At 61.1% G+C, this 114,193-nt stretch carries 100 protein-coding genes, 5 pseudogenes and 1 riboswitch (2 of these 106 cut by a window edge); of the genes and pseudogenes, 26 read left to right on the forward strand and 79 right to left on the reverse strand.

The window, feature by feature from the left end; translation table 11 throughout:
* On the forward strand, nt 1-856 hold the 3' portion of the coding sequence (locus DKB71_RS14995; protein ID WP_408600889.1) for a DUF1254 domain-containing protein. Its footprint begins 650 nt before the window's first position; only the last 856 of its 1,506 coding nucleotides appear in the window; its start codon lies off the left edge, out of view; the stop codon is at nt 854-856.
* A 99-nt stretch (nt 857-955) separates the two neighbouring features.
* On the opposite strand, the gene DKB71_RS15000 is transcribed toward DKB71_RS14995, so the two are convergent.
* Together DKB71_RS15000 and DKB71_RS15005 are read right to left on the reverse strand one after the other, a co-directional pair.
* Nucleotides 956-1,510 carry a YdeI/OmpD-associated family protein gene (locus DKB71_RS15000; protein ID WP_408600890.1) on the reverse strand — a complete coding sequence of 185 codons (555 nt, stop codon included), beginning with the start codon at nt 1,508-1,510 and terminating at the stop codon, nt 956-958.
* Between the two features lie 95 nt (nt 1,511-1,605).
* Nucleotides 1,606-1,968 carry a type 1 fimbrial protein gene (locus DKB71_RS15005; protein ID WP_408600891.1) on the reverse strand — a complete coding sequence of 121 codons (363 nt, stop codon included), beginning with the start codon at nt 1,966-1,968 and terminating at the stop codon, nt 1,606-1,608.
* Nucleotides 1,969-2,071: 103 nt separating this feature from the next.
* Between DKB71_RS15005 and DKB71_RS15010 the strand changes: the two genes are divergently transcribed.
* Nucleotides 2,072-2,599: a GNAT family N-acetyltransferase gene (locus DKB71_RS15010; protein ID WP_408601101.1), complete on the forward strand. Its 528-nt coding sequence runs from the start codon at nt 2,072-2,074 to the stop codon at nt 2,597-2,599.
* Nucleotides 2,600-2,938: 339 nt separating this feature from the next.
* Nucleotides 2,939-3,784 carry an AraC family transcriptional regulator gene (locus DKB71_RS15015; RefSeq protein WP_408600892.1) on the forward strand — a complete coding sequence of 282 codons (846 nt, stop codon included), beginning with the start codon at nt 2,939-2,941 and terminating at the stop codon, nt 3,782-3,784.
* Nucleotides 3,785-3,830: 46 nt separating this feature from the next.
* Here DKB71_RS15015 and DKB71_RS15020 read toward each other — a convergent pair whose 3' ends face one another.
* The 12 genes and pseudogenes from DKB71_RS15020 to DKB71_RS15075 all read right to left on the reverse strand — a co-directional run bounded on the left by DKB71_RS15020 (nt 3,831) and on the right by DKB71_RS15075 (nt 17,361).
* Complete coding sequence (locus DKB71_RS15020; protein ID WP_323609337.1) at nt 3,831-4,340, reverse strand: DUF417 family protein; 510 nt, start codon at nt 4,338-4,340, stop codon at nt 3,831-3,833.
* A 289-nt stretch (nt 4,341-4,629) separates the two neighbouring features.
* Entirely contained in the window at nt 4,630-5,280 is a 651-nt protein-coding gene (locus tag DKB71_RS15025) for a TetR/AcrR family transcriptional regulator (protein WP_408600893.1), read from the reverse strand.
* Between the two features lie 32 nt (nt 5,281-5,312).
* Nucleotides 5,313-6,140, reverse strand: coding sequence for a methyl-accepting chemotaxis protein (locus DKB71_RS15030; protein ID WP_408601102.1), 828 nt, complete (start codon nt 6,138-6,140; stop codon nt 5,313-5,315).
* A 30-nt stretch (nt 6,141-6,170) separates the two neighbouring features.
* A pseudogene (locus tag DKB71_RS15035) lies at nt 6,171-6,941 on the reverse strand (cache domain-containing protein); the annotation flags it as partial.
* 64 nt (nt 6,942-7,005) lie between these two features.
* The gene (locus tag DKB71_RS15040) at nt 7,006-8,157 is read right to left on the reverse strand and encodes an acyl-CoA dehydrogenase family protein (RefSeq protein ID WP_408600894.1); all 1,152 of its coding nucleotides are present in this window, start codon (nt 8,155-8,157) and stop codon (nt 7,006-7,008) included.
* A 17-nt stretch (nt 8,158-8,174) separates the two neighbouring features.
* Nucleotides 8,175-9,263: an enoyl-CoA hydratase/isomerase family protein gene (locus DKB71_RS15045; RefSeq protein WP_408600895.1), complete on the reverse strand. Its 1,089-nt coding sequence runs from the start codon at nt 9,261-9,263 to the stop codon at nt 8,175-8,177.
* Nucleotides 9,260-10,156, reverse strand: a complete 897-nt coding sequence (mmsB, locus tag DKB71_RS15050) for a 3-hydroxyisobutyrate dehydrogenase (protein ID WP_408600896.1) — start codon at nt 10,154-10,156, stop codon at nt 9,260-9,262. The genes DKB71_RS15045 and mmsB overlap by 4 nt, the downstream gene beginning before the upstream one ends.
* Before the next feature lie 110 nt (nt 10,157-10,266).
* Nucleotides 10,267-11,775 carry a CoA-acylating methylmalonate-semialdehyde dehydrogenase gene (locus tag DKB71_RS15055; RefSeq protein ID WP_323609342.1) on the reverse strand — a complete coding sequence of 503 codons (1,509 nt, stop codon included), beginning with the start codon at nt 11,773-11,775 and terminating at the stop codon, nt 10,267-10,269.
* A gap of 101 nt (nt 11,776-11,876) precedes the next feature.
* Nucleotides 11,877-13,580 (reverse strand): AMP-binding protein, encoded by a 1,704-nt coding sequence (locus DKB71_RS15060; protein ID WP_323628943.1) that lies wholly within the window; start codon nt 13,578-13,580, stop codon nt 11,877-11,879.
* 350 nt (nt 13,581-13,930) lie between these two features.
* The gene (locus tag DKB71_RS15065; protein ID WP_408600897.1) at nt 13,931-15,181 is read right to left on the reverse strand and encodes an OprD family porin; all 1,251 of its coding nucleotides are present in this window, start codon (nt 15,179-15,181) and stop codon (nt 13,931-13,933) included.
* A gap of 204 nt (nt 15,182-15,385) precedes the next feature.
* Nucleotides 15,386-17,035, reverse strand: a complete 1,650-nt coding sequence (locus DKB71_RS15070) for a cation acetate symporter (protein WP_408600898.1) — start codon at nt 17,033-17,035, stop codon at nt 15,386-15,388.
* Entirely contained in the window at nt 17,032-17,361 is a 330-nt protein-coding gene (locus DKB71_RS15075) for a DUF485 domain-containing protein (RefSeq protein ID WP_274078139.1), read from the reverse strand. The genes DKB71_RS15070 and DKB71_RS15075 overlap by 4 nt, the downstream gene beginning before the upstream one ends.
* 391 nt (nt 17,362-17,752) lie before the next feature.
* On the opposite strand from DKB71_RS15075, the gene DKB71_RS15080 reads away from it, so the two are divergent.
* Complete coding sequence (locus DKB71_RS15080; RefSeq protein WP_274078138.1) at nt 17,753-18,709, forward strand: LysR family transcriptional regulator; 957 nt, start codon at nt 17,753-17,755, stop codon at nt 18,707-18,709.
* A gap of 36 nt (nt 18,710-18,745) precedes the next feature.
* Here DKB71_RS15080 and pqqE read toward each other — a convergent pair whose 3' ends face one another.
* From pqqE to DKB71_RS15110, 6 genes and pseudogenes are all read right to left on the reverse strand, one after another.
* Nucleotides 18,746-19,879: a pyrroloquinoline quinone biosynthesis protein PqqE gene (gene pqqE / locus DKB71_RS15085; protein WP_406591626.1), complete on the reverse strand. Its 1,134-nt coding sequence runs from the start codon at nt 19,877-19,879 to the stop codon at nt 18,746-18,748.
* A gap of 13 nt (nt 19,880-19,892) precedes the next feature.
* Entirely contained in the window at nt 19,893-20,030 is a 138-nt protein-coding gene (gene pqqD / locus DKB71_RS15090; protein WP_274076357.1) for a pyrroloquinoline quinone biosynthesis peptide chaperone PqqD, read from the reverse strand.
* Nucleotides 20,030-20,306 (reverse strand): annotated as a pseudogene (locus DKB71_RS15095) (pyrroloquinoline quinone biosynthesis protein C); the annotation flags it as partial. The gene pqqD and the pseudogene DKB71_RS15095, both read right to left, overlap by 1 nt.
* A gap of 199 nt (nt 20,307-20,505) precedes the next feature.
* Entirely contained in the window at nt 20,506-20,577 is a 72-nt protein-coding gene (pqqA, locus tag DKB71_RS15100; RefSeq protein WP_003243383.1) for a pyrroloquinoline quinone precursor peptide PqqA, read from the reverse strand.
* Nucleotides 20,578-20,657: 80 nt separating this feature from the next.
* Nucleotides 20,658-22,754 carry a PQQ-dependent dehydrogenase, methanol/ethanol family gene (locus DKB71_RS15105; RefSeq protein WP_408600899.1) on the reverse strand — a complete coding sequence of 699 codons (2,097 nt, stop codon included), beginning with the start codon at nt 22,752-22,754 and terminating at the stop codon, nt 20,658-20,660.
* A gap of 55 nt (nt 22,755-22,809) precedes the next feature.
* The gene (locus DKB71_RS15110) at nt 22,810-23,742 is read right to left on the reverse strand and encodes a transporter (RefSeq protein WP_323606096.1); all 933 of its coding nucleotides are present in this window, start codon (nt 23,740-23,742) and stop codon (nt 22,810-22,812) included.
* Between the two features lie 258 nt (nt 23,743-24,000).
* On the opposite strand from DKB71_RS15110, the gene DKB71_RS15115 reads away from it, so the two are divergent.
* A complete protein-coding gene (locus DKB71_RS15115; protein WP_408600900.1) occupies nt 24,001-25,923 on the forward strand; it encodes a sigma-54-dependent Fis family transcriptional regulator in 1,923 nt (640 codons plus the stop codon).
* Here the strand turns inward: DKB71_RS15115 and DKB71_RS15120 are convergent.
* On the reverse strand, nt 25,902-27,125 hold the full coding sequence (locus DKB71_RS15120; RefSeq protein ID WP_408600902.1) for an MFS transporter: 1,224 nt from the start codon (nt 27,123-27,125) through the stop codon (nt 25,902-25,904). The two genes, DKB71_RS15115 and DKB71_RS15120, sit on opposite strands and share 22 nt — an antisense overlap.
* Before the next feature lie 100 nt (nt 27,126-27,225).
* On the opposite strand from DKB71_RS15120, the gene DKB71_RS15125 reads away from it, so the two are divergent.
* From DKB71_RS15125 to DKB71_RS15135, 3 genes and pseudogenes are all read left to right on the forward strand, one after another.
* Nucleotides 27,226-27,684, forward strand: a complete 459-nt coding sequence (locus DKB71_RS15125; RefSeq protein WP_408601104.1) for a winged helix-turn-helix transcriptional regulator — start codon at nt 27,226-27,228, stop codon at nt 27,682-27,684.
* Nucleotides 27,685-27,876: 192 nt separating this feature from the next.
* Nucleotides 27,877-29,778, forward strand: coding sequence for a potassium transporter Kup (locus DKB71_RS15130; RefSeq protein ID WP_408600903.1), 1,902 nt, complete (start codon nt 27,877-27,879; stop codon nt 29,776-29,778).
* Nucleotides 29,779-29,929: 151 nt separating this feature from the next.
* Nucleotides 29,930-30,130: pseudogene (locus tag DKB71_RS15135) on the forward strand (GNAT family N-acetyltransferase); the annotation flags it as partial.
* 52 nt (nt 30,131-30,182) lie between these two features.
* On the opposite strand, the pseudogene DKB71_RS15140 reads toward DKB71_RS15135, so the two are convergent.
* From DKB71_RS15140 to DKB71_RS15210, 15 genes and pseudogenes are all read right to left on the reverse strand, one after another.
* Nucleotides 30,183-30,608: pseudogene (locus tag DKB71_RS15140) on the reverse strand (LysE family translocator); the annotation flags it as partial.
* A 12-nt stretch (nt 30,609-30,620) separates the two neighbouring features.
* Nucleotides 30,621-31,016, reverse strand: a complete 396-nt coding sequence (locus tag DKB71_RS15145) for a GFA family protein (RefSeq protein WP_408600904.1) — start codon at nt 31,014-31,016, stop codon at nt 30,621-30,623.
* Nucleotides 31,017-31,072: 56 nt separating this feature from the next.
* Nucleotides 31,073-31,438 (reverse strand): hypothetical protein, encoded by a 366-nt coding sequence (locus DKB71_RS15150; protein ID WP_408600905.1) that lies wholly within the window; start codon nt 31,436-31,438, stop codon nt 31,073-31,075.
* Nucleotides 31,439-31,511: 73 nt separating this feature from the next.
* On the reverse strand, nt 31,512-32,120 hold the full coding sequence (locus DKB71_RS15155) for a trimeric intracellular cation channel family protein (RefSeq protein ID WP_323606086.1): 609 nt from the start codon (nt 32,118-32,120) through the stop codon (nt 31,512-31,514).
* A gap of 108 nt (nt 32,121-32,228) precedes the next feature.
* Nucleotides 32,229-33,563: an OprD family porin gene (locus DKB71_RS15160; protein ID WP_408600906.1), complete on the reverse strand. Its 1,335-nt coding sequence runs from the start codon at nt 33,561-33,563 to the stop codon at nt 32,229-32,231.
* A 23-nt stretch (nt 33,564-33,586) separates the two neighbouring features.
* Nucleotides 33,587-34,378: an ABC transporter ATP-binding protein gene (locus DKB71_RS15165; RefSeq protein ID WP_408600907.1), complete on the reverse strand. Its 792-nt coding sequence runs from the start codon at nt 34,376-34,378 to the stop codon at nt 33,587-33,589.
* On the reverse strand, nt 34,375-35,391 hold the full coding sequence (locus tag DKB71_RS15170; RefSeq protein ID WP_408600908.1) for a FecCD family ABC transporter permease: 1,017 nt from the start codon (nt 35,389-35,391) through the stop codon (nt 34,375-34,377). Before DKB71_RS15170 ends, DKB71_RS15165 begins: the two co-directional genes overlap by 4 nt.
* The gene (locus tag DKB71_RS15175; protein ID WP_408600909.1) at nt 35,388-36,401 is read right to left on the reverse strand and encodes an ABC transporter substrate-binding protein; all 1,014 of its coding nucleotides are present in this window, start codon (nt 36,399-36,401) and stop codon (nt 35,388-35,390) included. The genes DKB71_RS15170 and DKB71_RS15175 overlap by 4 nt, the downstream gene beginning before the upstream one ends.
* 137 nt (nt 36,402-36,538) lie before the next feature.
* Nucleotides 36,539-36,734: riboswitch (cobalamin riboswitch) on the reverse strand.
* A 33-nt stretch (nt 36,735-36,767) separates the two neighbouring features.
* Complete coding sequence (locus tag DKB71_RS15180; protein ID WP_408600910.1) at nt 36,768-37,940, reverse strand: DUF1624 domain-containing protein; 1,173 nt, start codon at nt 37,938-37,940, stop codon at nt 36,768-36,770.
* A 137-nt stretch (nt 37,941-38,077) separates the two neighbouring features.
* Nucleotides 38,078-38,578, reverse strand: a complete 501-nt coding sequence (locus DKB71_RS15185) for an outer membrane beta-barrel protein (RefSeq protein ID WP_323627100.1) — start codon at nt 38,576-38,578, stop codon at nt 38,078-38,080.
* 271 nt (nt 38,579-38,849) lie between these two features.
* The gene (locus tag DKB71_RS15190) at nt 38,850-39,836 is read right to left on the reverse strand and encodes a helix-turn-helix domain-containing protein (RefSeq protein ID WP_323627101.1); all 987 of its coding nucleotides are present in this window, start codon (nt 39,834-39,836) and stop codon (nt 38,850-38,852) included.
* Complete coding sequence (locus DKB71_RS15195; protein WP_323606066.1) at nt 39,833-40,204, reverse strand: hypothetical protein; 372 nt, start codon at nt 40,202-40,204, stop codon at nt 39,833-39,835. The genes DKB71_RS15190 and DKB71_RS15195 overlap by 4 nt, the downstream gene beginning before the upstream one ends.
* Nucleotides 40,205-40,287: 83 nt before the next feature.
* Nucleotides 40,288-40,560, reverse strand: coding sequence for a hypothetical protein (locus DKB71_RS15200; protein WP_408600911.1), 273 nt, complete (start codon nt 40,558-40,560; stop codon nt 40,288-40,290).
* Between the two features lie 153 nt (nt 40,561-40,713).
* Nucleotides 40,714-41,196, reverse strand: coding sequence for a hypothetical protein (locus DKB71_RS15205; protein ID WP_274076273.1), 483 nt, complete (start codon nt 41,194-41,196; stop codon nt 40,714-40,716).
* Entirely contained in the window at nt 41,193-42,008 is an 816-nt protein-coding gene (locus DKB71_RS15210; RefSeq protein ID WP_408600912.1) for a transcriptional regulator, read from the reverse strand. The genes DKB71_RS15205 and DKB71_RS15210 overlap by 4 nt, the downstream gene beginning before the upstream one ends.
* Before the next feature lie 435 nt (nt 42,009-42,443).
* Between DKB71_RS15210 and DKB71_RS15215 the strand changes: the two genes are divergently transcribed.
* Genes DKB71_RS15215 through DKB71_RS15230 form a run of 4 tightly spaced genes read left to right on the forward strand, consistent with a single transcriptional unit; the run spans nt 42,444 to nt 46,538 of the window.
* A complete protein-coding gene (locus DKB71_RS15215) occupies nt 42,444-43,871 on the forward strand; it encodes an APC family permease (RefSeq protein WP_408600913.1) in 1,428 nt (475 codons plus the stop codon).
* A 25-nt stretch (nt 43,872-43,896) separates the two neighbouring features.
* On the forward strand, nt 43,897-44,631 hold the full coding sequence (locus tag DKB71_RS15220) for an SDR family NAD(P)-dependent oxidoreductase (protein ID WP_274076276.1): 735 nt from the start codon (nt 43,897-43,899) through the stop codon (nt 44,629-44,631).
* Nucleotides 44,632-44,681: 50 nt separating this feature from the next.
* Entirely contained in the window at nt 44,682-45,590 is a 909-nt protein-coding gene (locus DKB71_RS15225; RefSeq protein WP_408600914.1) for an NAD-dependent epimerase/dehydratase family protein, read from the forward strand.
* Nucleotides 45,591-45,644: 54 nt separating this feature from the next.
* The gene (locus tag DKB71_RS15230) at nt 45,645-46,538 is read left to right on the forward strand and encodes a polysaccharide deacetylase family protein (protein ID WP_408600915.1); all 894 of its coding nucleotides are present in this window, start codon (nt 45,645-45,647) and stop codon (nt 46,536-46,538) included.
* A 50-nt stretch (nt 46,539-46,588) separates the two neighbouring features.
* Here the strand turns inward: DKB71_RS15230 and DKB71_RS15235 are convergent, their stop codons facing one another.
* Nucleotides 46,589-47,479, reverse strand: coding sequence for a LysR family transcriptional regulator (locus DKB71_RS15235; protein ID WP_274076279.1), 891 nt, complete (start codon nt 47,477-47,479; stop codon nt 46,589-46,591).
* A 160-nt stretch (nt 47,480-47,639) separates the two neighbouring features.
* On the opposite strand from DKB71_RS15235, the gene DKB71_RS15240 reads away from it, so the two are divergent.
* The 4 genes from DKB71_RS15240 to DKB71_RS15255 all read left to right on the forward strand — a co-directional run bounded on the left by DKB71_RS15240 (nt 47,640) and on the right by DKB71_RS15255 (nt 52,862).
* Nucleotides 47,640-48,722, forward strand: coding sequence for a 4-oxalomesaconate tautomerase (locus tag DKB71_RS15240; protein WP_274076280.1), 1,083 nt, complete (start codon nt 47,640-47,642; stop codon nt 48,720-48,722).
* A 43-nt stretch (nt 48,723-48,765) separates the two neighbouring features.
* Complete coding sequence (locus tag DKB71_RS15245; RefSeq protein WP_408600917.1) at nt 48,766-50,085, forward strand: dicarboxylate/amino acid:cation symporter; 1,320 nt, start codon at nt 48,766-48,768, stop codon at nt 50,083-50,085.
* Between the two features lie 126 nt (nt 50,086-50,211).
* Nucleotides 50,212-51,516: a CitMHS family transporter gene (locus tag DKB71_RS15250; protein WP_408600918.1), complete on the forward strand. Its 1,305-nt coding sequence runs from the start codon at nt 50,212-50,214 to the stop codon at nt 51,514-51,516.
* 92 nt (nt 51,517-51,608) lie between these two features.
* Nucleotides 51,609-52,862: an OprD family porin gene (locus tag DKB71_RS15255; protein ID WP_408600919.1), complete on the forward strand. Its 1,254-nt coding sequence runs from the start codon at nt 51,609-51,611 to the stop codon at nt 52,860-52,862.
* A gap of 74 nt (nt 52,863-52,936) precedes the next feature.
* Here DKB71_RS15255 and DKB71_RS15260 read toward each other — a convergent pair whose 3' ends face one another.
* From DKB71_RS15260 to DKB71_RS15295, 8 genes are all read right to left on the reverse strand, one after another.
* Nucleotides 52,937-53,497 carry a lipid-binding SYLF domain-containing protein gene (locus DKB71_RS15260; RefSeq protein WP_274076284.1) on the reverse strand — a complete coding sequence of 187 codons (561 nt, stop codon included), beginning with the start codon at nt 53,495-53,497 and terminating at the stop codon, nt 52,937-52,939.
* Between the two features lie 270 nt (nt 53,498-53,767).
* Nucleotides 53,768-54,745 (reverse strand): alpha/beta fold hydrolase, encoded by a 978-nt coding sequence (locus DKB71_RS15265; protein WP_408600920.1) that lies wholly within the window; start codon nt 54,743-54,745, stop codon nt 53,768-53,770.
* A gap of 1,261 nt (nt 54,746-56,006) precedes the next feature.
* Nucleotides 56,007-57,746, reverse strand: a complete 1,740-nt coding sequence (locus DKB71_RS15270) for a dipeptidase (RefSeq protein WP_408600921.1) — start codon at nt 57,744-57,746, stop codon at nt 56,007-56,009.
* Between the two features lie 275 nt (nt 57,747-58,021).
* The gene (locus DKB71_RS15275; RefSeq protein ID WP_408600922.1) at nt 58,022-60,064 is read right to left on the reverse strand and encodes a dipeptide ABC transporter ATP-binding protein; all 2,043 of its coding nucleotides are present in this window, start codon (nt 60,062-60,064) and stop codon (nt 58,022-58,024) included.
* Nucleotides 60,065-60,087: 23 nt separating this feature from the next.
* Nucleotides 60,088-60,981, reverse strand: coding sequence for an ABC transporter permease (locus DKB71_RS15280; RefSeq protein WP_274076288.1), 894 nt, complete (start codon nt 60,979-60,981; stop codon nt 60,088-60,090).
* Nucleotides 60,978-61,931 carry an ABC transporter permease gene (locus DKB71_RS15285; protein ID WP_274076289.1) on the reverse strand — a complete coding sequence of 318 codons (954 nt, stop codon included), beginning with the start codon at nt 61,929-61,931 and terminating at the stop codon, nt 60,978-60,980. Before DKB71_RS15285 ends, DKB71_RS15280 begins: the two co-directional genes overlap by 4 nt.
* Nucleotides 61,928-62,599: a dimethylsulfonioproprionate lyase family protein gene (locus DKB71_RS15290; RefSeq protein WP_408600923.1), complete on the reverse strand. Its 672-nt coding sequence runs from the start codon at nt 62,597-62,599 to the stop codon at nt 61,928-61,930. The genes DKB71_RS15285 and DKB71_RS15290 overlap by 4 nt, the downstream gene beginning before the upstream one ends.
* A 75-nt stretch (nt 62,600-62,674) precedes the next feature.
* The gene (locus tag DKB71_RS15295) at nt 62,675-64,201 is read right to left on the reverse strand and encodes an ABC transporter substrate-binding protein (protein ID WP_408600924.1); all 1,527 of its coding nucleotides are present in this window, start codon (nt 64,199-64,201) and stop codon (nt 62,675-62,677) included.
* A gap of 109 nt (nt 64,202-64,310) precedes the next feature.
* On the opposite strand from DKB71_RS15295, the gene DKB71_RS15300 reads away from it, so the two are divergent.
* Nucleotides 64,311-65,186, forward strand: a complete 876-nt coding sequence (locus tag DKB71_RS15300) for a LysR substrate-binding domain-containing protein (RefSeq protein ID WP_323606043.1) — start codon at nt 64,311-64,313, stop codon at nt 65,184-65,186.
* 94 nt (nt 65,187-65,280) lie between these two features.
* Here the strand turns inward: DKB71_RS15300 and DKB71_RS15305 are convergent, their stop codons facing one another.
* Complete coding sequence (locus tag DKB71_RS15305; RefSeq protein WP_408600925.1) at nt 65,281-67,224, reverse strand: DNA topoisomerase III; 1,944 nt, start codon at nt 67,222-67,224, stop codon at nt 65,281-65,283.
* Between the two features lie 243 nt (nt 67,225-67,467).
* On the opposite strand from DKB71_RS15305, the gene DKB71_RS15310 reads away from it, so the two are divergent.
* A complete protein-coding gene (locus DKB71_RS15310; RefSeq protein WP_272606185.1) occupies nt 67,468-67,836 on the forward strand; it encodes a DUF427 domain-containing protein in 369 nt (122 codons plus the stop codon).
* A gap of 237 nt (nt 67,837-68,073) precedes the next feature.
* Here DKB71_RS15310 and DKB71_RS15315 read toward each other — a convergent pair whose 3' ends face one another.
* Nucleotides 68,074-69,696, reverse strand: coding sequence for an MFS transporter (locus DKB71_RS15315; protein WP_408600926.1), 1,623 nt, complete (start codon nt 69,694-69,696; stop codon nt 68,074-68,076).
* Nucleotides 69,697-69,900: 204 nt separating this feature from the next.
* Nucleotides 69,901-71,547: a GMC family oxidoreductase gene (locus DKB71_RS15320; RefSeq protein ID WP_408600927.1), complete on the reverse strand. Its 1,647-nt coding sequence runs from the start codon at nt 71,545-71,547 to the stop codon at nt 69,901-69,903.
* Nucleotides 71,548-71,667: 120 nt separating this feature from the next.
* Between DKB71_RS15320 and DKB71_RS15325 the strand changes: the two genes are divergently transcribed.
* Both DKB71_RS15325 and DKB71_RS15330 read left to right on the forward strand, forming a co-directional pair.
* Nucleotides 71,668-72,573: a LysR family transcriptional regulator gene (locus DKB71_RS15325; protein WP_408600928.1), complete on the forward strand. Its 906-nt coding sequence runs from the start codon at nt 71,668-71,670 to the stop codon at nt 72,571-72,573.
* An 81-nt stretch (nt 72,574-72,654) separates the two neighbouring features.
* A pseudogene (locus DKB71_RS15330) lies at nt 72,655-72,735 on the forward strand (outer membrane lipoprotein carrier protein LolA); the annotation flags it as partial.
* Between the two features lie 63 nt (nt 72,736-72,798).
* On the opposite strand, the gene DKB71_RS15335 reads toward DKB71_RS15330, so the two are convergent.
* From DKB71_RS15335 to DKB71_RS15350, 4 genes are all read right to left on the reverse strand, one after another.
* Complete coding sequence (locus DKB71_RS15335; protein ID WP_408600929.1) at nt 72,799-73,899, reverse strand: DNA alkylation repair protein; 1,101 nt, start codon at nt 73,897-73,899, stop codon at nt 72,799-72,801.
* 48 nt (nt 73,900-73,947) lie between these two features.
* Nucleotides 73,948-75,756, reverse strand: a complete 1,809-nt coding sequence (locus DKB71_RS15340; protein ID WP_323606035.1) for a monovalent cation:proton antiporter-2 (CPA2) family protein — start codon at nt 75,754-75,756, stop codon at nt 73,948-73,950.
* A gap of 104 nt (nt 75,757-75,860) precedes the next feature.
* Entirely contained in the window at nt 75,861-76,184 is a 324-nt protein-coding gene (locus tag DKB71_RS15345) for a protealysin inhibitor emfourin (protein ID WP_408600930.1), read from the reverse strand.
* Nucleotides 76,181-77,236 (reverse strand): M4 family metallopeptidase, encoded by a 1,056-nt coding sequence (locus DKB71_RS15350; RefSeq protein WP_408600931.1) that lies wholly within the window; start codon nt 77,234-77,236, stop codon nt 76,181-76,183. The genes DKB71_RS15345 and DKB71_RS15350 overlap by 4 nt, the downstream gene beginning before the upstream one ends.
* Before the next feature lie 145 nt (nt 77,237-77,381).
* Between DKB71_RS15350 and DKB71_RS15355 the strand changes: the two genes are divergently transcribed.
* The gene (locus tag DKB71_RS15355; protein ID WP_408600932.1) at nt 77,382-77,723 is read left to right on the forward strand and encodes an FKBP-type peptidyl-prolyl cis-trans isomerase; all 342 of its coding nucleotides are present in this window, start codon (nt 77,382-77,384) and stop codon (nt 77,721-77,723) included.
* Nucleotides 77,724-77,787: 64 nt separating this feature from the next.
* On the opposite strand, the gene DKB71_RS15360 is transcribed toward DKB71_RS15355, so the two are convergent.
* The 5 genes from DKB71_RS15360 to DKB71_RS15380 all read right to left on the reverse strand — a co-directional run bounded on the left by DKB71_RS15360 (nt 77,788) and on the right by DKB71_RS15380 (nt 84,042).
* Complete coding sequence (locus DKB71_RS15360; RefSeq protein ID WP_323627121.1) at nt 77,788-78,807, reverse strand: branched-chain amino acid aminotransferase; 1,020 nt, start codon at nt 78,805-78,807, stop codon at nt 77,788-77,790.
* A 267-nt stretch (nt 78,808-79,074) separates the two neighbouring features.
* Nucleotides 79,075-80,457: a dihydrolipoyl dehydrogenase gene (gene lpdA / locus DKB71_RS15365; RefSeq protein ID WP_408600933.1), complete on the reverse strand. Its 1,383-nt coding sequence runs from the start codon at nt 80,455-80,457 to the stop codon at nt 79,075-79,077.
* 17 nt (nt 80,458-80,474) lie between these two features.
* A complete protein-coding gene (locus tag DKB71_RS15370) occupies nt 80,475-81,746 on the reverse strand; it encodes a dihydrolipoamide acetyltransferase family protein (protein WP_323606027.1) in 1,272 nt (423 codons plus the stop codon).
* Nucleotides 81,747-82,805, reverse strand: a complete 1,059-nt coding sequence (locus DKB71_RS15375; protein ID WP_274076305.1) for an alpha-ketoacid dehydrogenase subunit beta — start codon at nt 82,803-82,805, stop codon at nt 81,747-81,749.
* A 1-nt stretch (nt 82,806) separates the two neighbouring features.
* Nucleotides 82,807-84,042 carry a 3-methyl-2-oxobutanoate dehydrogenase (2-methylpropanoyl-transferring) subunit alpha gene (locus DKB71_RS15380; protein ID WP_323606025.1) on the reverse strand — a complete coding sequence of 412 codons (1,236 nt, stop codon included), beginning with the start codon at nt 84,040-84,042 and terminating at the stop codon, nt 82,807-82,809.
* A 185-nt stretch (nt 84,043-84,227) separates the two neighbouring features.
* Between DKB71_RS15380 and bkdR the strand changes: the two genes are divergently transcribed.
* Nucleotides 84,228-84,716: a Bkd operon transcriptional regulator BkdR gene (bkdR, locus tag DKB71_RS15385; protein WP_008005367.1), complete on the forward strand. Its 489-nt coding sequence runs from the start codon at nt 84,228-84,230 to the stop codon at nt 84,714-84,716.
* 121 nt (nt 84,717-84,837) lie between these two features.
* On the opposite strand, the gene DKB71_RS15390 is transcribed toward bkdR, so the two are convergent.
* Complete coding sequence (locus DKB71_RS15390) at nt 84,838-85,701, reverse strand: MBL fold metallo-hydrolase (protein ID WP_408600934.1); 864 nt, start codon at nt 85,699-85,701, stop codon at nt 84,838-84,840.
* Between the two features lie 161 nt (nt 85,702-85,862).
* Here DKB71_RS15390 and DKB71_RS15395 point away from each other — a divergent pair, with 161 nt between their 5' ends.
* The gene (locus DKB71_RS15395; protein ID WP_408601105.1) at nt 85,863-86,669 is read left to right on the forward strand and encodes a sulfite exporter TauE/SafE family protein; all 807 of its coding nucleotides are present in this window, start codon (nt 85,863-85,865) and stop codon (nt 86,667-86,669) included.
* 67 nt (nt 86,670-86,736) lie between these two features.
* Here the strand turns inward: DKB71_RS15395 and DKB71_RS15400 are convergent, their stop codons facing one another.
* From DKB71_RS15400 to copC, 9 genes are all read right to left on the reverse strand, one after another.
* Complete coding sequence (locus DKB71_RS15400) at nt 86,737-87,603, reverse strand: aldose 1-epimerase (protein WP_408601106.1); 867 nt, start codon at nt 87,601-87,603, stop codon at nt 86,737-86,739.
* Nucleotides 87,604-87,705: 102 nt separating this feature from the next.
* Nucleotides 87,706-88,986, reverse strand: a complete 1,281-nt coding sequence (locus tag DKB71_RS15405; RefSeq protein WP_077183830.1) for a TRAP transporter large permease — start codon at nt 88,984-88,986, stop codon at nt 87,706-87,708.
* Nucleotides 88,987-89,514, reverse strand: a complete 528-nt coding sequence (locus tag DKB71_RS15410) for a TRAP transporter small permease (RefSeq protein ID WP_408600935.1) — start codon at nt 89,512-89,514, stop codon at nt 88,987-88,989.
* 78 nt (nt 89,515-89,592) lie between these two features.
* The gene (locus DKB71_RS15415) at nt 89,593-90,564 is read right to left on the reverse strand and encodes a TRAP transporter substrate-binding protein (RefSeq protein ID WP_408600936.1); all 972 of its coding nucleotides are present in this window, start codon (nt 90,562-90,564) and stop codon (nt 89,593-89,595) included.
* Between the two features lie 60 nt (nt 90,565-90,624).
* Nucleotides 90,625-91,512: an SMP-30/gluconolactonase/LRE family protein gene (locus DKB71_RS15420; RefSeq protein WP_408600937.1), complete on the reverse strand. Its 888-nt coding sequence runs from the start codon at nt 91,510-91,512 to the stop codon at nt 90,625-90,627.
* 43 nt (nt 91,513-91,555) lie between these two features.
* Complete coding sequence (locus tag DKB71_RS15425) at nt 91,556-92,380, reverse strand: NAD(P)-dependent oxidoreductase (RefSeq protein ID WP_323606017.1); 825 nt, start codon at nt 92,378-92,380, stop codon at nt 91,556-91,558.
* A 277-nt stretch (nt 92,381-92,657) separates the two neighbouring features.
* Nucleotides 92,658-93,956 (reverse strand): OprD family porin, encoded by a 1,299-nt coding sequence (locus DKB71_RS15430; protein ID WP_408600938.1) that lies wholly within the window; start codon nt 93,954-93,956, stop codon nt 92,658-92,660.
* A 238-nt stretch (nt 93,957-94,194) separates the two neighbouring features.
* Nucleotides 94,195-95,052: a copper homeostasis membrane protein CopD gene (gene copD / locus DKB71_RS15435; protein WP_408600939.1), complete on the reverse strand. Its 858-nt coding sequence runs from the start codon at nt 95,050-95,052 to the stop codon at nt 94,195-94,197.
* Between the two features lie 3 nt (nt 95,053-95,055).
* The gene (copC, locus tag DKB71_RS15440; protein WP_408600940.1) at nt 95,056-95,421 is read right to left on the reverse strand and encodes a copper homeostasis periplasmic binding protein CopC; all 366 of its coding nucleotides are present in this window, start codon (nt 95,419-95,421) and stop codon (nt 95,056-95,058) included.
* Between the two features lie 138 nt (nt 95,422-95,559).
* On the opposite strand from copC, the gene DKB71_RS15445 reads away from it, so the two are divergent.
* Nucleotides 95,560-96,180, forward strand: coding sequence for a TetR/AcrR family transcriptional regulator (locus DKB71_RS15445; protein WP_046817413.1), 621 nt, complete (start codon nt 95,560-95,562; stop codon nt 96,178-96,180).
* 15 nt (nt 96,181-96,195) lie between these two features.
* Here the strand turns inward: DKB71_RS15445 and DKB71_RS15450 are convergent, their stop codons facing one another.
* The 4 genes from DKB71_RS15450 to hydA form a co-directional block, all read right to left on the reverse strand.
* Nucleotides 96,196-97,224: an RHS repeat-associated core domain-containing protein gene (locus tag DKB71_RS15450; RefSeq protein WP_408600941.1), complete on the reverse strand. Its 1,029-nt coding sequence runs from the start codon at nt 97,222-97,224 to the stop codon at nt 96,196-96,198.
* A 296-nt stretch (nt 97,225-97,520) separates the two neighbouring features.
* The gene (gene preA, locus DKB71_RS15455; protein ID WP_408600942.1) at nt 97,521-98,795 is read right to left on the reverse strand and encodes an NAD-dependent dihydropyrimidine dehydrogenase subunit PreA; all 1,275 of its coding nucleotides are present in this window, start codon (nt 98,793-98,795) and stop codon (nt 97,521-97,523) included.
* Entirely contained in the window at nt 98,796-100,163 is a 1,368-nt protein-coding gene (locus DKB71_RS15460) for an NAD(P)-dependent oxidoreductase (protein ID WP_408600943.1), read from the reverse strand.
* Nucleotides 100,164-100,316: 153 nt separating this feature from the next.
* Nucleotides 100,317-101,756 carry a dihydropyrimidinase gene (gene hydA / locus DKB71_RS15465; RefSeq protein WP_408600944.1) on the reverse strand — a complete coding sequence of 480 codons (1,440 nt, stop codon included), beginning with the start codon at nt 101,754-101,756 and terminating at the stop codon, nt 100,317-100,319.
* A gap of 541 nt (nt 101,757-102,297) precedes the next feature.
* Here hydA and DKB71_RS15470 point away from each other — a divergent pair.
* Together DKB71_RS15470 and DKB71_RS15475 are read left to right on the forward strand one after the other, a co-directional pair.
* A complete protein-coding gene (locus DKB71_RS15470) occupies nt 102,298-103,782 on the forward strand; it encodes an NCS1 family nucleobase:cation symporter-1 (RefSeq protein ID WP_408600945.1) in 1,485 nt (494 codons plus the stop codon).
* 140 nt (nt 103,783-103,922) lie between these two features.
* Nucleotides 103,923-105,206 carry a Zn-dependent hydrolase gene (locus tag DKB71_RS15475; RefSeq protein ID WP_408600946.1) on the forward strand — a complete coding sequence of 428 codons (1,284 nt, stop codon included), beginning with the start codon at nt 103,923-103,925 and terminating at the stop codon, nt 105,204-105,206.
* Nucleotides 105,207-105,259: 53 nt separating this feature from the next.
* Here DKB71_RS15475 and DKB71_RS15480 read toward each other — a convergent pair whose 3' ends face one another.
* The 8 genes from DKB71_RS15480 to DKB71_RS15515 form a co-directional block, all read right to left on the reverse strand.
* Nucleotides 105,260-106,405, reverse strand: coding sequence for an XdhC family protein (locus DKB71_RS15480; RefSeq protein WP_408600947.1), 1,146 nt, complete (start codon nt 106,403-106,405; stop codon nt 105,260-105,262).
* A 142-nt stretch (nt 106,406-106,547) separates the two neighbouring features.
* Nucleotides 106,548-107,936: an amidohydrolase family protein gene (locus tag DKB71_RS15485; protein WP_408600948.1), complete on the reverse strand. Its 1,389-nt coding sequence runs from the start codon at nt 107,934-107,936 to the stop codon at nt 106,548-106,550.
* A gap of 12 nt (nt 107,937-107,948) precedes the next feature.
* The gene (locus DKB71_RS15490; RefSeq protein WP_408600949.1) at nt 107,949-109,310 is read right to left on the reverse strand and encodes a nucleobase:cation symporter-2 family protein; all 1,362 of its coding nucleotides are present in this window, start codon (nt 109,308-109,310) and stop codon (nt 107,949-107,951) included.
* Between the two features lie 245 nt (nt 109,311-109,555).
* A complete protein-coding gene (locus tag DKB71_RS15495; protein ID WP_408600950.1) occupies nt 109,556-110,602 on the reverse strand; it encodes a CobW family GTP-binding protein in 1,047 nt (348 codons plus the stop codon).
* Between the two features lie 74 nt (nt 110,603-110,676).
* Nucleotides 110,677-111,324 carry a UbiX family flavin prenyltransferase gene (locus DKB71_RS15500; protein WP_408600951.1) on the reverse strand — a complete coding sequence of 216 codons (648 nt, stop codon included), beginning with the start codon at nt 111,322-111,324 and terminating at the stop codon, nt 110,677-110,679.
* The gene (locus DKB71_RS15505; RefSeq protein ID WP_408600952.1) at nt 111,321-112,706 is read right to left on the reverse strand and encodes a UbiD family decarboxylase; all 1,386 of its coding nucleotides are present in this window, start codon (nt 112,704-112,706) and stop codon (nt 111,321-111,323) included. Before DKB71_RS15505 ends, DKB71_RS15500 begins: the two co-directional genes overlap by 4 nt.
* 126 nt (nt 112,707-112,832) lie before the next feature.
* Entirely contained in the window at nt 112,833-113,738 is a 906-nt protein-coding gene (locus DKB71_RS15510) for an amidohydrolase family protein (RefSeq protein ID WP_008059304.1), read from the reverse strand.
* A 4-nt stretch (nt 113,739-113,742) separates the two neighbouring features.
* Nucleotides 113,743-114,193 carry the 3' end of an amidohydrolase family protein gene (locus DKB71_RS15515; protein ID WP_323606005.1) on the reverse strand. It continues 479 nt past the right edge of the window, so only the last 451 of its 930 coding nucleotides appear in the window; its start codon lies beyond the right edge, outside the window; it ends in the stop codon at nt 113,743-113,745.

The raw sequence follows: 114,193 nt of genomic DNA on the forward strand, positions 1-114,193 counted from the left end.
GGCGGATCAGGCCAAGGCCATCGATCTGGTAAAGCAGTTGCGTCTCTATCCGCTTGCGCAGGCATCCAATCCGCCCAGGCAAAACCATGTCGATATGTCGGGAAAACTCCTGGACGGCGTGGTGAAGTTCGATGATTCCTTCTATCAGCGCCTTGCGCGCATGGTGAATGAGGAGCCCGTCCTGACGCGTGATCTGGTCATGATGGGGCAGCTACGTTCCCTGGGGATCGAGAAGGGCAAGGCGTTCACACCGAACGAAGAAACCAGGGCGATTCTCAAAGATGCCGCCGAGGAAGCCCATCAAGGGTTCAAGCTTGCCGTGCTCGGCGGAGAACCCTGGTGGCCCGGCACACAATGGAAGCTTCCAGAAGGCATAGGGCCTAAAACCGGTTTCAGATTTCAAACTGACGATGCGCTGTTTGTCGATGAGCGTGGAACGATTTTTTTCCTGGCGTTCGCAGCCCCGAAAAAGCTGGGGGCGGCGACCTTCTATGTTATCGGTGGGCATGATGCTGATGGCCAATTGCTGAAAGGGGAGAAGACCTACCGATTGCATGTGGCAGCCAATGTCCCCGCCAAACAATATTGGGCCGTCACCGCCTATGACCTGGATACTGCCACGCTTATTCGCGATATGCCGACCCCTGGCCTCGATTCCTACAATCAGAAAATGCACCGCAACACGGACGGCTCAGTCGATATTTACTTCGGGCCCAAAGCGCCGGTTGGCCATGAGGACAACTGGGTGCCCACGAAATCTGGCGCAGCCTGGTTTGCAATGTTCCGGTTCTATGGGCCCGACAAGGCGCTTTTTGACAAGAGCTGGAAACTGGACGACATCGAAATCAGCCAATAAAGGTTTTTTCACCGCATGGCGAGAGGTCGCTATTGGCTGTGGATTCAACCGGTCGATGCAATACAACTAAACTCTGTGTAAGCAGAAGGAATGTTCCATTCAAGAATTTTCTGCCTCGGGCGCACGGAAGGCCTTGCTGTAGTAGCCGGACTGGTCGAAACAGCAAACATGCTTCTTGCCGGATGCAAGCATCTCGCAGGCATCACCCATTCGTTTTGCGCGCGTCTTGGGTTGCTTGGCTGAAGTAATCCAGTGTATCCAGTCGACTCGTGCGATGGTCGTCGTATTCTTCCAGACTTTACTAGCCTCGGGATTGGCTGCCAGTGCCTCCTGAAAATCTGCCGGGATGTCAGGCTCGGGTTCCTTCTTCACAGGGGTCAGCTCCAGTGTAACGACATCCCCAACGGCCGCGCCTGTGGCTTCGAGTAATTCTCTACTGACCTGCAGCCAATGGCTCAGCTGACCATCCGGCTCAAGGGTTGCCTGGAAAGGGTGACCATTGATTGTGCCTTCAACGGTCGTCCTTCCTCGCCTCGGAAGCTGTTCACTTGCGTCTCTGGGCAGTACTACGAACGCCCAGGACGTATCATTACCAGGCTTTGTCGGACGAAGAAGCTTTGCTTCGAATCGGGATTTCACATCGATTGTTGTCATTGCAACTCCTCCAACTAATTCGCCTGGAAAAGGGGATAGATCAATCTAGTCGTATTTTTTCCCTGGCGAACGATTCCTTATCGGTAGATAAATCGTCAGGGCAGGCTCACCGTAATCAGGTAATGCCCGGACCTTACCGGCGCACCTGCGCCGTCCACTAATTGGTATTGCTGATCGTAATAGCGACCCTCATCCCTGTCCGCGAGCAGTTTAACCGTGATGTCGGCGGGAGCACTGGTCGGGTCGATGTTACGGACATTGACGACTGGGGTGGGACCTGTAGCGGGGCAGGTTTTCAGATGGAAAGTGGAATCTTTACCCACGCCCGGACTGCAGCCCCGTTCAACGATGCCGCCCTCGAAGCGGATCGAGCCCGGGGCAGCAGGCGTGGCCGCCCAACATGTACCGTTCAATGCCAGGAAAATACTGACAGCAACAGGCAGGGACTTGAAGTTCATGGCTCACACTCCTTCGGGTTGTAAGGTCGTCATTGCCGGACAGAACTTGAGGCTTCAGGATAGTGCACATCTTTTTTCCACCGAGCCACTGTTAAGAATTCTCATGCCTGCACACATTCGTCTGGCTGCACCCGCTGATGCGCCGTTGTTGCCCCGCATTGAACGTTCCGCTGCCCAGGCATTCCGCTCGATCGATGGACTGGGTTGGCTTGCGGATGCCGCCACCCTGACTGTCGAACGCCATCGGCAATTGATCGCGTTATCGACATGTTGGGTGGCCGTGGATGCGCAAGGGCAGCCTCAAGGTTTCCTCAGCGCAGAACGCCATGGCAGCGATCTTCATATCGAGGAGTTGTCGGTCTGTCAGTCCATGCAGGGCCAGGGTTGGGGGCGAAAACTGGTTGAAACGGTGATGGACCATGCGCGATCGAACCAGCTGCGTTGCGTGACGCTGACGACCTTTACCCACGTGCCGTGGAATGCCCCCTTTTACCAGCGTCTTGGGTTCCTGGATAACGCCGGGGCTACTTTGGATGAGCGTTTGGCAGACATCCTGGCACAAGAGTATGCCCACGGATTTGAACCCGGTATGCGATGCGCCATGTCGTGGCGGGTGCCCCAAACCCGATAGTGTTCACTGGGCGACAGAGTCATTGCTCATTTTGGTCCTTTTTGGGTAAGCGACCGCGGAACACACTTTTTGCATCGTCCCTTTTTGCATCCACCCTGAAAAACGTCTGATTACGGACCTGTAGGAGCGAGCTTGCTCGCGAAGGACGTCCAGGCAACGCGATCATCCAGACAGCCCGCGTTATCGTTGACGTCCATCGCAAGCAAGCTTGCTCCTACAGGGGAGCACGGCTTGCCCGCGGTGGCGGCCTTGTTCGTCAGCGGTGCCATTTGCGCCACGTTGGCGCGCAAACCGTCGGTGCTATGATCTGGGCATCCATATCTCGCCAAGTGATCGCCCATGGACCGCTTGTCTACCTTGTTGTCCCAGTTCGGCGTGCGTGCAAACCTGTTTTTCAACGGCAAGCTGTGCGGCCTGTCGTCCTACGACGGCGCTGAGGGGCGGGGTTATATCCACCTGCTGCAGGCGGGTAGCGTCACCTTGCTGGGGCCCGATCGCGAGGACGTGCCGCTGACCCGGCCCAGCCTGATTTTCCTGCCGCGCCCCAGCCGGCATCAACTGTTTGCCGGTGAGTCCGAGGGCGCTCAACTGTTGTGTGCGTCCATGGCGTTCGAGGGCGGGGTCGATAACCCGTTGTCGGCATCTTTACCCGATTGCCTGGTGCTGTCCCTGGACGAGCTGCCCATGCTGGCCGACATATTGAAATGGATGTTCGGCGAGGCGGCGGATGTGCATTGTGGCAGGGAGGCCGCGTTGGAGCGTTTGTTCGAATTGCTGATCATCCTGCTGTTTCGGCATCTGCTGGATCACCACCAGTTACGTACCGGAATGATGGCGGGCCTGGCCGATTCGCGGCTGGCGCGCTCTCTGGTGCAGATTCACAACGCGCCTGAGCGTGCCTGGTCGATTGCGCAATTGGCGAGCGAGTCGAACATGTCCCGCGCGGCCTACGCCGTGCATTTCCGGGAGGTGATCGGGCAGACGCCTGCCGAGTATCTGTTGAGTTGGCGCATCAGCCTGGCGCAGAAGCGTCTGCGGGAAGGGCGGTCGATAACGCTGATCGCCGCCGAAGTCGGCTATGAAAGCCCTTCGGCACTGGCCCGCGCGTTTCGACGCAAGACGGGTTACAGCCCGCGGGACTGGATGAAAGATCTGACGGGAGAAGATGATGGGGCAATGGCCTGAAAGCGTCGAACTGCTTCAGGCCATTGCCGGAGGTCGATCATCGGGTTTAACGGCTTTGCAATTTGGTCAGGGAATGGCCAGCGACGAATATCGAAGCGGCCAGCAAGCCGATGTCCTTGAGAAGAAACTGGCCCGGCGCAACCGTGATGGCGGGAAAACCGAGGCCGGGTTCGATCACGCCGGGGGTCGAGAACATGAAGCTCAAGGTGGTGAAGAACAGCCCGGCGGACAGCGCGCCACCGATCAACGACAGCTTGGGTGACAGCAAGCGACCTGCAATCAGGACACCGATCGAGACCTCCAGAACGCCGAGCAGGCTTGCGAAGGTATCGACGCTGAAGATGTCATAGACCCAACCCAGGAAAGGGCTGTTGCTCACCAGCGGAACCAGCCCGACGGCTTCGTAGTGGGTGAACTTCATCCCGCCGAACCAGAAGTAAATGACGGCGAGGGCAAAGTAGGCACCGTAGGTACCCACCGCCATGGTTTTGATCCCGAGCGTTGAAGGGATTTGGGCGTTGTGGGTTCTGTTGTTGTCGATGCTTAAGGTTTTCATGATCAAGGCTTCCAGGAGTGTGGTGAGGAACGCTAATCAGCAACCCGGCGCGGTGTGCGTTGGGAGTGGAGCCAGTGTTGCCTTTGCGTGCACCCTCGTGGCGTCTGAACGTATTGCGTTCAGTGCAGATCGTCTTGACTCATTGCAGGTCTTGAAAGAGCAGGCGCTGTGAAAGAACGTCGATGAACACCCGGATTCGGGCCGGAACATGATCGCCAGCCGCCCTGAGCGCGTAAATGCCAGAGGTGCTCGAAGCGGAAAACTCCTGCAGCTCCGGTAAATGGCTTCATCAATCGCCAGCCTGCAACGCACCCTGGAGGGCACCCATGACCATGTCATGCAGCAGCTTGCGGCGTGCTGCCTTGCTTGGCTGAGACTCTCCAACCCAGCCCGGCAGTTGGTTGAGCAGGGAAACGATGCCGCTCAAGCTGGCGCGCCGGCTGACGCTCACCGGTATACCGGTGAGCTGCTCTATCGTACCCACCAGGTGTTCCTCGTAGCGCCGACGCAAGGCCAGGATCGAGGCACGCTGTTCGTTGCTCAGACAATGGAGGTCATACTCCGCCAAGCGGAAATGCGCCGCCATACGATCATGCAACAGCAGGTGCGACTCAAGCAGAGCGTGCAGTCGTACAGCAGGTGCGGATTTGCGACGGTTCACCAGGCCTGCGCCATGCAGCAACTGTTCGTAGAGTTCCTCGATCAATTCGAACAGCAGGGCCTCCTTGCTATCGATGTGGTTGTAAACGGAGCCGACCTTTATTCCCAGGCAAGCGGCCAGGTCGCGCATGCTGACCCGACTGAAGCCACATCTGGCAAATAGCTCGAGGGCTTTTTGCCGGGTTTGCAGGTAGCGCGAGGGGTGAGTTTGTTCGATGGGCCCTGCCAAAAGAGTCGACGGGCCGGCACGGCGGGCCGTAAACAGCCGGGACGCAGTCATGGAATCGATACCTCCATCGTGGCTCATCGATTTCATATGCGAAACTGACCCAATAACCGATTGAGCTGGTCCGCCATTTGGCCCAATTTCTGGCTGGCCTCGTTGGACTGGTCTGCTGCCTGGGCATTCTCGAGGGCCAGGGAGGTGGCGTGGGTGACATTCTGGTTGATGTCCTCGACCACGTGGGACTGCTCCAGGGTGGCACTGGCAATTGAGGCATTCAGTTCAGTGAGATTGCGCAGTGCGCTAATGACCTGGTGCAGGCTTTCGCCGGTCTCGCGGGCCTGTTCCACGGTTTGCTGAGCGGCCTGGCTGCTGGCATTGATGACCTTCACCGCCGCTTCCGAGTTGTCCTGCAGGCGTTCGATCATGACCTGAATCTGCGCGGTGGACTGCTGGGTGCGCTGGGCCAGCAGGCGCACTTCGTCTGCCACCACGGCGAAGCCACGACCCTGTTCGCCGGCGCGCGCCGCCTCAATGGCGGCATTCAGCGCCAGCAGGTTGGTCTGCTCGGCGATGGCGCGGATCACTTCCAGCACGCTGCCGATCTGGGTGCTTTCCTGGGCCAGGCTCTGAATCACATCCACAGCCTGGCCGATGGTCTCGGACAACTGGTCGATCTGGCGCAGGCTGCTGTCGATATTGTGCTGGCCCTTGCAGGCCTGCTCATCGGCCCGGCGTACTTCGTTGGCGGCGTGCTCGGCGTTCCTCGCCACTTCCTGCACAGCATGGGAAACCTCGTGAATGGCGGTGGCCACCAGTTCCATTTGCTGTGATTGCTGTTGGCATTGGCGCTGGTTATTGCCGGCAATCTCTGCGAGCGATTGCGAGGCCTGGTCCAGGCCGCCAGCGGTCTGCATGGACTGACCGATCACAGTGCGCAGCTTGCTGGTGAATGCGTTGAAGTGGCCGCTCAGCGCGGTCACTTCATCGCGCCAGCGACTGTCCAGGTTGTGGGTCAGGTCGGCTTCGCTGCTGGCGATGTTCTCCATTGCGTTGACCACCTGTGCCAATGGCGAGGCAATGCTGCGGGCAATCAGCAGGATCAGCGCGCTGAGCACCAGGGTGATCGTCAGCAGAATGACGAAGGCCTGTATCAACTGGCGGCGGAACTCGACTTGCACGTCGTCGATGTAGATGCCCGAGCCCACGATCCAGCCCCAAGGCTTGAACAGCTCGACGTAGGAAACCTTCTCCACCGGGGCGTCGGAGCCCGGTTTTGGCCAACGGTAGCGCACCAGGCCGGAGCCGTCGCGTACGGCCACGGCAACCATCTCGTCAAACAGTGCCTTGCCGTCAGGGTCACGAGTGCCGGCCATGCGCTTGCCCTCAAGCTTGCCATTGGGATGCATGACCAGGCGTGTGTCGAGGTCTTCGATCCAGAAGTAGTCCTCGCGGTCGTAGCGCAGGTCGCGTATGACCGCGCTGGCCTGTTGTTGCGCCTGCTCACGAGTGAGGCCGTGGCCTTCCAGGCTCTGGAAATGGCGCAGGATGCCGCTGGCGGTCTCGACCACATGACGGGTTTTCAGCGCCTTGGCCGCATAGAGGTCCTCATGGTTCTGCTTGAGCATCAGGCCAGCGAGAATCAGCAGCATCAGGATGGATGTCAGCAGGATCAACCACAGGCGGCGGCTGATGGGAATATTACGCAGGCCGAGCATGGGCAACTCCGGAAGGCGGGCAGAAAAGGGGGCGGCCGCACGCGGGGAGCGTCCGGCCAAGGGCTCAGAGCGCGTACTGGGCCAGTTCACGAGCGATCAGCAGGCGCTGGACCTCGCTGGTGCCTTCGTAGATCTGGGTAATGCGTGCATCGCGGTAGTAGCGCTCCACCGGGTAATCCTCCAGGTAGCCATAACCGCCATGGATCTGCAGGGCGCTGGAGCACACGCGCTCCGCCATTTCCGAGGCGAACAGCTTGGCCTGCGAAGCTTCTGACAAGCACGGTTGCCCGGCACTTTTCAGGCGCGCGGCATGCAGCACCAGCAGGCGGGTAGCATTGAGCCGGGTGTGCATATCGGCGAGCAGGTTGGACACGCTCTGGTGTTCGATGATCGGCTTGCCGAACTGGATGCGTTCGCGGGCGTATCCCAGCGCGGCCTCGAAGGCGGCGCGGGCAATGCCCAAGGCCTGGGCGGCGATACCGATGCGACCGCCTTCCAGGTTCGACAGGGCGATGGCCAGGCCCTTGCCGCGTTCGCCCAGCAGATTGGCCTCGGGGATAGAGCAGTTGTTCAGGGTCACCGCGCAGGTATCGGAGGCCTTGATACCCATCTTGTGTTCGCTGCGGTCAACCACGAATCCGGGATTGTCAGTCGGCACCAGGAAGGCCGACAGGCCCTTCTTGCCCAGTTGCGCATCGGTGACGGCAAAGACAATGGCCAGCCTGGCGCGCTTGCCGTTGCTGACGAACTGCTTGGCGCCGTTGATAACCCAGTGGCCGTCGCGCAGTTCGGCGCGAGTGCGCAGGTTGTGGGCTTCGGTGCCGGCCTGTGGCTCGGTCAGGCAGAAGCAGCCAATGGCCTGGCCGCTGGCCAAAAGCGGCAGCCAGTCGGCTTGCTGGGATGGGCTGCCATATTTCAGCAGAGGACCACAGCCGACCGAATTGTGGATGCTCATCAATGCCCCGAGGGCACCGTCGCCGGCCGAGATTTCCTCTACGGCCAGGGCGTAGGCCACATAGTCGGTGTAGCTGCCACCCCAGGTGTCCGGCACCACCATGCCCAGCAGGCCCAGCTCACCCATCTGCGCTACCACGGCGTCATCGATCCAGCCGGCCTTTTCCCAGCCTTGGGCAAACGGGCCGACTTCGCTGCGGGCGAAGTCGCGTGCCATGTCGCGGATCATGCGTTGTTCTTCGGTCAATTCGATATCGTGCATTGCGAGTCTCCTGCCGATCAGGCGGTACGAAGGGGTTTGCCAGCGGCCGGGCGAAAGCCGCTGAAGAAGGCCTGCACCCGCGCAGGTACCAGCTCTGCCAGGGTTGGCGGGTTCCAGCGTGGGGTCTTGTCCTTGTCGATGATCAGGGCGCGCACCCCCTCCATCAGGTCGCCCTTGTCGAACCACTGATAGTCCAGGTGCAGTTCCAGGGAAAAACAGTCGGCCAGGCTCAGGTACCGACCGCGACGCAACAGCTCCAGCGTCGTCGCCATTGCCAGCGGCGAGCGGCTGTCGAGCAGCTCGACCGTCTGTTCGGCCCAATCGCGTAGCTCGGGGCGCTCCTCGCGCTGCAGGGCGTTGCGAATCGCCGGCACATCAGGCAGGGAGAAATATTCATCGATCACCTGGCGATAGGCCTTGAGTTCCGATCCCGCAGTGCGCTCGGTGGCCAGGCTGGCGAGCAGGTCTTGCAGGTCTTCGTCGGGCGCACGGGTCCAGTTCAGATGATCCAGGGCGGCATCCAGTTCGACCAGCCGCTCGCTGGGCAGACAGTAGTCGGCCAGGTTGGCATAGAGCGCATCGGCGGCACGTACCTGGCAGCCCGTAACCCCCAGATAGATACCCAGCTCACCCGGAAGGCGCGGCAGGAAATAGCTGCCGCCGACATCGGGGAAAAAGCCGATGCCGACTTCCGGCATGCCCATCCGCGTGCGCTCCGTGATCACCCTCAGCGAGGCAGCCTGCGCCAGGCCCATGCCGCCGCCGAGGACAAAACCGTCCAGCAGCGCCAGCACCGGTTTGGAGTAGCCATGCAGGTACTCGTCGAGGGCGTACTCTTCCTCGAGGAACAGCTCGTGCAGGTTGTCCCCGGCCTTGTGACTGTCATACAGCATGCGGATGTCGCCGCCGGCGCAGAAGGCTTTTTCCCCGGCGCCACGGATGGTCACGGCGACAATCTCCGGGTCCTGTTCCCAGACCCACAGGTGCCGGCATAGCAGTGTCACCAGGGGCAGGTCCAGGGTGTTCAACGCGCCTGGTCGATTCAGCGTCAGGTGACCGATTCGATTGCGCACACTGGCCAGCACTGGTGCTTGCTGCTCGTTCATGCCTGGGCTTCCCCACGGAACATTTTGATGATGGCGGAGAAGTCCAGACCGCCGTTTCCTTGCAGGCTGAAGGTCTGGTACAGCTGCTGGGCTGCAGCACCGAGCACCACCGGCTGGCGCGCCTGTTTGGCGGCTTCGGTGGCGAGGCCCAGGTCCTTGAGCATCAGGTCGGTACCAAAGCCGCCACTGTAACCACGCGAGGCCGGAGCATTTTCCAGCACGCCCGGGAACGGATTGTTGATCTCAGAACTCCAGCACCGACCGGTGGAAGTGCCGATGACACCGGCCAGCACCTTGGCGTCCATGCCCAGGGCCACACCCAGGGCCATGGCCTCGGCGACGCCGACCATGGAAATGCCGAGCAGCATGTTGTTGGCAATCTTGGCCACCTGGCCGTTACCTGCTGCGCCGCAATGCACGATGTTCCTGCCCATGGCCGAGAGGATCGGCAGGGCCTGGTCGTACACGCTGACCGGGCCGCCGACCATGAACGTCAGGGTGCCTGCCGTCGCGCCGCCGGTGCCGCCGGAGACCGGCGCGTCGAGCATCGGGTTGCCTTGGGCAAGGGCGAATCTTGCCACCTCGCGGGCACTTAGCGGGTCGATGGTGGAACTGTCGATCAACAGCACGCCTTGGCCAATATTGGCCAACAGGCCGTCCTTGCCGCGATAGACCTGCTTCACATGGTCTGCGGTTGGCAGCATGGTGATGATCACTTCAACCCCGGCCTTGGCCACGCCGGCGGGTGAGTCCGCGGCGCTGGCGCCAGCCTCGACCAGGGCGGCGACTGCCTGCGCAAAGGGATCGAAGACGGTCAGGCTGTGGCCAGCCTTGAGCAGGTTGCGGGCCATTGGGCCGCCCATGTTGCCGAGGCCGAGAAATCCGATATGCATGATGACTACCTTTTGCGTGTGGCGACGCGCTGTTGCGCATCGACCAGTAATGTCTGGCATTGCACCGTTCAGCTCCTGGCCGGCCGACGTTGTGCGCCGGCCGGCTGGGATCATTTCAGGGTGATGGTGGTGTTCACCGTACCGCCGGTGTCATCTTCGTCGAACCAGCGCTGGGTGACCGTCTTGGTCTGGGTGTAGAAGGTCACCACTTGCTTGCCGTAAGGGCCCAGGTCGCCGAGCTTGGACGCGCGCGAACCGGAGAAGGAAAACAGCGGGACCGGTACTGGAATCGGCACGTTGATGCCGACCTGGCCGACGTCGATTTCTTCCTGGAAGTGACGGGCAGCGGCGCCGGAGCGGGTGAACAGGGCGGTACCGTTGCCATTCGGGTTGGCGTTGATGATCTCGATCGCCTCGCTCAGGCTGGCGGCCTGCATGACGCACAGCACCGGGCCGAAGATTTCCTCGCGGTACACGGACATTTGCGCAGTGACGCTGGAGAAGATGGTCGGGCCGACAAAATTACCGTCCTGGTAGCCGGGCACGCTCGGGTTGCGTCCATCGAGTTCGAGCCTGGCGCCTTCTTCGATGCCGCTGGCGATCAGGCTGTTGACGCGATCCAGTGCCGCGCAGGAGATCACCGGGCCGATGTCGGTGCCAGGTTCGGTGCCGGCATTGATCTTGAGGGTTTTGGTCCGCTCGATCAGGTCCGGCAACCAGCTCTGCGCTTCACCCACCAGGATCACCACTGGCAGGGCCATGCAGCGCTGGCCGGCAGCGCCGAAGGAGGCGCCCAGCAGGTTGTTCAACGTCTGCTGCTTGTTGGCATCGGGCAGGACGATGGCATGGTTCTTCGCGCCCATCATGCACTGTGCTCGCTTGCCGTTCTGGGTGGCGCGGTTGTAGACATGGGTGCCGACCTTGGTCGAACCCACGAAGGACACGGCCTTGATGTCCGGGTGGTCGCAAATCAGGTTCACCGCATCGACGCCACCATGGATGACGTTGAGCACTCCCTTGGGTACACCGGCCTCCAGCGCCAGTTCAACCAGGCGCATGGTCACCAGTGGGTCTTGCTCGGACGGCTTGAGGATAAAGGTGTTGCCGGTAGCGATGGCCATCGGGAACATCCACAACGGGATCATCGCCGGGAAGTTGAACGGGGTGATGCCGGCGCACACGCCCAGCGGCTGCATCAAGGTATAGGTGTCGACACCATTGGCGACGTTATTGGCCAACTCACCCATCTGCAGGTTACCGATGGCGGTGGCGTGCTCGACCACCTCCAGACCGCGGAACACATCACCTTCGGCATCCGGCAGGGTCTTGCCCTGCTCGGCGGTGAGCAGGGCGGCCAGTTCCTTGATGTTCTCGCGGATCAGCTGCTGGTACTTGAAGAAGATCCGGGAGCGGGCGCCGATCGGCGTCTTGCGCCAGGTCTTGAACGCTTCCTTGGCGCTGGCCACGGCAGCGTCCATTTCCTCGGCGGTGGCGAAGGGCACGCGAGCCAGGACTTCCTGGGTCGCCGGGTTGACCACGTCGCGCCACTGAGTGCTGCGTGATTCGACGAACTCGCCGTTGATGAGAAGCTTGACGCTTGGAATGCTGGAAGAGGTCATTTTCAGTTCTGCCTACTTTCTTTGGGTCGAGTTAAGCCACTCGGCCTGGATGGCCGAGCGGTCGGAATTGAATTCAGGAGGGCCGGCGTACCGGCCCGGGTTCAGCCCTTGAGCTGTGGGAAGTCTTCTTCGAAGTACTCTTGAGCGCCGCGTGCATCATTCTGGCGGCGCTGCACTTCCATCTGGCGCAGTTCTACCCGGCGGATTTTCCCGGAGATGGTCTTGGGCAGTTCGCTGACGAATTCGATGCGCCGCACCCGCTTGTACGGCGCCAGATGCTCGCGGGCGAAGGCGAGGATACTGCCGGCGAGCTCGGCGCTGCCGGGTTCGTCATGGGCCAGGATGAGGAAAGCCTTGGGCACGGCCAGGCGCAGCGGATCGGGACTTGGGACCACGGCCACTTCCATCACCGCCGGGTGCTCGATCAGCGCGCTTTCCAGCTCAAAGGGGCTGATGCGGTAGTCGGAGGCCTTGAACACGTCGTCGGCGCGACCGACAAAGGTGATGTAGCCCTCGGCGTCGATCTGCGCGGTGTCGCCGGTGCGGTAGTAGCCGTCGCGCATCACTTCGGCGGTTTTTTCCGGACTGTCCTCATAGCACAGCATCAGGCCAAGTGGACGCACGTCCAACGGCAGGGCGACTTCGCCCTCATTGCCGGGTACCCCGTCGGGGTCGAGCATGGTCACCCGGTAGCCCGGCAGCGGACGGCCCATGGAGCCGGGTTTGAGCACCTGGCCGGGGGTGTTGCCGACCAGGGCGGTGGTTTCCGACTGGCCGAAGCCGTCTCGCAGCGGCAAGTCCCAGGCATGCAGGATCTGCTCGATGATCTCCGGGTTGAGTGGCTCACCGGCGCCCACCAGTTCGCGCAGGCACAGGCGCGCCTTGTAACTGGCCAGGTCCTCCTGGATCAGCATGCGCCACACGGTCGGCGGGGCGCACAGGCTGGTGACGCCGTAGCGCTCCAGGGTGCCGAGCAGGGCCGGGGCACTGAAGCGCGCGACATTGTGGATGAAGATGCAGGCGCCGGCGTTCCAGGGGGCGAAGAGGCAGCTCCAGGCGTGCTTGGCCCAGCCCGGTGACGAGATGTTCAAGTGCAGGTCACCCGGTTGCAGACCGATCCAGTACATGGTCGACAGGTGGCCCACCGGGTAACTCTGGTGGCTGTGCAGCACCATCTTCGGCTTGGAGGTGGTACCGGAGGTGAAGTACAACAGCATCGGGTCGGTGGCCAGGGTGCGGCCTTCGACGTCGAACTGCTCGGAATACTCGCTGGCGGCGCTGTGCGGGGTCCAGCCAGCGGGGGCCGGGCCGACACAGATGCGACTGCAGCCGTCACCCAGGCCGACGAACTTGTCGACGTGGGCGCTGCCGACCACCAGATGACGAACCTGGCCGCGCTCGATGCGGTCGCCCAGGTCATCGGGGGTCAGCAGGGCGGTGGCGGGGATAACCACGGCGCCAAGCTTGAAGGCGGCCAGCATGGTTTCCCACAGGGCGACGTCGTTGCCGAGCATCAGCAGGATGCGCTCGCCGCGGCGCACACCGAGGGCACGCAAGTGGTTGGCCACCTGATTGGAGCGTGAGGCCAGTTGCTGGAAGCTGTAGCGCTGCTCGCTGCCGTCTTCTTCGACGATCCACAGGGCGTTGGCCTGGTTGCCCTCGGCCATGGCATCGAAGTAATCCAGGGCCCAGTTGAACTCGTTCAGTTGCGGCCAGCGGAAGTCACGCACGGCAGTGGCGTAGTCGGTACGGTGGGCCAGCAGGAAATCGCGAGCGGCGAGGAAGGGTTGGCAGTTGCTGTTCATTTAAGTCTCCATCGATCGCGGGGGCGATCGGCGCGGTAACGGGTACGGGATGGTCAAGCGGCGAGGGGGGCTTCGCTGCGGGCAGCAATGCGTACCGGACGCGTGCAGGTACCTGAGAGCGGGGAGACGATGGCAAGCATGGATGTCTTCACGGTGGATGCCCTTGTTTGTTTTTGTTGGGTCTGGCCCGGTTCAAGACCAGGCGCTTGGGTTCAGTATATGCATGCAAAAATCAATTAAAAATGCTCATAATCACCGGTACGTTGTGCAAAAAAATCATAGCTGTGGCGCGTTGGATGGGAGGCCGTTCGCACTGTCAGAGAATGCGAGCGGCCCCGTCTGGCGGGGGGTTACCAGAGCGCCAGGGTATAGCTGAGGATCAGGCGGTTTTCATCCAGGTCACTGCCAAAGTGGGTCGAGCGAACCGTCGAGTTACGCCACTTCACCCCGACATTTTTCAGCGGCCCGCTCTGCACGACATACCCAATGTCGGTATCGCGTTCCCATTCCTTGCCTTGCGGGCGGTTGCTGCCCAGATCGATGTTGTCGCCGGTGAGGTAGCGCGTCATGAAGGTCAGGCCGGGCACGCCCATGGCCGCGAAGTTGTAGTCGTAGCGCGCCTGCCATGACTGTTCGTCCTTGCTGGCGAAGTCGCCGATCTGCACGAAGTTCACCAGGAACGCATCGGCACCGTTGATGTAGGCGAAACCGGTGTCACCGCTCATGCCTTGATAGCCCAGGCCGAAGGCATGCCCGCCGAGGCTGTAGGTGAACATGGCGCTGATCGCGTTGTTGTCGACATTGCTGCCGCCATCGTCGGTAGAACGGGCGTAACGCAGGTCGGTCTTCAATGACTGGCCGCTGGTCACCGGCAACAGGTAGGTCAGGTTGACCATGTGCTGGTCGTAGAAATTGTCGAGATGGCCGTAGGCGTAGCCGGTGGCGAGGTTGCCGGTCCACTTGTAGTTCAGGCTGGCGAAATCGAAGCTGTCGCTGGTGACATGGCGGGACGTGATGCCCTTGGCGCCGGTGCGGGTGATGCCCATGTCCTCGTAGTCCGAGGAGTCGCGCTGATTGACCTGCGTCAGGCGACCGGCATCCACGGTCAGGCCTTCGAGTTCGAGCGAGGTCAACTGACCGCCCTTGAAGGTTTGTGGCAACAGCCGTGAATCGTTGGCCAGTACCGTCGGTAGTTTCGGCAGTAGCGTGCCGAGTTTCAGTGTGCTTTTCGAGGCGCGCAGTTTGGCGGTCAGACCCAGTTCGCCGTATTCGTCCTGGGCGCCTTTGCGCGTGTCGCTGTGACGCTTTAGCAGGCCGGAACCGGCGCGATCAGGGCTGGAATCGAGCTTGACGCCGAGCAGGCCGATGGCGTCGAAACCGACGCCGATCAAACCTTCGGTAAAGCCTGACTCATAGCGCAGCAGGAACCCCTGGGCCCATTCCTCCTGTTTCGATTGGGCTGCGTTGGTCTGGCGATAATCCCGGTTGAAGTAAAAGTTGCGCAGTTCCAGGCTGGCCTTGCTGTCTGCCAGGAAATCCGCATGGACGTGGGTGGCAAGGCTGCTGCCTGCCAGGAACAAGGTGAAGAGGGTAGGTTTCATTGCTTGTCTCTTGTTGTTATTAGCAGTGTTGTTATGGGCAGTGTTGTTATGAGCAGTGTTGTCATGAGCCAGCCGTTCCCGCACTGGCCGGGGCCGGTGGCGGGAAGACTCGTTGAAGGTGCCCTGGCGCAGGGCGGGAGTAAAAAAGCGCGAAGCAAAGGAGCGGACTCGCGCTCGGGGCCGGTGCCCCGCAATGCTGCAGCGTTAGTGACTGCTGGCCATGGCAGCCCCCAGGCCGGTCTGGGCGCGGACGAACTGATCGGCATAGGCCGCGCGCTCACGGTCGGCGCGCTCGCTGCGGTCCAGTTTGGACGCCACCACGATGACCAGGAAGGCCAAAGGCATGGAGAACAGCGCCGGCTGGTCGTAGGGGAAGATCGCCTGGGCATGACCCAATACACCGACCCACACCGACGGCGACCCGATGACCAGCGCCAGGGCGCTGACCAGGCCGGTCAGGCCGCCGTAGAGGGCGCCACGGGTGGTCAGGCCACCCCAGTACATGGCCATGATCAGTACCGGGAAATTTGCAGAGGCGGCGATGCCGAACGTCAGGCCGACCAGGAAGGCGATGTTCTGGCCCTCGAACAGAATGCCGAGGGAGATCGCGACAATGCCCAGGCCGACAGTGGCGATACGCGACACGCGCATCTCCTGCTTCTCGTCGGCCTTGCCTTTTTTCAGTACCGAGGCATACAGGTCGTGGGAAATCGCCGAGGCGCCAGCCAGGGCCAGGCCGGCCACGACTGCAAGGATGGTGGCGAAGGCGACGGCGGAGAGGAATCCGAGAAACAGATTGCCGCCCACCGCTTTGGCCAGGTGCATGGCCACCATGTTGCCGCCGCCGATCATGGCGCCGCCCAGCTTGCCATCGACGTAGTACTGCGGGTCTGTGCCGACGATGACGATGGCGGTGTAGCCCAGGATGCACACCACGAGGAAGAAAAAGCCGATGAACACCGTGGCGAACAGCACCGATTTTCGCGCCTCCTTGGCATTGGGCACGGTGAAGAAACGCATCAGGATGTGCGGCAGGCCGGCAATGCCGAAGACCAGGCCAAGGGACAGTGACACCGCGTTGATCGGGTCGGCCAGCAAGGTGCCCGGCCCCATGATTTGCACGCCGCTGGCGTGCACCGCTACGGCTTGGGCCGACAGCGTCTCGAAGCTGAAGCCGAAGCGGCTCAGGGCCATCAGCATCAGGGTCGTTCCGCCCGCCAGCAGCAGGACCGCCTTGGTGATTTGCACCCATGTGGTGGCGAGCATGCCGCCGAAGATCACGTAGACCAGCATCAGCACGCCGACCACAACCACCGCCGTGCGGTAGTCGAGGCCGAACAGCAGCTTGATCAACTGGCCGGCGCCGACCATCTGAACCACGAGGTAGCAGCACACCACTGTCAGCGAGCCGAGGGCGGCGAAGCTGCGTACGCGCGTCTGATCCAGGCGAAAGGAGACGATGTCGGCGAAGGTGTAGCGGCCCAGGTTTCGCAGGCGTTCAGCCATCAGGAAGGTGACGATGGGCCAGCCGACGAAGAAGCCAATGATGTAGATGAAGCCGTCATAACCCCGGGCGAACACCATGCTCGAGAGGCCCAGCAAAGTGGCCGCCGACATGTAGTCACCGGCGATCGCCAGGCCATTCTGGAAACCCGTGATACCGCCACCCGCGCTGTAGAAATCGGCAGCGGAGCGCGTACGCCGGGACGCCCACCAGGTGATCAGCAAAGTGGCAAGGACGAAGACGAAGAACATGCCGATGGCATGCACATTGAGCGGCTGCTTCTGCGCGGTGATGGTGTCGGCGTTGGCCAGAAAAGGGCTGAGGGCGAGAAGGGTGAGTAGGCGTTTCATGCGCGGGTCTCCTGCAGGATCTGCGCGCTGAGCGCGTCGAAACGGGTGTTGGCGGTGTGCACGTACCAGGCGGTGAGCAACCAGGACAGCAAGATGATTGCCACGCCAACCGGCATGCCGAGGGTCAGGTGACTACCGTCGTACAGCGGCAGGTGCAGCCAGGCAGGTGCGAAGGCCACTACCATGATGAAGCTGTAATAGACGGCCAGGACCGCACCGCTCAGTGACCAGGCCAGCACTGAGCGCTGGCGGCTGAGGCGCTGGAATTCAGGATTGGCCCTGACCCGGGCGCAGGTCTGGACGTGGTTCGGATGGTCAGTCGTCATAGTGAGGCTCCGCTTTTAATTGTTGTTGTATGTCGGCCTTTTGAGGGGCGTACGGGTACCCGGGCGACATCCCTGGGCGGGACATCACCTGAATGCTGCTGGAGTCGTTGCTGCCCTGGCGATCTTCCGGAGGCGAGGGGAACGCATGGCACCGGTTTGGTGCCGACAGGGTGCCCGCCGGATGTGTCCTCGGCGGGGGCGAATGCGACAGTGATTGCGCTGCCGCGCAACAGCCAGTTTTCGCCTTGAAAACAGGTTTTTTACCCTGCATTCAGGCCGTTAGCCCTGATTGAAATCGGGGCCTTTCCGGTGGAGAAACGATGCTGGTCAAACCAGGCTGAATGCGAGTATATGTTGGCTAATTTCCAATAAGAATTGGCAGAAAAGCCTGATGAATATGCAAAATCGCACAACGCAAACTCACGTGAATTGGGACGATATGCGTTTCTTTCTCGAGGTCGCTCGTGCTCGCACCGCCAGTGGCGCAGCACGCCGCCTGGGGGTGGACTACACCACGGTGTCGCGGCGCATCCGCGCCCTTGAGCAAAGCCTTGGCGCGCTGCTTTTCGAGAAGTCCCGAGCGTCGGGTTTCGTCATGACTGTCGAGGGGCAGCGCCTGATCAGTCATGCGGAAACACTGGAAAGTACGCTGCTGGCAGCTTGTGGGGAGGTTTCAGGAACCACCGGGGGGCTTGCCGGGCACCTGCGCATCGGCTGTACCGAAGCCTTCGGCTCGTGCTTCATCACCTCGCAGATGAGTCACTTCATCATTCACTATCCGCATATCTCAGTGGACATTTTGCCGGTCCCGCACTTCGTCAACCTGTCACGACGCGAGGCGGACATTGCCATCACCCTGGAGCGTCCCGAGCGCGGTCCCTACGTGTGCTCGCGCCTATGCGACTACCGCTTGCGTCTGTATGCGACACCGGAGTACCTGGCCAATCATCCACCGATTACCCATAGCGAGGACTTGGCGAGTCACCCCTTCGTGACCTATGTCGAGGACCTGGCGTTCAGCTTCAAGCTGCTCTACCTGAACGATCTGCTGCCCGGCGCGCAAAGCCGCCTGCGTAGCACCAGCGTAGTCTCCCAGTATCATGCGGCGCTGGAGGGGCGCGCGCTGGCCATCCTTCCGTGCTTTCTCGCAGGTCCCGACCCGCGCCTGTGCGAAGTATTGCCGGACCAGGTGGAGGTCACTCGACAGTTCTGGATGTACTACAGCGAGGACCTGCGCAAGCTCAAGCGGATCACCTTGGTCGCCGAATACCTGCGCGCCTGTGCGGAGCTCAATCATCCGCTGCTGATGGGCGAGTCGCGCGCGATGGCCTACCTGCCGTCACCCTGAGGTAGCAACGCTGATCCTCGGCTGACAGCATGTCATTCAACCGACCTTGACGATCAGGCGTGAGTTTCGTTCATTGCGAAAGGCCAGTTGTTCAATGGTCTGGGTCGCGTGCTCCGCCTCTTCGCGGGCCTTGAGGATCACGCCGTGTTGAGGCGACTTGCTGCACACCGGGTCGGCGTTGCTCGCGTCACCCGTGAGCATGAACGCCTGGCAGCGACAGCCGCCGAAGTCCTTTTCCTTCTCGTCGCATGAGCGGCAGGGCTCGGGCATCCAGTCGTAACCGCGAAAGCGGTTGAAGCCGAACGAGTCGTACCAGATGTGCTGCATGCTGTGGTCGCGCACGTTGGGAAACTGCACCGGCAGCTGTCGGGCGCCGTGACAGGGCAGGGCGGTTCCGTCCGGCGTCACTGTCAGAAAAATACTGCCCCAGCCGTTCATGCAGGCTTTCGGGCGTTCTTCGTAGTAGTCCGGCGTGACGAAAATCAACTTGCACGGATGACCTTCGGCTTCCAGTTTGGCGCGGTATTCATTGGTGATGCGTTCGGCGCGCACCAGTTGCTCTTTGGTCGGCAATAGCCCGACTCGATTGAGCTGTGCCCAACCGTAGAACTGGCAGGTCGCGAGTTCGACGAAGTCTGCCTCGAGTGCGATGCACAGCTCGATGATGCGGTCGATCTTGTCGATATTGTGCCGATGGGTCACGAAGTTCAGCACCATCGGGTAGCCATGGGCTTTGACGGCGCGGGCCATTTCCAGCTTTTGCGCGAAAGCCTTTTTCGAGCCCGCCAGCAGGTTGTTCACCTGCTCGTCGCTGGCCTGGAAACTGATCTGGATATGATCGAGCCCGGCCTTCTTGAAATCGCTGATTTTCTGCTCGGTCAGGCCGATGCCGGAGGTGATCAGGTTGGTGTAGAAACCCAGCTTGCGTGCCTCGGCGATCAGCTCGGCAAGGTCCTGGCGCACCAGGGGTTCGCCGCCGGAAAAACCCAGCTGCGCCGCGCCCATCTCCCGCGCTTCACGGAACACCTTGAGCCATTGTTCGGTGCTGAGTTCTTTGCCTTGTTCGGCGAAATCCAGCGGATTGGAGCAGTACGGGCATTGCAGCGGGCAGCGATAGGTCAGCTCGGCCAGCAGCCACAGGGGCAGGCCGATCTCGGGTGTGGGCGGCACTTGCCTGGATGAATCAGGCAAGTTCGATCCAGTGCTGCGCACGGGCAACCTCCATGAATTGCTCGATGTCGTCCGCGAGTTCGGGCACGCCCGGGAACTGCGTGTCGAGCTCATTGATAATCGCGGCGACGTCACGCTCGCCGTCGATCAAGCCGCCGTCTTCGCCGGGGGCGCCGTCGTGGTCCAGCAGGCGTTGAATCCACTCGCGGCGGATCTCGCGGTCCGGGCAGTTGGCCAGGATCGCCGCGTCCTTCAGCGGGATGTTCACCTGATAGTAAAAACGGTTGGCGACCCAGCCCTGGATCTGCTCGCGGGTCGCCCGGCCTTCATACATCGCCACGTGATACGGGTGATAGATGTGGTAATAGGCGCCCTTGGCGCGCAGGGCGGCTTCGAATTCGGCGGGGGACATCGGGGTGTCGGTCATTGCGGGTCTCCGGAGTACAGCCGGTGGATTCTTTGGTGGCTGGTCTGGCCCTTTCGCTGGCAAGCCAGCTCCTACAGGGGTACGCGGTCACTGTAGGAGCTGGCTTGCCAGCGAAGGGGCCGTCAGTTACAACACAATACTCATGCCGTCATACGCCACTTCAACTTCACGGACGCAGACGCAGCACCACGCTAAAGGGTTAGCGGTTGGCAAAGTACATGGTGACTTCGAAGCCAATGCGCAGGTCGGTGTAGGCAGGTTTGGTCCACATGATCGAGTTCCTCTTTTTTTGAATGGATGGTTTCAAAAGCTGATCGGGCATCCTTGCCCCTTTGCGCTACCTCTGTGCAATCACGGCGTGGCCTTGGTCGCAACCGGTTGCTGTGCCTTGAGGTATTGGGCGTACTCCTGGCTCATTACGTAGTGCTTGATCTTCTCGACATCGGCGGGCTCGAGGCTGTCCTTGAAGGAGGGCATGCCCAGAGGCCGCAGTACGCCATCCAGGACGATCTGCTGGAACAGGTTTCGATGGGACTCGTCGGACTTGCGCAGATCGGGGATCAAGCCACCACTGATCGCACCCACACCGTGGCAGACGGAGCAGTAGGCGCCGTACAGCTGCTGGCCGGTCGCGATATCCGCAGCGGGAGCGTCGACCGGTTTTGGCGTGCGGTTTACCGCCACCACTGTTTTTTCTGGTAGCGGCGGCAGAGAGGCCTTGCCGTCGAGTTTGAACACCAGCAGGCGGCTGACGTTACCCGCCCCCGGCGCCAAGGCGGCATCGCCTCCGATCAGCGGGGCGACACCACCCCAGCCGGCCATCACGGCGATGTACTGCTCACCCTCCAGGCTGTAGGTCACGGGGGCGGCGACGATGCCGGTCTGTGCGCCGAACGACCAGAGCTTTTTGCCCTTGTCTGCAGAGTAAGCGATGAAGTTGCCGTCGGCCGTACCCTGGAACACCAGGTTGCCGGCGGTGCTCAGGGTGCCGCCGTTCCAGTAGTGAGCGTAGGGCACGCGCCAGGCTTCCTTCTGCTTGACCGGGTCCCAGGCCAGCAGGGCACCGGAAACGGCCTCGCGGGGAATCTCGGTGGCGTCGGAGAAGCCCGCGCCGGTGTTGAAGCCCTTGCGCTTGACGAAGTCCTTGCCTTCGTTGCGATACACACCCGGGATCTCCTGGTAGGGGATATACACCAGGCCGGTTTGCGGGTTGAACGACATCGAATGCCAGCCGTGAGCGCCGAAGGGGCTCGGCCACATGACGATGGGCTCTTTCTGGTAGCGCACACCGGGCGCCTCCACCGGCTTGCCGGTAGCCAGGTCGATCTTCTCGGCCCAGGTGACCTTGCCGAACTTCTCGGCAGAGAGCAGCTCGCCGGTCTGGCGGTCAATGACATAGAAGAAGCCGTTCTTTGGCGCTTGCATCAGCACCTTGCGCATTTTGCCGGCGATCTCCAGGGTCGCCAGGGTAATCTGCTGGGTGGCGGTGAAGTCCCAGGAGTCGCCCGGTGTCACCTGATAGTGCCAGGCCAGCCGGCCGGTGTCCGGGTTGAGCGCAAGGATCGAGGACAGGTAGAGGTTGTCGCCGCCACCGGGGCTGCGCAGTTCACGGTTCCACGGCGAACCGTTGCCGGTGCCGACGTACAGCAGGTCCAGTTCAGGGTCATAGGCCATGCCGTCCCATACGGTGCCGCCGCCGCCGAGCTTCCAGTACTCGTTACCTTTCCAGGTCTTGGCCGCCTCGGCCAGCTCGGGATGTTCATAGGGTTTGTTCGGGTCGCCGGGCACGGTGTAGAAGCGCCAGGCTATCTCGCCGCTCTCGGCGTCATAGGCGGAGAAATAGCCCCGCACACCGTACTCGGCGCCACCGTTGCCGATGATGACCTTGCCCTTCACCACACGCGGCGCGCCGGTGATGGTGTAGGGCTTGCTGTTGTCGGTGGTCTGCTGGCTCCACACCTGTTGGCCGGTTTTTGCGTCGAGGGCAATCAGCCGGCCGTCCAGGGTGCCGATGAAAACCTTGCCGTTCCACAGCGCGACTCCGCGGTTGACCGCGTCACAGCAGGCGTCGCGGGCCTTGTCGCGGGCGATCTGCGGATCGAAGGTCCAGAGCGTCTTGCCGGTGCGTGCATCCACCGCGATCGCGCGGCTCCAGGACAGCGATGCGTAGAGCACGCCGTCGGCGAATAGCGGCGTGGCTTCCAGGCCGCGATGGTTATCAAGGTCAACGGACCAGGCCAGGCCCAGCTTGTCGGCGTTCTTCGCGGTGATCTGGTCCAGTGGGCTGAAGCGCTGTTCGTCATAGGTGCGGCCGTGGCTGAGCCATTGGCTTCCGTCCTGCTTACTGGCAATGATGGCGGCCTGGTCGACCTGTGCGGCGACGGCCAGCGGCGCCAGCAAGGCGAAGGCCAGGCCAGCGAGAATTCGGGATGCAGACTGCGTGTTCATAGACGCAGGACTCCTGTTATTTGAATTGGAATGAGACCCTTGCGAGCGGCGATTGCTAGAACAGTTGCAGGATGCGCAAGTTGATGCGGCTGTCCTCTTCGAAGCCGTTGTCCACCGCGATGTCCTGCCCGTAATTGACCATCAACTGGGTGCCCGGGGTGACGAAGTACGACGTGCCGACCGTGAATTTGCTGGTGCCCGGCTTGTCGTCCATATCTATGTCACTGATGTTGCTTTCACCGCCCCAGAGCTTCGAAATGCCCGCACGCACATCGAAACGCTCGGTGAAGTTGTAGCGTAGAAAAGCCTGGCCCTGGTAGAGCGGGTCCTGCTTCTGGGTGTCGCCAGCGCTACCGAAGTCGTTGTTGTGGCCGAAGAAAGTCACGTCGCCGACCAGATCGAGGGTCAGCTTTTCGGTCAGGCCGGTGATATAGCCCGCTTGCAGGGCGAGCTTCCAGCGGTTCTCGCCGAGGTTGATCGCGCGGTCCTTGTCGTAGCTGCCGGTGGGCACGTAGAGGAACGGGGTGATACCGAAGTAGCGGCGATTTTTCGGTTCATTCAGCAGCCAGACGGTGGCGGCGAGGATCAGGTCGCCAGTGCCGCTGTCGTTGCCCAGGTCTTGCAGATCATCCTTGGCCCGCACGTTGCCGAACGGCAGGAGAAACTGCGGGTCGACGATGTAATCGCCGATCCTGGTGAAGTGCACGCCGCGCAGGATACCGATGTCGGAATCCAGACCGGCATCGATCGGCACCTTGTGGCCGTCGGAGTAGAGGGCATTGCGCTCGGCATGTTGGTAATAGACCAGGCCCAGGTTGGTGCCTTCGGGAAGGGCCGTGTAATCGCCGGCATCGACGTCCACCGCCATGGCGCTGCAAGAGAAACTGGCCAGCAGGCCGAAGAGCGAAGCGTGAAACAAATGGACCAGGCGACACTGGTGTGGCGGCCAGCCCGGGCTGCGACGAGCCGGCCCTGTGCTCATTTTCATGACATTACCTTTATTGTTTTTGTTTATGATCGACCTAGTGCCGGAGCGGTTATCCGGACTAACGTGAAGTCATTGAGCAGAGCTTGTGCCAGCTTTTTATGGTTTGTAAGAAAAGCTTTTAAATCAATGGCTTGAGTAATAACAAGAAGTGTCGAAGGCCGCGCGGGAATTGTCCCGCTGTATCGCTGGCTCAAATTGAGACAGTGGCTTGGGGTCGAGCTGGCCCACTTCGAGACATTCGGCCGCGAGACGCATGCCATGCCCAAATTCAATAGCCCCGCGACACCTTCCTCGCGCAAGCGTTTCGTCGATTCACAAGTGATCGAGAGATCCTGGCAGCGCTCGCAGAACTACGGCCTGTGCCCGCGCGACAATCTGCTGTTTGACGCGCCAGTGGTTGCCAGTCGCGCGCAGATCGCCGAAAGCAATCGCCTGTTGCTGACCTGCGCCGCCCCGGAGATGGAGCAGCTGCACGCCGCCCTGTCGCCGAAAGACTGGGTGCTGGCCTGCCTCGATCTGGAAGGCGTGGTGCTCAGCAGCCTGGGTCGACTCAGCCCGGACAACCGCGAGTTGAATCAGGTGTTCCGTGTCGGTGCGCAGATCTCTGAACAAAACGTGGGCACCACCGCGCCGAGTTGCGTCCTGACCGAGCGCGATTCGGTGTTTTTTGTCGGCGAGGAGCATTACCTGGAGGAGGCTCGCCAGTTCTCCTGCCTGGCCACGCCGATCTTTGGCCTGGACGGCGGCATCGTCGGGGTACTGGACGCCAGCAGCAAACATGGCGTGCCCTCGGTCTATACCCTCGATAGCCTGGTGTTCGCCGCTCGCGCCATCGAAAACCGCATGTTCGCCCAACTTGGCGACGTGCTGCTGGTGCATCTGCACCATCGCCTGGACATCCTCGGCACGCCACTGGAAGGTCTGCTGGCCTTCGACCCGGCCGGCAAGCTTCGCTGCGCCAACCGCATCGCCGGTCAGTTGTTGAAGCTCGGCGAGAACCACGCCGGCCTGGACTTTACCGAGCTGTTCGACATGCCCTTCGTCCATGCCACCTGTTATTGCCGCCACGACCTCAGCGCACCGTTGCGCCTGCGCGGTCACCACTGCGGCGACCTGCATGCTTGCATCACCCTCGGCCCCGAGCGCAAACCGGAACGGGGACAACGTCGGCTACCCTTGCCTGCGAGTACCGCCGAGCCGCTGCCAGCGCCGCAATCGGGCCCGTGCCTGCAGGATCCGGCCCTGCAGGACGCTCTGTCCCGCGCACGCAAGGCCTTCGCCCGCGACATCCCGGTGTTGATCAACGGTGAGACCGGCACGGGCAAGGAGGTCTTCGCCCGTCTGTTGCACGAAGGCAGCAGGCGCGCCGGCGAAGCCTTCGTTGCGATCAACTGTTCGTCCATCCCCGCCAGCCTGATCGAGTCGGAATTGTTCGGCCACGCCGAAGGTGCCTTTACCGGCAGCCGCAAGGGCGGCGCCAGCGGCAAGATCGAACAGGCGCACAAGGGCACCCTGTTCCTCGACGAGATCGGCGACATGCCCCCGGAGCTGCAGGGTCGCCTGCTGCGCGTGCTGCAGGAGCGCAGCCTGACCCGGCTTGGCAGCAGTCAGTTGATCAAGGTGGATTGCGCGTTGATCTGCGCCACTCACCGCGACCTCAAGCAGCTCAGCGCCAACCAGGGGTTTCGCGAGGATCTCTATTACCGCATCAACGGCCTGCGCGTGGTCCTGCCGGCGTTGCGTGAACGCCACGATCTCGACGCACTGATCCAGCACCTGCTGCGCGCCGAAACCAACGCGCACCCATCGCCCAGGCTGAGCAAGGTGGCGCTGCAGGCGCTGTTGGCGTACCGCTGGCCGGGCAATGTTCGTCAGCTTTACCAGACCCTGCGCCTGGCCGCTGCCCTGGCCGAGAATGAAGAGGAAATCGGCCTGCAGCACCTGCCGGACGACGTATTGGAGGGTTGTGATACCCCGGTCGAATCAGCGCCAGGTACGCCGCAGCCGCAGCCGAAGGCGGGGGATACCCTGCAGGTCTCGAAGCTGCGCGCGATCAAGGCGGCGGTGGAAGCGAGCGGCGGCAACCTCTCGGCCGCCGCGCGCAGCCTGGGGATCGGGCGAGCGACCCTGTACCGCAAGCTCAAGGCAATCGAGGAGGGTTATCGACTGCCGTCGGATTGAGACGTGAGAAACCACAGAATCCAGGCACTGACGCTGATCAAGGCCCCCAGCAGACTGACGGCCTCCCAACCCCACAGCGCATAAACCTGGGTCGCAGTAGCGGCTCCCAATGCGCTGCCGACCGAGTAGAAGCACATGTAGGCGCCGACCATGCGGCTTTGGGCGTCGGGTCGTGCGGCGAAAATGATGCTCTGGTTGGTGACGTGCACGGCCTGCACCGCGAAGTCGAGCAGGACGACGCCGCAGACCAGCGCGACCAGCGACGTCTCGGCAACGCTGATGGGCAACCAGGACAGCGTCAGGAGCCCCAGCGCAATGCCGGTCACGCGTTGCCCCAGGCCTTGGTCGGCCCAGCGACCGGCGCGTCTGGCAGCCAGGGCACCGGCGACACCGGCCAGGCCGAACAGGCCGATGGCGGTGTGTGAAAGCGACAGCGGCGGGGCGCTCAACGGCAGGACCATGGCTGTCCACAGCACGGAAAAAGCGGCAAAGATCAGCAGCGCCAGCAGGCCCCTGGCGCGCAACGTGGGTTCGCTGATGAACAGTTTGAACAGCGAGCCGATGAGCGCGAGGTAGGTATCCTTTTGCCTGGGGGAGGGTGTGACAGGCACCACTTTCCATAGCACTGCCGCGAGGGTCAGCATCAAACCTGAGGACACAAAGTAGACAGCGCGCCAGCCTGCGATGTCTGCGATCAAGCCGGAAGTAAATCGCGCCAGAAGGATGCCCAGGACAATGCCACTGGTGACCGTCCCGACTGCTTGCCCGCGTTGCGAGGGCGTTGCCAGCACAGCGGCGTAGGCCACCAGCACCTGAACAACCACTGCCAGCAAACCCATCACGATCATGGCACCCAACAGGGCCAGCCATTGCTGTGCTGCACCGACCGCCGCCAGCGCCACCGCAGACAGCAGCACTTGCGTCAGCATCAGTCGCTTGCGGTTGACCAGGTCCCCCAGCGGGACGATGAACAGCAACCCCAATGCGTAACCCACCTGTGTCGCAGTCACTACGATCCCGATCATTGATGAGGCCACACCCAGGCTGCGGGCCATGGAATCGAGTAACGGTTGGGCGAAGTAAACGTTGGCGACGGCCAGGGCGCAGGTGACGGAAAACAGCAGCGTGAGTGACGACGAAAGTCCTGGAGACCGGTCAATCCTGACCAGGCATTGGATGGCTGAATCGGTATCTGCTGTCATGCGCGCCTCCGCGGGGGTAAACTGGTTGCAATTAAAAACTGGATTCAATTGTTGCTGTATCCAGTTTCAAATTGCAACCACATTCCGCAAGGTCAAGAACATGCTCGAAGACGCCTCACCACAAGGCAACGAATGCCCGGTAGCACGAACACTGGAAGCGATCGGCGATCGCTGGTCCCTCATGATCATCCGCGACGCTTTCGACGATATTCGCCGGTTCAGCGAATTTCAAAAGAGCCTGGGCGTGGCGAAGAATATTCTGGCGTCGCGATTGAAGGCGCTGGTCGAGGTCGGGATATTCGACGTTCGACCGGCCTCAGATGGCAGCGCCTACAAGGAGTACGTGCTGACGGAAAAAGGGCGGGAGATCTTTCCGGTGGTGGTCAGCATGCGGCAGTGGGGCGAACGTTTTCTGTTCGAGCCCCAGGAGACCCGTTCCGTGCTGCTGGACAACAGGTCCGGCCAGCCGCTGATGCCGATTGAGGTTCGCTCAGCAGACGGGCAGAAGCTGGGACCTGCTGATTGCCACAGGGTTAGACGCCTTGACGGTGAATCGTGAATCGACGGCAGACCGGCACCTTTGGCGCCCGCCGATTAATTTTTACGCTTTTTTTACGGTAGGCGGTTCAGTCTGCAACGATACTGGCCGCGATTTTCAACGGTCCATGCATCTGCATTTTTAATGGCACTGGCAATGTATTGCCCAAGGATGACGTGAACTTCTTCCCCCGCCATCCGAGAGAAGCGGCCCTTGAGTAAAACATTGACCCTTGCACACACAGATTCCCCATCCAGAACCTCAGGGGTCGGCTTGCTCGTCGCCGCTGTCGGGGTGGTTTATGGGGACATTGGCACCAGCCCCCTCTACACGCTCAAAGAAGTCTTTTCCGGCCACTACGGCGTCCAGGTCAATCACGACGGAGTGCTGGGCATTCTGTCGTTGATCTTCTGGTCGCTGATCTGGGTGGTCTCGATCAAGTACGTGTTGTTCATCCTGCGTGCCAACAATCAGGGCGAAGGCGGCATCATGGCGTTGACCGCGTTAGCCCGTCGCGCGGCAGCACCTTATCCGTACATGAGCAAGGCACTGGTGCTGCTCGGCCTGTTTGGCGCGGCACTTTTTTACGGGGACAGCATGATTACCCCGGCCATTTCGGTGCTCTCCGCGGTTGAAGGCCTGCAGCTGGCGTTTGACGGAATCGAACACTGGGTCGTGCCCTTGTCAGTGATCGTGCTGGTGGCGCTGTTCCTGATACAAAAACATGGCACGGCTCGAATCGGCATCCTGTTTGGTCCGGTCATGGTGCTGTGGTTCGTGGTGTTGGGTGCGCTTGGGATCTATGGGATCTTGCAGCGCCCAGAAGTGTTGCAAGCGCTCAATCCTGCCTGGGCAGTGCAATTCTTCGTGGTTCATCCGGGAATCGGGGTGGTGATTCTGGGCGCTGTCGTGTTGGCACTGACCGGTGCTGAAGCACTGTATGCCGACATGGGCCACTTTGGCCGCAAACCGATCTCGCGCGCGTGGTTCATGCTGGTACTGCCCGGTTTGGTGCTCAATTACTTTGGCCAGGGCGCCTTGATCCTGGGTAACCCGGAGGCTGTGCGCAACCCGTTCTATCTGCTGGCGCCGGATTGGGCCCTGCTGCCGATGGTCGCGCTCTCCACACTGGCCACCATCATCGCTTCTCAAGCAGTGATTTCCAGTGCGTTCTCCCTGACTCGCCAGGCCATCCAGCTGGGTTATATCCCCCGCATGTTTATCCAGCACACCTCCAGTCAGGAGCAAGGGCAGATTTACATCGGCACGGTCAACTGGGCATTGATGGTCGGTGTAGTCCTGCTGGTCATCGGCTTCGAGTCGTCCAGTGCGTTGGCCGCAGCCTATGGCGTCGCAGTGACGGGGACCATGTTGATCACGACAATATTGTCCTCGGCGGTTGTCCTGCTGCTATGGAAAACGCCGCGCTGGTTGGCCATTCCAATGCTGCTCGGTTTCCTGCTGGTCGACAGCCTGTACTTCGCGGCCAATGCGCCGAAGATTTTCCAGGGCGGCGCGTTCCCGGTGATTGCCGGCATTGGCCTGTTCATTTTGATGACGACCTGGAAGCGCGGCAGGAAAATCATTGTCGAGCGATTGGATGAAACCGCACTGCCGCTCCCGCTATTCATCGACAGCATCCGTTCGCAACCTCCCCATCGTGTGCAAGGCACGGCAGTGTTCCTGACGGCCAGGACCGATGCTGTTCCTCATGCGCTGTTGCACAACCTGCTGCATAACCAGGTTTTGCATGAGCAGGTGGTACTGCTCACCGTAGTGTCTGAGGACAGCCCTCGCGTGAGTGCGCAACAGCGGTTCGAGGTTGAAGCCTATGGTGAAGGGTTCTTCCGGGTCAGCCTGCACTTTGGTTTTATCGAGGAACCCGATGTCCCCTTGGCCTTGAGTCTGTGCCACTTGACCGACCTGGATTTCAGCCCGATGCGCACGACCTATTTCCTCAGCCGGGAAACGGTGATCCCGACCAGGCGCATCGGCATGGCCCGTTGGCGAGAAAGCCTGTTTGCGTTTTTGCTCAAGAACGCCAACAGCAATCTGAAGTACTTCAAGTTGCCGTTGAATCGGGTGATTGAGCTGGGCACACAGGTTGAGATGTAAAGATCTCAAGCGTTCAATGCGGGCCATTGATGCTGGATGAGCCCCGTGTCAGACGCTTGAGCGCGACGACCATCAGGCCCCCCGCAACCAGCATTCCCGCGAGAAAAAGCGGATAGGCCGTGTTGAATTTCTGCTGCAACTCGCGAGCCGCCTCGGCCTTGGCAAACAGCTCCTGGATCAGGCGGAGGCGTGCGCGCGCGCTCACGACCGCGCCTACCTGCGACTGGAAGTGCGGCCGGATAATCCCGTCGCTATCAGCCTTTATGAGCGTAACGGTTACCGACGCTTCGCTGTGGTTCACGACTACTACGAAGACCATGCGCCTGCATTGCGTCTGGAGAAGCGCATTTTGAGCAGTTGCTGATGTGTCGTGACACGGAAATCCGGCACCCATTACCAGATTGCTAAACCAGCTGGCGAATTCCCAGGGACAAAATCAACCCACCGCACAGTCGATCGATGGCCTTTTTCCTCCCTCGATACGCGCCAGCAATCCGGGGTTGCGAAAGGGCGATAGCGACCATGCCATACCAGGCCATCGACACCACCACGACAACCGCCAGCATCGACGCAAAGGTGCCTGGCGAAACGTGGGCGGGGGCGGCGGCTGAGAAAACCGCGGCATAAAAGGCCATGGACTTGGGGTTGCCAATGTTGGTCACTACCCCCTGGATAAAGGCCTGCCTGCAACTACCGGCGACGGCATCCTCTGGCAGGCCAGGCGCATGCTTCCCCGCATTGATCAGCAGGCGCAAGCCGAACCACATCAGGTAGGCGGCCCCCAGAACCTTCACCACAAGCGCAGCCCAGGGGAGCGCGATTATGACCAGGCAAACAATCGATTATCGTCCGGGCTGCCATTGTGAATACTCAGGCAGTCCTTTCCCATTCAGCCACGCTACGTCCTGCTCCGTCCAGATGTGGAACTCGGGCCTGGCGCCAGGCTCCTCATCCAGCGTGGCTACGCGCACGATCATCGCGGCTGAACCGTTACGCTCAGCGGCAAGGTGCGATCCGCAGTGGCAACAGAAGTGTCGCAGCTTCCCGGGCGATGACTCGAAAGCCCGCAATGCCTCCAGGCCTCGAGTCCATCGGAAATGCGGCCTCAGCACGCCTGCCGTGGAAACATAAGCGGCGGCATGGGTCTTGCGGCAGGTACTGCAATGACAATGGCTGATGGGCATATCGATGCTGTCTATCTCATAACCTACCGCCCCACAGGCGCAGCTTCCTTTCATTTCATCCTCCGGTTTTGTCACGTGCAGATCAGGGCATGACTGGTTTTTGCAGTTTGCTACGCAGCAAGCTCGACATAGCTCGACTCGCCACCACCAGTCGCACCCGACAACCAGCCCCATACGAAGGCCAGCGTGGTATGTCCCGTGTGATCAACGCCCACCGTGCCACGGGACCAGCCGGAAAGAATCTCGCCCTCCGTGGTCAGGCAATGAAACAGCAGCTCGATGGTATCGGGGCCTGTCACGCGGCCGACTTGGTGGCCCATGCGGATCTTGCCGCCCTGGTAAGTCCCCAAAATGGCATCGCCCTCGACCTCGTAATGAAATACCGTGCCTGCGCCGGATAGCCCATGGGTGTTGCCCGCTACGGTAAATCGGCGATCGTGCAAGCGCTCGCTGAGTTGAGAAAAGGGGATTTCCATAATGTCGCGTCCTTGTAGTGGAGAGGGTCCATTCCAGCGTTGGCTGCATCGCTGGTCGTAATTTACCGACGAATCATCCCTGCCGGGTGGAAAAGATTGCCGGCATCTGCAGATGCTTGTAAATGGCCAAAAACCGCAGGCCGAAGGTGAAGATCAAGGCAATCCAGCCGGCGACCCAGATGGTTGGGAACACGTCTCGCAACAGCACGTAGAGGGTACAGCCCAACAGAATGGGCGTGGCGTAGATCTCCCGCGACATCAGCAGCGAAACCCGACCAGCCAGGACATCCCGGACGATACCGCCGCCGATGCTGGTCAGCACGCCCATCATCACTGCCAGGGGGGCGGCCAGCTGCAAGGCCAGGACTTTTTCGGTGGCCGACAAGCCGAACAGCGCCGCTGCCAGACCGTCGAGATACAGCAGGATACGGTAACGTCGTTGCAGGCGTTGCGTGCAAAAGAACGCCAACAGCGCAGCGAACAGGGCGACCCAGATGTAGTTGAAGTCGGCGATCCAGAAGATCGGCAGATCGAGCAGCAGGTCCCTTATCGTGCCACCCCCAATGGCGGTGATGATCCCCAGCACTACGGCACCAAATAAATCCACATCGGCTTTCTTGATTGCCAGCACGCCGGTGATGGAAAACACGGCAATGCCCAACATTTGCTGGAAATAAAGCATCTGGTATTCCTTTCAGGTGGCGGCTGGCCAATGCGCCTGCGAGCAGCCTCCTGAGTGTAATTCAGTGCAAGCCCGGATTTGCGCTTGTCACAACGATATCCGACCTTTTCACAACCTGCCTGTCAGCGGGTATTCGACCGCCAGGCGTATCTGGTCCGTGTCCAGTTCTGCCTGGGCCGTATTGCCCCGATGCACATTGTGTCGCAGCGACAACGTGGTGCCTTTCGCCGCGCCACCTTGCACCACATAACGCATCTCCAGGTCGCGCTCCCAATGTTTGCCGCCTTCGCCATAACCCAGATAGGCATAACCACCTTGCGGGTCGACGTGGCTGCCATCGATCTGACTGCCGCGTACATAAGCGGCGCTCATGGACAGGCCCGGCAACCCCCAGAGGCTGGCATCCAGATTGTAGCGGGCTTGCCAGGATTGTTCATTGGGTGCGTTGAAGTCCGAGAGCTGGACGGCGTTGCTGATGAAGATCGCACCACGGGTGACGTAGTCGAACGGCGTGTTTCCATCGACCTGCTGATATCCGAGGCTGAAGCCGTGGGGGCCCTGGGTGTAAGTGGACATCAGGCTCCAGGTGGTATTGTCGATCCTGCCGGATAACGACTTGCCCTCATCAGTGGTGCGGTACAGGTTGAGGTTGAATGCCAACGAGCGCTGTTCACCCAGCGGCTGGAGGAAGGTGCCACCCAGGTAATGCTGGTTCCAGGTGTCCTCGTAGCGCGATGAATAGAGGCTGAGGTTCAGGTTCTTTGCCGGTGCGAAAACCACGCCCGCGAGATCGAAGGTCTTGCCTTTCAAGGCGTTGGAGTAATTGACCACCAGGCCCTGGTCGTGACTGCTGGCATTTCGATCGGTACTTTCGGTGAAGTGTCCTGCCACCAGCTTCAGTGCCGCGAACTCGTTGCTGGTGAGGAACAGGCCGGTGGCGGTTTCCGGCAGCAGGCGACTGTCGGATGAACTGAACACCGGGGTTTTCACCCGCTGCTCGCCGTAGCTCAGCACTGTCGAGGATGCGCGGAATTTGATCGCGGCACCGCCACGGCTGAACTCGTCCTTGGGATGCCCCTGGTTGTCGAGCCCAAGCAATCGCGCTTTCCCTGCGCGGCCACCGCCGCTGTCCAGTTGTATGCCCAGATAGGCATGGGCATCCAAACCCACCCCGATCAGACCTTGGGTGAAGCCCGATTGCAGCGTACCCATCAGCCCGTAGCCCCATTCCTCGGCGTAGCCATTACGCTCGTCACGCGGCTTGTAGGCGTTACGCGCAGCGCTGTTGCGGGCGCCATGACGGTACTCGCGATGGTCGTAGACCGTGCGATTGAGCACACTCCAGGCGCTGTCCTGGACAAAGCCATTGGCTTGCGATTGCGCCGAATCAGCCAGCGTGAATGGACTGGCCAGGGCGAGGAGAAAGGCGGATCGGGTAGGCATTTTCGCGGTGTCCACAAACAAGATCAGGATGAACGCAGGCGCAGGATCTGCGCGCCGTCAAAGGGGTCGATGAGGTAGTGCGCATGGACGCCGAAGGTGTCCAGCAGGCGTTGTGGGGTCAACACATCAAGCGGTTTGCCCAGGGCCACCAGGCGGCCCTTTTCCAGAACGGCCAAACGATCACAGGTGAGTGCCTGGTTGAGGTCGTGCAGGGCAATCACGGTGGTCACGGGCAGCGCGTGAACAACCTGCAAGATCGCCAGCTGATGCTGGATGTCCAGGTGATTGGTCGGTTCGTCCAGTAGCAGGATCCGCGGGCGCTGGGCCAGGGCGCGAGCGATGTGCACGCGCTGGCGCTCGCCACCGGAGAGGCTGCGCCAGGTGCGGGTCCGCAGATGAGTCGCATCCACATCGCGCAAGGCCTGATGGACGATGTCATCGTCTACAGCCGACCACGGACTCAGGGCCGACAGCCACGGCGTTCGGCCCAAGGCCACGGCATCGAACACACTGATCGCATCCAGGGTGTCGGCCTGTTGTTCAACCACCGCCAGGGTTTGCGCGATGGTTCGCCGTGACAGGGTCTTGAGGTTTTGGCCATTGAGGTGGATGTCCCCCCGGCTGGGGCTGCGCACGCCGGCCAGCAGTTTGAGCAGCGTGGATTTTCCCGAACCGTTGGGCCCCACAAGGCCCAGGGTCTCGCCGGGGTGGATGTCCAGGTGAATGTCGCGCAGCAACTCGGCATCGCGGATCGAGAACCCGACACCGGCGCAACTCAGCACGGGGTCGTGCAGAACAGGTGCAGCCGCGTTCATCGGGCATTCCTCCGACCGACCAGGATCAGCGCGAACACCGGCGCGCCGACCAATGCGGTAATCACACCGACCGGTATCACCTGGCCCTTGATGAGCGTGCGCGAGAGCACATCGGCGGCGATCAGGAACACCGCGCCACCCAGCGCACTCGCCGGCAGCAGGCGCGTGTGCCCAGTGCCCAGCAACAGCCTGGCGGCGTGGGGAATGACCAATCCAACGAAACCGATGGAGCCGACGATCGACACCATCACCGCCGTCACCAGGGCGGCACAACCGATCAACAGAAATTGCACGGGACGCACTGCGATGCCGAGCGAGGCCGCAGAATCCGCGCCAAAGGTGAAGGCATCCAGCGCACGCCGGTGCCACAGGCAAACCGCGAGGCCGGCGAGCGCAACCGGCACCGCCAGCCACACCGAAGGCCAACGCACGCCACTGAGATTGCCCAGCAACCAGAACATGATGCCGCGGGCCTGTTCGGAACTGGCCGACTTGGTGATCAGGAACGCCGTGAGCGCATTGAACAGCTGCGAACCGGCGATCCCCGCCAGGATGATCTGCGAGGTGCTGCCAGGCGAACCGCTGGCCCGGCCGAGCAAGACAACGACGGCAAAGGCTGTAACGGCCCCGGCAAACGCCCCGGCCGACATCGAGATCGCTCCGGCGCCAAAGCCCAGCAATGCCACCAGCACCGCGCCCGTCGAGGCCCCTGCGGAAATGCCCAGCAGGTAGGGATCGGCCAAGGGGTTGCGCAGCAGCGATTGCAGGATCACCCCGCAAGTCGCCAGGCCCGCACCGCAAGCCGCCGCCACCAGCGCGCGGGTCAGGCGGTAGTTCCAGACGATGCCCTCGTCGATGGGATCGAGGGCGTAACCTGCAGACCACAGTTTGTTGGCCAGCACCTGGAACACCACCGCCGATTCAATGTTGGTTTCACCGATGGCCACACCGGCGGTCACGGCCAGCAGCAGTATCAGCGACGCAAGCAGGGTGCGAATCAGCGTCCTGGTCATTGCGGCAGGTCGTAGCCGTTGATGGCGGTGGCCAGCGCTTCGAGACCTTCGAACGTTCTCAGGCTGGCCTGCATGGCCATGGCGTCGAGGATGATGATGCGGTTGTTTTTCACCGCGTCCATGTTGCGGGTCACAGGATCGCTGCGCAGGAATTGCAGTTTCTTATGATAGTCGTCAGCGGGGAAGCGCCGGCGATCCATGCGCGCGATCACCAGGAACGTCGGGTTGGCCTTGGCGATGGTTTCCCAGCCAACGGTTGGCCACTCTTCGTCGGACTGCACCACATTGCGCACGCCCAGGGTGTTGAGCATGAAGTCGGGAATGCCCTTGTGCCCGGCGACATAGGGGTCGATATCCAGGCTGGCACTGGAAAACCAGACCAGCGCGCTGGTGTGCTTGAGGTCCTTGCCTTGCACCAGGGCCATGGACCTGGCCAGGCTGGCCTGCAGTTGTGCGTTCAGCTGTTGCCCACGGGCCTGGACGTCAAAGATCTCGGCCAGTTGGGTGACGCTTTTGTAAATGCTTTCAATCCGAAACGGCTGCAGGCGAGTACCGTCAGCACCCACCAGGTTGTCCTTGGACTCGCAGTCCGAGGGCATCAGGTAGGTGGGAATCTGCAGCTCGTGAAACTGCTCGCGAGTACCGACTGCGCCTTGCGGGCCAACCATCCACTCAAGCTCCACGGCGACCAGCCCCGGGCGCTTGCCGATCACCGATTCGAAACTCGGCTCGTTATCGGCCAGGCGTTCGATCCTGTCGTTCTGCGCCTTGTACTGAGCCAGCACATCATTGAACCACAGCGAAGTACCGACCAGTTTGTCGCCCAATCCCAGGGCGAAGAGCATCTCGGTGCCGGCCTGGCCGATGGTCACCGCCCGGGCAGGGGCGTGGGCGAAGGTCAGCGTGCTGCCGCAGTTCTCGACTGTAAGCGGGTAATGAGTAGGGGAGGCACAGGCGAGGGAAGTTAGACCCAGGCCCGTGACGAGGGCGACAAAGCGGGGCAGCAGCATGATGCAATCTCCATTTGAACCGTACTCGGCGCAAGGGTCTGGAAACACATCATCGAACGCTGCCGAAAAGGCAGAGCAGGGCCCGTCACCTGGGTGACGCGCGCACAAGGATGTCCTCCCCGGACACCCCGCCGGTTAGTGATTGTTGCTTGGCCGGCAGGTCTCCTGACTGGTGCGTCATCGCCTGCTCCAGCCTTCCCGGGATTCGATCCCAGTGGCAATTCAGGAGCAGGCTCAGCACCTACAGTTGCGGGGGCAGTTCCGTTTGATGCGTTGGCAGCATCACGGATTCCCTATTAATCCCATGTGGAAACCGGCGGCGGCATGGTAGTCGATCATGCCGCCCGAGGCGAACCCATCTCCTGATCAGAAGTATTTAAGCCAGCCGATATCACGCCGACGCGCCTTCAATGCGGCGAACCAGCGCACCGGCAGATACAGCGCCGCAGCCAGCAGCACGGCAGTCAGCCACACGGCCCAAATGCCATCGAACCCGAAGTAGTCGCCGTGGTTCAGACCGAACAACGCCACGCTGACCAGGTACAGCACTTTCAGCACATAAAGATGGAGCAGGTAGAAGAACATCGGTGCCGCGCCAAAGACCGCCAGGGTGCTGATCCACTTGTGTTGCCGGGCCCGCTCGAAGCCCAGCAACAGCAAGAGCCCAATGCCCAGCGTCAGGCACAGGAACAGCAGGGAAGGTGGGTATTTGGTGATGTTGAAGAAGCTCATGAGGGTGTGTGTGGTGCTTTCATGGACCGCCCAGTGTGCCTCGCCATAACCGTTCGCCAGGCGCAGGAGGACAAAACCGATCAGTGCGCCGGCCCCCGCCAGCAACAGATAACGTTGACGCAGGGCGGTCGAGGCGGGGCGGGCGAACCAGGGGCCGATGCTGTAACCCAGGGCAATGACCCCGATCCACGGCAGCACCGGGTACGACGTGCGCAGGCGCAGGCTGTCGGAGAATTCGATCCAGCCGCGATCATGCAGAATGGCCCAAGGGATGTGCAGCGCCGAACCGACCGGGAAGTGCAGGGAGTCGAGCAGATTGTGCCCGCCCACGATGATCAGCCCCAGGCCGCAGAGGATGGGTCGCGGCAGCCAGACCAGTGCGGCGAGGGCAATCATGCTGACGCCGATCGCCCAGATCACCTGCAGGTAAATCACGGTGGGCGGGAACTGGAAGGTCCAGGCGAAATTCACCAGGGTGAACTCCAGCACCACCAGGAACAGGCCACGCTTGAACAGAAAGGTCGACACGGCGTGCTTGCCCTGATGCTTTTCACCGTACAGAAACGCAGACAAGCCCGTGAGCAGGACGAACACCGGCGCACACAAATGGGCGAGCGTGCGGCTGAAAAACAACGTCGGTTCAGTGCTGTCGATGAGCATCGGGTCGGTGACCTGGCGGTGCAGGAAGAAGGTTTCGCGCACGTGATCCAGCAGCATGAAGATGATCACCAATCCCCTGAGGGCGTCGATGGACATCAGGCGTTGGCTAACGCTGGTGATGGGTGGGGTTTGAACAAGGTTTGTCATTGAAAGTCGCGGTCCGTGAGTATTGATATAACATAACATTTAATCCGGGCAAAAAAAAGAGGTCAACAGGGCAAGACAGCGGGGGGATGAAGGCTTGAGGTTGAGCGACCCGCAAGGCCGCTCAATTCAGGAGGGGTTTAGAAGAGAATATAAGCGGATGCCGTTGTTTGATTCAGGTCCATGTTGCCGACCTGCAGTACTTCATATTCAGCGCGGACACCGATGTTGCGAAATACATCGAGTTCAACGCCGGCACCGTAGGTCAGGTCCACGCCCGTATCGTCATCGGCGGCATTGCCGTCAGCATCCCAGGCATGGGCACCGACAATGCCGAATACGCGCACTCGGTCTCCCAACGGAAAGCCGAGATGGGCACTGGCCTGGACAGACTTACCGTCGAAATCCAGATTGCTGTCTTCGAATTGGCCGAGATCAACGAAGGCGCCTTCGAAGGCCAGATAGCCGTTGAGTCGATAACCTGCAAAAACCTTATAACTGGTGTCTTCATCGTTCAAATGGACTTTGTCGGTTTCAATGCTGCTGACGCCAGCGCCAAGATATAAACCTTTGTCATCAGCGAGCGCCTGAAAAGACAGTAACGAAAGCAGTGAAACGAAGCCAAGGTTTCGAAATAGCATGTGAGGCAGGGTCCTTCTACGGGTTGTCGATGGGTGTTGGCCGAGAATTTGAATGAGCGTGAAGAATGATTGAAGTCATTGATTGATATTTATGAATGGCTTCAAAGGGTTTGATAGGTGTTAACCAACCAGGCTAAGGCAACGCCCGATAAATAGGCGGCCAGGCAAAAGATGACTTTCTGTTTGAGTGGAAGCGAATTCAGTCGATAGCGCATGCTTATCCCCTTGGGTAGAAACAAGCATGCTGACCATTCAGGTTGTTGGATGAAAATTATTGATTGTTATTTTTGGCGGCCGTGGCCAGTTTTGCAGAGTTACGCCTGGCCGTTTCCGAGGGGGTTTCTCCATAAGCATCCTGATACGCTTTGGAAAACCGGCCCAGATGGTGAAAATTCCAATACATGGCGGTTTCAGTGACCGTCGGCCAAGTGTTGCGGATCAAGTCCCGACGGGCACGAGCGAGTCTCAGGTTCTTGATGTAAGCGATCGGCGAAATCCCGAATGTTTCGACGAAGCCATGGTGCAAGCTGCGAGTTGTGGTTTGCAGTTGTTTGACCAACGCCTTCATGCTGAGGGATTTTTTGGTGTTTTCATGAATGTATTGCATGGCCTCTATTGCGATCTTTCTTCTTCGCGGGGGAGTAAGCGCGGATCGGCCAACAGGTATCAGGGCCCGTAGCAGAGAAATCAGCAACGCACTTTCAGCCGCTGAAGTTTCAGCGCAGCTGAGCGGTTGCAAACGAGGCGGGGTGGCGTCCATGGAGTAGGCGTTGATCGCCTGAATGGCGGATTGCACCAACTGGTAATGTGCAACCTGAAAGCGCTGCTCCTTTCTATCCCGCAGCATATCGATGGAAGAATGGTTTCCAAGGCAATGTACGTAATGTTCGAGAGTCGTGGTCAGGGTGAAAAGCGTTTCATTCGGCTCGCAGGTGTAGTGCACGGGCTCACCGCTATACAACACGATGATTTCGTTAGGCCACAAATGATGATTATTGACCGTGGGTCGACCCACCAAAGCCTGTGAAATGGCAAGGGTTACAAAGCCCTGAGGGACACAACCCATCAAGGTGACGGTTGAGTCAAACTCCAGACGACTGCATTGCAGCCTGGAACCCTGAAAGAGCTTGTGCTGCCTGATGTTTGCTTCGTGTTCCAACGGGGCGAGGCTCAGCTGCCAACGGCCAACTGTTCTATCGGTTTGGTCCGCAGGCGTGGCCGTTACGTGAAAGACTTCATCAGGGATCATGATGCTCATGGAATAGATTGCTCTTCAGCTAATTGGACAGTGCCCGGGTTTTTCTCAGGCATCGACAATGCCGCAGTAAAGACGTACGCGTCGCTCGAGGATAACTCCACCAGGCCTTGAAGTTTATCGGGTGCCAGGTTCGATCCAAAGATCGCGGTTTTCTGGCTGGCCGGGCCGATGGCTGCCGCATCAAAAGCAAAAAAATCCTCAGCACGATAGGCTGTGACAATCCTGTAATCGGACTTTTCATCGCTCAGCTTGTTCGTGTTGCTTTCAAGACGCGTCAGGTCGGCGCCATAGAGTTCCTTGTCATCAGCCAAGGCCTTGAGAGACAGCAATACACCAAAGGATACGGTAGCGAGGTTTCTTAGCAGCATTGACGTGCGTTCCTTGTTGATGATGTTTTCAGGCAGTGCCTGCGGATAGTCCTGCTCCCACGATGCTGGTTGAAGTCAAAAACTCATATTTCGCTCAAACTGGAGTCAGCGACAGGTCGTGACTCCGATTGTTGATTTTGTGGCGGGGCAGGCAAGGCGTTGTCAAAAGCGTCTTCATCGTCATGGGCTTGCTTTTCAGAGTAGATTTTCAAGTGCTTGAGCTTGATTGTTTCGTTCGGGCTCAATTCCAGTTCGTAGAGTTCGATTTCCGTACTGCCGACCGAATATTCATTGTGTGCCGCTGCAGCAAACGATAGTGCAGCCAGCGCTAGAGCTGCCAGGATCCTGGTTATCATTGATTTGATGACTCGCGGAAAATGTATGTTTTCAACGCTGATGTCAGCAGGAACGACTTCGAGCGCTACAAAGGCGGGATGTTGCGGGGGGAGGGGGTTTGATTCAAATTAGTAATTATTATTTTTGTTCTGATGTGATGGGTTGCAGATGTCTCAGTGATTCATGCAGCGCAAGCGGCCAATGTCATGTACATAAAAGCATACGGCGTTTTTGTTGGAGGTGGGGAGCAACTCATAGTTGAGAACGGCGCCTTCCTGTAGAACGAATTGACGCCTGAAAAACAGATCCGGCGTCTTTTCAATGGCGAATAATTCAGTGTCCTGGCTGAGTTTGACGTTGCTGATCTTTATTTGCACATGGTGTTTGCTTTCCCGGACAATCTGCGCCGAGATGGTTGCATTACGAATCTTTCCGTTCAGGCTTTCAATCGTGGTTTGTGTCAGTCGGCCATGGCCGATGGTCAGGTACTCTTCGGTATTGAGTTGATTGGAGTCCTCCAGCCATTGACGAGTCATGGTTTGATAACTGATATTTTCCATGTAATAAGAGGGCGAATAGGTCAGGGAAAAGACACAGGCGGCGTTGATGATTGCAAGCACGATCCAGTGAACAGTTGAAGAGGTCATTGACTTCATAGGGTGGCTTCCAAACATTGCCGGATCATCGGGGCAAGGTCTTTTTGCCCGCTATTCAATTGCAGGTTTGCAGTGCTTAGATCCGGACGAACGCACGAAACAGAGTAGTTTGTTTTAAACAGGTTCAACCAGACTTCGCCTTTCAAGTTTGGCGGTAGCTGTTGCACCTGGGTCGCCGAGAGGTCCCTCAGCGATTCAGCTTCGGCGACACTCTCGCCTAATGCATGGATGACCAGTTCATTTTGTTTGAGGGTGGAGACTTCTATTTTCGATGTGTCGAAACCTGAGTGGAAACCCGTGTAGGCGCAGACTGCCAAGGTCAGCACATAGCCGATTAAATGGGCTTTTGTCAGGTAAGTTGATTTCCTGGTCTTTGCTGAAGGCACCGCAAGATCGTCATTCCCGAACGCCGCCGGCTCTTCAACGGCGAGCACAGGCGCAACATCTTCCGAGGGTGTTGGGGGATTTGTGGGGACATCGACTACATAAAGACGGTTGAAGCAATAACCTCTTCGCGGAACCGTCATCAGAATCTCGTGATCACGACTGTCATTGAGAATGTTTCTAAGGGAGAAAACTGCCTGGTTCAAACTGCCGGAGGCGACGACGCGGTCATTCCAGGTGTAGTCGATGATCTCTTCACGACTTTTAGTCTGGCCGGGCTCCATGAGCAGCAGCTCCAGTAGGCGCGATTCTGCTCTGCCTATCGTAGTGCTTTGTACTTCTCCATGGGGCGTGGTGAGGGTAAGCAAGGCGGTGTCTGGATCGAAAAGGGCCATGGCACCATTTTTCAATGTGAAGGCGTAGCGCATGGGAGTCCTCCGTTCAGGTGGTTCTGGCTGAGTATAGAGACGGTTTCAGAGGCCGATTTGACGCAGTGCATTCTTGTCGAAGGGAACGGCTATGAGCGGGGGCGGTGATGATGCGCGGATCGAGTGACCGGCGCTATCCGAAAACTGCAAGGTGGGCGAGCCTTACTTCGCCCATTCAGATGCAAAGATCGGAAATTCCTGATGGTAGGTTTTTTTTGGCTGTTTCTATACTGGCCACCCATTCAAAGGTTTAAAAACCACAGCAATAAAAACAACAAAGCTGCAAGTCAACTCTGAATAAGCTATTTGTTTTTAGCCTGTTCGGGTTGTGAGTATCTGCATTTTGCATAGTTGAATAATAAGAGCGGCGTTCAAACCGATTCCCACGGTTTGACGCTACAAGATCTTCTATAGCTATTAATCAGAGCCTGATAAATGAACTTCTATGAAATCATCGGTTATGACCGTGACGGAACTGTTCGTGAACTTGATACAGCGCTGAACAAGGGGACGCTCACAACCAGGGATGTTACGTTTTCCGCACTTGGTTTTAATGCTCCGGGCTGGATTGCCGCCTCTTCGATGTCGATTCTTTACTCGATATCGGGCCACCATGCGCCGCTGGCCATATTGATTGCGTACTTCTTCCCCATGCTGGTCATGGCGTTCTGCATGATCTCCCTCACTCGCCAGGCCCCCTCGGCCGGCGGCGTCTTTACCTTCACCTCGCGTTTCCTGCATACCAGCGTCGGGACCATTCTCGGCTGGGCCTACTCCGTTGCCTGTACGGCAGTAATGGCCATGTGCGCAATCATCGGCACCGAATATATCCAGGCGCTGTTCCCGGCCCTGGCGGGTGCGCTCAACGCCAAACTGATTGGCACAAGCATGGTCCTGGTCTTCCTGGCCATTTCCTGCAAGGGCGTCAATGCCACCGCGAAAATTGCCAGCATTTTCCTGATTTTCGAGATCGGTGTCGTTGCCGGGCTCGGGTTGATGGGCATCATCGACCCTCAGGTACCGGACCTGTCGGTGCTGTCCATGTACACGCCAGAAGGGGCGGACGGCTGGTCAGCCATCGGGCCAGGGGTGCTGTTCGGTGTATGGATGCTCGCCAACTTCGATTCGGCAATCAACTACATCGAGGAGTCGCGGATTCCGGTTCGTACCGTGCAACGCTCCATGTTGCTCGTGCTGACGTCCGCCTTCGTCATCTACACCCTCGCGGCCATCGGCTGGCAGTACGCCGTGCCCGTGGAGACACTGGCGGCCATCATCGAGGACGGCAACGGTGGGCCAATCGCCGCGGTGGCAAACGTCTACTTGCCACCAGCCCTGGCCTGGATTGCCTTGTTCGTGGTGATTACGTCGGCCTGTGCCGGCATGCAGATCTCTTCGAGTGCAGCGGCGCGCACGCTTTATCGCATGAGTGAAGAAGGGCATCTGCCGTTGGCGCTCAGTGCCGTCAACAAGACCAAGTCGCCCTGGCTCGCCAGCGTGATCGTCGCGGCCGTCGCCATTGCACTGCTGTGGTGGAAGCCGCTGGACAAGATCGTCTGGTACTACGACGTGGTGACTATCACGCTGGTGATGTCCTACATGGCTGCCATTGCTGCCTTCATTGTCATGACGTTCCGCCGTCAGCGTTTGGCAATCGCGTTCGCACTGGCGATCCCTGCAACTCTCGCCATTCTCGTCCTGGGATACATCGGTTACACCGCCGGCGCCAATCCGGTCTCGCCAGAGGATCAATACACGGCCTGGTACCTGGGCGCGCTGACGATACTGTCTGGCGCACTGATCCTGGTCTGGCAATCGCGTGTCTCCAGGAAGCCGGTACTTTCCAAGGCTCAACAGTCCTGATTTTTTAAAAAACATCGGAGAACTTATGAAACGTGTCGTCGTTATCACGGGCGCTGCAAGGGGTATTGGGCTGGCCATCGCCAGGCGTTTTGCGGCAAGTGGTGATCATCTGGTGCTCAACTACTTCGACACCAGGGATCAACTGGACGAGGTCATCCGCACAGCCGAAGCCAACGGTGGCGACGGGATCACCGTCCAGGCCGATATCAGTCATCCCGAAGCCGCGGCCGGGATCATTCGCGAAGCCGAGGGTCGCTACGGGCGGGTTGATATCCTGGTCAACAATGCCGGCAGACTGGTTTCAGCGACCGTCGAGCAAACGACCTGGGCGCAGTGGGAGCAGATGATCAGCACCAACCTCGGCGGGACCTGGGCCTGCATGCAGGCGGTGTTGCCGGGCATGCTCGCACGCGGTCAGGGGCGGATCATCAACATCAGCTCCGAGCTGGGGCTGATCGGCTTCCCGACCTATGCCGCGTACTGCGCTTCCAAGGGCGGGGTGATCGCGCTGACCAAGGCGGTCGCCAAGGAAGTGGCCCCCAAAGGTGTACTGGTCAACTCGGTGGCGCCGGGGCCGATCGAGACCGACATGCTGATCAACGACACCCTCGAATTCAACGATGAAACCCGTGCGAGCCTGCCATTGAGGCGCTTTGGCAAGCCGGATGAAATCGCCGCCATGGTCGAAGCCCTGGCCGGGCCCGCCGGTGATTACATGGTTGGACAGATCATCAGCCCCAATGGCGGCGCTGCGATCTAGCTGGGTGTCTTGAAGTTTGACTTCACCGCTAATAACAAGAAGGAAACAACATGAGCGCTGTAATGATTACCGGTGGTTTGGGCTATGTGGGCAGATACCTGACCAGGAAGCTCAGCGAACAAGGCGTCAAGGTGGTGAGTTACAACCGTGACTACTCCGAAGCCAGGTCCGAGTTCATGACCCCTGTGCAGGGAGAGTTGTTCGATATCCCGAGGATAGTTAGAACCATCCAGGAACATGGCGTTGATCGTGTCATTCACACGGCGGCCATGTCCCATCCCGACTTGTCCATCGACCTGCCCATCACGACAGTGACGGCGAACATCGACGGCACCCTCCATTTGCTTGAAGCCATGCGCCTGGCGGGCATCAAGAAGTTGGTCAACTTTTCTTCGGAAACGGTCTATGGGCATTTCGAGGGAGAGATCAATGAACAGACACCGACTTACCCGACAACGCCCTACGGCGTCACCAAGATTGCCACCGAGCACTTTGGCCGGGTCTACAACGATCTCTATGGCATGGAAGTGATTTCCCTGCGAATCGCCGAAGTGTATGGCCCGGAAAACAAGATGCCGCAAGTGCTCAGGGACATCCTCAAAACCGTCCACCGTGGTGAAACATTTACCTTGGCTTCGGGCGGCGATCACAGGTTCCACTACATCCACGTGGAAGACGTCGTGCGTGCCGTATTGATGGCGGCCGAAACCCGGGACCTCAAAGGCGGCGTCTTCAATATTGCCGGTGATCGCTCCTGGACGCTGCATCAAGCCGTTGAAATCATCCGCAAGATCATTCCCCAAGCGCGTATCGAAGTGGGCGGCGGTTATTGGCACCTCGATCGCCATGGCGAATGGGACCTGAGTGCCGCCGAGCGGGAGTTGGGTTATCGAGCGCAGTGGTCGCTGGAAAAAGGCCTCACCCATTATTCCAACTGGCTGATCGATCACGAGTATTGATCGGCGCTGGGTCGCTGTTGTTGGTGAACGTTCAATACTCACGGGTGATTAAGCATGATTGAAAATCCGATTGTCTGGCCAAACGGTGCACGCTGCGCCGTGGCCTTTACCTTTGATATGGATGCAGACAGCATTCTGCATGTGGCGCACCCCAAGGATTCCGCGACACGGGTTGCCAGTATTTCGATGCTGCACTACGGCCCTAAAGTGGCGATACCAAGGATCCTGGAAACCTATCGACGCTTCGAGATCAAGCAGACGTTTTTCATTCCAGCCTGGTGCATCGAGCAATACCCGCAGGCCATCGAGGCGATCGTCGAAGGTGGGCACGAAATTGCCCACCACGGCTATATCCATGAGCATCCCAACGAGCTGGTTCGGGAAGAGGAAGCCTATTGGCTCGACCGCGGTTGCGACACCATCAAGCGCTTCACCGGCCAGGCACCGCGAGGGTGGCGGGCGCCCCTGTACAACATGTCCGAGCACTCGGCTGACCTGTTGATCGAACGCGGTTTCAGTTATGACGCCTCCTTGATGGGCGATGATGTGCCTTATCTGTTGCGCACGGGAGCGGGGGATCTGGTGGAGCTGCCGTCAAGCTGGGCGCTGGATGACTGGCCGCAGTACATGCACAGCATCGACCTGGATTTCCAGATGCCGATCCAGTCGCCGCAACGCGCCGTCGAGGTGTTCAAGGCCGAGTTCGATGCCGCCAGGGAGTATGGCGCGCTCTTCGTGCCGGTCTGGCATCCGTTTCTGTCCGGTCGCCTGTCACGCTGGCATGAAGTGTCGAAGCTGATCGAATACATGATGGCCAAGGGTGATGTCTGGTTTGCCCGGATGGACGAGATCGCCGCGCATGTCCAGCGCAGTGTCGCCACGGGGGCCTACAAACCACGGATCGACAAGCTGCCGTATTACCAGGGACCGGTTATAGCTCACCGATAGCAGGGGGAGGCGACCCTCGAGGGAGGGTCGCTGCTCTGCCTGATCCCCGGTCATTGCGGCCACTGCTCAAGCAGTATCGACACGAACTTTTCTGCGGCCGGGGAGAGCGAAGCGCCCCGTCGATAAACCAGGCCCAACGATCGATTGACCACGGGGTCGATGAGAGGAACGCTGACCAGTGTTGGATGATCACCTGCGGGCATCGCCAGGCTGGGCATCGCCGACACGCCTAGCCCTGCTTCGACCAATCCCAATGACGTGGAAAGATGCTGCACTTCGTAGAACCACTGCGGACGCCAGCTCAGGCCTGACAGCGCGTGATCCAGCAGCATGCGGTTGCCGCTCAGCCGGCCCACGCCGATCAACCGATAGTCGCCCAGTTCAGACCAACTGACCGAACTGCGCCCGGCCAACTCATGGTCGCGCCGGCAGGCGAGGACAAAGGGTTCGTTAACCAAGGGCACGAACTCGATGTCGGGGTGCTGGCCGCTCATCATGTTGATGCCAAAATCCGCTTCACCGCGCAGCACCGCTTCCAGGCCTTCATTGGCACTCAGGTCGAGCAGGCGAATGCGGATTTTCGGATAACGTTCGTTGTAGATGCGGATCACCGAGGGCAGGAAGTAGAACGCCGCGGTGGGGATGCAGGCGAGCGTTACCCGACCGATCTGCCGTTCCGCCAATTCGCGGATATTGAGAATCGAGTCGTCGAAGTCGTCCAGCAATCGACGTGCCTTGGGGAGAAAGTCACGTCCGACGCTGGTCAGGCTGACCTTGCGCGTTGTTCGATCGAGCAGCGCAGTGCCCAGCCCCTCTTCGAGTTTCTTGATCCGCCGGCTCAAGGCGGGCTGCGACAGATGCAAGGCTTCTGCGGCTTCGTGAAAGCTGCCCAGCTCAGCGATTTTTACAAAGGACCTGATGTCCTGAAGCTCATATTCCATGTGCTTGTCTCACCCAAAAGAGGCTTGGCCACGGCCGGAAAGATTCATTCGTGAAGTGGAATAATAGCGCCAATCTTTGCATTGGAAACACCAGTGCTTCCCTGTCACTCTTGTTTGCAAGACATCAATTAACCCGATTGATCAACAAGAGTGATAAGCCATGCAACGTATTCCTTGTGTTCTCATGCGCGGTGGTACCTCCAAGGGCCCGGTATTTCTCGCTTGGGATCTACCGGTCTGCGTTAAAGAGCGCGATGAGCTATTGCTCTCAGTGATGGGCTCCGGTCACGAGCTGGAGATTGACGGGATCGGCGGCGGCAGCCCGCAGACCAGCAAGGTCGCGATCGTCAGCCCTTCGTTGCATCCCGAGGCGGACGTCGATTACCTGTTCGTCCAGGTCATGGTGTCCCAGCGTCGGGTCGACACGGCGCCCAACTGCGGCAACATGCTCTGCGCCGTCGGCCCGTTTGCTATCGAGCAGGGCCTGGTCAAGGCAGCCGGCGACTCCACCCGGGTGCGCATTCGCAACCTCAACACTGGCACCTTCGTCACCTCCGACGTGCTGACGCCCAACGGCAAAGTCAGCTACGAGGGCGACACGGTCATCGATGGCGTGCCGGGCAGCGCGGCCCCGGTGCAGTTGACCTTCCTCGATGCGGCCGGCAGCAAGACCGGCAAGCTTTTCCCCACCGGCAACACCCTGGATGTGTTCGACGGGGTGCCTGTGACCTGCATCGACATGGCCATGCCGATGGTGATCATCGAGGCCCGTCATCTGCACAAGCGCGGCGATGAAACCCCGGCCGAGCTGGACGCCGACAAGGATTTCCTGCGTCGGCTCGAAGCCTTGCGGTTGCAGGCGGGAAGGGCGATGGGGCTGGGCGATGTCAGCGACAAGGTCATCCCCAAGCCGGTGCTGGTGTCCCCGGCCAAGGCCGGTGGCACCCTGCAGGTTCGCTACTTCATGCCCCACAACTGCCATCGCGCGTTGGCCATTACCGGCTCCATCGGCCTGGCGACGGCCTGTGTCAGCGAAGGCAGCGTCGTCGCGCGGATGCTCGGCAACAGCGGTGGTCCGCGCCTGCAACAGGTGCGTATCGAGCACCCGAGCGGCGGCATCGATGTGGTGTTGTCCTACATCGGCGACAACGGCCAGACCATCCGTGCCTCGGTTGTGCGCACCGCGCGACGGCTGTTTTCCGGTTTCGTCTATGCCCCGGCTTCCCAGCGACTCGCCGGGTAGTGATCTGACGCTGCCTGTGGTTTGCATCAGCACAATTCTAAAAATGGGTGATGCCATGAAAATCGTAAAATCGCTCTACTTTCAAATCCTCTGCGCGGTCCTGCTCGGTGTCGTGGTCGGGCATTTCTGGGGCCAGCAAGCCGTCGCCCTCAAGCCATTGGGGGATGCCTTCATCAAACTGGTGAAGATGATGATTGCCCCGGTGGTGTTCTGCACCATCGTCACCGGCATTGCCGGGATGAGCGACAAGCGCTCGCTCGGGCGCTTGTTGAGCAAAACCATGCTGCTGTTTCTCGGGCTGACGGTGGTCAGCCTGATCATCGGCCTGGTGGCGGTCTACCTGTTCAAGCCGGGCGCGGGAATGAACATCGATCCGAGCCAGTTGAGCACCGCAGGGTTGTCCCAGTACACGGAGTCGGCAGCCAAACTCGGGGTCGTCGAGTTTTTCATGCACATCATTCCCGATACCTTCATCGGTGCGTTCAGCAAGGGCGAAGTGTTGCCGGTGCTGTTTATCGCGGTGCTGTGCGGGTTTGCCCTGTCATCCCTGGGCGAGCGCGGCAAGCCCGTGCTCGATGTACTGGAAGCAGCATCGCAGATGGTCTTCAAGATTTTTTCCTACCTGATGCGCTTTGCGCCGATCGGTGCCTTCGGGGCGCTGGCGTTCACGGTCGGGCAGTACGGCATCACCTCGCTGGGCTCCCTGGCGAAGTTGATCATGACCCTGTACATCGCCTGCGCTTTCTTCGTCTTTGTGGTGCTGGGGAGCATTTGCCGCGCCCATGGTTTCAGCCTGTGGAAGTTGCTGCGCTACCTGCGCGAAGAGTTCCTGGTGGTGCTGGGCACGTCCTCCACGGAACCGGTGATGCCACGCATGCTGGAAAAGCTCCAGGCGCTGGGGTGCAGGAAGGGTGTCGTGGGGCTGGTGTTGCCGACGGGGTATTCGTTCAATCTCGATGGCACGGCGATCTACCTGTCGCTGGCGGCGGTCTTCATTGCCCAGGCCTGCAATATCGAGCTGAGCCTCACGCAGACCCTGACCATGCTGGCAATCATGCTGCTGTCCTCCAAAGGCGCCGCAGGGGTCACCGGCAGCGGCTTTGTGGCCCTCGCCTCGACGCTGTCGGTGATCCATGACATTCCGCTGGCGGGCCTGGCCTTGTTGATCGGCATCGATCGTTTCATGTCCGAAGCCCGTGCATTGACCAGCCTGGCCAGCAATGCCGTGGCGACCGTGGTCATCGCCATTTCCGAGAACGCCTGCGACCGTCAGGTGCTGCTCGATACCCTGGACGGAAAAACCTCGACGCCGCTGGCCGGGGACCAGGCTTGGGAGCCGGTGGAAGTCGCCCACCGCAGCTGACCGCTACCCGCAAAAACCGTTCATCGCCGCTCATTGCCGGACGTTGCCGAGTGCAACGTCTGGTAGTCTCGGGGTCGTTCGCCTGCGCGTCGATCTCGCCATCCATAACAACAAGAGAGATGCCCTATGCTCGCCTTACTCGGCCTGGCCATGGTGGTAGTGTTCACCTACCTGATCATGTCCAAACGCTTGTCGCCCATCGTCGCGTTGACCGTTGTGCCGATCGTCTTTGCCTTGATCGGCGGTTTTGGCGGCACCACCGGGAAAATGATGCTCGACGGCCTGAAGATGGTCGCGCCGTCGGCCGCGTTGCTGCTGTTCGCGATCCTGTTTTTCGGCTTGATGATCGACTCGGGCCTGTTCGACCCGCTGATCCGCAAGATTCTCAAGCGGGTCAACGGCGACCCGATGAAAATCGCCATCGGCACCGCGCTGCTGTCGTTGACGGTCGCACTGGACGGCGATGGCACGACCACCTACATGATCACCTGTGCGGCGATGCTGCCGTTGTACAAGCGCATCGGCATGAACCCGATGATCCTGGCGACCATTGCCATGTTGTCGCTGAGCATCATGAGCGGCTTGAGCCCCTGGGGCGGGCCGGCCACCCGGGCGATTGCCGCGCTGGGGGTGGATGCCGGAGAGTATTTCATCCCGTTGTTGCCGACCATGATCGGCGGCGCCGCCTGGGTGGTCTTCACCGCCTTTCTGCTGGGTCGCGCCGAGCGCAAGCGCATCGGTAACATCCAGCTGCAGAGCGGCGGTGGTGATTGCTACATCAAGGCCATTCTTGAAGACACACCGCACAAACGCCCGAAGCTGGCCTACGTAAACCTGATGCTGGTGATCGGCGTGATGATCGCGCTGGTGATGGGCCTGGCCCATTCGGCGATCCTGTTCTTGATCGGTTTTGTCCTGGCGCTGATGATCAACTATCCGCAGCTTGACATCCAAAAGGAACGCATCCTCGCCCATTCCGGCAACGCCATGACCGTGGTCCTGCTGGTGTTCGCCGCCGGTGTCTTCGCCGGGATTTTCTCCGGCACGAAAATGGTCGATGCCCTGGCCCAGACGCTGGTGGAGTGGATTCCACCGTCCTGGGGCCACCTGTTTCCGCTGGTGGTGGCGATTACCAGCATGCCCTTGACCTTCGTGTTGTCCAACGATGCCTATTACTTCGGCGTAGTGCCGATTCTCGCCAACGCAGCGGCCGCCTACGGCATCGACCCGGTGGAAATCGCCCGGGCATCGGTGCTGGGCCAACCGGTGCACCTGATGAGCCCCTTGGTGGCGTCGACCCTGTTGCTGGTGGGCATGGTCGATCGCGATATCGGCGACTTCCAGCGCGCCACCGTGAAATGGGCCGTGCTCACCTCCCTGGTGATCACCGCACTGGCCCTGCTGACCGGCGCCTTGACGCTGTTCTCCTGAGTTATCCCTGACGCACGGCTAGACGCCTGTCCACGCGCCGTTCGCCGGCGCGCGAATTCCTGCATCCTGAAAAACAACAAGAGTAGTTCCGCATGACCCATTCTCTGATTGGCAGGGCGCTTTTACCTCTCCTTGGGGTATTCCCGATTGCCGTGGTTGATGCCAGCGATTTCATCGACGACAGCAAGCTGAAGCTGCAGCTACGCAATGTCTACTTCAACGAAAACTTTCGTGATGAGCATGGCCTGAGTGCCCGCGCGGCCAGCACCGCAAAAAGTGAGCGCACCGAATGGGCGCAGGGCTTCCTGCTGGATTATCAGTCGGGGTTTACCCCGGGGACAGTGGGTCTGGGTGTTGATGCACTGGGATTGCTGGGGGTGAAGCTGGACTCGGGGCGAGGTCGCAGCGGTACCGGCCTGTTGCCGGTGCATGACGATGGCCGCGCCGCCGATGAATTCTCCAGCGCCGGCGCCACGGCGAAGATCAGGCTGGCCAAGAGCACCCTCAAGTACGGGACACTGCTGCCCAGGACGCCCGTACTGATCTACAACGATGCACGCCTGTTGCCGCAGACCTATGAGGGCGGCCAGCTGACCAGCACGGATATCGACAACCTGACCCTGACCGGCGGACGCCTGGACCGCTTCAAGCAGCGTGATTCCACGGACAGTGTGTCGATCGTGCCTGATGGCTACTCGGGCGACAGAGGCGGGGACTTCACCTACGCCGGCGCCGACTACAAACTCGGCAAGAACACGCGCCTGAGCTACTTCCACGGCGAGCTGGAAGACTTCTATCGCCAGGACTTCGCCGGCATCCAGCACGATCTGGCGTTAGGTCGCGGGACCCTGACCGGCGACCTGCGCTACTTCAACAGCCACGACGCGGGCCGCGCCTACGCCTCGAAGATCGATAACCACATGCTCAGTGCCCTGGTGTCCTACGCGGTGGCAGGGCACACCTTTGGCGGCGGCTATCAAACCCTCAGCGGTGATGCAGGGCTGCCCTACATCAGCGGTGCCACGGTTTACTCGTTCAGCAACGCCGGTATCGGCAAGTTCATCGAGGAGGACGAGAAAACCTGGATGCTCAGCTACGGGTACGACTTTGCGCCCCTGGGCGTGCCAGGCCTGACATTCCTGACCCGATACCTGAAGGGCAACGATGGCAAGTCCGACACCCGGATCAAGGAATCCGAACGTGACACCGAACTGGCCTACGTGGTCCAGAGCGGTGCGTTCAAAGGCGTCGGTGTAAAGCTGCGCAACTATGTCTACCGCGCGGACTTCGCACGTGGGCGCGACAGCAACCGGATTTACATCACCTATGACATCGCGCTCTGGTAGAGCGCACGTTGGCAGCCTGGCCTGATTGGACCAGGCTGCCATCACTCGTCCGACGATCCAATGAACTGCCGGTTCTAGCGCTTGATCAGGGAAATCTTCGTGCCTTCAATGCTGATCCCGGCCATCAAACCTTGCTGGGAGAAGATGAACGCGTAGGCGTCGTCTTTCAGCGTCGAGCTGGACAGGTTCTTCGAAAGCCCCTCATCCACCACGACCACCGTTGGCCCTACACCGATTTCCCAACCTTTGGTTTCAGTGATGTATTTCACCGCTTTGTCGGTCATCAGGAAAACCACATAGCCATAGGACTGGGCGCCGGCCTGCAAGCCCCAGGAGCCGCCGACGGAGTTGTAGTAATCCACTGCTGTGTTGCCTTTCATCAAGACGCCTTCGCCGTAGCTGCCGCCGAATACCAGGCCCGCCTTGATGATTTTCGGGAAGACCAGTATCGCCTTGGCTTGTTTCCCAATGGTTTCGGCAGCGGGATTGGTTTTGTACAGCGTCTGCAGCGCTTGCTTGGAGTCGGTGGTGAGGTCCTCGGCGGTCGCGGCGCCTGCCGTATTCAGGAAACTGGCCGAGGCCAATGCGACAACTGCAAGCAAAGCCGTCAGGAACATCCGTATGGATTGAGTCATTTGCGTACTCCGATAAGGGAGCATTGGATGGCAGTAGCAGTCAGCGCCTACTTGCGGCAGGAACCGAAATCACTGAACGTTATCCGGCGCACCCTGGAATGTGTGGATTTCAAGCGTCGCGGCTGAGTGGAACAAGTGATCAGTTGCGATGCCATCACTTGTTGTGACCACTGAGTGATGGCAGCGTTCATCACTGGCGTTCGTATTGTCTGTTCCCGGTGGGCGCGCAAGGTGCCGGTTCATCGCGATCGGGCACCTGCGAAGCGAGCGTCAGCCTTTGATGAAGGACAGCAGATCCTGGTTGATCACGTCGGCATGGGTGGTGCACATGCCATGGGGCAGGCCGGGGTAGGTTTTCAGTGCGCCCTGTTTGAGCAGCTTGATTGCCAGGTGGGCCGAATCGGCGATCGGCACGATCTGGTCGTCTTCGCCGTGCAGCACCAGGGTCGGCACGTCGATGGCCTTCAAGTCGTCGGTAAAGTCGGTTTCCGAGAAGGCTTTGATGCAGTCGTACTGCGCCTTGGCCCCACCATTCATGCCCTGGCGCCACCAGTTGTCGATGATCGCCTCGGAGACTTTCGCGCCCGGGCGATTGAAGCCATAGAAGGGACCGCTCGGAAAATCACGATAAAACCCTGAACGGTTGTCGGTCAGGGCCTTGCGCAGACTATCGAAGACGTCCAGAGGCAGGCCGCCCGGATTGTTCGCGGTGCGCAGCATGATCGGCGGTACGGCACCGATCAGCACCGCCTTGGCGACGCGACCGCGGCCATGACGCGCCACATAACGCGCCACCTCACCGCCACCGGTGGAGTGACCGATGTGCACGGCATTCCTGATGTCGAGATGCGTCATCAGCTGTGCCACGTCGGCGGCATAGGTATCCATCTCGTTGCCCACAGTGGTCTGCGACGAGCGACCGTGGCCGCGGCGATCGTGGGCAATGACACGGAAGCCCTTGCCTGAGAAAAACAGCATCTGTGCATCCCAGTCGTCACTGGACAGGGGCCAGCCATGATGGAACACCAGCGGCTGTCCGGTGCCCCAATCCTTGTAGAAAATCTGCGTGCCGTCCTTGACGGTGAGTATCCCCGACCCGCTGGCATGGCCGTCGTTCTTGCTGCCCGCCGGCACGGCTGCCGGGGTCGATTGCGCTGCGAGCGCAGGTAGCGTCACGGCCAGGGCGGCGGCCATGGCGCCGGTGGTCATCAATCCTCTGCGGGTAGTACCGCTTGTCTCATCAGTCATGATCGACACCTCATGTGTGTTTTAAAGGTAGCGCCGGCGGGGCCCGGTACGCTTTGGCAGCCCAGAATTTATGGGCAAACCAAGGCACTGAACACTGGACATGGGTGTGTGGGATTAACGCTTTGGTATGGGCAACCCCCCTGTAGGAGCGAGCTTGCTCGCGAAAAACCAGAGAACGCCACGGGGCGTCAGGTTTCCCGCGTCATCGTTAGCGTCCATCGTCGGAGCGTTCCAATTTACCGGGCGGGATGTGGACCTGTACCCGAGCTTTCCCGGAAAGCGTGGGCCTGTCCGAAACGAATGCTTGCGGCCTGAGATTGTCCCCGCCAATATCAATCGCTATCCACCCCTCGGCAGCGCCTGTGAACCGGGCCAACTAATCAGCACATTAGCGAAAAAAAATACCCCTCGGAGAGGTAATGCTGTTCACTTTAGGTTGGAGGGCTTCAGGTGGATATTTGGATTAGGTGTATATCCATTCCTGCGGTAACGGCCACCTAAGGTTTCGCCCTTACGGCGAGTCACTTGGAAGAGCCCCAAGTAACCAAGGGCTCTTGCCCCTGGCGTTCGGTGCCTCGCCTAGGCTCGGCATACCCTCGCTCCGGTCCTGCTCCGTGGGCCCGCCGCGATGGGCCATCCTTGGCCCAGCGCGGCTAACCCGGCATCCATGCCGGGTTGCCCACTGCGCAGAACCTCCACTCGGCCTCTCGATGGGGCAAGAAAATCAAAAGCCAGAGCAAAAGCGAGGCGGCCTGACAGCCGACCTGATTAAGGGACCTGCCTACGATCCAATTGTGGGAGCAAGCTCGCTCCTCCAGGGGAACGTGCTCACTTGAAACCAGGTCGGCTGTCAGGCCGCCTCGCTTTGCTTTGATCGTGGCGCCCCGTTAAACCACGATGGCCGAACGCAGGCATTGCGTAGTGGGTAAACCGGCAGGACGCCGGTTTAGCCGCGCTGGGCCAGGGACGGCCCATCGCGGCGACCCACGGAGCAATGCCTTCGATACGGCATGCCGAGCCACAGCGAGGCACCGAGTGGTGGGGCAAGAGCCTTTTGGTTACTTTTGGGCTCTTCTGTACAGGCTCTTCCAAAAGTGACTCGCTGTAAGAGCGAAACCATAAGTGGCCGTTACCGCAGCAATGGATATCCCCCCAATCCAGTTCTTAACAACACCATGCTTAAGTGAACAGCATTACCCTCGGAGAGGGGTATTTGTGTGGTTACAATTTACTGAGGTCCCAAGGCGGGACGCCAGGTGGATCAAAGCTTAGGCAACTGCCCGATACGCCCCATCATCTCGGTCACGATTTGCAGATCGAGCAGGAACTGCTCGGTGGTCTTGAACTCGTTGTCGTTGTGACCGGTGTATTTGACGTCCGGCATGGCCAGGCCGAACTGCACGCCGTTGGGCAGTTCATGCACCGAGGTGGCGCCGGCGGAGGTGCCGAACTTGTGCTCCATGCCGAGGTTTTCGCTGGCTACGGCGAGCAGGGCCTTGACCCATTCGCCCTCGGGGTTGCGGAACATCGGTTCGGCGATGGAGTAGTCGAAGGCCGGGGCGATCTTGCTCTGCTTGCTCCAGGCATCCAGTTTTGTAGCGATTTCAGTCTTGAGCGTTTCCGGCGACTTGCCCTTCGGCACGCGCAGGTTGACCGCCAGCTTGAAGGCTTTTTCATCCATCCCGACATAGGTCAGGGAGGTGGTCAGCGGTCCCATGAACTCATCGGAGAAACCCACCCCCAACTTGCCACCCAGGTAGTCCAGCCCCCAGTTGTCGGCGGCGTAGCGGGCGGCGTCGGTGATGTGGTTGTGCTTGAGTGCGACCTTGCCGTCGAGGCTGTTGATGAAGTCGAGCATCCTGGCCACCGGGTTGACACCGGACTCGGGCTCGGAGGAGTGGGCGGAGACGCCGGTGACGGTCAGCTTGACGTCCTTGCCGTCCACCTTGGCGGTGACTTCGAAGTTACCGCCATTGCGCTTGGCATACTCGGTGCCGGCCTGTTGCAGGCTGGCGGCCAGCTCTGCGGGCTTGTCTGTCACCAGGGTGGCGACCGAGGTCGACGGAATCTGGTTGGTGGCCAGGCCGCCGGTCATCGAGGTGATTTCGGCGCCATTGCCCTGACCCTTGCGCTTGGCGAAGCTGGCCATGACGGTGCCGTAGCCTTTCTCGGCGATCACCACCGGGTAGCCGCCGTCCAGCGCCAGGTTGTAGTTGGGCGTCGGGTTGCGTTCGAAGTAGTAGGGGATGGCGTCGCCCGTGGTTTCCTCGGTGGTGTCTACCAGCAGCTTGAAGTTGCGTGCCAGCGGCAGCTTTTCTTCCTTGATGACCTTCATGGCGTACAGCGCGACCACGATGCCGTTCTTGTCATCCTCGGTGCCCCGGCCATACATGCGATCGCCCACCAGGGTGACCTTGAACGGATCGAGCCGGGTGCCATCCTGCAGCACCCAGTTTTCTGGCGTCACCGGCACCACGTCGGCATGGGCGTGAATACCGACGACTTCATCGCCCGTGCCTTCCAGGGAGATCTCATAGACGCGGTTGTCGATGTTGCGAAAGTTCAGGTTGAACGCCTTGGCCAAGCTCTCGATCTTCCCGGCGATCTTGATGAACTCGGGATTGTCATGCTGGGCAACGCCCTCGACGCGCACGGTGGGGATGGCCACCAGTTCACGCAGGGTTTCGGTGGCCGCGCTGCCGTACTTGATCCGGGCATAGAGGCCGAGCAGGCGGTGGATTTCGTTTTGCTGTTCAGGCGTCAGCGTCTTGTTGTCCTGGAAGGCACTGATGGCCGGGCCGAGGTTGTCCGTCTTGGCGACGTCGCTCTTGGCCAGGCTGGCCAGGAACTGGCGGAAATCCGTGACCGAGGCATCACTGAACGTCTTGAGGATGATCGCGCTCTGTTGCGGGGTGATGTTGGCCTGTGCAGCAAGGGTGAACGACGACAGGCTGGCGAATATCAGGGTGGCCGCGGCCAGTTTTTTGAGTGAAAAGTCCATTGCTGGAGGCATTCCTTTGCAGGTGGGCTGTAGGAAACTTCTGATCGTTTAGTCAGAAAGATCTGCAAACTTACACCGCGAAGGTGGGATGGGGCAGCCCCTGAAGTGGGATCTGTCGCACAGAAATGCAAAAGCGGCGCAGAATCGAAAAACCTGAGTGTCGATGTTTAATCTCGTTCAACAGCTTGCAGGAACACGGCTTGCTGCGCGGCGTTCCGGCGATGGCGGCCACAGGATCGCTATCGCCGGCAAGCCGTGCGCCTACATATTGCCCATCAGCCTCTCAACCGAAATGACAATGCCTGAGTAGGTGCAGAAATCGTTGCGCCTCCCGTTTGCTGTGTCAGTTCGGCGACCGGGATATGGCAACGAATGAACCCGCTGCGGGTTTTCTGCGAAGGCGGGCGGACCTGCGCGCATAGCTCTCCGAGCTGCCTGGGGCAGCGACCCGCCAGGGGGCATCCCTGACCCGCAATGGAGGGCGAGCCTGGCATGGCTGGCGGTGGCGGCACGTAGTTATCCTTGCACAGGCCCGGGGCCGCGTGCAGGAGCATTTCGGTATAGGGGTGCAAGGGCGAATCGAAGAGCGCGTCGGTGGCGATCCGCTGCATCAGTTCCCCGCGATACAGCACCGCGACCTGGTCGGCCAATTGCCGCACGACTGCCAGGTCGTGGGAGATGAACAGCATCGCGACGCCGTGCTGCTGCTTGAGCGCCAGCAGCAGTTCGACGATTCTGGTTTGCACCGATACATCCAGCGCCGAAAGAATTTCATCGCAGATCAACAGCTTTGGATTGACCAGCAACGCCCGTGCAATTGCCACCCGTTGCCGTTCGCCGCCGGACAACTGTTCGGGAAACCGACTGAGGTACCCCGCATGCAATCCGACACTTTCCAGCACCGTCTCCAGGGTGTCGGGTTTCAATTCGATGCCGAAATGACGCAGTGGCCGCTCAAGGATGGCGCGGATACTGCGGCGCGGATTGAGTGACGCATCGGGGTTCTGGAAGATGTACTGAATCTGCCGCAACTGCTGCACGGACCTGCCGGCGAGTGTCGGGGCCAGGGTCTGGCCGTCGACGCTGATGCTGCCTGACACCGGCGCGAGCCGGCCGCTGATGGCGCGGGCGATGGTGGATTTGCCGCTGCCGGATTCGCCCACCAACGCCACGATCTCACCGCTGTGCAACTCAAGGTCGATGTCACGCGCGATGGGGACGATTTTCTTGCCCAGCCACTGGGTGAACCAGCCCGGCTGCACGTAGGACAGCGAGAGTTCGTCCACCGACAGCACCTTGTGCGCATCGCGTTTGGTAGCGAGGGCGATCACCGGCGCAGGTGTCGGGGCTTGGGCGGCGGCCACGTCGGACCAACGCATGCAGGCGACCGATTGCGCATCGGCCACCGGTATGAGGTGCTGCGGGGTCGTGCGACAGTCGGGGGTGGCGAAGTCGCAGCGCGGTTCGAACTTGCAGCCCTCGGCCATCTGGTCGCGCCGCAACATGCCGCGCAGGCCGCGCGCACCGCCATGGCCGTGCAGGACTGTGGGGATCGAGGCGATCAGCCCGCGCGAATAGGGGTGGGCTGGGTGCGCCAGCAACTGATCGCAACGCGCGACCTCGACCAGTTTGCCGGCATACATGACGCCAATGCGATCGGCGATTTGGGCGAGCAACGCGAGGTCATGGGTGACGTAGAGCATCGCCATGCCGATGCGGCTGCGAAGATCTGACAGCAGCTGGATGATCTGGCGCTGAGTGGTGACGTCCAGTCCCGTGGTCGGCTCGTCGAGCACCAGTAGATCCGGGTTGCAGGCCACGGCCATGGCGATCGTCACACGTTGCTGCTGACCGCCGGACAACTCATGGGGATAGCGCCGGCTGACATCGGGCAGCCCGACCAGGGCAAACAGCTCGGTGATGCGCTTGTCCATGGATATGCCGTCGGGCAAGGCGCGGTGGGTCGCAATCATCTCGCGGATTTGCCGACCTACCCGCATGCCCGGGCTCAACGCGGTCGTCGGATTCTGCGGGACCAGTGCGATGCGGTTGCCGCGAAGCGTTGCCAGCGCACGGGTGTCGAGCTTGAGCAGGTCGGTGTCTGCGAACACCACCTGGCCGGTCTGCACGCGGCTGTTGCCGGCACCATAGCCGAGCAGCCGATAGGCGACCGTGGATTTTCCGCAACCCGACTCGCCGACGAGGCCGAATGTCTCGCCCCGGGCAATGTCGAAGCAAACCCCTTCCACGACATCGGTCCATCCGGTTTGGCCGGCGTAGGCGATGCCGAGGTTTTGAATCTCGATCAGCTTGGTCATGGTTCCAACCTCTTTATTGTTATTCATGCACCGACCACTGAGCGTTGGCCGAGCATTCTCGATAACCCGTCGGTAAAGAGATTGAGGCCCACCACCAGGGAGGCGAAGCCCAGGCCCGGGCCGAACACCGTCACCGGCGAAGCGATCAGCAGGCCACGGTTCTCGCTGATCATCAGGCCCCATTCGGGGGTTGGCGGGCGGATACCGAAACCAAGGAACCCGAGTGCGCCGATCAGGATGGGCGCATAGCTGATCCGCAGGGAGAACTCGACCAGCAGCACGTTGGCGGTGTTGGGGAGAATTTCCCGCAGGACGATGGACCAGGTTCCCTCACCCCGCAGTTGGGCTGCCGCGACATACTCGCGCGTGGCAATTTCCATCGAGGCCGCCCGTGCAATCCGGGCAATCCGCGGTGCGTAGACCAGCCCGACCACCAGCACGATCAACGCCGGTTCACCGGCCAGGGCAGGGCCGGCAGCAATGATCGTCACCAGCGCCAAGGCGAGGAACGGAATGCTGATCATGGCTTCGACCAGACGCTGCACGATCTCGTCGAACAGGCCGCCGAGATAGCCGGACACCAGCCCCAGCGTGGTACCGGCGAGCATGCCCAGCGTCGTGCCGGCCAGGGCCAGCAGCAGGACGATGTGCGCGCCATGCATGAACCGGCTGAGGACATCGCGGCCGATTTGATCGACGCCCATGGGGTGTAGCCACGACATGCCGGAGAGCGGCATGCCGGTGCCCATTTGCGCAAACCCGTAGGGTGTCCAGAACACGCCGAGGAGGGCAAAGAGCACGTGGGCCACGAGGATGATCGAGCCGACCTTGAAGGCACCGGGCATCGCTTGCCAGTGTGCGAGACAAGCCCGGAATGTTTGCGTGGGCGATCCGGACATCGCGTTGGTGAGACTCATCGAGTTGTCCTCAGGCGAGGTTGAAGAAGAACCGCGCCGATGTCGGCCACCAGATTGGCGGCGATGTAGACGGCCGCGCTGATCATCACGGTGGCCTTGATCAAGGGCAGGTCGCGCAGTTGCAGGGCATCGATCAGCAGGGTGCCGAAGCCCGGGTAGGAGAAAACCCGCTCGACAATGACCACGCCGCCAATCAGGAAGCCGAGGTTGAGCGCAGTGATGTTGAGCGCCGGAACGATCGCATTGGGCATCGCGTGGCGCCAAAGCACCGCATGGGGGCGCAGGCCTTTCAGTTCGGCCAGGCGCACGTAGTCGGAGCGCAGGACTTCGATCAGGCTGTCGCGCAACACCCGGATGGCATACACCGCCATGATGATGGCGAGGGTCACGGCCGGCAGGATCATGGCGCGCAGGTTGTCCAGCCAGGTGCTGGCATCGGAAACCGTGGCCAGTGCGGGCAGGATGGGCATGGCCACGGCGAAGATGAACAGCAAGATCGTCGCCAGCAGAAAGTCGGGTAGCGACAGCAGTACCAGTGTTACCACCGATATGATGTGGTCGACCTTGCTGCCACGCCGTGTGGCTTGAATCACCGCCGGCACGATGGCCAGTACCAGGTACAGAGCGAAGGCCAGCAGCGACAGCAACAGCGTGTTGATGATGCGTGGGCCCAGCACGTCGGCGATCGGTCGCCCGGTTGCAATCGAAACCCCCAGGTTGCCCTGGAGCAAATCCCCTAGCCAGTGCAGGTAACGACTGAACGGGGGATCACCCAAGTGCAGTTGCGCACGCAGCACTTCCAGGGCCTTGGCGGTGGCGTCGCGGCCGAGGATACGGGTCGCCACATCGCCCGGCAGGGCTTCGAGAATCACGAAAATCAGCACAGAGACCAGCAGCAGCGTGAGCGCCGACAGCATGATCCTACTGATGACAAGCCGCACAATGGTCATTTCGATCCAGCCCCCTGAGTGGTCAAGGTTGAGTCCGACGCCATCCAGTCCGGGAGAAAGGCCGCATCGGTGTCCAGATCGCCTTGCCAGACGTACAGGAGCACCAAAGGCCGGTCTGCTGCGAGCGTGGCATGGGGAATCCACGAAGGATGATGAATGATCTCACCGGCCTGCCGTGATGACCACGCGTCGTCACCGGTTCGCCAGAACGACGGTCCGGTGACGGAGTAATAGATTTCGTCGGCCGGGTGGCTATGCAGCGGATAGTGGGTTGCAGGGCCGAGGAACATCAGCCCGAAGGAGATTTCGCTGTCCTTGATCAGCGCCGGTGGTCCGCTCTCGGGCCCGCAGATAACGCCGTAGCCGTAGTTGTTGCCAAAGTCCGCGCTGGGCGGGGCGGCCAGGTAGGTCTCGCTGCGAGTCAGGTGGAGCGCGGGCATGAGCCTGGACAGCGCGTCGGCCAATGGGCAACCCGAGGCATAAGTCCGTAGCTCGGCCTCACAGGATGTTTGCACAGGCACCCGTGCGGCAGGCACGTCCTGAAGGGCCGACAGGCGCGATTGCAAATAGCGCAGGCGTTTGGCGTGGGATTTTGCGACGGGCTGACCCTCGCGATCCAGCACGTCGGCAAAGCATTGGAGAAATCGGGACAGATTAGAGTGTGTCATTCGCACAGGCTCCTCCCCGGAGCCAGCGGGCTCCGGGATTGGATTGAATTCAAAGGGGACGAGTGGGGCGAGGGGCTACTTTGCGCAGTCCAGCTGCGCGTAATCGATGCGGTTGACGTCGACGTTCGGTGAGTAGCCGCTGCAGCCTTTGCGCAGGCCCGCCACGACCGATGAAAACACCGGAAGGATCATGCCGCCTTCCTGTGCAACCATGCGTTGGGCGTCGCGATAGAGCTGGTTGCGCGCTTGTTCATCCGGGGTTTGCCCGGCCTTGGCCACCAGCGCGTCGAAATCCGCGCGTTTCCAGTGAGTCTCGTTCCATTCCGATGCGCTGTTGAGCGACAGCGTCAAGGCTTCTGCCGGTGGACGCGCACTGGTGTAGGAAATGACCGCCGGCTTTTTCAGCCAGATGGTGTCCCAGTAACCCTCGGCCGGCGAGGTAATGACGTTGACTTTTATGCCGGCCGACGCGGCCATCTGGGCATAGACCTGCGCCAGCAACAACATGCCGGGGTAGGAGTCGGACGTATAGAGATCGAAGGCGATGCCGTCAGGATGACCCGCCTCGGCCAGCAAGGCCTTGGCCCGTTTGATGTCTTCTGCGGGCGCTGGTGTCTTGAGACCCAGCGGCGAACTCGGTGGTATCGGTGTATCGACACCGACCTCGCCATAGCTCAGCAGCACGGTATTGAGGATGGTTTGACGATCCATGACCAGCTTCATCGCCTCACGCAACTTCACGTTGTCGAAGGGCGCCGTGTCGGTCCAGACCGCGATGTACAGCGAGGTTGCCCCAGGCGTCGATACGAGATCGACCGCCGGGTTGCCTTTGAGCGTGATCAGGCTCGCCGGATCGACCACCAGCGACAGATCGATGGAGCCTGACAAGAGCGCCGACAGCCGTGAGGTGGCTTCGAGACTGGTGGTGATCTCCAGGCAGTCCGCCTTGGGCAAGCCGGCGCGCCAGTAATGCGGGTTGCGCTGCATGACCCGCACCGGACCGTTGGTGGTAAAGGTCTGCTGCACGAATGGCCCGGTTCCGTTGCCCTGGGTGCGCAGGTCCGTGCCCTTGGCGCCCTCGGGAACCATCAATGCATACTTGGTCGCGATCAGCATCGGCAGTTCGACCACCGGGGACTTGACCTTGAAGCGCACGGTGTTCTTGTCGACCGCGGTGATACCGGCGGGGTCGAGGAAGGAGAGGGTGGAAAAACCGCCGGGCGAGATGGCCGGGTCCAGCAGGCGACGATAGGAATAGGCCACATCCGCGGCATCGAAATCGGAGCCGTCGTGGAACTTCACGCCTTCGCGCAAATGGAACGTCCATTCGGTTGCATCGGCGTTCGATTCCCAGGATTGCGCCAGGACCGGTATGGGCATCATGGTGTTGCTACGGTCGACCAGGGGCTCATAGACGGCGCGGATGTGATAGACGCTGTCGGTGCCGATCAACCCGGCGGGGTCCATCGTCTGTTTCTCGCCGTCCGATTCATACCCCAGTACGCGCACGCATTGCTCGGTGGCCAAGACCGTGGGTGACGACAGGAAACATGTTCCGAAAGCCAGTGCAAAAGCTGAGGATGCAAGCAAACTACGTTTCATTTCTGTGCCCCTGGTTTATTTTTATGGGCCGAGTATGTGATTGCGTTGATGCCTGGGCAAACGAGTATATTTAACCCCCGCTTGAATTTTTATAACGTCGCGAGCAAGCATGATTCAAAGATCGCTACCCCCCCTGTCGACGCTGAAAGTCTTCGAATCCGCTGCGCGATTGCGCAGCTTCAAAGGCGCTGCGGAGGAACTGAGCCTGACCCAGTCGGCGATCAGTCACCAGATCGCTTCGCTTGAGCGTTACCTTGGGACGGCGCTCTTTTGCCGATTGCCCGGCCGGGTAGAACTCAATGAAAAGGGCGAACTGTACTTTCCGGTGATCCAGGATGCGCTGGATCGCATCGCGCTCACCACCGACCTCATCCGTGAGAAGCAGACACAGACGGCCTTGACCGTGCAGGTCTATGTCACCGTGGCCGTGCGCTGGCTCATCCCGAGGCTCCAGGCATTCAAGGAAGCCTCGCCCGGGATTGCGGTCAGCCTGGATGCCAGCCTGCTGGATTGGGAGTTCAATCCAGCTCGCGCCGATGTAGGGATCATCTACACGCGCACGCCTGATCGACCGAACCTTGCGTACACGTTGTTGAAGCAGGAGCGGCTGGTGGCAGTTTGCTCAAAGGACGTTGCCAAGGTGATAACCACACCAGAGGACCTGCGCCAGGTTCCGTTTCTGGCGATATCGGGCACCAATGAAGATTCGTTGATGTGGGCGCAGAGCATCGGTCTTCCCGACCTTGTGCAAAAGAACGCGCCACGATTCGACAGCAGTTTGCTGGCGATTGAAGCGGCCATCAGCGGACAGGGCGTGGTGGTGGTTCCCGAATTCCTGGTGGAGGCCGATCTGCGTACGGGCAGCCTGGTCATACCGGTGCAGACGCAGGTGATGCAGGCCGGAGGTTGGTACCTGGCGCATGTGCAACGCCGGGGCCAGGAGCCGCCGATCCGCTGTTTCCTTGAGTGGATACAGTCGGTGTAGGAGCCGGCTTCCTGCGGGCGGCGTTCCGACGATGGCGGTTTGTCAGGCGACATTTGTGTCGTTTGTAGCTCCGCTTTCGCTGGCAAGCCAGCTCCTACAAGGGCGTTTTTGCCTTGCGTTTGGGGGTGCCCGCCGATTTGCGCTTGGCCGGCTTGCGCTTGTTTTTCCACGGCGTTGCACCGCGCCCCGCAGGGCTGGCAGGACCGCTGATGGTCAGGCTCAGGCCGGCGCAGCGGCTGACTTGTTTGCTCATCCAGGCCGCCTGCTTGGTGACGAATTCGTCCAGGCTCATTTCCCCGCTCTGCACCATGTCCAGGGCCTGCTCCCAGATGGCCGTGGTGCCGGGGTCGGCAATGGCCCGCGGGACCGCATCGATCAGGCTGAAAGCGGCCGGGGTCGCCGCCAGCGCCTTGCCGTGCTTGATCAGGTAGCCACGGTCGAGCAGGCCCTGGATGATCGAGGCGCGGGTCGCTTCGGTGCCGATGCCGGTGGTGTCCTTGAGCTTTTGCTTGAGCAAGGGATCTTCCACCAGTTTGGCGACGTTTTTCATGGCCTTGATCAGGTCGCCCTCGGTGAACGGCTTGGGCGGTTGCGTCCAGAGGTCCTTGAGTAGCACGTCGGCCACCACGCAATCGAGTCCTTCCCGCAGGCTGGGCAGGGTTTGTGGGGCGGGGGCCTCGCGGCCCTTGCCCGGTGCGAGGGCTTCGGGCAGGGCGCGTTTCCAGCCCGGTTCGACGATTTGCTTGCCCACGGCACGCAAGGCCTCGCCGGCGCAATCGAAGTCGGCCTGGGTGCGGTCGAACTCGTGGTTGGGCAGGAACTGCGCCAGGTAACGGGCGCGGATCAAGGTGTAGACCGCGCGCTGCTTGCCCATCAGGCGATCGAGGTTTTTCGCCGCGGCGGTGGGGATGATGCCGTGGTGCGCGCTGACCTTGGCATCGTTCCAGGCCCGTGAACGGCGCTGGGGTTCCAGGTAGTCGTGCAAGACGTTCAGTGCCGGGTCGGCCTGGCGCAGCGCTGCGAGGATGCCCGGTGCTTCGCTGTGCTGGCTGAGGGGCAGGTAGCCGCAGTCGCTGCGCGGGTAGGTGATGACCTTGTGGGTTTCGTAGAGCGCCTGGGCGATGTCGAGGGTTTCCTGGGCGCCGAGGCCGAGCTTTTTCGAGCAGACTTCCTGCAAGGTGCCGAGATCGAAGGGCAGCGGCGCCACTTCGCGCATCCGCTCGGTCCGCAGCTTGACCACCCTGGCGCTGGCGGCGGTGCGCATGGCCTCTGCCGCCCGTTGCGCCAGGGCCTGGTTGAGGCAGCGGTCCTGGTCGTCGCACACGTCGGAGGCGGCCCGCCATTGGGCGGTGAAGGTGCTGCCGTCGTGCAGCAACTGCACCTCGACAGCCCAGTAGGGCACGGGCACGAAGTCGGCAATGCTGCGGTCGCGATCCACCACCAGGCGCAAGGTAGGCGTCTGCACCCGGCCGACCGGCAGCACGCCCTGATAACCGGATTGGCGTCCCAGCAAGGTGAACAGCCGGCTCATGTTCATGCCGATCAGCCAGTCGGCCCGGGAACGTCCCAGTGCCGAATGATAAAGGCTGAAGGTCTGCGCACCGGGCCTGAGTGCGGCGAGGGCCTTGCGGATCGAGGCATCGTCCAGCGCGGAGAGCCACAACCGCTGGATGGGCCCGCGATAGCGGCAATGTTCGACCAGTTCCCGGGCGATCATTTCGCCCTCACGGTCGGCGTCCGTGGCAATCACCAGCTCGGACGCTTCGCCGAGCAGGCGCTTGACCGCCTTGTACTGGCTGGCGGTGCGCGGCTTGACGGTCATTTTCCATTTGTCGGGAATGATCGGCAGGTCGGCCAGCACCCAGCGCTTGTAGCGCGCGTCATAGGCGTCCGGGGGAGCGGTTTCCAGCAGGTGGCCAATGCACCAGGTCACCGTGACGTCCGTTCCCAGCCAGCAGCCGTCACCGCGCCGCCGCGCGCCGAGCACGGCCGCAATGTCTTTGGCCTGGGAAGGTTTTTCACAGAGGTACAGCCGCATAACCACCATCGTCGATCAGTGTCCGGGAGGAGCACAGGATGGCGGGAGTCGGGCGCGAGAGCAATCTTTATCTGTATGGATGTACAGCAAAAGCGTTGCGCGTGGTTACCCAACCGGATGAATCCGTTCGGCTGCGCAGTCGTCGCGGGTCCGCAACTTGGGTTATACCTGATAAACCGAGATTTCCGGGGCGTTGTGCAGCCCTGCTGTTACAGGTCCATCACCGTGAGAGGTGCGCATTCCATGAAAAGCTCCGGTCCCAGCCCTGTCATCACCATCGCCGAGCAGCCCGGCTGCCTGTTGGTGAAGTTTCACGGCTTTCAAGTGGCAGCGTCCGCTCGTGCGCTGGTGCTGCTGGAAGCCAATTACCCTCCGGTGTACTACGTGCCGCGCGAGGACATCGACGAAAAGTATTACGCCCGTACCGACCACACCAGCTATTGCCCGTACAAGGGCGATGCCAGTTATTTCAGTTTGCAGGTGCCGGGGCATGAAGGTGCCAATGCGGTGTGGAGCTATGAGAACCCCAAGGTGTCGGTCAGGCAGATCCAGGAGTATGTGGCGTTCTATCCGGATCAGGTGACGTTTGAGTTGATTGATATTGATGAGTGAGTTCGCGGGCAAGGCGGAGAAGGCGGTCTTGAGTTTTTTGCTGGTCTGTCGGGCCCCATCGCTGGCAAGCCAGCTCCTACAGTGGGATCGGGTATAGCCGTGGGAGATTGTGCGGATGTGAGGGCGTCTTCGCTGGCAAGCCAGCTCCTACAGTGGATCGGGTGCGGCCGTAGCGGCTATAGGTCCGCCTTCGCCGGCAGTTGGTTCCTGCAGGCGAAGGCTCATTGAGGGTTTACGTCAGTTCTTATCCAGGTCGACGTTACGCGTCTCCCGCAGGCACAGCAGCCCCACCACCAGGCTCACCCCGGTGATCACCACCGGATACCACAGCCCGTAGAAGATATCGCCGGTATAGACCACCAGGGCAAACGACACCGTCGGCAGGAACCCGCCGAACCAGCCGTTGCCGATGTGGTAGGGAAGGGACATCGAGGTGTAGCGGATGCGGGTCGGGAACAGTTCGACCATCAGCGCCGCCAGCGGGCCGTAGCACATGGCGGAGATGATGATCAGGGCGACGATCAGCGCCACGATCATCGGCTTGTTGATTTGCTGCATGTCGGCCTGTTGCGGGTAACCGGACAGGGTCACCGCGCCACGCAGGGCCGCTTCGTCGAAACCGTCGATCTTCACGTCGCCGACGCTGACCTGCACGCCACTGCCGGCCGGAGCCGCTTCGCTTTGATACGGTAGGCCCTGCTTGACCAGGAAGGTCTTGACCTTGTCGCAGGGGCTGTCGAATTTCGCCTTGCCCACCGGGTCGAACTGGAAGGTGCAGGTGGCCGGGTCTGCCAGCACGGTGATCGGGGCCTGGCGGCTGGCCTGGTCGATGGCCGGGTTGGCGTAGTGGGCCAGGGTCTTGAAGATCGGGAAGTACAACGCCGTGGCGAGCAGCAGGCCGAGCATCAGCACCGGTTTGCGCCCGACCTTGTCCGACAGCCAGCCGAAGAAAATGAAGAATGGCGCGCCGATGGTCACACTGACGATCAGCAGGCCGTTGGCCACGGCGGGGTCCATTTTCAGGAATTGGGTGAGGAAGAACAGGACATAGAACTGCGCCGCGTAGAAGGTCACCGCTTGCCCGGCGTTGATGCTGAACAGGGCGATCAGGACCACCTTGAGGTTTTCCCACTTACCGAAGGAATCGCGGATCGGCGACTTGCAGAGCTTGCCTTCCTCTTTCATTTTCACGAACGCAGGCGACTCGTGCAGGCTCAGGCGAATCCAGGTGGAGATGCCCAGCAGGATGATCGAGAACAGGAACGGAATGCGCCAGCCCCAGACTTCGAACTGATCGCCCGTGAAGTAGCGGCAGCCGAGTACCACCAGCAGCGAAAGCAACAGGCCAAGGGTGGCGGTGGACTGGATCCAGCTGGTGTGGAATCCGCGTTTGCCCATTGGCGCGTGTTCTGCCACGTAGGTCGCGGCACCGCCGTACTCACCCCCCAGTGCCAGGCCCTGGAGCATGCGCAGCACCACGAGGATGATCGGCGCGGCGATGCCGATGCTCGCGTAGGTGGGCAGCAAGCCGACGCAGAAGGTGGCCAGGCCCATGAGCACGATGGTGGCGAGGAAGGTGTACTTGCGCCCGATCATGTCCCCCAAACGGCCGAACACCAGGGCACCGAACGGCCTGACGATGAAACCGGCGGCAAACGCCATCAGGGCGAAGATGAACGCCGTGGTGTCGTTGACCCCGGCGAAGAACTGCTTGCTGATCACCGCCGCGAGGGCGCCGTAGAGGAAGAAGTCATACCACTCGAATACCGTCCCGAGCGACGAGGCGAAGATGACTTTCTGGGTTTCCTGGCTGGTGCCCGCGCTGCGCACGGCTTCCAGGGGTTGAACGTGTTCTGACATATCGGTATCCCTCACAGTGATTGTTTTTGTTGTTCCACTGTCGGCGCCGGCCTTGTGGGCGGGTGCCGCTACTGTCGATGCGGGTGTACGCGTTCCCTGTGGGAGCCGGCCTGCCGGCGATGGCGGCGAATCAGGCGACATTGACGTTGACTGATCCACCGTAATCGCCAGCAAGCCGGCTCCTACATGTCCGTGTGAGTGCGTTCAGGCGTTTGTGACCAGCTCCTCTGTCTCGGTGATGCTCCTTGTGGCGGGGTTAAGGATCAGTTGTGCGGCTTTCTCCGCGATCATCAGCGTAGGCGAACAGGTGTTGCCCGAAGTGATGCGCGGCATGATCGAGGCGTCGGCGATGCGCAGGCCGGGGATGCCGTGCACGCGCAGTTCGGCATCGACCACCGCGTCCGTGTCGTTGCCCATGCGGCAGGTGCCGACGGGATGGAAGATGGTGGTGCCGATCCGCGCGGCGGCTTCATGCAGCTGTTCTTCGGTCTGCAGGCTGTCGCCGGGCAGGTACTCGACCGGCTTGAACGCCTTCAGGGCCGGCGCGGCGACGATGCGCCGGGTCAGGCGAATGGCGTCGGCGGCGACGCGCAAGTCCTCGGGATGGCTGAGGTAGTTGGGCTGGATCAGCGGCGCTTGCTGAGGGTTGGCCGACTGGATCTCCACCCGGCCCCGGCTTTGCGGCCGCAAGTCGCAGACCGAGGCGGTAAACGCCGGGAAGGCATGCAGCGGTTCACCGAAACGCTCCAGCGACAGCGGTTGCACGTGATATTCCAGATTGGCCGAAGTCTGCTCCGGCCCGGAACGGGCGAACGCCCCCAGTTGACTCGGCGCCATGGACAACGGACCGCTGCGGTCATACAGGTAGCGCAGGCCCATGCCCATCTTGCCCCACAGGCTTCCAGCGATCTGGTTCAGGGTGCGGGCGTTTTCCAGTTTGTAGATCAGGCGCAGTTGCAGGTGATCCTGCAGGTTGCCGCCAACGCCGGGCAGTTCATGCGCGACGCCGATGCCCAGGCGCTGCAACAGCGGGCGCGGACCGATGCCGGAACGTTGCAGGATGCTCGGTGAGCCGACGGAACCTGCGCACAGGATGATTTCCTTGCGCGCCTTGAAGGTTTTCGCCTGACCTTGCCAACGGGCGCTGACCGCCGAGGCGCGAGCGTTTTCCAACAACACGCGATCGACCTCGACGCCTGTCAGCACCGTCAGGTTGGGGCGCTGGCGAATCGGCTTGAGGAACGCCTTGGCGGCATTCCAGCGGATGCCGGCTTTCTGGTTGACCTGGAAGTAGCCACAGCCTTCGTTGTCGCCCTGGTTGAAGTCGTCGATTCGGGCAATGCCGCTCTGCTCGGCGGCGCTCTGGAAGGCATCGAGGATCGGCCAGGACAGGCGCTGGCGTTCCACCCGCCAGTCGCCGCTGGCGCCGTGAAAATCTGATTCGCCGGCAAAATGGTTTTCGCTTTTCTTGAACAACGGCAGCACGTCTTGCCAGCGCCAGCCGGGGTTGCCCTCGGCCGCCCAGCCATCGTAGTCGCCGGCCTGGCCGCGCATGTAGATCATGCCGTTGATCGACGAGCAGCCACCGAGGACCTTGCCGCGCGGGTAACTCAGGGTGCGGCCCTGCAGGCCGGGTTGCGCCTCGGTCTTGAAGCACCAGTCGGTGCGTGGGTTGCCGATGCAGAACAGGTAGCCCACCGGGATGTGGATCCACGCGTAGTTGTCGCGACCGCCGGCTTCGAGCAGCAGCACGCGGTGTTGCGGGTTGGCCGACAGGCGATTGGCCAGCAGACAACCGGCGGGACCGGCCCCGACCACGATGTAGTCGAATTCATCAAGGGAAGCGTGCATCCCTGACCTCGCTTGTTGTTCTTGTTGGAGTTCATCCTAGTTGTTAGCTTTCGTTTAAAGAATGTTAGTTTTTACCCAGCTGCTGTGCGTTTTTAAACAACGCTGACCTAAGGATGGACGATGTTCGACTGGAATGACCTGCGCTTCTTTCTCGAGCTCCAGCGTAGCGGGCGTTTGCTCACCGCCGCGCGGCGCTTGAACACCACCCATGCCACCGTGGCGCGGCACATCGAGGCCATTGAAAAGAGCCTTGGCACGGCACTGTTCGTGCAGCATGCCCAGGGTTACGAGCTGACCCCGGCCGGCGAAGCCTTGCTCAAGCACGCCGAGGCCATGGAGAACGTCGCGCTGCTGGCGCAGGAAGAAATTACCCAGTCCACGGCGCCGCTGGGCAAGATCCGCGTGGGGGTGACGGAAGGGCTGGGCATCATGTTCCTCGCCAGCCGCATGAACGGCCTGTTCGAGCGTTACCCGGGGCTGGAAGTGGAGCTGGTGGCAGTGCCGCGCTTCGTCAGCATCCTCAACCGCGAGGCGGAAATCAGCATCCACCTGGAGCGCCCGGCCGCCGACATGCTGGTTACGCGCAAACTGGCCGACTATCGCCTGGCGCTCTACGCCAGCCAGGAATACCTCGATTGTTCGCCGCCGCTGCGCAATCGCGAAGACCTGGGGCGGCATGCCTGGATCGGCTACGTCGACGACTTGCTGTTCAGCCAGGAGCTGATGTTCCTCAACAGCTTCTGCCGCAACCCCCGGGTGGTCTTCCACAGCACCAGCGTCATTGCCCAGCAACAGGCGGCGCGCGCGGGCCTGGGCATCGCCGTGCTGCCGTGCTACATGGCCAGCGCCGATTCCGCGCTGGTGCCGTTGTTCCCCCAGGAGAGCATCCTGCGCAGCTACTGGATCAGCACACGCCGCGAGCTGCACAAGTCGGTGCGGCTGCGGGTGATGTGGGATTACGTGGTGGAGTTGTGCGAGCGGGAGCAGGAATTGTTGCTGGGGCCCAATCCCCCTCACGGCGGGTGAAGATCCTGTGGGAGCGAGCCTGACAGACGACCCCTCTCTCGCGGCCGTAGCCGATCCACTGTAGGAGCAAGCTTGCTCGCGATGGTGGTCAACGATGACGCGGGGAGCCTGACACCCCGCAGCGCTCTCAGGTTTTTCGCGAGCAAGCTCGCTCCTACAGTGGATCGGGTACGACCGTGAGAGAGGGGGTGTCCGAAAGAGCAGCGCAGGGTTCAGTAGCGCATCTCAGCCCAGTATCTCAAACGCCGTACTGGCCAGCCGCTCCCCATTCACCAGCACATGCACCGCATGCCTGCCTGCGTAATGCCTGCGAGTGGTGAGTTCCTTGATGTGCTGGCCACGGGCGATGGCGTGTGTGGCGTTACCCGGCAGCGTCAGGGCCTTGAGCTTGAAGACCTTGGCCGAGGTGCTGCCGTTGGCCTTGACGTAATCGATGGCGTAGTCGATCACCAGACGCTGGCTGGTGTGGACCGTGGATTTGACCGCAAAGGACAGGGTGATCTTTTCTCCGAGGCCAATTACCGGCGGATTGACCTGCACGTCGATGATCTGCACTTCAGGCTTGCCGCCGGCACCTATGATTGCCAGCGCACGCAGGTTGCCCTGTTTGATCAGGCTGCGCAGGGCATGCCTGGCGATCCACGCGGTGCGCGGGTTGTCCAGCGACCAGCCCTCGATCAGCTCCAGCACCCACTCGGGATGGTCCTTGGTGATGTCGTTGAGGTGGTTGGCCACCGATTTGCGCACGTAAAGGCTGGGGTCGGCCTTTAGATTATCGAGGATGCCGGCGGCCAGGCGCGGGTCGGCCTGGATCTGCTCCAGGCGAAACGACCACGGCAGGCGTGGCCGGCTACCTTCGCTGGCGAGGCGCCGGACATGTTCGTTGGCGTCCAGCGACCAGTCATGCATCAGCTGCAGCGAGCGCTGCAGATCGGCGCGCAGGAAATGGCGGATGGCGAATTCCGAGGAGCCGAACGCGGTGAAGTACTTGAGCGCCTCCATCGACAGTTCGAACCGGTCCGCGCCATAGGTCGCCACGTACTGCGGCAGGCACATGCTGACAAAGCCGCTGTTGAGGCGCGGGGCGAGGGCGCGCAAGAGCCCCAGCGACACTTCATAACCGGCTGGCAGTACCGCGTGCAGACATTCGCTGACGCGGGCCATGCGCTGCATCACTGACAGCTCGGACAGGCCGTCGTTGGCCAGTTTCAGGAAACCCTTGGCATCGAAGCCGGGATACACCGCCGTCATCTCGGCGGCGATGTGCCGCAGGCGTTCGGCGTTGAAGATTTCCTTGAGCGCGGGGGAGGCGGTATCGCCAGCCATGGTGTGATCCCTGTGATTGTGGTTTATCGCGTAGAGGCCAGGTTCATCTCAACCGTTCTTCGCCTGCTCTTCCAGTTGGTCCGACTCGAACAAGCGTGCCAATTCCGCCCGCGCTTCCTGCGCCGTCTGCTTGACCTTCACCGCGTCGTCGTAGATCGCATGCTGGGCTTCGAGCACCTGCTCGTCGTGATGCTTGAACCGTTTGATCCGTGCATCGGCCTGCTCGGGGGTCAGCCCCAGGCCGATCAAGGTCTGCCGGCTCATTTCCAGGCTGGAATAGAAGGTCTCGCGCACCGCGTGAGCGCCCAGGTCCACCAGGCGATGCACATGCTGGCGGTTGCGCGCGCGGGCAATGATCTTGATGTGCGGATAGAGCTTGTGCACGAGCTCAGCGGTCTTGATGTTGGTGTCCGGGTCGTCGGTGGCGATGATGAAGAACTCGGCATCGCCGACCTTGGCCGCGTTGAGGATCTCAGGGCGCATCGGGTCGCCGTAGTACACCGGCACGCCGCCGAAGCTGCGCGACAGTTCGATGGTTTCAACCGAGGTGTCGAGGGCCACGAACTTGATGTTCTGCGCCCGCAGGATACGCGCGACGATCTGCCCCATACGGCCCATGCCGGCGATCACCACCCGGGGTTCATCGGCATCGATTTCGCGAAATTGCTCCGGCACCACCACCGGTTGTACCTTGGGGCTGGCCAGGCGGGCGCACAGCAGCAGCAACAGTGGCGTCATCGCCATCGACAGGGTGATCGCCAGCACCAGCAAGTCGTACAGGCGCGGATCGAACAAGCCATGGTCACGGCCGATCTTGAACACCACGAAGGCAAACTCACCACCGGCGGCCAGCACGATGCCCAGGCGAATGGCGCTGATCCGGTTCAAACCGCCAGCCAGCTTGCCCACGATGAACAGCAACGGCAGCTTGACGGCGATCAGCAGCAGGGTCAGTCCCAGCACCACGATGGGCTCGCTCAGCAGCAGGCTGAGGTTGGCGCCCATGCCGACACTCATGAAGAAAAGCCCCAGCAGCAGGCCCTTGAAAGGTTCGATCTGCGCTTCCAGTTCGTGGCGATACTCGGAGTCCGCCAGCAGCAGGCCCGCAAGGAAGGCACCGAGGGCCATGGAAATGCCGGCCAGGTCCATCAGCCAGGCGGTGCCCATCACCACCAGTAACGCAGTCGCGGTGGACACTTCCGGCAAGCCGCTCTTGGCCACCACGCGGAACACCGGACGCAGCAGGTAGCGTCCGCCGACTACCACGATGGCGATGCTGATCAATACGCGCAGGCCCTGGTTCACATCGTCGGCCGCGCTGACGTTTTCAGCGCTGCCCGCCAGCAGCGGTACCATGGCAATCAATGGAATCGCGGCGATGTCCTGGAACAGCAGGATCGCGAACGCCAGGCGCCCGTGGGGACTGGTCAGTTCCTTGCGTTCGGCCAGGCTCTGCAGGCCGAAGGCGGTGGACGACAGGGCCAGCCCGAGGCCCAGCACGATCGAGGTGTTCAGAGGTTGCCCAAACACATACAGGGCCAACGCCCCCAGCAGCGCCCCGGTCAGCAGCACCTGCGCCAGGCCGACACCGAACACCGCTTTGCGCATCACCCACAAGCGACGTGGCGACAACTCAAGACCGATGATGAACAGCAGCAACACCACGCCAAGTTCCGAGATGTGCGCAACGCTTTCCGTATTGCCGATCAGGCCCAGGCCCGAGGGGCCGATGATCACCCCGGCAAACAGATAACCCAGCACCGCGCCCAGTTGCAGGCGCTTGGCCAGGGGAACGGTGAGTACGGCCGCGAGCAGGAATACGACTGCGGCTTGCAACAGACTGCCTTCATGGGGCATGAGAAAAACTCCATCAACTCGGTACGGCGGTCGACAAGGATAAAGGCTGGTCTTGGGTCAACGCTATCGCAGGAGGGAAGTTTTGCGCGGGCAATGCCGCGCCGCTACAACAATTCGCCCAGGTTCCAGAGCCGTACCAGCTCAGCAGGAGCCTGGTCTTCCGGGACCTTCATCACCATTTGGTCATCCTGATCGCCTTCGCGGTAGCGCAGTTCGATCTGGTAAAAGCGCTGGTCGCCCCCGCCAGCGACCGGGTTGGCCAGCGGCAGGCAACCTTCCAGCAGCACACAGATGCGCGAGCGTTCCTCGATATTGCATTGCGCGAATGCAATCTCCCGGGGCCGAGTCGTGGCCTGGATCGCGGCAAAGCCGCCCTGGCGAGAGAGGCGCACAACCGCCCGGTCGTCCAGTGTTGGCAGGGTTTTCATGGTTCCTCCTGTGTCGAATCGACACCCACCTGCGACCAGCCATGCTGCACCGCCAGGGCTTCCCTGGCCGTGAAGCGCCGCCGCGCATGCTCCACGGTCAGTTCTGCAAAGGCGCTGAACGACGTCTCGCGGCCCAAGCGCTTGTCACACAGGGCGTCATACCAGATCAGCCCGGCCTTTTCCCAGGCAAAGCCGCCCAAACCCTTGGCGGCAAGGTAAAACGCCCGGTTGGGTATGCCTGAATTGATGTGCACGCCGCCATTGTCCTCCTGGGTGATGACGAATTTGCGCATGTGATCCGGTTGCGGGTCCTTGCCCAGCAGCGGGTCGTCGTAGGCCGTGCCCGGGTGGGCCATCGAGCGCAAACCGATGCCCTTGATGCGCGGTGTCAGCAAATCCGCGCCGATCAGCCAGTCCGCCTGCTCGGCGGTCTGCTGCAGTAGATATTGCTTGGTCAGGACGCCAAACACGTCCGACAGCGATTCGTTCAATGCCCCGGACTGGTCGGCATACACCAGGCCCGCTTCGCTCTCGACCACGCCGTGGGTCAGTTCGTGCGCGACCACGTCCAGGGAGCGGGTGAAACGCTCGAAGATCTCGCCATCGCCGTCGCCGAAGACCATCTGCGAGCCGTTCCAGAAGGCGTTTTCGTAGTCCTGGCCATAATGCACGCTGCCGATAAGAGCAAAACCCTTGTTGTCGATGGAGTCACGGCCCAGCACCTTCCAGAAGAAATCGTAGCTGGCTCCCAAGGCGTCGTAAGCTTCATCGACCGCCGGATCGCCGCTCGCTGCCTGGCCTTCAAGGCGTACCGGCATGCCGGGCAAGAGCATCTTGCCCTGGGCATCATGCACGCTGCGCTGTGCCTGGCCAGGTTTGCCGGGGGCTGGCAGGATCGCGGCAGCAGCAGTGCGCACCGGTGGGCCAGGCGGGTGCCACAGGGTGCGCACGTGGGCCAGCGTGCTCATGGCGCTGGAACGCTGGCGTTCAGAGCCGTGCGCGACGATACGATGCAGAATGTACGGCGGAATGAAACTGCGCAGATCGTTCATCAGAGCATCCTTTCTGAGCGCGAAATCGATACTTATTCTGAGCGGAACGGGCTCTTGCGGTTCCGCCGGTTGCCATCCGCGGCGGATTCTGCGAAAACCTGCGTCCGCGCCCGCAAGTCCAGGGCACTGTAGATGAGTTAAGAACATGAACGACGAACTGCAAATCATTGATCTTGAGCCGGGTGACGGCAAGGCCGCCGTCAAAGGCGCGCTGATCACCACCCAATACCGTGGCTGGCTGGAAGACGGTAGCGAATTCGACTCTTCCTACAGTCGAGGCAAGCCGTTCCAGTGCGTGATCGGCACCGGGCGGGTGATCAAGGGCTGGGACCAGGGCCTGATGGGCATGCAGGTCGGTGGCAAGCGCAAACTGCTGGTCCCCGCGCACCTGGCCTACGGCGAGCGCACGATGGGCAAGATCACGCCCAATTCGAACCTGATTTTCGAAATCGAGTTGCTGGAAGTGCTGACGCGGGATGATGGATGAGGCATAAAAAAACGCCGCCTTCGAATTCGAGGGCGGCGTTTTTTATGGCAGGGGGGGCGTCAGGTCAGACCTTGACGATCCAGCCGGCTGGCGCTTCGACGTCGCCGGTTTGCACGCCGGTCAGCTCTTTGTAGAGCTTCTGGGTGATCGGGCCGACTTCAGTTTCGCTGTGGAATACGTGCAGGTGGTCGTTGTAGCTGATGCCGCCGATCGGCGTGATCACCGCAGCCGTACCGCAAGCGCCAGCTTCCTTGAACTCCGACAGCTTGTCGATGAACACGTCACCTTCGATCACTTCCAGGCCCAGGCGCGACTTGGCCAGCTCGATCAGCGACAGGCGGGTGATGCCCGGCAGCACCGACGGCGAGTTCGGGGTCACGAACTTGTTGTCGTGGGTGATCCCGAAGAAGTTGGCCGAACCGACTTCCTCGATCTTGGTGTGGGTCATCGGATCCAGGTAGATGGCGTCGGCGAAGTGGGCTTTCTTGGCCTGGGAACCTGGCATCAGGCTGGCGGCGTAGTTGCCACCGACCTTGGCCGCACCGGTGCCTTGTGGCGCGGCGCGGTCGTAGCTGGAGATCAGGAAGTTGTGCGGGGTGAGGCCGCCCTTGAAGTAGGCGCCGACCGGGATGCAGAAGATCGAGAAGATGAACTCGGGGGCGGTACGCACGCCGATGTTGTCACCCACGCCGATCACGAACGGACGCAGGTACAGCGCGCCGCCGGTGCCGTAAGGCGGGATGAAACGCTCGTTGGCGCGCACTACTTCCTTGCACGCTTCGATGAACTGCTCGGTGGACACTTGCGGCATCAGCAGGCGCGCGCAGCTGCGTTGCATGCGTGCGGCGTTCTGGTCCGGGCGGAACAGGTTGATCGAACCGTCCTTGCAACGATAGGCCTTCAGGCCTTCGAAGCATTGCTGGCCATAGTGAAGGGCCGTGGAGCCTTCGCTGATGTGCAGCACATTGTCTTCTGTCAGGGTGCCCTTGTCCCACTCGCCATTACGCCAGTTCGACAGATAGCGCTTGTCGGTCTTGATGTAGTCAAAACCCAGCTTGTCCCAATTGATGCTTTCGTTACCCATGACACCCTCTATCACTTAACAACCGCCGAAACGGTTCAATGTTTCTGACGTTTTCTGGATGGGGACAACAATACTTCATTCCGGGCCCATTTCGCAGCCCGGACTATCGGGTGATTGGCATATAAACACAGTTGCCCTTGAGAATTCGCGAGCAAGCCCGCTCCCACATTGGATTTTGGTATGCCATAGATCTTGCAAACACCACGATCACGTGGGAGCGGGCTTGCCCGCGAAGGGGCCATCTGCCACACCACCCATCGTCCTTATTTACAGATGCAACGCGTGGCCAAGGGCCCGCAACGCCGCTTCCTGAACGGCTTCGCCCAAGGTCGGATGCGCATGGATGGTGCCACCAATGTCTTCCAGCCGCGCGCCCATTTCCAGGCTTTGCGCGAACGCCGTGGACAATTCGGAGACGCCGACACCCACTGCCTGCCAGCCGACAATCACATGATTATCCCGACGAGCGACCACGCGCACGAAGCCGCTTTTGGACTCCAGTGTCATCGCCCGGCCATTGGCGGCGAACGGGAAGTTCGAGACGATGCAGTCCAGGCCAGCGGCCTTGGCTTCGTCCGGGGTCTGGCCGACCACCACCAGTTCCGGGTCGGTAAAGCACACGGCGGCGATGGCGGTGGGGTTGAATTCGCGGTGCTTGCCGCTGATCAGCTCAGCCACCATCTCGCCCTGGGCCATGGCCCGGTGGGCGAGCATCGGTTCGCCACTGAGGTCGCCGATGGCATACACGTTGCGCATGCTGGTCTGGCAGCGGTTGTCGATCTTGATCGACACGCCGTTCATGTCCAGGTTCAGCGCTTCGAGGTTCCAGCCCTGGGTGTTGGGTTTGCGACCGACGGCCACCAGCACCTGATCAGTATCCAGGTTCAGGGTGTCGCCATTCGGATCAAGAACTTGCAGGGTATTGGCTTGTGAATCAAAGGCTTGCACGCTGTGTTTCAAGTAAAGCTTCACGCCGAGCTTTTTCAGTTCGTCGTGCACGGGTTGGGTCAGTTCAGCGTCGTAGGCTGGCAGGATGCGCTCCTGGGCTTCGACCACGCTGACGTCGGCGCCGAGCTTGCGATAAGCAATGCCCAGCTCCAGGCCGATGTAGCCGCCACCCACCACGACCAGGCGTTTGGGCACGGACGTCGGAGCCAAGGCTTCGGTGGAGGAGATGATCGGCCCGCCAATCGGCAGCATCGGCAGGTTCACGCTTTTCGACCCGGTGGCGAGCACCAGGTGCTCGCACTGAATGCGCGTGTCGCCGACGTCGACGGTTTTGCCGTCGACGACCTTGGCCCAGCCTTGGATGACCTGGACCTTGTTCTTTTTCAGCAGGGCTGCGACGCCGGTGGTCAGGCGGTCGACGATGCCGTCCTTCCACTCGACGCTCTTGGTGATGTCGAGGGTCGGCGCCGCAACGCTGATGCCCAGGGCCGAATGCTGGCTATGGTTCTGCGTCTGGTGGAACTGTTCAGCGACGTGAATCAGCGCCTTGGACGGAATGCAGCCGATGTTCAGGCAGGTGCCGCCCAGGGATTGGCCTTCCACCAGGATGGTCGGAATGCCCAACTGGCCAGCACGGATCGCCGTCACATAACCGCCAGGGCCGCCGCCGATGATCAGCAGCGTGGTGTTCAGAGTTTGCATGATGCTCTCCAACAAAATCAGTCCACAAACAAGGTGGCGGGTTGTTCGAGCAGGCCACGCACGGCCTGGATGAATTGCGCCGCGTCCATGCCGTCGACCACCCGGTGATCGAAGGAGCTGGAAAGGTTCATCATCTTGCGGATCACGATCTGGCCTTTGATCACCATCGGCCGTTCGACGATCTTGTTCACGCCGACGATCGCCACTTCCGGCAGGTTCAGCACCGGAGTGCTGACGATGCCACCCAACGCGCCGAGGCTGGTCAGGGTGATGGACGAGCCGGAGAGTTCATCGCGGCTGGCCTTGCCGTTACGGGCGGCCGTGGCCAGACGGGAGATTTCCTGGGCGCTGTCCCACAGGCTGCGGGCTTCGGCGTGACGCACCACCGGCACCATCAAGCCGATATCCGCCTGGGTGGCAATGCCGACATGCACCGCGCCGAGGCGGGTGATGACCTGGGCTTCGTCGTCGTAGCGGGCGTTGATCTGCGGGAAATCCCGCAGGGCGACGACCAGGGCGCGGACCAGGAACGGCAGCAAGGTCAGCTTGCCGCGGCTGGCACCGTGTTTTTCGTTGAGGTGCGCGCGCAGTTCTTCCACGGCAGTCACGTCGATTTCCTCGACATAACTGAAGTGTGCGGCACGCTGGGTCGCGTCCTGCATGCGCTGGGCGATCTTGCGGCGCATGCCGATCACCGGGATTTGTTCTTCGTCAGTGCGCTGGCTGTAAGCGCTGCTGACGGTCGACGCATTGGACTGACCCTGGGCCAGATAGGTATCGAGGTCTTCGTGCAGCACCCGACCGGCAGGGCCAGTGCCACGAACCAGGCGCAACTGGATACCGAGGTCCAGCGCATGCTTGCGCACGGCCGGGGAGGCCAGCGGGCGCTCATCGGCTTCGCGGGCCACCATCGGGCCCTGGCAGACGGCAGCTTTCGGCGCTGGGGCTGCGACCGGTTTGGTTTCCACCACGGTTTCGACTTTCGGCGCAGCAACCGGCGCTTCTTTAACCGGAGCCGGTTGCGCCGATTCCTTAACGTTGCCCGCGCCTTCGACTTCAATGCTGATCAGCACACTGCCGACCGCCATCACTTCACCGGGCTGGCCGCCCAGGGCGATGACCTTGCCATGCACCGGCGACGGAATATCCACCATCGCCTTGTCGGTCATGACATCGGCCAGTACCTGGTCCTCGACGACCATGTCGCCGACCTTGACGTGCCATACCGACAATTCTACTTCTGCAATGCCTTCGCCAATGTCCGGCATTTTAATGACGTGCGTGCCCATTCAGACCTCCATGACCCGTTTCAAAGCCGCGCCCACTCGGGACGGGCCAGGGAAATACGCCCACTCTTGCGCGTGCGGGTAGGGGGTGTCCCAGCCGGTGACGCGTTCGATTGGCGCTTCCAGGTGGTGGAAGCAGTGCTCCTGCACCAGTGACACCAGTTCGGCGCCGAAACCGCAGGTACGGGTGGCTTCGTGAACCACCACACAGCGGCCGGTTTTCTTGACCGACTTGACGATGGTCTCCAGGTCCAGCGGCCACAGGCTGCGCAGGTCGATCACTTCGGCGTCGATGCCGGTTTCTTCAGCGGCGACTTGCGAGACATACACGGTGGTGCCGTAGGTCAGGATGGTCACGTCCTTGCCCGGACGGGTGATGGCGGCGACGTCCAGCGGCACGGTGTAGTAGCCGTCCGGCACTTGCGCGGCCGGGTGTTTCGACCACGGGGTCACCGGGCGGTCGTGGTGGCCGTCGAACGGGCCGTTGTAAAGGCGTTTCGGCTCGAGGAAAATCACCGGGTCATCGTTTTCGATGGAGGCGATCAGCAGGCCCTTGGCGTCGTAGGGGTTGGACGGCATGACGGTGCGCAGGCCGCAAACCTGGGTGAACATCGCCTCGATGCTCTGGCTGTGGGTCTGGCCACCGTAGATGCCACCGCCGCACGGCATGCGCAGGGTCATCGGTGCGGTGAATTCGCCGGCCGAGCGATAACGCAGGCGCGCGGCTTCGGAGATGATCTGGTCGGACGCCGGGTACACATAGTCGGCGAACTGGATCTCGGCCACAGGACGCAGGCCATAGGCACCCATGCCCACGGCCACGCCGACGATGCCGCTTTCGGAGATCGGCGCGTCGAACACGCGGGAGGTGCCGTATTTGGTCTGCAGGCCTTCGGTGCAACGGAACACGCCGCCGAAGTAGCCGACGTCCTGGCCGAAGACCACGACGTTGTCGTCACGTTCAAGCATCACATCCATGGCCGAGCGCAGGGCCTGGATCATGGTCATGGTGGTTGTGGTCATGGCGGTTTCCAGCTCTATATTGTTGTTGTGATCGTTCATGTCAGATCCCCAACTCTTGACGCTGGCGCTTCAAGTGCTCCGGCATCTCTTTATAGACGTCCTCGAACATGGTCGCGGCGCTTGGAATCTGGCCGCCGGCGAGGGTGCCGAATTTCTCGGCTTCTTTCTGTGCGGCGATCACTTCGGCTTCCAGTTCGGCGCTGACGGCGGCGTGTTCCTCTTCGGACCACTGGCCGACCTTGATCAGGTGCTGCTTGAGGCGCGCGATCGGGTCGCCCAACGGGAAGTGGCTCCAGTCGTCGGCAGGACGGTATTTCGACGGATCGTCCGAAGTGGAGTGCGGGCCGGCGCGGTAGGTGACCCATTCGATCATGGTCGGGCCGAGGTTGCGGCGCGCACGTTCGGCGGCCCAGGCGGAAGCGGCGTAGACCGCGTAGAAATCGTTGCCATCGACTCGCAGCGAGGCGATGCCGCAACCGACGCCACGACCGGCGAACGTGGTGGCTTCACCACCGGCGATGGCCTGGAAGGTGGAGATCGCCCACTGGTTGTTGACCACGTTGAGGATCACCGGCGCGCGGTACACGTGGGCGAAGGTCAGGGCGGTGTGGAAGTCCGACTCGGCGGTGGCGCCGTCGCCGATCCAGGCCGAGGCGATCTTGGTGTCGCCCTTGATCGCCGAGGCCATGCCCCAGCCCACAGCCTGGACGAACTGGGTGGCGAGGTTGCCGGAAATGGTAAAGAAGCCGGCCTCTTTCACCGAGTACATGATCGGCAACTGACGGCCTTTGAGCGGATCGCGCTCGTTGGACAGCAGTTGGCAGATCAGGTCCACCAGCGGCACTTCGCGGGCCATGAGGATGCTTTGCTGGCGGTAGGTCGGGAAGCACATGTCGTCGATGTTCAGGGCCAGGGCCTGGGCGCTGCCGATGGCTTCTTCGCCGAGGCTCTGCATGTAGAACGACATTTTTTTCTGACGCTGGGCGACCACCATGCGGTTGTCGTAGATGCGTGTCTTGAGCATGGCGCGCATGCCCTTACGCAGGATCTCCACCGGCACGCCGTCGGCCCACGGCCCCAAGGCGTTGCCCTGGTCGTCGAGCACGCGAATCAGGCCACGGGCCAGGTCAGCCGTGTCAGCTGGTTCAACGTCAACAGGGGGTTTGCGCACCGTGCCGGCGTCGGTCAGGTGCAGGTAGGAGAAGTCGGTTTTACAGCCGGGACGGCCCGAGGGTTCGGGAACGTGCAGGCGAAGCGGTTCGTACGCTTGGGTCATGGCTTCTACGCTCGATCTTGTGAATTTCTTGTAGTGAGCTGACAGATTTCGTTCTGTGGAAGAAATCCTGTCCTACAACAATCATAGGCCCGGCCAAGAAGAATATTTCTCTCTGTTTCATTGCGCTCAAGATCATTTGCAGATAAAAAATCTGCATAAACATAAAAAACAGGTGTTTTTGTCTCATGCGCAAACTGGACCGTACCGATATCGGCATTCTCAACAGCCTTCAGGAGAACGCACGCATCACCAACGCCGACCTGGCACGCTCGGTCAACCTGTCGCCGACGCCGTGTTTCAACCGGGTCAAGGCGATGGAGGAACTGGGGCTGATTCGTGAGCAGGTGACCCTGCTGGATGCCGACTTGCTAGGGCTGCACGTCAATGTGTTCATCCATGTCAGCCTGGAAAAACAGGTGGAGGAGGCGTTGCAGCATTTCGAAGAGGCCATCTCCGATCGCCCGGAAGTGATGGAGTGTTACCTGATGGCTGGCGATCCGGATTACTTGATCCGGGTGCTGGTGCCGACCATTCAGTCGCTGGAGCGCTTCATGATGGACTTCCTGACCAAGGTGCCGGGGGTGGCGAACATCCGGTCGAGCTTTGCGCTCAAGCAGGTGCGGTACAAGACGGCGCTGCCGTTGCCTGCCAATGGCTTGACCTTGAATAATTGAAGCTCCTGTAGGAGCAGCCGGTCGACGCTCGATTGCTCGCGATGGAGGTCAACGATGACGTGGGGAGCCTGACACCCCGCGGTGTTCTCAGGTTTTTCGCGAGCAAGCTCGCTCCCACAGGTCAGAATTTATTCAGGGGAATCTTCAGGTAAGTCACGCCATTGTCTTCCGCCGGCGGCAGATTCCCCGCCCGCACATTCACCTGGATCGCCGGCAGCAGCAGCGTCGGCATGCCCAACCCCGCATCGCGGCGGGTGCGCATGTCGACGAACGCGGCTTCGTCGATGCCGTCGCGCACGTGGATATTGTTTTTGCGTTGCTCGCCCACGGTGGTCATGCAGTGCGGTTCACGGCCCTCGGGCGGGTAGTCGTGGCAGACGTAGAGGCGCACGCTGGCGGGGAAGGCCAGCAGCTTGTGGATCGAGGCGAACATCTGGTGGGCGTCGCCGCCGGGAAAGTCACAGCGGGCGGTGCCGACGTCCGGCATGAACAGGGTATCGCCGACCAGGATCAGGTCGTTGCCGATCAGGTAGGCCATGTCCGCCGGGGTATGGCCCGGCACATGCAGGGCGGTGGCCTTGAGGTTGCCGATGCAAAATGACTCGTCCGGGGCGAACAGGTGATCGAATTGTGAACCGTCGATGCAAAACTCCGGCTCAAGGTTGAACAGGGTCTTGAACACGCCCTGTACCTTGCAGATCGACTTGCCTATGGCGATCTTGCCCCCCAGTTCCCGCCGCAGGTAGGGCGCGGCGGACAGGTGATCGGCGTGGGCGTGGGTTTCCAGCAGCCATTGCACCTGCAGGCGGTGCTTGCGCACGAAAGCGATGATCCGGTCGGCCTGTTGGGTGCCGGTGCGTCCGGCTGCCGGGGTGTAGTCGAGCACCGGGTCGACGATCGCACACTGCCCGCCGTCATCTTCGTAGATCACGTAGCTGTAGGTGGACGAGGCATCGTCGAAAAAGGCTTCAATCAGGGCAGGCATGTGGATTGTTTCTTCAAGGGTAAGTCATGAGGGTAGTTTCATTTTCCCTGCGCTGACCAGCCCTGCGACAATTCTGCTAACGAAAAATCCGGACGGACTCTATCCTGTCACTCTATCGATACCGGGCGTTCCCGGCCTCTGTCATGGATTACGAGCGTTATATGTTGCTGGCGAGTTTTTTTGGGGTGGTCATGGGCCTGGTGCTCGGTTTGACCGGGGCAGGGGGCGGCATTCTGGCGGTGCCGGCGCTGGTGCTGGGGCTGGGTTGGAGCATGACCGCGGCCGCGCCAGTCGCGTTGTTTGCGGTGGGCAGCGCGGCGGCGGTCGGTGCCATCGATGGCTTGCGCCATGGCTTGGTGCGCTATCGCGCGGCGCTGCTGATTGCCCTGCTGGGGGCGATCTTTTCCCCGTTGGGCATCTATTTCGCCCATCAGCTGCCGGAAAAAATCCTGATGATCCTGTTCAGCCTGCTGATGGTGATGGTGGCCGCGCGGATGTTGCGCCGCGAGCGCAAGGGTGAAGGCCCGAGCGACCACGGCCATGCCAACTGGGGCCAGAAGAACTGCATGCTCGACCAGCAGACCGGGCGCTTCTCCTGGACCGCCAAATGCACCGCGACCCTTGCGGCCCTGGGTGCGGTGACCGGTGTGGTCTCGGGTTTGCTGGGCGTGGGCGGCGGCTTTCTGATCGTGCCGGCGTTCAAGCAGCTGACCGACGTGCAGATGCGCGGCATCATCGCCACGTCCCTGATGGTCATCAGCCTGATCTCGGCCATCGGCGTGATCGGCGCATTGCATGCCGGGGTGCGCATCGACGGCCTGGGCGTGGCCTTCATCGTTTCCAGCATCGTCGGCATGATCGTCGGCCGCAGGCTTTGCGCGCGCGTGCCGGCGCGGGCGTTGCAGGTGGGGTTTGCGAGCATCTGCCTGGTGGTTTCAGCCTACATGCTGTTCCGGGCGGGCCTCTGAAATATTGTAGGAGCCGACTTGCCGGCGAAGGCGCACTTCAGGACGCCTTCGCCGGCAAGCCGGGCTCCTACAAGGGGCGGTACTGCAGCGTGAAGGCCAGTTCAGTGGATTGCCCCTGCTCCAGCAATCGCAACCCCGGCCGACCGGGCAAGTGATGGGCGTTGACCGGGTGGCTGACCGGTTCGATGCAGAAAAACGCCAGGCCTGGCGGGCAATAGAGCAAATAGTAATCGCTACCACTGGCCTGACAGTCCAGCTCGTAACCGAGGTCGGGTTGCTGGATCAGGCAGTGGCCATCCCATTGGCAGAAACCATTGTCGACCAGTGTGTGGGGCAGGGCCCTGGGCTGCTGGAAATCCCATTCGGCAGGTAACGCACTCAGTTGCGTCGGCAGTTTTCTCTCATCGCACAACCAGACCTGTCGGGCGGTGGCCTGCAATCGCGTGTTAGCAGTGCGCGGCAGATACGGGTGCAGTCCCAGGCCATGCCAGGCAGGGTGTTCGGCCAGATGGGTGACGCTCAATTCGATGCTCAGCTGACCTTCGCCCAGATGGAATCGTTGACGGGCGCAATAGGCAAAGGGCTCGGTGCTATCGAGTTGCAGCACCACTTCGTCAGCGGTTGTGGAAACCACCTGCCAGCGTTGCTGCCAGGCGCTGCCGTGAATCGGTAACGGATCGGGGCTGTTGGGCGTCAGGGCCAGCCAGCCGTCCGGGCAATCGAAGCCGCCTTCGGCGATGCGGTTGGACCACGGCACCAAAGGGAAGCAGCCCAGTTTGCCGGGAAGACCGGTGTTCAAGGCCTGCTCATCGGCGTGGCGCAACAAGGGCTGGCCGGTGCTGCGTACGGTCCAGTTGACGATGCTGCCGCCGAGTTCGGGGTCGAGGGTGAGGCGGGTGAAGGAGTCTTCGAGTTCGAGCAGTGTGGGTTTCATGTTCACCAGCAATGAAAAGAGATGCATGTAGTAGGCCGGCTTGCCGGCGAAGGCGTCCTTGAGTACGCCTTCGCCGGCAAGCCGGCTCCTACAGTAAAAGCGTTACAACACCAGATGCGGCAACCACAGCGACAGCGCAGGAATGTAGGTCACGGCCAGCAGCACCAGGAACAGCACGCCGTAGAACGGCAGCAGGGCCTTGACGGTAGATTCGATGCTGACTTTACCCACGGCCGACCCCACAAAGAGCACCGCGCCCACCGGCGGTGTTATCAAACCAATCCCCAGGTTCACCAGCATGATCATGCCGAACTGCACCGGGTCCACGCCAATGCCGAGAATCACCGGCATCAGGATCGGCGTGAGGATCAGGATCAGCGGCGCCATGTCCATCACGGTGCCGAGCAACAGCAGCATGACGTTGATGCACATCAGGATCACGTAACGGTTGTCCGACAGGGTCAGGAACATCGTGGTGATCTTCGCCGGGATCTGCATCAGGGTCATGATGTAGCCGAAGCTGGCGGCGAAGCCGATCAGGATCATCACGATCGAGATGGTGCGCACCGTGCGGTGCATCAGTTTCGGCAGCTCGCTCCATTTGTAGTCGCGGTAGATGAACATGGTCACGAAAAACGACCAGAGCACGGCAATGGCCGCGGACTCGGTCGCGGTGAAAATCCCCGAGAGAATGCCGCCGAGGATGATGACCATCGCCATCAGGCCCCACAACGCTTCGCCGCAGATCTTCAGCGCTTCGCGCATCGGGATGACCTCACCCTTGGGGTAGTCACGCTTCTTGGCGAAGATCAGGCACAGCACCATCAGGCACGCGCTCATCAACAGGCCCGGTACCACGCCGGCCATGAACAACGAGGCAATCGACACCGTACCGCCAGCGGCCAGCGAGTAGAGCACCGAGTTGTGGCTCGGCGGGGTCAGCAGGGCCTGCACCGAACCGCTGACGGTCACGGCGGTGGCGAACTCACGGGGATAGCCGCGGCGCTCCATTTCCGGGATCAGCACCGAACCGACCGAGGCGGTGTCGGCCACCGAGGAGCCGGAGATCGCGCCAAAAAAAGTCGAAGCCATGATATTGACCAGCGACAGGCCACCGCGCACGAACCCGACCAGCACCCCGGCAAACGCCACCAGGCGGCGGGACATTCCGCCCTCGGCCATGATCGCACCGGCCAGCACGAAGAACGGAATCGCCAGCAGGGAAAACTTGTTCACGCCACCGGCGACCTGGATCATCAGCGCCTGGAACGGAATGTCGATCCAGAACGCGCCGATCAGCGCCGAGAGCCCCAGTGCGTAGGCGACCGGCATGCCGATCAGGATCAACGCGATAAAACTGCCCAACAGAATAAAAGCGTCCATTCAGGCAGCCCCTTCGTTTTCTTCAACGAGGTCGAAACGCACGACCCGACGGTTGCTCTGATCGCCGAGCAAGAGTTTTTCCAGAACAAAAATCAGCGTCAGCACGCCGCCCACGGGAATCGGCATGTAGGTGATGCCCACTCGCAGGGTCGGCAGGGCGCTCATGAACTGGTTCCAGGTCGACAAGCACAGCTTGGTGCCCCAGATCGCCATGAACAGGCTGATGGTCGCCATCAGTAATTGTGCAAACACACTCATGGCCTTGCGCATGTTGGGCCGCATGCGATCAGTGAGCATCACCACCGCCATGTGCGAGCCGGAACGATAGCTGGCCGCTGCGCCGATGAAGGTGAAGACCATCATCAGCAGGATTGCAGTAGGCTCGGGCCAACTGGAGCCGGTGCCGAGCACATAACGGGCAAACACGCCCCAGGGAATGATCAGCGCAATGGCCAGTACGGAGAGCCCGGCGACCCAGATACAGGTCATGTAGAGCTTGTCATTGAAACGTAGCAGCAGATTCTTCATCGGGTTCCACCGTAACCGGGCGCGCACTGACAGATACCCATGTCAGTGGCGCCGGGCCTTTCTTGAGTGCAGGGAGGGTTACTGGACGGCTTCGATGCGCTTGATCAGGTCGACGTAAGGTGCGCCGTATTTCTCGCGAATCGAGGCGGTCGCCTCATAGAAAGGTTTCTTGTCGACGGTGATGAACTCGACGCCGGCTGCCTTGAGTTTTTCTTCGCTGCTGGCCGACTTGGCATCCCACAGGGTGCGCTCCTGCGCCTGCGCCGCCTTGGCGGTCTTCTTCACCAGGACCTGCTGCTCGGGGGTGAGTTTGTTCCAGGTGATCTTCGACATCACGATCGGCTCGGGCAGGATCAGGTGGCCGGTCAGGCTGTAGAACTTGGCGTTCTGGTAGTGATTGTGTTCGAGCAGGGTCGGCGGGTTGTTCTCCGCGCCGTCAATCACGCCAGTCTGCAGGGCGCTGAAGATTTCGCCGGTGTCCATGGCGATGCCGTTGCCGCCCATGGCGTTGATGGTTTCGATGAACATCGGGTTGCCTTGCACGCGGATCTTCATGCCCTTGAGGTCTTCCAGGCTGCGCACCGGTTTCTTGGTGTAGATGTTGCGCGTGCCGCCATCCATCCAGGCCAGGGCCACCAGACCGAATTCGGAATCGGTGATTTTGGCGAGGATCTCGTCGCCCACTTCGCCATCGATGACCTTGCGCATGTGCGCCTGGTCACGGAACACGAACGGCATGTTGAACACGTTAACGTCCGGTACCACCGGGCCGACGATGCCGAGGCTGACCCGGGCCATCTGGATGGCGCCGACCTGGGCCTGTTCGACCACTTCCTTTTCCGAGCCGAGTACACCACCGGCGAACATCTTGAAGGTCAGCTTGCCGTCGCTGTCGGCCACCAGGGTCTTGCCCAGCTGTTCTTCGGCGACCACGGTCGGGTAGCCCGCCGGGTGGATATCGGCAAATTTGATTTCCAGCGCCTGGGCGGCGCTGCTGAGGGTGAAGGCCAGGGGGAGTGCTGCGGCGAGCAAGGTGCGTTTGAAGTCCATGGGGGTGTCTCCAGTCTTGTTGTTTTTTTTATTCAAGGCACAGCGGTGAAACGTTTGCGTTTATTGCTTGAAGTGCGGCTCCGGCAGACCCTTGACGCCGGGATCGAGGGCGAACACGCCCCCGGCCAGGGACTGTTCATCCTGGTCGTCTCCCGGGCGGATCGAGGTCACGAACAAGGTGTCCAGGCGAGTGCCACCGAAGGCGCACATGCTCGGTTTTTTCACCGGGACGGCCAGGGAGCGGTCCAGTCGACCGTCGGGGGTGAAGCGGTGAATCAGCCCGGCATCGTTGCCGCAGATCCAGTAGCAACCTTCGGCATCGACCGCCGCGCCATCAGGGCGACCGGCGTGCTGGTTCATGTCGACGAACAGGCGGCGGTTGGTAGGGGTGGCGCTGTCGATGTCGTAATCGAAGGCCCAAATCTGCTGCACCAGCGGATGGGAGTCGGACAGGTACATGGTCCGGCCGTCCGGGCTGAAGGCCAGGCCGTTGGGCACGATCAGGCCGTTCAATTGCGCCGGCAGCGGTCCTTGCTCGCCGGCGCTGTAGCGATAGAGCGTGCCCATGGCGGCATTGGCGCCCATGTCCAGCACCATGCTGCCGGCCCAGAAGCGGCCCTGGCGGTCACAGCGGCCGTCGTTGAGGCGCATGTCCGGGCGGGCGTGATCGACCTGGGCGAGGGGTTCGTTGTCGAGGCTGCCGTCGTCATGCGCATGCAGATGGAAGAACCCGCTCTCCATGCCTGCGACCCAGCCACCGTCGGGATGGCGGGCGATGCAGGCGAGCATTTGCGGAGTTTTCCAGGCGTGCACATGACCGGTCAGCGCGCTCCAGCGCTGCAGGCCGCCGGCGGGAATATCGACCCAGTACAGGGCGTTTTCCTCAGGCACCCAGACCGGGCTTTCACCTACCGTGTTGCGCGCATCGACAATCAATTCGGCTTTCATGGCAACTCATTCGCTTGATTGATGGAGGTGGGGATCAGGACGATCAGTCGCCGAACGGGCCGGCCGCGCAAAAGGCACCGCCCTGGTAGATCCGCGCAGGGTCATCAGCGGCCGGCAGCGGCTGGGCTTCGACTTTTTCACGGAACACTTCGGAGGTGTCCTTGGGCTTGTAACCCAGAGCGCTGGCGTAACGGTTGTCCCACCAAACGTCCTTGTTGTCGGACGCGCCATAGACCACGGTGTGGCCGACATTCGGGGTGTAGAGCGCGCGTTCGAGCAACTGGGTGAGGTCGCCGAAGCTCAGCCAGGTGCTCATCATCCGGCGGTTCTGCGGTTCGGGGAACGAAGAGCCGATGCGCACGCTGACCGTCTCGATGCCGTAGCGATCGAAGTAGAAGGTGGCCATGTCTTCGCCGTAGGACTTGGACAAACCGTAGTAGCTGTCGGGGCGGCGAGGGGAGTGGGCGTCGATGACTTCGTCCTGCTTGTAGAAGCCGATCACGTGGTTGGAACTGGCGAAGATCACGCGCTTGACGCCGTGGCGGCGGGCCGCTTCGTAGATGTGGAACACGCCGCAGATATTGGCCCCAAGGATTTCTTCGAACGAGCGCTCCACCGACACGCCGCCAAAATGCAGGATCGCGTCCACGCCTTCGACCAGTTGATCCACGGCGTTTTTGTCGGCGAGGTCGCAGGGCACGACTTCTTCGCGATCATCAATGGCAGGGGCGATGTCGGCGATGTCCGACAGGCGAATGACATTGGCGTACGGGCGCAGGCTCTCGCGCAGGACTTTGCCCAGGCCACCGGCGGCACCGGTCAGCAGCAGGCGATTGAAGGGCGTTTGGGCGGTTGCAGTGGTTGTCATGGGAATTCCTGGACAAGCAGTTGTTATTATTGGGTCGTTGTAGGTTGTCGTACGACTAAGTGGAAGTATCGTTAGGCTTTCCGGTTTTTGTCAACGCGACTTTGGTGGAATTTGACGGAGGGTTGTCGCGATCAATTCTCCGAGAAAATTTTCGATCCCTGTGATTGATCCGTGATCGCACTCGGACCTGTAGGAGCTGGCTTGCCAGCGAAGGCGTCCGCGAGATCGCCTTCGCCGGCAAGCCGGCTCCTACAGGTACGAGGTCGATCTTCGGGAATTACAACAACGAAATCGGATAGCTGATAAAAATCCGGTTCTCATCAAATTCGTTGGTGCTGAAATCCTTGCGGATACTCGCGTTGCGCCATTTCACGTTGAGGTTTTTCAGTGCACCGCTCTGCACGGTGTAGGCCAGTTCCGATTCACGGCCCCATTCCTTGCCGTCGGTGATGGTGCCGGTGTGCACGTTGTCGCCGCTGATGTAGCGGTTCATCAGGGTCAGGCCGGGAATGCCAAGGGCGACGAAGTTGTAGTCGTGACGCACCTGCCAGGACTTCTCTTTGGCGTTGTCATAGCTGGAGTTGTAGCTGTCGTTGGCCAGGGTCCCGCCACTGGTGCCGTTGACCCGCATCCACACGTCGTCGCCGCTGAGTTTTTGCAGGCCGACGTAGAAGGTGTTGCCGCCGTACTTGGCCGAGAGCAGGGCAAACGCGGTCTTGTTGTCGAGGTCGCCGGCCAGGGCGCTGCCGTCTTCCTTGCCGATGAAGTAGCCGAGGTTGGCGCCCAGGGTCCAGTCGCCGATGGGCTGGCTGTGGCTGAGGTTGAAATACTGCTGCTGATAGATATCGCTGAGTTCGGCATACCAGACGCCGACCTGGGTGCGTTTGTCGTTGAAGGCGTATTCGCCGCCGCCGAAGTTGAATCGGTCCGAGGTGAAGGCGGCCGATTTGCCGTTCATGAACATGTCTTCCATGCTCGCATCGTTGCGCGGGCTGTTCTGGCGGAACTGCCCTCCGTAGAGCGTCAGGCCGCTGATCTCGGTGGAGGTCACCTGGCCGCCGCGGAAGGTTTGCGGCAGCGAGCGACCGTCGTCGGAACGCAGGATCGGCAGCACCGGCATCCATTCGCCGACCTTCAGTTCGGTTTTCGAGATCTTGCCTTTGAGCGCCACGCCCAGGCGCCCGAAGTTGTCGGCCGGACGGCCGTCACCGTGGATCGGCAGCAACTGCGTACCCCCGGTGCCTTTGCCGCCGTCGAGCTTCTGCGAGTACAGGCCCAGCACATCGACACCGAAGCCGACCGGGCCCTGGGTGTAGCCGGACTTGGCATCGAGGATGAAGTTCTGCGTCCACTCTTCCGCCTTGCCCTGGGGGTAGGCCGGGTTGGTGTAGTTGCGATTGATGTAGGCGTTGCGCAGATTCAGCGTGGCTTTGGCGTCATCGGTGAAGCCTTCGGCCTGGCAGGCGATGGGCAGGGCGAGGGTCAGGCTGCTGCAACCGATCAGGCTCAGTGTCTGCAAACGGGTAAAGGACGGGCGTGGGGTACGGGCGGACGAATCGAGGACGAGCTTGCTCACTGTGACGCTCCCTTGCTGCTTTTTGTTTTTATTTTTGTCATACGTCGTCGTACAACATTGGCGCAGATATTTGCGGGATTTTCAGGGGTTGTCAATCGGAAGTTATACGATGACTTAAAGGCATGGTTAAAAAATGTGGGAGCCAGCCTGCTGGCGATAGCCATCTCACATTCAACATTGATGCAGGCTGATACTCCGCCATCGCCAGCAGGCTGGCTCCCACAGGGGACAGGGTTTGTCAGCCGGAAATCATGGGTGCCAGGGTGCCCAGCAAAGAGACGGCAGCTACCGCGCCAAGCCCCAGCAACCACTCCAGCAGCACGCTGTTGCGCAACGTCGTCAGGCGTTGCTCGCAGTTGTTGATCCGTAGCCGGTTGAACATCGCCAGCCCCAGCATCGCGCAGACCAGTGACACCTTGATCAAGAGAATCAAGGCAAAACCTGAGAGTAAGGGCGTAGGCCAGAATGCGCCGGTGAGCACCCGGACGTTGATCAATCCGCTGATCAGCAATCCGGCCACCAAGACGTAGCCCACGCCACTGAAGCGCTGTAACAGCCCTTTGATGCAATGCCCTCCAGGCTGGCGCAGGATCATCACCAGCAACATCAAGCCACCGAGGCAGGCGCCCACGCTCGCCAGGTGCACCAGTTGGTTGAGGATCAGCAACCGGCCTGCCAGGCCATCGAACATGGCACCGTGGCCGACCGGGGCCAGGGTCGCCAGCAACAGGCTACTCAGGGTCAGCTGCAAGGGGAGGCTGGAGCGCCATGGCGTCCGCAGCAGGATCACCAGCAGAGCGTTGAGCAGCAGGTGCCAGCCCCAGACCTCACCGAAAAAAGTACGGCCAAGCACCCGCAGCAAAATCGCCGGTTCGAACGCCGCCGCCCAGGTGCCCGCCATGCTCGCGGTGACCAGCAGTAACCAGCCGACACCGCTGGCCAGCGCCACGGCCGCCAGCCACTGACTGAGGCGCAACAGTGGCTGATCCAGCGTTGTGAGGCGAACCAACAGCAGCGGCCGGAACACCCACGCCCCGAACAACATCAGCACCACGCAAAAATGCACGAAGCGGCACAGCACCATCGCATCCGCCATGTATTACTGGCCCACCTTGAACGCGTAGGCGCCTTCGCTTTTGTGGGTATCGACCGACACCACATGCCACTCGACCTTGTAGTCTCCAGCGGTGAAGGGGACCGCCGGCGTGACAATCAAGGTCTTTTTATCAGGACCCTGGGTGACCAGGCTTTTGACCAGTATCTCGTCACCGTCGCGGCTGATCGTGACCTTGCAGAAATCAGCCTCGACGCCTTCGGAAAACACCAGGCTCAGTTCCGCGGGAGGCTTCACGGTGCTGTCGGCAGCAGGTGCCTGGCTTTGCAGGTGGGCGTGAGCCCATACGGATGAGGCGCACAGGAGCGCGCCGAGCAGAGCGGTGGTGGTCAGGGTGTTCTTCAAGCGCATGTCGAGTCCCTCGGCGGCACGTTTCAAGTGGTGGTCAGTCTAGCCGCGCCAGAGCGGTTATACGAAGTTTGGTTGTCCTCTGTCGCCGCGCCGTAGAGCGGTGCTAGTCTTGTTCAATGTTGTTGTCAGGGAGCCCTCATGGGCAATCACAAGATCGAGATCCGTCGCAGTAACGTCGAGAAAATTCTGCTGGGGGCCGAGAAGGTCTTCGCCGAAAAAGGCTTTGGCAGCACCGCCATGGCCGATATCGCCGCCGAAGTGCAACTGCCGCGTTCCAATCTGCATTACTACTTCAGCACCAAGACCGAACTGTACAGCGCCGTGCTGTTCGACCTGCTGGAAGTGTGGAAGCAGGATGCGCTGTGCTTCGAGATGTTCGACGACCCGCGCGTGGTGCTCAGCAGCTATATCCGCGCCAAGATGAACCACTCGCGCAGCCGCCCCTACGGCTCGAAAGTCTGGGCCAACGAAATCATCCACGGCGCACCGACCCTTGGCGAGAAGCTCGACGCGAGCTTGTACGACTGGGCCAAGATGAAGGAAGCGAAGATCCGCCAGTGGGTCGACGACGGCCGCATCCTGCCGGTGGAGCCTTCAAGCCTGCTGTACATGATCTGGGCCTCGACCCAGCACTACGCCGACTTTGATCATCAGGTGAATATTCTCAATGATCACCAGCCGCTGTCGGACATGCAGTTTGAACGGGCGGTGCAGACGGTGACCAGTGTGATTTTGCGGGGGATTGGGTTGGAGCCGTAGGCGGTATGTACGGCGTTATCGTTTAAGATTGCGTATACGTTTCATGTGCTGTTTGACGCTGTATTGCTTGATTTCAGCTTCAACATTTCGGAGGATAGAATTTAGTTTACTGAACTCATGGCGAGGTCTACCTGACGTGAAAAAGTTCTTTACTTCTTGATCGTAGTAGTTCAAGCGATCTACCATTCTTGTCGTTGCAACTGTGTTGAAGTCTGGGGTTTCTTTTATTATCTTATCATAGTGTATTGCGTCTCTAACACGCTTTCTATTGTCTAAGGCCTGTTGAGTGGGTTCTAACTTTTTATTCCCAGAACTTTGTGTAGGCTTGAAATTTGGCTCAAGCAAAGTAACATCATCAACCAATGGTAAACTAGGATGTCGCGGCGAGGGTTTACTTATTGGATGATTTCCCAAGTTGATTGATGATTGTTTGCTAATGGTTGCGGTTGTTGGTCTGATTTGTTTTAGCGGGTTTTTGACAATAACTGATGACAACCAGGGTCGCCAAATAGGAGCTTCTCCGGATGGGTCGAAATTATTAACTGGATCGTTACCGCAATAAGCATAGGGATTAATCCCCCCTTCATCAAAAGGGCTAAACTCATCCGGGGTCGTAAAGCGCATCAACACAGGACTATAAAAACGGTTGCCGTGTCCAAGTGGATAGTTGCCCGTAATCTCGTCAGGACTTTCTCCGTTAAACCCGAGCCAACGACTTAATCCACTTTCAGCCGGATGATGACCGTAAGCGGTATAGGCAAATTGCCGCGGACTAGCGCTTGAGACCGTTTTCAGCAGCGAATGCGCCTGGTCGGTTGCCAGCAGCATGGTTTCGGACACACCGGCTTCAATTTGACTCTGCGCCAATGGTTGGGCTTGATGGCGCAGAACTGTGCGTTCTATCTGCTGCCCCAGCTCGGTAGTCAGGTGGTCTTCTTGATAGAAACGCTGGGTGCTGTCGGTCTGCAAAAGCCCCACACCAATAAGTCGATCCAATGGGTCGTATATATAACGGCGCAATATCTTCATTGACGGGGTTGACATGGCGCAGTCCTCGCTGGCGAAATGAATGCGTGTCAGTTTCGTAGGTAATTCGGGGGACGTCTACTAGCAGAACTGATAGTCAGTGAGGTGTGTCGGCGATGATCAGGGGTATCAGCGCTGGGTGTAGTCGCAGAAGATTGGATTGAAGGCTTGAGGTTTGTGGTGGCTGTACCGGCTTTATCGCGAGCAAGCTCGCTCCCACAGGGATCATTGGTGTACTCAGGATTGATGTACGACACAAATCCACTGTGGGAGCGAGCTTGCTCGCGATGGCGTCGGTTCAGACGCCGCAGATTTCAAGGACTGACGTGATAGGGATTTCTCGGGTCATGATTCCAGTCCAGAAACGGCCTGCCAGTGTCCACCGGCACCATCTCGATGCAGTTCTCGACCGGGCAGGTGATCTGGCACAGGTTGCAACCCACGCATTCCTCATCGATCACTTCATACGCGTGGGTACCGTCGGCCTTTTTCAGGCTGGCCACCGCCTGGTGCGAAGTGTCCTCACAAGCGATATGACAGCGCCCACAACCAATGCACGCCTCCTGGTCGATTTTCGCGATCACCTGATAGTTGATATCCAGGTACTTCCAGTCGGTGGTATTGCCCACCGCACGCCCGGAAAACTCGGCGATGCTGGCGTAGCCCTGACTGTCCATCCAGCGTGACAGGCCGTCCTTCATTTCCTCGACAATGCGAAAGCCGTGCAGCATCGCCGCCGTGCACACCTGCACCGAACCGCTGCCCAGGGCCATGAACTCGGCGGCGTCGCGCCAGTTGCCGATGCCGCCAATGCCGCTGATTGGCAGGCCACGGGTCTGCGGGTCGCGGGCGATTTCGGCGACCATGTTCAAGGCGATCGGCTTGACCGCCGAGCCGCAATAGCCGCCATGGGTGCTCTGGCTGCCGACGATGGGATTGGCGACCATGCGCTCCAGGTTGACGCTGGTGATGGAGTTGATCGTATTGATCAACGACACCGCATCCGCGCCGCCACGGTGCGCCGCGCGCGCCGCCACACGGATGTCGGTGATGTTCGGCGTCAGCTTGACGATCACCGGCAGCGAGCAATACGTCTTGCACCAGCGGGTGACCTGCTCGACGTATTCCGGCACCTGGCCGACCGCCGCGCCCATGCCGCGCTCCGGCATACCGTGGGGGCAACCGAAGTTGAGTTCGATGCCGTCGGCACCGGTGGCTTCCACCAGCGGCAGTATGTGTTTCCAGGACTCTTCGACGCAGGGCACCATCAGTGACACGATCAGCGCGCGGTCCGGCCAGTCCTTCTTGACCTGGGTGATTTCCCGCAGGTTGATCTCCAGCGAGCGATCGGTGATCAGTTCGATGTTGTTGAAACCGAGGACCTCTCTGTTAGCCCCGAAGTGCGCCGAATAGCGCGATGACACGTTGACCGCCGCCGGGTCTTCCCCGAGGGTTTTCCAGACCACGCCGCCCCAGCCGGCCTCGAAGGCGCGGACCACGTTGTAGGCCTTGTCGGTCGGCGGCGCGGAGGCCAGCCAGAATGGGTTGGGTGACTTGATGCCGGCGAAGACAATCGACAGATCGGCCATTTATGCAGCCTCCACGTTGAGCATCAGTTGCGCGTTGATCGCCTCGGCGGCGCGTTTGCCGTGCTGTACTGCCTGCACGGTGAGGTCCTGGTCGAGGCTGGTACAGTCGCCGCCGGCATACACACCGGGGATGCTGGTGCGCAGGTGTTCGTCCACCTCTATGCGATCGCCCTGACGCTTGAGTTCTCGGGCTAAAGGATCGGCGAGGGCGCTGGAATCGAAGCTTTGGCCGATGGCTTTGAAGATGGCATCCGCGGCCAGTTCAAAGGTTTCGCCGGTGGTTTGCAGGCGACCTTCAACCAGGTGTGTGCGAGCGAAGCGCATGCCGCGCACCTGGCCCTGGTCGTCGAGCAGGACTTCTTCCGGTTGGGCCCAGGTCAGCAGGCGTACCTGATTGGCCTTGGCGATGTCCTGTTCATGGTGAGTCGCTCCCATGTCCTCGGCGCCACGGCGGTAGACCAGGTTGACGTCGCGGGCGCCGAGCCGGGCCATCTGCACCGCCATGTCGATAGCCGTGTTGCCGGCACCGAGCACGATGCAGTGGTCGGCCAGCGGCAGCTGGCTCAAGTCATCGGCCTGGCGCAGTTCGCGGATATAGTCGGTGGCCGCCACCAGGCCGGGCGCGTCTTCATGCGGAAGGCCCAGCTGTTTGCTGGCCGCCAGGCCAATGCCGAGGAACACGGCGTCGAATTGTTGATGCAGGTCGCTGAGGTTGAGGTTATCCCCGAGTTTGTACCCGTGGCGGATTTCGATGCCGCCGATTTCCAGGAGGAAATCCAGTTCCTTCTGTGCGTAATCGTCCACCAGTTTGTATTTGGCGATCCCGTATTCATTCAGGCCGCCGGCCTTTTCCCGGGCCTCGAAAATCACCACGTCATGGCCGTGCATGGCGCTGCGGTGAGCACAGGACAACCCGGCGGGGCCGGCACCGACCACGGCGATGCGCTTGCCGGTGGCGGCACTGCGGGCGAACGGGTGCTCGCTGAAGTGCGCGTTGTCCACGGCGTAACGTTGCAGCAGGCCGATCAGCACCGGCGCGCATTCATGGGCGTTGTTGCGCACACAGGCCTGCTGGCAAAGGATCTCGGTCGGACAGACCCGGGCGCAACTGCCACCGAGGATGTTGGCGGAAAGAATTTTCTGCGCCGCCCCCTGGACGTTGTCCTGGTGAATGTTGCGGATGAACGAGGGAATATCGATTTCGCTCGGGCAGGCATTCACGCAGGGCGCGTCGTAGCAATACAAGCAGCGCGAGGCTTCCAGATGCGCCTGGCGATCATTGAGTGGCGGCGCCAGGTCGGTGAAATGGCCGGCGAGGTCGGCCGCGTTCTCATGGGGATGCGGGAGGTGGGTCAGGGTCTTGATCACGGTGTTGGCCTCACGGTAATTGAGGTGCTGCCTCTGTCGGGCATTGTTTTTGTGTTGACTGGGCCGGCCTCTTCGCTGGCAAGCCAGCTCCTACAGGGGAATGCATTTCAAACTGTAGGAGCGAGCTTGCTCGCGAAAGGCCGCAGGCCGCTCTCAGCGTTTCACCGCAACGGGCTGATTCAACTCAGCCCGCTTGCTCAGCAAATCGAACACCGCCGGATACGCCGGCCGTTCGATGTACCGCCCGGCGCCGCGCTCGGCCCGCAAATCGCCATCGGCCCAGACCACACGCCCCTGGCTGATGGTGTGGCTGGGTACACCGCGCACGGTCTTGCCTTCGAAAATATTGAAGTCGACCTGCTGGTGATGGGTCTTGGCGGAAATCGTGCGCGAACCTTGCGGGTCCCACAGCACCAGGTCGGCATCGGAGCCGACGCGGATTGCGCCTTTGCGCGGATAGAGGTTGAAGATCTTCGCGGTGTTGGTGGAGGTCAGCGCGACGAATTGCTGCATCGAAAAACGCCCGGTGTTCACGCCTTCGTCCCACAGCACCGCCATGCGGTCTTCGATGCCGGCGGTGCCGTTGGGGATCTTGCTGAAGTCGTCCTTGCCGGCGGCCTTCTGCTCGGCGCAGAAGCAGCAGTGATCGGTGGCGGTGGTGTGCAGGTTACCCGCCTGCAAACCGTGCCACAGGGCCTCCTGATGGCCGCGTGGACGGAACGGTGGGCTCATCACGTACCCTGCGGCGGTCTGCCAGTCCGGGTGCTGATAGACGCTGTCGTCCAGCAGCAGGTGGCCGGCCAGCACTTCGCCGTAGACCGGTTGGCCCTTGGCGCGGGCATAGGTGATTTCGTCGAGGGCTTCCTTGGTCGAGACGTGGACCAGATACAACGGCGTGCCGAGGGTTTCGGCAATGCGGATGGCCCGGCTCGCCGCTTCGCCTTCCACCTGCGAAGGGCGCGACAACGGATGCGCTTCCGGCCCGGTCATGCCCTGGGCCATGAGCTTGCGTTGCAAGTGATACACCAGCTCACCGTTTTCCGCATGCACGGTCGGCACCGCGCCCAGTTCCAGGCAGCGCTCGAAACTCGCCACCAGGGTGTCGTCGGCCGCCATGATGGCGTTCTTGTAGGCCATGAAATGCTTGAAGCTGTTGACCCCGTGATGAATCACCAGCTCCTCCATTTCTTCGCGAACCTGCTCGCTCCACCAGGTGATGGCGACGTGAAAGCCGTAGTCGGACGCCGACTTCTCGGCCCAGCCGCGCCACTGATGGAAGGCCTCCATCAATGACTGCTGCGGATTGGGAATCACGAAATCGATGATCGACGTGGTGCCGCCGGCAAGACCCGCCGCCGTGCCGCTGAAAAAGTCTTCGCTGGCCACGGTGCCCATGAAGGGCAGTTGCATGTGGGTGTGCGGGTCGATGCCGCCAGGCATCAGGTACTGGCCGCTGCCGTCGAGTATCTCGGCACCTGCGGGAACTACGAGGTCTTCGCCGATGGCCTTGATCACGCCGTCTGCGCAATACACATCGGCGCGATAACTTTCATCATGGGTAACAACGGTAGCGCCACGGATCAACAGAGACATTCCGAGTTCCTCGCAGGCAATGACCGGCTGATGCCGGTTCTAGATGTTTTATAGACGTGAGCGGCAACCGGCTTAATCCTGTCAACGCTGTCAGGAATAAAAGCTAGTCTTAGTTATAGGAATGAGCAAGATTATTTTTTATAAGCTTATTACTGTTTTAACTGTTTGATAAATAACAAATAAAAACATAAAACAGCAAAATGGTGCGGCCTCTCACCATTTTGACGCACTTGACAGGATCCAAATATGGTCAAGATTTCTTATGTGAAATCAGCCGTTTGAGGATGGTCTATGGTTGATGCGCGACTTTGAAAAAAATATCGATGCACCAGTTTGAGTCCTGACTGTTCGGACAACTTGGCGGGCATTTGGCCTGAGAGGCGTGCCGAGTAACCGAGGTGACCCAATAAAACTGATAAACATCAGTGAGTTGCAGAGTGTTTATGGAACTGCCCGATGCGCAAGCGGGGCACCCGGCACGTTTATTGATGCCGCCAGCCCTCGATGAGCAAAAAATAACTCAAAGAACAGTGGAGCGGCCATGCAACAGATCAGATCGCAAGTGACCGAGCGCGACGGCTTGTACGAGCTGGAAGCCGGCAGCGATGTCCTCGACAGTCCCCGTTACAACCACGACATTGCACCGACTAAGGTGCGCGAACGCACCTGGAACAAATGGCACATCACGGCGTTATGGGTCGGCATGGCGATTTGCGTGCCGACCTATACGCTGGGTGGGGTGCTGACGGCGTATTTCGGCCTGAGCGTCGGTGAAGCGCTGCTGGCCATCCTGTTTGCCAACATCATTGTGTTGATCCCGCTGACGCTCAACGCCTTTCCCGGCACCAAGTACGGCATTCCGTTTCCGGTGTTGCTGCGCTCGTCCTTCGGTATCTTAGGGTCTAACATCCCATGCCTGATCCGCGCCCTGGTGGCCTGTGGCTGGTTCGGCATCCAGACGATGTTCGGTGGCCTGGCGATCCACCTGTTCCTGGGCTCGGTGTTCGAGGGCTGGAAGTCCCTGGGCGGCACAGGCGAAGTCATCGGCTTCATGGTGTTCTGGGCACTGAACCTGTGGGTGGTGATTCGCGGCGCCGAGTCGATCAAATGGCTGGAAACCCTCTCGGCACCGCTGTTGGTGCTGGTGGGGGTCGGGTTGCTGGTGTGGGCCATGCCCAATGTGTCGATGACCGAGCTGCTGGCAATCGCGCCCAAGCGTCCAGAAGGCGCGGGTGTGGCCAGCTATTTCGCGGCCGGGCTGACCGCGATGGTCGGGTTCTGGGCCACGCTGTCGCTGAACATCCCCGACTTCAGCCGCTACGCGAAAAGCCAGAAAGACCAGATCGTCGGGCAGATCATCGGCCTGCCACTGACCATGTTCCTGTTTGCCTCCCTGGGCGTGGTGATGACCGCTGCCTCGGTGAAGCTGGTGGGTGTGACGGTGTCCGACCCGGTGACGCTGATCGGCCATATCCAGAGCCCGGTCTGGGTGGCGCTGGCCATGGCGCTGATCATCATCGCGACGCTGTCGACCAACACCGCGGCCAATATCGTTTCACCCACCAACGACTTCCAGAACATCGCCCCCAAGGCGATCAACCGGACCAAAGCGGTGATGCTCACGGGGTTCGTAGGGTTGGCATTGATGGCCCATGAACTGCTGAAAAAGCTTGGCCTGATTGTTTCCGATGTCAGCCTGGAAACGGTGTATTCCAACTGGTTGCTCGGCTATTCCAGCCTGCTGGGGCCGATTGCCGGGATCATGGTGGTGGACTATTTCCTGATCAAGAAACAGCAGCTGGACCTGGCCGGCCTCTACCGCGACGACGTGTACCCGGCGTGGAACTGGAACGGTTTTCTCGCGTTCGGCGTGCCGGTGGTGTTGACGCTACTGTCCCTGGGCAGCGATGTGTTCAGCTGGTTCTACAGCTATGGCTGGTTCACCGGCTCGGCCCTTGGCGGGTTGATTTATTACGGGTTGTGCGTGATGCGGCCCAGTCCATCTGTCGTGAAATCTGCGGTGTAAGGGAGGGCCTCTTCGCTGGCAAGCCAGCTCCTACAGGTGATCGCGATCCCTTGTAGGAGCTGGCTTGCCAGCGAAGGCGGCCTCAAACGCACCGCAGAATTGCCTGAAGAAATCCATAAGAACAGCCTGAGGAGATCCCCATGAACGCGGCCGTAGACGTTCTGCAGTCCACCCATCAGCACATCAACCGCGACCGTCTGTGGCAGTCGCTCATGGAACTGGCCAAGCTCGGCGCCACGGTCAAGGGCGGTGTGTGTCGCCTGGCCCTGACCGACCTCGATCGCCAGGCCCGGGACACTTTCGTCAAGTGGTGTGAGGAGGCCGGCTGCACTGTCAGCATCGACGCCGTCGGCAATATTTTCGCCCGCCGTCCCGGACGCAATCCGGACCTGCCACCGGTGATGACCGGCAGCCACATCGACACCCAGCCCACCGGCGGCAAGTTCGATGGCTGCTTCGGCGTGCTGGCCGGCGTCGAAGTGCTGCGTACCCTCAATGACCTGGGCATCGAGACCGAAGCGCCGCTGGAAGTGGTGGTCTGGACCAACGAAGAGGGCTCGCGTTTTGCCCCGTGCATGATGGGTTCCGGCGTGTTCGCGGAAAAATTCACCCTGGAAGAAACCCTGGCCAAGGTCGACGCCGAGGGCGTGACGGTGGGCGAAGCGCTCAACGCCATTGGCTACGCGGGCACCCGCCAAGTCAGTGGCCACGCCGTGGGCGCCTATTTCGAAGCGCACATCGAGCAAGGGCCGATCCTTGAAGACGAACGCAAGACCATCGGCGTCGTCATGGGCGCCCTCGGCCAGAAATGGTTCGACCTGAAACTGCGCGGCGTCGAAGCCCACGCAGGCCCGACGCCCATGCACCTGCGCAAGGACGCCCTGGTCGGCGCCGCGGTGATCGTCGGTGCGGTCAATCGCGCTGCCCTCGGTCACCAGCCCCACGCTTGCGGCACCGTCGGTTGCCTGCAAGCCTATCCCGGCTCGCGCAACGTCATTCCCGGCGAAGTGCGCATGACCCTGGACTTCCGCCACCTCGAACCGGCGCGGCTGGACTCGATGATCGCCGAAGTGCGCGAAGTCATAGCAACCACCTGCGAAGAACACGGCCTGACCTATGAACTGACCCCCACCGCCGACTTCCCGCCGCTGTATTTCGACAAGGGCTGCGTTGAGGCGGTACGCGGTGCGGCGCAAGGGCTGGGCCTTTCGCACATGGATATCGTCAGCGGCGCAGGGCACGACGCGATCTTCCTGGCCGAGCTGGGACCGGCCGGGATGATCTTCGTGCCGTGCGAAGGCGGCATCAGCCACAACGAAATCGAAAATGCCGCCCCGGATGACCTGGCGGCGGGGTGTGCGGTTCTGTTGCGGGCGATGCTGGCGGCTTCGGCAGCGGTGGCCAAGGGGGCGAAGGCTGCTTGAAACGCAAAGGATCGAGCCTGCGGCAGCAGCTGCAGGCTGCGATTTCCTGATCATCAAACGCTTGCCGCCTGCTCAAGCTTTTCACTGACCACCAGATCCACCTGATGAATCGGTTTGCTCCGATGCCTGAGCATCCCGCCCTGGCGCTGGTTCATCACCGCCGTCATCTCGGCGAGTATCGCCAGCGCCACGCTCTGCGGCGCATCGCCACCCAGGTCGAGACCCATCGGGTAGTGCAGCGCTGAGGTGCCCAGGCCGATTTCGGCCAGCAGGCGTTCGGTGCGCTCCCTGGGGCCGAGTTGGCCGAGGTAGGCGGGCGAGGCTTGCAGGGCCAGCCCAAGCCAGTGCCGGTCCTGGCGGTAGCTGTGGGTCATCACCGCCACAAAGGCGCCATCGATCAGCGGGGACAGGTCGAACGGGTTGTCGAGGCTGGCGAAGACGACGGCGTCGGCTTGCGGGAAACGTTCGGCGCGGGCGAAGTGGCTGCGGCTGTCGACGACGCTAACGTGCCAGTCCAATAGTTTGGCCATGCGCACCAGCGGCTGTGCGTCGTGACCGGCGCCGAAAATCACCAGGCGCGGCGGCGGGGCGATGTACTCGAAAAACACCTCGACCTCACCACGGGCGTCGCTGTAGAGCCGTGTCGAGGACTTTTTCTGCGCCATTGTCTTGTGCAGGTCACGACGAATCCCATGGGTCAGTTGCAGGTTGCGCAGGCTTCCCTCGGTGTCGGACAGCAAGCGGTCACCGACCCGGACACTGGCATAACGAGAGGTGCCGATCACCGTGGCCATGGCGGCCGATTGTTGACGGTCGCGCACACGGCGCAGCAGTTCGATGGTCGGTGCAGGGGATTTTGCGCGCAGGCGCTCGAGCATGACGAATACCGTGCCGTTGCAACCCAGGCCAAAGGTCAGGGCGCTTTGCTCATCGTCTTCGTCCTCGGTGGCGCCGGTGCTGTAGCGGCGCACCAGCGGTTCGCCGGAGTCGGTCAGCCACCAGGCTTTTTTTGCCAGGTCCTGCTCCAGGCAACCACCGCTGACGGTGCCGACGGTGCGACCGTGCAAGGGAATGAGCATCCGCGCACCGGGACGGCGGTAGGCAGAGCCTTCGACCTTGACCACGGTGGCGAGGATGGTTTCTTCGCCGGCCTGGGCGGCCGTGTCGATGGCTTGCAAGAGTTCGTTGAGGCCGGACATGTAATCGCTCCCGAAAATGACGGAGATCCTTGTGGAGCTGGCTTGCCAGCGATAGCGGTGTGTCAGGCAACATCTCTGCTAACTGATACACCGCTTTCGCTGGCAAGCCAGCTCCTACAGGGGATGTGGGGTTGCAGAGGGGTCAGTCGTCTACCTTCATCAACTGCCGCACTCCCTCCCACGCCTCGGCCCGCATCCGCTGCACATCCAGCCCCGGGATCACGCCGTCATCCACCACCACCCGGCCGCCGACCAGGCTGTACTTCACCGCAATCGGTTCACCGGCCACCACCGGCGCCACGGCGATGTCGTGAAAACCGAAGAAGCGCGGATGGTCGAGACCGTAGATCACCAGGTCCGCCGCCTGACCGATCTCAAGCGTGCCGACCGCCCCCAGCCCCAGCACCTGCGCGCCGCCGGCCGTGCCCCAGTGGATGACATCTTCGGCGGTGGTCGCCGAGGCGCCTTGCTCCGCCCGGTGAATCAGCCACGCAGTGTTGGCTTCGCCGACCATGCTCCCGGACTCGTTGGACGCCACGCCATCCACGCCAAGGGAAATTGGCACCCCGGCCTCGAACATCTGCGGCACTGGCGCCACGCCGCTGCCCAGGCGCGCATTGCTCACCGGGCAGTGGGAAATGCCGGTGCCGGTTTGTGCGAGCATGCGGATTTCACCGGGTTGCAGGTGCACCGCGTGGGCGAACCACACGTCCGGGCCGAGCCATTCGTGTTCGGCGACGAATTCCACCGGCAGGCAGTTGTATTTCTCGCGGCAGAAATTCACATAGTTCTGCGTTTCCGACAGGTGCGTGTGCAGGCGCAAGCCGAGGCCACGGGCGGTGTGGGCCAGTTCCCGCAGCAGCGTCGGTGGCAGCGAAAAAGTCGGCGTGGTCGGTGCGACCACCACCCGGCGCAGGGCGTCCGGGGTGTCCTGGTGATAGCGCGACTTGAGCCGTTCGATGTCACCGACCATCTGGTCGAGGGTTTCCGGCTGCAACGCGGTTTTCGAGAACCCCGGATGCGCGCTGGCCGACTCCAGCGCGCCGCCCCGGCACAGGACGAAACGCAGGCCGAATGCTTCGGCCATGTCGAACAGCAGGTCACCGGTCTCGGTGGTGCCGTTGGCATGGTAGAGGTAATGGTGATCGGCGCAGGTGGTCACGCCCGACAGCAGCAATTCAGCCATGCCCAGCTGCGCGGCGATCCGCGCCAGTTGCGGGGTGAAGCGGTTGAGGCGCGGGTAGGGCACGCTGGCCAGCCAGCCTTGCAGGTCCTGGTTCAAGCCTTCTGGCACGGCCTTGAGCAGGTTCTGGAACAGGTGATGGTGGGTGTTGATCCAGCCCGGATACACCACAGAATGGCGCGCGTCGATCACCCGCTCACCGGGTTGCGCTTCAAGGCCTGCGGCCATTTCGGCGATACGGCCGTTGACGATGCGGATGTCCACGGCGCCGGCCCTGGCCCGTGGGCCACGCAGGCCGGTCATCACTGCCGCCGGGTTCTTGATCAGGATGTTTTGCAGTTGAGTCATGGTCGGCTCCGGTCAGAGGCTGTGGGTGGCGGATTTGCTGGCGGAAGCATCAGGCACGCTGACGCCGTTGAGGGTGGCGTTGAGCAGCACTGACACCAGGCAGGCGATCACCACGCTGCTGTGCAGGAACGGCTGCGACCACTCGGGCAATTGCTTGAACAGGGCCGGCGCCAGCACCGGCACCAGGGCGGCGGCGAGGGTGAAGCCGACGATCAGCACGTTGTAGCGATTGCGCTCGTAGTCGACCTTGGCCAGGGTCTGGATCCCTGCCGCGGCAACCACACCGAACATGGCGACCCCGGCGCCGCCGAGAGCCGCAGTCGGCATCGAGGCGATGATCGCCCCGGCCTTGGGCACCAGCGCCACCGAGCACATCAGCAAGCCGCTGACCGCGACGACCCAGCGACTGCGCACGCCGGTGAGGATCACCAGCCCGACGTTTTCCATGAAGGCAATGAACGGAAACGCCGCGAACATGCCGGCGATGGTGCTCGCCAGGCCGTTGGCGCGCAGGCCGTTGATCACCTGCTTGTCTTCGACCGGTTTTTCGACGATGTCACCGATGGCCACGAACAGCCCCATGGACTCGACCATCTGTACGATCATCACCACCACCATGGTGGCGATGGGGATCAGGCTGAAGGTCGGCAGGCCGAAGTAGAACGGGTAGGGCACGGTGAGCCACGGCGACTCCTGCACGCTGTGAAAACTGCCCATGCCCAGCCCGTAAGCCAGCGCCGCGCCCACCAGCATGCCCACCAGCACCGCCATGTTGCGCAGCATCGGGCTGCCGTAGCGGTTGACCAGCAGGATGCTCAGCAACACCACGGCGGCGACTGCCAGGTACGCCGGTGCGCCGAAGTCGCTGGCATGGCGACCACCGCCGACCCACTCATAGGCGATGGGAAACAGCTGCAGGCCGATCACGGTGACGATGCAGCCAGTAACCACCGGCGGAAAAAAACGGCGTAATCGACCCACGAATGGCGCCATCAACATGGTGAAAATCCCTGCGCCTATTACGGCCCCGCAGACCCCGGCGAAACCGACCTCCGGATTGGTGCCGATGGCGATCACCGGCCCCACGCTGCTGAATGCCACGCCCTGGAGGATCGGCAGGCGCACACCGAATTTCCAGAAGCCGACGGTTTGCAGCAGGGTGGCGATGCCTGAGCAGAACAACGTGGTGCTGATCAGCACTACCGTGTCGGCCTGGGACATTTTCAGGGCGCTGGCGACAATCAACGGCACGGCGATGGCGCCGATGTACGAGACGGCCATGTGCTGCAGGCCGAGGGTGAGCATTTGCCGGACCGGCAGAATCCGGTCGACGGGATGGACGGTGGATGTTGCGGGGGTATTGGCTGACGACATGGGGAATCACCTCTAGCTGTTGTTATTCGGTACAGAGGGGTATTCATTCTGATGCCCGTTCAACGCGCCTCATCCCCTGTAGGAGCTGGCTTGCCAGCGAAGGCGGCGTATCAGTCGACATCCCTGCCAACAGACGCACCGCTTTCGCTGGCAAGCCAGCTCCTACAGGGTTTGTGTCGTCCTGAAAAATGGGCATCAATCATTCATGTGCCCGGAACCGCCATCCACCGGCTCCGATGCCTTGTTCAGCCTGCCAGGCAGGCGGCGAAGCCCTGGTTCAGGGCTGCGCGGTCCAGGTCGCGGCCGATGAACACAATCTTGCTTGAGCGGGGTTCGGTGCCCCATGAAGTGGACGCGCGAAACTCGACGAGGCTGTGCACCCCCTGCAGCACGTAGCGCTGGTCTTGATCTGCCACCGCCAGCACGCCCTTCATGCGGTACAGGTTGTCGGCCTGTTCGGTGCGCAGCCTGGTGATCCAGCGGTGGAAGTCGCCCAGATTCACCGCGCCGTCCACGGCAATGCCGACCGACGTCACGCTCGGGTCGTGCTCATGGTCGGGTTCGTCATGGGCATGGTGATGTTCATCGGCGTGGTGATCGTGCTCGGCGCCGATCTCCATGAGTTTTTGCGTGGACTCGAAGGCGCCAATGCCGAGGATTTTCGACAGGTCGATTTCGGCATAACTGGAGGTCACCAGCTCCGCCGTGGCATTGAGCCCGCGGATTTTCTTGCTCAGGGCCTCCACTTCGGCCTCGCTGACCAGGTCGACCTTGTTGATGACGATGCGGTCGGCGCAGACGATCTGGTCCACGGCCTGGTTGTCCACGCCATCGAGTTGCAGGTCTTCCAGGTGCTGGGCGATGTGCTTGGCGTCGACCATGGTGACGATGGCGTCCAGTTCCACTTCTTCGGCGATCGGGTCGTTGATGAAGAAGCTCTGGGCCACCGGGTACGGGTCGGCCAGGCCACTGGTCTCGATCAGGATGTGATCGAGCCGCACCGGCCGCGCCACCAGCTCACGGACGATGCGCACCAGGTCTTCGCGGACCTCGGCGGTACAGCACACGCAGCCGTTGACCATCTCGTAGATTTCTTCGGTTTCCGAGCTGAGTACCAGGTCGCCGTCGATGCCGACTTCGCCGAACTCGTTCTCGATCACGGCGATCTTGCGCCCGTGGTTTTCCTTGAGGATGTAGTTGAGCAGGGTGGTTTTGCCGGCACCGAGGAAGCCGGTGAGGATAGTCACCGGGATCTTGGTGTTGGGGGTTGGGGCGTTGAAGGGAGTGTTCATGTAGAGCTCCTTACTGGCGAATGGGTCGCAGTGCTTTCTATTGTGGGAGCGGGCTTGCTCACGAATGCGGTGTGTCATTCAACGGAGATAGCGACTGATCCACCGCTTTCGCGAGCAAGCCCGCTCCCACAGGTTTTGTGTTTGGCTTTAGGGCTGGCGGGTTCTCGCCAGCGCGTTGCCGTACCGGCGTCGAGGCCGAACAGGTCGAGGACGCGGCCGAGGCTGTGGTCGACCATTTGCGCCAGGTCCTGCGGGCGGGCGTAGAAGGCCGGAACGGGCGGGGCGATGATGCCGCCCATTTCGGTGACCGCCGTCATGTTGCGCAGGTGGGCGAGGGTCAGCGGGGTTTCCCGGGCCATCAGCACCAGGGTGCGACGCTCCTTGAGGGTGACGTCGGCGGCGCGGCCGATCAGGCCCGATGAGGTGCCGGTGGCGATCTCTGCCAGGGTGCGCATGGAACAGGGCGCGACAACCATGCCCAGGCAGCGGAACGAACCGCTGGCGATCCCGGCGGCCACGTCATCGACGCGGTGGTAATGGCTGGCCAGCGCGGTGACGTCGGCCAGTTTGTAGTCGGTTTCGTGGGCCATGGTCAGCAGTGCGGCGCGGCTGATGACCAGGTGGCTTTCGATGTCGAGTTCGGCGAGCAGTTGCAGCAGGCGCACGCCGTAGATGAAACCCGACGCCCCGCTGATGCCGACCACCAGGCGCTGGCGGTTCATGACTCAAAGCTCTTGAGCAGATCAAGGGCACGCTCGACCACGTCCTGGTCCAACTGCGCCTTGATCCCGTCGAATCCCGAACCGCGCGTGGCGTCCAGGCCCATGCGTGAGGTGGTGCCGTTGACCGAGGACGACGGGTCCAGCGGGCTGCCGGGCAAGCCATCGATGACGAAGATGTCCTGGTGCGGCTGGAAGTGCGTGGCCAGCGCCCACAGCACCTGGCTGTCGTCGCTGATGTCGATGTCGCTGTCCACCGCGATCACGGTTTTCAGGTACGGGTCCCAGCCGAGCAGGGCGAGCATGATCTGCCGCGCCTCGCCGTCGCGGCTCTGCTCCAGGGCCACGTAGCAATGAAAATGGGTGCCGGAATTGGGGTAGTGCACGGCGGTGACGGCGGGGAAACGCGCCTTGAGTTTCTCGCTCATCTCCGCTTCCCGGGGCAGCCGAGCCAGGGTCAGGTGTTCGGCGTAGCGCCCGCCGACCACGTCCACCAGCCAGGCGTCCTTGCGCCTCATCAGGGTGTCGACCCGCAGCACATTGTTGGTCGAGCGGTCCGAGGAATAGCCGCTGAATTCACCGAACGGGCCTTCTTCGGCGTAGGCCGTCGGGTCGATGGCGCCTTCCATCACAAACTCGGCGAAGGCCGGCACGCCGATGCCATAGCGGGGCGTCTTGACCAGTAGCAGCGGCTCGCCAAACAGACCGCCGGCCACCGCACGTTCGTCGCTGCCGAAGGGCAGGCGTGCCGCCGCGGCGAGCATGAACAGCGGATGCGCGCCAACCACCATGGCCACGCGCAACTCCTCGCCACGCTCGCGGGCGGTTTGCAGCATGCGCCAAAGGTGACCGCGCGAGTGCAGGCTGGTGGCGAGGGTCTGCCGGGCGTGGCGCATCGAGCGGTGATAGCTCATGTTGGCGATGCCGGTGACCGGGTCTTGCGCAATGATGATCGCGTTGGTGATGTAGGGGCCGCGGTCGCTGGCGAAATGCTTGAGCATCGGCAGCAGTGCGAGGTCCACGGCTTCGCCTTCGAAGATTTCATCCAGCACCGGGCCGGTTTCCACGTAGCGCGGGGCGATGGGGTGGTTGGCGCGGTTTTGGAAAGTCTCGTGCAGTTGCGCCGGGGGCACGCCGAACATCCGGGCGATGCGGGTCCGGGAGGCGAACAGGTTGGTGACCACCGGCGCGCCGAAGTTGCCGACTTTTTCGCAGATCAACAACGGGTCGCGACCTTGGGTGGCGAGAGCATCGACCAGGGCGGTGACGTCCTGATCGGCGCTAAGGGATTGCGCGATGGTGAGCACATCGTCCGGGTATTGCCGGCGATAGGCGTCTAGAAAATCGTGAAAATCCTGGGAATCGCCGAGCGTCGAGAGGGTCATGGTTTCACCTCGTAGAAAACGGTGCGGTTTTTTTGTAGGAGCCGGCTTGCCGGCGAAGGCGTCCGTTAAAGCAGCACACGACTCACGGGCCTCTTCGCTGGCAAGCCAGCTCCTACAAGGGTGGCGCTAGAGGTAGGTCGTGGTCAGACGAATGTCCGCCTCGGCCAGGTCCTTGGGTGGCGGCGTCGGTTCGATGCCGCACAACCGGGCGATGTTGTTGCCCAGGTAGTCCTCAAGGTGATCCTCGTCGATGCCCAGCCCTTGTGGTGCCGGTGAACACAACACCTCCAGTTCGCGCAGCCACATGCCCGGTTCGTTGGGTGGCGAGTCGGTGCCGAACACGATCTTGTTACGCGGCAGGTCCTTGGCAAATTCGACTATCCGCGACTGGAAGCACCACCCGGATTCGCAGTACACGTTCGGCGTGTCCATGGCCATCCAGAACGCTTCGAACGAGTAGTTGCCGCCAGTCTGGATGCCGAAGTGACCGATGATGAAATTGACCATCGGGAACTCGCGGATGATTGGGTAGAACATGGTCGGAATGGTGTAGGGGCCGTCGCCGGTGTGGATCAGCACCACGATGTTGTACTTGGCGCACACCTTCATCGCCGGACGCAGCCAGTCCAGCGCCCGGTCCGGGCGATAACCGTGCATGTTGGCGTGCAGCTTGAGCATCTTGAAGCCGTATTCCTTGATGTGGAATTCCAGCTCCGCCGCACCGTTTTCCGGTCCCCAGCGCGGGTTGAAGTTGAAGTTGCCGATGAAGCGGTCGGGGTACTTCACGCACAGTTCGGCGACGTAGGACATGTAGTCACGCACGCCTTCACGGCCGCGGCGGTTGCCGTCGCGGTAACCGGTGTTGCCCGGTGGCGGCTGGATGAAACCCATGTCGATGCGGCGCGGCTTGCCGTTGATCATGTACGGGCCGTCCATCAGCTTGAGCATGCGCTCGCCGGTGAAGGGTTCGCCGGTGTGGCGCCAGGCCTCGTCGACCAGGTTGGTGGGGTGCAGATGGGTGTCGATGATCATCGGTTCAGCTCCTGGCCAGTTGTGTGGTGACGGGGCGCTTGAGTTGCGCCTCTGCTTCGGAAACGGAACGTGGCGGCGGGGTCGGTTCGAGGCCGATCATCCGTGCGGTGTTGTTGCCCAGGTATTCCTCGAGGGTGTCCTCGTCGAGGTTCAGGCCCTGGGGCGGTTCGTGGCACAGCACTTCCAGCAGGCGCAGCCACATGCCCGGTTCGTTCGGCGGGGTGTCGGTGCCAAAGAGGATCTTGTGGGTCGGCAGGACCTTGGCGAACTCGACGATCCGCGATTGCAGGCACCAGCCGGATTCGCAGTAGACGTTGGGCAGCTCCATCGCCCATTGCATCGGTTCGAACACGTAGACGCCGCCGGTCTGCACACCAAAGTGGGCCATGATGAAATCGACGTTGGGGAATTCCTTGATCATCGGCACCCACTCCGACGGGATGCTGTAGGGCCCG

This window comes from Pseudomonas sp. PLMAX, assembly GCF_046042685.1.
GTDB lineage: Bacteria > Pseudomonadota > Gammaproteobacteria > Pseudomonadales > Pseudomonadaceae > Aquipseudomonas > Aquipseudomonas putida_AE.

Bases quoted from the DNA above. Each gene is read 5' to 3' on its own strand.
- DKB71_RS15000 (WP_408600890.1), bottom strand. From the start codon at position 1,510: ATGACAACAATCGATGTGAAATCCCGATTCGAAGCAAAGCTTCTTCGT.
- DKB71_RS15005 (WP_408600891.1), bottom strand. From the start codon at position 1,968: ATGAACTTCAAGTCCCTGCCTGTTGCTGTCAGTATTTTCCTGGCATTG.
- DKB71_RS15010 (WP_408601101.1), top strand. From the start codon at position 2,072: ATGCCTGCACACATTCGTCTGGCTGCACCCGCTGATGCGCCGTTGTTG.
- DKB71_RS15015 (WP_408600892.1), top strand. From the start codon at position 2,939: ATGGACCGCTTGTCTACCTTGTTGTCCCAGTTCGGCGTGCGTGCAAAC.
- DKB71_RS15020 (WP_323609337.1), bottom strand. From the start codon at position 4,340: ATGAAAACCTTAAGCATCGACAACAACAGAACCCACAACGCCCAAATC.
- DKB71_RS15025 (WP_408600893.1), bottom strand. From the start codon at position 5,280: ATGACTGCGTCCCGGCTGTTTACGGCCCGCCGTGCCGGCCCGTCGACT.
- DKB71_RS15030 (WP_408601102.1), bottom strand. From the start codon at position 6,140: ATGCAGACCGCTGGCGGCCTGGACCAGGCCTCGCAATCGCTCGCAGAG.
- DKB71_RS15040 (WP_408600894.1), bottom strand. From the start codon at position 8,157: ATGCACGATATCGAATTGACCGAAGAACAACGCATGATCCGCGACATG.
- DKB71_RS15045 (WP_408600895.1), bottom strand. From the start codon at position 9,263: ATGAACGAGCAGCAAGCACCAGTGCTGGCCAGTGTGCGCAATCGAATC.
- mmsB (WP_408600896.1), bottom strand. From the start codon at position 10,156: ATGCATATCGGATTTCTCGGCCTCGGCAACATGGGCGGCCCAATGGCC.
- DKB71_RS15055 (WP_323609342.1), bottom strand. From the start codon at position 11,775: ATGACCTCTTCCAGCATTCCAAGCGTCAAGCTTCTCATCAACGGCGAG.
- DKB71_RS15060 (WP_323628943.1), bottom strand. From the start codon at position 13,580: ATGAACAGCAACTGCCAACCCTTCCTCGCCGCTCGCGATTTCCTGCTG.
- DKB71_RS15065 (WP_408600897.1), bottom strand. From the start codon at position 15,181: ATGAAACCTACCCTCTTCACCTTGTTCCTGGCAGGCAGCAGCCTTGCC.
- DKB71_RS15070 (WP_408600898.1), bottom strand. From the start codon at position 17,035: ATGAAACGCCTACTCACCCTTCTCGCCCTCAGCCCTTTTCTGGCCAAC.
- DKB71_RS15075 (WP_274078139.1), bottom strand. From the start codon at position 17,361: ATGACGACTGACCATCCGAACCACGTCCAGACCTGCGCCCGGGTCAGG.
- DKB71_RS15080 (WP_274078138.1), top strand. From the start codon at position 17,753: ATGAATATGCAAAATCGCACAACGCAAACTCACGTGAATTGGGACGAT.
- DKB71_RS15105 (WP_408600899.1), bottom strand. From the start codon at position 22,754: ATGAACACGCAGTCTGCATCCCGAATTCTCGCTGGCCTGGCCTTCGCC.
- DKB71_RS15110 (WP_323606096.1), bottom strand. From the start codon at position 23,742: ATGAAAATGAGCACAGGGCCGGCTCGTCGCAGCCCGGGCTGGCCGCCA.
- DKB71_RS15115 (WP_408600900.1), top strand. From the start codon at position 24,001: ATGCCCAAATTCAATAGCCCCGCGACACCTTCCTCGCGCAAGCGTTTC.
- DKB71_RS15120 (WP_408600902.1), bottom strand. From the start codon at position 27,125: ATGACAGCAGATACCGATTCAGCCATCCAATGCCTGGTCAGGATTGAC.
- DKB71_RS15125 (WP_408601104.1), top strand. From the start codon at position 27,226: ATGCTCGAAGACGCCTCACCACAAGGCAACGAATGCCCGGTAGCACGA.
- DKB71_RS15145 (WP_408600904.1), bottom strand. From the start codon at position 31,016: ATGAAAGGAAGCTGCGCCTGTGGGGCGGTAGGTTATGAGATAGACAGC.
- DKB71_RS15150 (WP_408600905.1), bottom strand. From the start codon at position 31,438: ATGGAAATCCCCTTTTCTCAACTCAGCGAGCGCTTGCACGATCGCCGA.
- DKB71_RS15155 (WP_323606086.1), bottom strand. From the start codon at position 32,120: ATGCTTTATTTCCAGCAAATGTTGGGCATTGCCGTGTTTTCCATCACC.
- DKB71_RS15160 (WP_408600906.1), bottom strand. From the start codon at position 33,563: ATGCCTACCCGATCCGCCTTTCTCCTCGCCCTGGCCAGTCCATTCACG.
- DKB71_RS15165 (WP_408600907.1), bottom strand. From the start codon at position 34,378: ATGAACGCGGCTGCACCTGTTCTGCACGACCCCGTGCTGAGTTGCGCC.
- DKB71_RS15170 (WP_408600908.1), bottom strand. From the start codon at position 35,391: ATGACCAGGACGCTGATTCGCACCCTGCTTGCGTCGCTGATACTGCTG.
- DKB71_RS15175 (WP_408600909.1), bottom strand. From the start codon at position 36,401: ATGCTGCTGCCCCGCTTTGTCGCCCTCGTCACGGGCCTGGGTCTAACT.
- DKB71_RS15180 (WP_408600910.1), bottom strand. From the start codon at position 37,940: ATGACAAACCTTGTTCAAACCCCACCCATCACCAGCGTTAGCCAACGC.
- DKB71_RS15185 (WP_323627100.1), bottom strand. From the start codon at position 38,578: ATGCTATTTCGAAACCTTGGCTTCGTTTCACTGCTTTCGTTACTGTCT.
- DKB71_RS15190 (WP_323627101.1), bottom strand. From the start codon at position 39,836: ATGAGCATCATGATCCCTGATGAAGTCTTTCACGTAACGGCCACGCCT.
- DKB71_RS15195 (WP_323606066.1), bottom strand. From the start codon at position 40,204: ATGCTGCTAAGAAACCTCGCTACCGTATCCTTTGGTGTATTGCTGTCT.
- DKB71_RS15200 (WP_408600911.1), bottom strand. From the start codon at position 40,560: ATGATAACCAGGATCCTGGCAGCTCTAGCGCTGGCTGCACTATCGTTT.
- DKB71_RS15205 (WP_274076273.1), bottom strand. From the start codon at position 41,196: ATGAAGTCAATGACCTCTTCAACTGTTCACTGGATCGTGCTTGCAATC.
- DKB71_RS15210 (WP_408600912.1), bottom strand. From the start codon at position 42,008: ATGCGCTACGCCTTCACATTGAAAAATGGTGCCATGGCCCTTTTCGAT.
- DKB71_RS15215 (WP_408600913.1), top strand. From the start codon at position 42,444: ATGAACTTCTATGAAATCATCGGTTATGACCGTGACGGAACTGTTCGT.
- DKB71_RS15220 (WP_274076276.1), top strand. From the start codon at position 43,897: ATGAAACGTGTCGTCGTTATCACGGGCGCTGCAAGGGGTATTGGGCTG.
- DKB71_RS15225 (WP_408600914.1), top strand. From the start codon at position 44,682: ATGAGCGCTGTAATGATTACCGGTGGTTTGGGCTATGTGGGCAGATAC.
- DKB71_RS15230 (WP_408600915.1), top strand. From the start codon at position 45,645: ATGATTGAAAATCCGATTGTCTGGCCAAACGGTGCACGCTGCGCCGTG.
- DKB71_RS15235 (WP_274076279.1), bottom strand. From the start codon at position 47,479: ATGGAATATGAGCTTCAGGACATCAGGTCCTTTGTAAAAATCGCTGAG.
- DKB71_RS15240 (WP_274076280.1), top strand. From the start codon at position 47,640: ATGCAACGTATTCCTTGTGTTCTCATGCGCGGTGGTACCTCCAAGGGC.
- DKB71_RS15245 (WP_408600917.1), top strand. From the start codon at position 48,766: ATGGGTGATGCCATGAAAATCGTAAAATCGCTCTACTTTCAAATCCTC.
- DKB71_RS15250 (WP_408600918.1), top strand. From the start codon at position 50,212: ATGCTCGCCTTACTCGGCCTGGCCATGGTGGTAGTGTTCACCTACCTG.
- DKB71_RS15255 (WP_408600919.1), top strand. From the start codon at position 51,609: ATGACCCATTCTCTGATTGGCAGGGCGCTTTTACCTCTCCTTGGGGTA.
- DKB71_RS15260 (WP_274076284.1), bottom strand. From the start codon at position 53,497: ATGACTCAATCCATACGGATGTTCCTGACGGCTTTGCTTGCAGTTGTC.
- DKB71_RS15265 (WP_408600920.1), bottom strand. From the start codon at position 54,745: ATGACTGATGAGACAAGCGGTACTACCCGCAGAGGATTGATGACCACC.
- DKB71_RS15270 (WP_408600921.1), bottom strand. From the start codon at position 57,746: ATGGACTTTTCACTCAAAAAACTGGCCGCGGCCACCCTGATATTCGCC.
- DKB71_RS15275 (WP_408600922.1), bottom strand. From the start codon at position 60,064: ATGACCAAGCTGATCGAGATTCAAAACCTCGGCATCGCCTACGCCGGC.
- DKB71_RS15280 (WP_274076288.1), bottom strand. From the start codon at position 60,981: ATGAGTCTCACCAACGCGATGTCCGGATCGCCCACGCAAACATTCCGG.
- DKB71_RS15285 (WP_274076289.1), bottom strand. From the start codon at position 61,931: ATGACCATTGTGCGGCTTGTCATCAGTAGGATCATGCTGTCGGCGCTC.
- DKB71_RS15290 (WP_408600923.1), bottom strand. From the start codon at position 62,599: ATGACACACTCTAATCTGTCCCGATTTCTCCAATGCTTTGCCGACGTG.
- DKB71_RS15295 (WP_408600924.1), bottom strand. From the start codon at position 64,201: ATGAAACGTAGTTTGCTTGCATCCTCAGCTTTTGCACTGGCTTTCGGA.
- DKB71_RS15300 (WP_323606043.1), top strand. From the start codon at position 64,311: ATGATTCAAAGATCGCTACCCCCCCTGTCGACGCTGAAAGTCTTCGAA.
- DKB71_RS15305 (WP_408600925.1), bottom strand. From the start codon at position 67,224: ATGCGGCTGTACCTCTGTGAAAAACCTTCCCAGGCCAAAGACATTGCG.
- DKB71_RS15310 (WP_272606185.1), top strand. From the start codon at position 67,468: ATGAAAAGCTCCGGTCCCAGCCCTGTCATCACCATCGCCGAGCAGCCC.
- DKB71_RS15315 (WP_408600926.1), bottom strand. From the start codon at position 69,696: ATGTCAGAACACGTTCAACCCCTGGAAGCCGTGCGCAGCGCGGGCACC.
- DKB71_RS15320 (WP_408600927.1), bottom strand. From the start codon at position 71,547: ATGCACGCTTCCCTTGATGAATTCGACTACATCGTGGTCGGGGCCGGT.
- DKB71_RS15325 (WP_408600928.1), top strand. From the start codon at position 71,668: ATGTTCGACTGGAATGACCTGCGCTTCTTTCTCGAGCTCCAGCGTAGC.
- DKB71_RS15335 (WP_408600929.1), bottom strand. From the start codon at position 73,899: ATGGCTGGCGATACCGCCTCCCCCGCGCTCAAGGAAATCTTCAACGCC.
- DKB71_RS15340 (WP_323606035.1), bottom strand. From the start codon at position 75,756: ATGCCCCATGAAGGCAGTCTGTTGCAAGCCGCAGTCGTATTCCTGCTC.
- DKB71_RS15345 (WP_408600930.1), bottom strand. From the start codon at position 76,184: ATGAAAACCCTGCCAACACTGGACGACCGGGCGGTTGTGCGCCTCTCT.
- DKB71_RS15350 (WP_408600931.1), bottom strand. From the start codon at position 77,236: ATGAACGATCTGCGCAGTTTCATTCCGCCGTACATTCTGCATCGTATC.
- DKB71_RS15355 (WP_408600932.1), top strand. From the start codon at position 77,382: ATGAACGACGAACTGCAAATCATTGATCTTGAGCCGGGTGACGGCAAG.
- DKB71_RS15360 (WP_323627121.1), bottom strand. From the start codon at position 78,807: ATGGGTAACGAAAGCATCAATTGGGACAAGCTGGGTTTTGACTACATC.
- lpdA (WP_408600933.1), bottom strand. From the start codon at position 80,457: ATGCAAACTCTGAACACCACGCTGCTGATCATCGGCGGCGGCCCTGGC.
- DKB71_RS15370 (WP_323606027.1), bottom strand. From the start codon at position 81,746: ATGGGCACGCACGTCATTAAAATGCCGGACATTGGCGAAGGCATTGCA.
- DKB71_RS15375 (WP_274076305.1), bottom strand. From the start codon at position 82,805: ATGAACGATCACAACAACAATATAGAGCTGGAAACCGCCATGACCACA.
- DKB71_RS15380 (WP_323606025.1), bottom strand. From the start codon at position 84,042: ATGACCCAAGCGTACGAACCGCTTCGCCTGCACGTTCCCGAACCCTCG.
- bkdR (WP_008005367.1), top strand. From the start codon at position 84,228: ATGCGCAAACTGGACCGTACCGATATCGGCATTCTCAACAGCCTTCAG.
- DKB71_RS15390 (WP_408600934.1), bottom strand. From the start codon at position 85,701: ATGCCTGCCCTGATTGAAGCCTTTTTCGACGATGCCTCGTCCACCTAC.
- DKB71_RS15395 (WP_408601105.1), top strand. From the start codon at position 85,863: ATGTTGCTGGCGAGTTTTTTTGGGGTGGTCATGGGCCTGGTGCTCGGT.
- DKB71_RS15400 (WP_408601106.1), bottom strand. From the start codon at position 87,603: ATGAAACCCACACTGCTCGAACTCGAAGACTCCTTCACCCGCCTCACC.
- DKB71_RS15405 (WP_077183830.1), bottom strand. From the start codon at position 88,986: ATGGACGCTTTTATTCTGTTGGGCAGTTTTATCGCGTTGATCCTGATC.
- DKB71_RS15410 (WP_408600935.1), bottom strand. From the start codon at position 89,514: ATGAAGAATCTGCTGCTACGTTTCAATGACAAGCTCTACATGACCTGT.
- DKB71_RS15415 (WP_408600936.1), bottom strand. From the start codon at position 90,564: ATGGACTTCAAACGCACCTTGCTCGCCGCAGCACTCCCCCTGGCCTTC.
- DKB71_RS15420 (WP_408600937.1), bottom strand. From the start codon at position 91,512: ATGAAAGCCGAATTGATTGTCGATGCGCGCAACACGGTAGGTGAAAGC.
- DKB71_RS15425 (WP_323606017.1), bottom strand. From the start codon at position 92,380: ATGACAACCACTGCAACCGCCCAAACGCCCTTCAATCGCCTGCTGCTG.
- copD (WP_408600939.1), bottom strand. From the start codon at position 95,052: ATGGCGGATGCGATGGTGCTGTGCCGCTTCGTGCATTTTTGCGTGGTG.
- copC (WP_408600940.1), bottom strand. From the start codon at position 95,421: ATGCGCTTGAAGAACACCCTGACCACCACCGCTCTGCTCGGCGCGCTC.
- DKB71_RS15445 (WP_046817413.1), top strand. From the start codon at position 95,560: ATGGGCAATCACAAGATCGAGATCCGTCGCAGTAACGTCGAGAAAATT.
- DKB71_RS15450 (WP_408600941.1), bottom strand. From the start codon at position 97,224: ATGTCAACCCCGTCAATGAAGATATTGCGCCGTTATATATACGACCCA.
- preA (WP_408600942.1), bottom strand. From the start codon at position 98,795: ATGGCCGATCTGTCGATTGTCTTCGCCGGCATCAAGTCACCCAACCCA.
- hydA (WP_408600944.1), bottom strand. From the start codon at position 101,756: ATGTCTCTGTTGATCCGTGGCGCTACCGTTGTTACCCATGATGAAAGT.
- DKB71_RS15470 (WP_408600945.1), top strand. From the start codon at position 102,298: ATGCAACAGATCAGATCGCAAGTGACCGAGCGCGACGGCTTGTACGAG.
- DKB71_RS15475 (WP_408600946.1), top strand. From the start codon at position 103,923: ATGAACGCGGCCGTAGACGTTCTGCAGTCCACCCATCAGCACATCAAC.
- DKB71_RS15480 (WP_408600947.1), bottom strand. From the start codon at position 106,405: ATGTCCGGCCTCAACGAACTCTTGCAAGCCATCGACACGGCCGCCCAG.
- DKB71_RS15485 (WP_408600948.1), bottom strand. From the start codon at position 107,936: ATGACTCAACTGCAAAACATCCTGATCAAGAACCCGGCGGCAGTGATG.
- DKB71_RS15490 (WP_408600949.1), bottom strand. From the start codon at position 109,310: ATGTCGTCAGCCAATACCCCCGCAACATCCACCGTCCATCCCGTCGAC.
- DKB71_RS15495 (WP_408600950.1), bottom strand. From the start codon at position 110,602: ATGAACACTCCCTTCAACGCCCCAACCCCCAACACCAAGATCCCGGTG.
- DKB71_RS15500 (WP_408600951.1), bottom strand. From the start codon at position 111,324: ATGAACCGCCAGCGCCTGGTGGTCGGCATCAGCGGGGCGTCGGGTTTC.
- DKB71_RS15505 (WP_408600952.1), bottom strand. From the start codon at position 112,706: ATGACCCTCTCGACGCTCGGCGATTCCCAGGATTTTCACGATTTTCTA.
- DKB71_RS15510 (WP_008059304.1), bottom strand. From the start codon at position 113,738: ATGATCATCGACACCCATCTGCACCCCACCAACCTGGTCGACGAGGCC.